Annotated in this window: 94 protein-coding genes, 1 tRNA gene, 4 pseudogenes and 1 riboswitch; of the genes and pseudogenes, 53 read left to right on the forward strand and 46 right to left on the reverse strand. The window is 69.6% G+C overall.

Annotated elements, in window-relative coordinates:
• Nucleotides 1-338: 338 nt before the first annotated feature.
• Together AB0P17_RS04210 and AB0P17_RS04215 are read left to right on the forward strand one after the other, a co-directional pair.
• Nucleotides 339-1,960: pseudogene (locus AB0P17_RS04210) on the forward strand (PP2C family protein-serine/threonine phosphatase).
• A gap of 75 nt (nt 1,961-2,035) precedes the next feature.
• Nucleotides 2,036-3,517: an aminopeptidase P family protein gene (locus AB0P17_RS04215; protein WP_365807426.1), complete on the forward strand. Its 1,482-nt coding sequence runs from the start codon at nt 2,036-2,038 to the stop codon at nt 3,515-3,517.
• Nucleotides 3,518-3,654: 137 nt separating this feature from the next.
• On the opposite strand, the gene AB0P17_RS04220 is transcribed toward AB0P17_RS04215, so the two are convergent.
• A complete protein-coding gene (locus AB0P17_RS04220; protein ID WP_365807428.1) occupies nt 3,655-4,089 on the reverse strand; it encodes an ATP-binding protein in 435 nt (144 codons plus the stop codon).
• A gap of 210 nt (nt 4,090-4,299) precedes the next feature.
• On the opposite strand from AB0P17_RS04220, the gene AB0P17_RS04225 reads away from it, so the two are divergent.
• From AB0P17_RS04225 to AB0P17_RS04265, 9 genes are all read left to right on the forward strand, one after another.
• On the forward strand, nt 4,300-5,148 hold the full coding sequence (locus AB0P17_RS04225) for a hypothetical protein (protein ID WP_365807430.1): 849 nt from the start codon (nt 4,300-4,302) through the stop codon (nt 5,146-5,148).
• A 320-nt stretch (nt 5,149-5,468) separates the two neighbouring features.
• Entirely contained in the window at nt 5,469-6,197 is a 729-nt protein-coding gene (locus AB0P17_RS04230) for a YcnI family protein (protein ID WP_365807680.1), read from the forward strand.
• Between the two features lie 162 nt (nt 6,198-6,359).
• A complete protein-coding gene (locus AB0P17_RS04235; RefSeq protein WP_365807431.1) occupies nt 6,360-7,019 on the forward strand; it encodes an SCO family protein in 660 nt (219 codons plus the stop codon).
• Entirely contained in the window at nt 7,016-7,468 is a 453-nt protein-coding gene (locus tag AB0P17_RS04240; RefSeq protein ID WP_365807432.1) for a copper chaperone PCu(A)C, read from the forward strand. The genes AB0P17_RS04235 and AB0P17_RS04240 overlap by 4 nt, the downstream gene beginning before the upstream one ends.
• A gap of 40 nt (nt 7,469-7,508) precedes the next feature.
• Nucleotides 7,509-9,563: a copper resistance protein CopC gene (locus AB0P17_RS04245; protein ID WP_365807434.1), complete on the forward strand. Its 2,055-nt coding sequence runs from the start codon at nt 7,509-7,511 to the stop codon at nt 9,561-9,563.
• Between the two features lie 96 nt (nt 9,564-9,659).
• Nucleotides 9,660-10,979 (forward strand): iron uptake transporter deferrochelatase/peroxidase subunit, encoded by a 1,320-nt coding sequence (efeB, locus tag AB0P17_RS04250; RefSeq protein ID WP_365807681.1) that lies wholly within the window; start codon nt 9,660-9,662, stop codon nt 10,977-10,979.
• A gap of 65 nt (nt 10,980-11,044) precedes the next feature.
• Nucleotides 11,045-11,980, forward strand: a complete 936-nt coding sequence (gene pheA, locus AB0P17_RS04255) for a prephenate dehydratase (RefSeq protein ID WP_365807435.1) — start codon at nt 11,045-11,047, stop codon at nt 11,978-11,980.
• 641 nt (nt 11,981-12,621) lie between these two features.
• Nucleotides 12,622-13,899 (forward strand): serine--tRNA ligase, encoded by a 1,278-nt coding sequence (gene serS / locus AB0P17_RS04260; protein ID WP_365807436.1) that lies wholly within the window; start codon nt 12,622-12,624, stop codon nt 13,897-13,899.
• A gap of 95 nt (nt 13,900-13,994) precedes the next feature.
• Nucleotides 13,995-14,780, forward strand: coding sequence for an HAD family hydrolase (locus AB0P17_RS04265; protein WP_365807682.1), 786 nt, complete (start codon nt 13,995-13,997; stop codon nt 14,778-14,780).
• Between the two features lie 417 nt (nt 14,781-15,197).
• Here AB0P17_RS04265 and AB0P17_RS04270 read toward each other — a convergent pair whose 3' ends face one another.
• The 5 genes from AB0P17_RS04270 to AB0P17_RS04290 all read right to left on the reverse strand — a co-directional run bounded on the left by AB0P17_RS04270 (nt 15,198) and on the right by AB0P17_RS04290 (nt 19,745).
• The gene (locus tag AB0P17_RS04270) at nt 15,198-15,893 is read right to left on the reverse strand and encodes a hypothetical protein (RefSeq protein WP_365807684.1); all 696 of its coding nucleotides are present in this window, start codon (nt 15,891-15,893) and stop codon (nt 15,198-15,200) included.
• A gap of 293 nt (nt 15,894-16,186) precedes the next feature.
• The gene (locus AB0P17_RS04275) at nt 16,187-16,906 is read right to left on the reverse strand and encodes an ABC transporter permease subunit (RefSeq protein WP_365807438.1); all 720 of its coding nucleotides are present in this window, start codon (nt 16,904-16,906) and stop codon (nt 16,187-16,189) included.
• A 25-nt stretch (nt 16,907-16,931) separates the two neighbouring features.
• Complete coding sequence (locus AB0P17_RS04280) at nt 16,932-17,843, reverse strand: ABC transporter ATP-binding protein (RefSeq protein WP_365807440.1); 912 nt, start codon at nt 17,841-17,843, stop codon at nt 16,932-16,934.
• Nucleotides 17,840-18,763, reverse strand: a complete 924-nt coding sequence (locus AB0P17_RS04285) for an ABC transporter permease subunit (protein ID WP_365807442.1) — start codon at nt 18,761-18,763, stop codon at nt 17,840-17,842. Before AB0P17_RS04285 ends, AB0P17_RS04280 begins: the two co-directional genes overlap by 4 nt.
• Nucleotides 18,753-19,745, reverse strand: a complete 993-nt coding sequence (locus AB0P17_RS04290; protein WP_365807686.1) for an ABC transporter ATP-binding protein — start codon at nt 19,743-19,745, stop codon at nt 18,753-18,755. Before AB0P17_RS04290 ends, AB0P17_RS04285 begins: the two co-directional genes overlap by 11 nt.
• Before the next feature lie 478 nt (nt 19,746-20,223).
• On the opposite strand from AB0P17_RS04290, the pseudogene AB0P17_RS04295 reads away from it, so the two are divergent.
• A pseudogene (locus tag AB0P17_RS04295) lies at nt 20,224-21,331 on the forward strand (SDR family oxidoreductase); the annotation flags it as partial.
• Nucleotides 21,332-21,610: 279 nt separating this feature from the next.
• Entirely contained in the window at nt 21,611-22,210 is a 600-nt protein-coding gene (locus AB0P17_RS04300; RefSeq protein WP_365807688.1) for an RNA 2'-phosphotransferase, read from the forward strand.
• 16 nt (nt 22,211-22,226) lie between these two features.
• On the opposite strand, the gene AB0P17_RS04305 is transcribed toward AB0P17_RS04300, so the two are convergent.
• Nucleotides 22,227-23,126 (reverse strand): LLM class flavin-dependent oxidoreductase, encoded by a 900-nt coding sequence (locus tag AB0P17_RS04305; RefSeq protein ID WP_365807444.1) that lies wholly within the window; start codon nt 23,124-23,126, stop codon nt 22,227-22,229.
• Nucleotides 23,127-23,325: 199 nt separating this feature from the next.
• Here AB0P17_RS04305 and AB0P17_RS04310 point away from each other — a divergent pair, with 199 nt between their 5' ends.
• Nucleotides 23,326-24,195, forward strand: coding sequence for a Cof-type HAD-IIB family hydrolase (locus tag AB0P17_RS04310; RefSeq protein WP_365807446.1), 870 nt, complete (start codon nt 23,326-23,328; stop codon nt 24,193-24,195).
• A 68-nt stretch (nt 24,196-24,263) separates the two neighbouring features.
• On the opposite strand, the gene AB0P17_RS04315 is transcribed toward AB0P17_RS04310, so the two are convergent.
• The 5 genes from AB0P17_RS04315 to hisC all read right to left on the reverse strand — a co-directional run bounded on the left by AB0P17_RS04315 (nt 24,264) and on the right by hisC (nt 33,904).
• On the reverse strand, nt 24,264-26,099 hold the full coding sequence (locus AB0P17_RS04315) for a GAF domain-containing protein (protein ID WP_365807690.1): 1,836 nt from the start codon (nt 26,097-26,099) through the stop codon (nt 24,264-24,266).
• A gap of 43 nt (nt 26,100-26,142) precedes the next feature.
• On the reverse strand, nt 26,143-29,913 hold the full coding sequence (gene cydD, locus AB0P17_RS04320; protein WP_365807448.1) for a thiol reductant ABC exporter subunit CydD: 3,771 nt from the start codon (nt 29,911-29,913) through the stop codon (nt 26,143-26,145).
• An 84-nt stretch (nt 29,914-29,997) separates the two neighbouring features.
• Nucleotides 29,998-31,032, reverse strand: a complete 1,035-nt coding sequence (gene cydB, locus AB0P17_RS04325) for a cytochrome d ubiquinol oxidase subunit II (protein WP_365807450.1) — start codon at nt 31,030-31,032, stop codon at nt 29,998-30,000.
• A gap of 14 nt (nt 31,033-31,046) precedes the next feature.
• Nucleotides 31,047-32,555, reverse strand: coding sequence for a cytochrome ubiquinol oxidase subunit I (locus AB0P17_RS04330; RefSeq protein WP_365807452.1), 1,509 nt, complete (start codon nt 32,553-32,555; stop codon nt 31,047-31,049).
• Between the two features lie 269 nt (nt 32,556-32,824).
• Nucleotides 32,825-33,904: a histidinol-phosphate transaminase gene (hisC, locus tag AB0P17_RS04335; protein WP_365807453.1), complete on the reverse strand. Its 1,080-nt coding sequence runs from the start codon at nt 33,902-33,904 to the stop codon at nt 32,825-32,827.
• A 402-nt stretch (nt 33,905-34,306) separates the two neighbouring features.
• Here hisC and AB0P17_RS04340 point away from each other — a divergent pair, with 402 nt between their 5' ends.
• From AB0P17_RS04340 to AB0P17_RS04350, 3 genes are all read left to right on the forward strand, one after another.
• Nucleotides 34,307-35,419: a LacI family DNA-binding transcriptional regulator gene (locus AB0P17_RS04340; RefSeq protein WP_365807455.1), complete on the forward strand. Its 1,113-nt coding sequence runs from the start codon at nt 34,307-34,309 to the stop codon at nt 35,417-35,419.
• Between the two features lie 421 nt (nt 35,420-35,840).
• Nucleotides 35,841-37,271: a metallophosphoesterase gene (locus tag AB0P17_RS04345; protein ID WP_365807457.1), complete on the forward strand. Its 1,431-nt coding sequence runs from the start codon at nt 35,841-35,843 to the stop codon at nt 37,269-37,271.
• A 150-nt stretch (nt 37,272-37,421) separates the two neighbouring features.
• A complete protein-coding gene (locus tag AB0P17_RS04350; protein WP_365807459.1) occupies nt 37,422-38,267 on the forward strand; it encodes a hypothetical protein in 846 nt (281 codons plus the stop codon).
• Between the two features lie 111 nt (nt 38,268-38,378).
• Here the strand turns inward: AB0P17_RS04350 and thiC are convergent, their stop codons facing one another.
• Entirely contained in the window at nt 38,379-40,295 is a 1,917-nt protein-coding gene (gene thiC, locus AB0P17_RS04355; protein ID WP_365807461.1) for a phosphomethylpyrimidine synthase ThiC, read from the reverse strand.
• A riboswitch (TPP riboswitch) is annotated at nt 40,288-40,432 on the reverse strand. (Overlaps the previous gene by 8 nt.)
• 80 nt (nt 40,433-40,512) lie before the next feature.
• Between thiC and AB0P17_RS04360 the strand changes: the two genes are divergently transcribed.
• Nucleotides 40,513-41,937 carry a YibE/F family protein gene (locus tag AB0P17_RS04360; protein WP_365807463.1) on the forward strand — a complete coding sequence of 475 codons (1,425 nt, stop codon included), beginning with the start codon at nt 40,513-40,515 and terminating at the stop codon, nt 41,935-41,937.
• 139 nt (nt 41,938-42,076) lie between these two features.
• Here the strand turns inward: AB0P17_RS04360 and AB0P17_RS04365 are convergent, their stop codons facing one another.
• The 4 genes from AB0P17_RS04365 to AB0P17_RS04380 form a co-directional block, all read right to left on the reverse strand.
• Nucleotides 42,077-42,511, reverse strand: coding sequence for an SsgA family sporulation/cell division regulator (locus tag AB0P17_RS04365; protein WP_365807465.1), 435 nt, complete (start codon nt 42,509-42,511; stop codon nt 42,077-42,079).
• A gap of 103 nt (nt 42,512-42,614) precedes the next feature.
• The gene (locus AB0P17_RS04370) at nt 42,615-43,385 is read right to left on the reverse strand and encodes an IclR family transcriptional regulator C-terminal domain-containing protein (RefSeq protein WP_365807467.1); all 771 of its coding nucleotides are present in this window, start codon (nt 43,383-43,385) and stop codon (nt 42,615-42,617) included.
• Nucleotides 43,386-43,528: 143 nt separating this feature from the next.
• Complete coding sequence (locus tag AB0P17_RS04375) at nt 43,529-43,747, reverse strand: DUF5326 family protein (RefSeq protein WP_365807468.1); 219 nt, start codon at nt 43,745-43,747, stop codon at nt 43,529-43,531.
• A gap of 130 nt (nt 43,748-43,877) precedes the next feature.
• Nucleotides 43,878-44,195 carry a cupin domain-containing protein gene (locus AB0P17_RS04380; RefSeq protein WP_365807470.1) on the reverse strand — a complete coding sequence of 106 codons (318 nt, stop codon included), beginning with the start codon at nt 44,193-44,195 and terminating at the stop codon, nt 43,878-43,880.
• Nucleotides 44,196-44,209: 14 nt separating this feature from the next.
• Here AB0P17_RS04380 and AB0P17_RS04385 point away from each other — a divergent pair, with 14 nt between their 5' ends.
• The 4 genes from AB0P17_RS04385 to AB0P17_RS04400 all read left to right on the forward strand — a co-directional run bounded on the left by AB0P17_RS04385 (nt 44,210) and on the right by AB0P17_RS04400 (nt 47,504).
• Nucleotides 44,210-44,590: a phage holin family protein gene (locus AB0P17_RS04385; RefSeq protein ID WP_365807472.1), complete on the forward strand. Its 381-nt coding sequence runs from the start codon at nt 44,210-44,212 to the stop codon at nt 44,588-44,590.
• 8 nt (nt 44,591-44,598) lie between these two features.
• Nucleotides 44,599-45,744 carry a cystathionine gamma-lyase gene (locus AB0P17_RS04390; RefSeq protein WP_365807474.1) on the forward strand — a complete coding sequence of 382 codons (1,146 nt, stop codon included), beginning with the start codon at nt 44,599-44,601 and terminating at the stop codon, nt 45,742-45,744.
• 323 nt (nt 45,745-46,067) lie between these two features.
• Entirely contained in the window at nt 46,068-46,961 is an 894-nt protein-coding gene (locus tag AB0P17_RS04395; RefSeq protein WP_365807476.1) for a LysR family transcriptional regulator, read from the forward strand.
• Nucleotides 46,962-47,024: 63 nt separating this feature from the next.
• The gene (locus AB0P17_RS04400; protein ID WP_365807478.1) at nt 47,025-47,504 is read left to right on the forward strand and encodes an NUDIX hydrolase; all 480 of its coding nucleotides are present in this window, start codon (nt 47,025-47,027) and stop codon (nt 47,502-47,504) included.
• Between the two features lie 73 nt (nt 47,505-47,577).
• Here AB0P17_RS04400 and AB0P17_RS04405 read toward each other — a convergent pair whose 3' ends face one another.
• Together AB0P17_RS04405 and AB0P17_RS04410 are read right to left on the reverse strand one after the other, a co-directional pair.
• On the reverse strand, nt 47,578-49,494 hold the full coding sequence (locus AB0P17_RS04405; protein ID WP_365807480.1) for a globin domain-containing protein: 1,917 nt from the start codon (nt 49,492-49,494) through the stop codon (nt 47,578-47,580).
• Nucleotides 49,495-49,811: 317 nt separating this feature from the next.
• Nucleotides 49,812-50,462 carry an HAD-IB family phosphatase gene (locus AB0P17_RS04410; RefSeq protein ID WP_365807481.1) on the reverse strand — a complete coding sequence of 217 codons (651 nt, stop codon included), beginning with the start codon at nt 50,460-50,462 and terminating at the stop codon, nt 49,812-49,814.
• Between the two features lie 85 nt (nt 50,463-50,547).
• Here AB0P17_RS04410 and AB0P17_RS04415 point away from each other — a divergent pair, with 85 nt between their 5' ends.
• Genes AB0P17_RS04415 through AB0P17_RS04435 form a run of 5 tightly spaced genes read left to right on the forward strand, consistent with a single transcriptional unit; the run spans nt 50,548 to nt 53,118 of the window.
• Nucleotides 50,548-51,075, forward strand: a complete 528-nt coding sequence (locus AB0P17_RS04415; protein WP_365807483.1) for a DUF2269 domain-containing protein — start codon at nt 50,548-50,550, stop codon at nt 51,073-51,075.
• A 5-nt stretch (nt 51,076-51,080) separates the two neighbouring features.
• Nucleotides 51,081-51,938 (forward strand): GNAT family N-acetyltransferase, encoded by an 858-nt coding sequence (locus AB0P17_RS04420; RefSeq protein ID WP_365807485.1) that lies wholly within the window; start codon nt 51,081-51,083, stop codon nt 51,936-51,938.
• A 41-nt stretch (nt 51,939-51,979) separates the two neighbouring features.
• A complete protein-coding gene (locus tag AB0P17_RS04425) occupies nt 51,980-52,432 on the forward strand; it encodes a GNAT family N-acetyltransferase (protein WP_365807486.1) in 453 nt (150 codons plus the stop codon).
• Nucleotides 52,433-52,486: 54 nt separating this feature from the next.
• Nucleotides 52,487-52,957, forward strand: coding sequence for a hypothetical protein (locus AB0P17_RS04430; RefSeq protein WP_365807488.1), 471 nt, complete (start codon nt 52,487-52,489; stop codon nt 52,955-52,957).
• Entirely contained in the window at nt 52,945-53,118 is a 174-nt protein-coding gene (locus tag AB0P17_RS04435; RefSeq protein WP_365807490.1) for a hypothetical protein, read from the forward strand. Before AB0P17_RS04430 ends, AB0P17_RS04435 begins: the two co-directional genes overlap by 13 nt.
• A gap of 110 nt (nt 53,119-53,228) precedes the next feature.
• Here AB0P17_RS04435 and AB0P17_RS04440 read toward each other — a convergent pair whose 3' ends face one another.
• Nucleotides 53,229-54,611 (reverse strand): serine hydrolase domain-containing protein, encoded by a 1,383-nt coding sequence (locus AB0P17_RS04440; protein ID WP_365807492.1) that lies wholly within the window; start codon nt 54,609-54,611, stop codon nt 53,229-53,231.
• Nucleotides 54,612-54,755: 144 nt separating this feature from the next.
• Here AB0P17_RS04440 and AB0P17_RS04445 point away from each other — a divergent pair.
• Nucleotides 54,756-55,127, forward strand: a pseudogene (locus AB0P17_RS04445) (VOC family protein); the annotation flags it as partial.
• Nucleotides 55,128-55,162: 35 nt separating this feature from the next.
• Here the strand turns inward: AB0P17_RS04445 and AB0P17_RS04450 are convergent.
• From AB0P17_RS04450 to AB0P17_RS04470, 5 genes and pseudogenes are all read right to left on the reverse strand, one after another.
• Entirely contained in the window at nt 55,163-56,197 is a 1,035-nt protein-coding gene (locus tag AB0P17_RS04450) for an aminoglycoside phosphotransferase family protein (RefSeq protein WP_365807493.1), read from the reverse strand.
• Nucleotides 56,198-56,464: 267 nt separating this feature from the next.
• A pseudogene (locus AB0P17_RS04455) lies at nt 56,465-57,024 on the reverse strand (SDR family oxidoreductase).
• Nucleotides 57,025-57,123: 99 nt separating this feature from the next.
• The gene (locus AB0P17_RS04460) at nt 57,124-57,555 is read right to left on the reverse strand and encodes an Rrf2 family transcriptional regulator (RefSeq protein WP_365807494.1); all 432 of its coding nucleotides are present in this window, start codon (nt 57,553-57,555) and stop codon (nt 57,124-57,126) included.
• Entirely contained in the window at nt 57,539-57,862 is a 324-nt protein-coding gene (locus tag AB0P17_RS04465) for a hypothetical protein (protein WP_365807496.1), read from the reverse strand. Before AB0P17_RS04465 ends, AB0P17_RS04460 begins: the two co-directional genes overlap by 17 nt.
• A 254-nt stretch (nt 57,863-58,116) precedes the next feature.
• Nucleotides 58,117-58,695, reverse strand: coding sequence for a winged helix-turn-helix domain-containing protein (locus AB0P17_RS04470; protein ID WP_365807497.1), 579 nt, complete (start codon nt 58,693-58,695; stop codon nt 58,117-58,119).
• A 114-nt stretch (nt 58,696-58,809) separates the two neighbouring features.
• On the opposite strand from AB0P17_RS04470, the gene def reads away from it, so the two are divergent.
• Entirely contained in the window at nt 58,810-59,472 is a 663-nt protein-coding gene (gene def, locus AB0P17_RS04475; RefSeq protein ID WP_365807499.1) for a peptide deformylase, read from the forward strand.
• Here def and AB0P17_RS04480 read toward each other — a convergent pair.
• From AB0P17_RS04480 to dnaB, 5 genes are all read right to left on the reverse strand, one after another.
• Complete coding sequence (locus tag AB0P17_RS04480; RefSeq protein ID WP_365807501.1) at nt 59,447-62,104, reverse strand: TniQ family protein; 2,658 nt, start codon at nt 62,102-62,104, stop codon at nt 59,447-59,449. The two genes, def and AB0P17_RS04480, sit on opposite strands and share 26 nt — an antisense overlap.
• A complete protein-coding gene (locus AB0P17_RS04485; protein WP_365807503.1) occupies nt 62,101-63,219 on the reverse strand; it encodes an ATP-binding protein in 1,119 nt (372 codons plus the stop codon). The genes AB0P17_RS04480 and AB0P17_RS04485 overlap by 4 nt, the downstream gene beginning before the upstream one ends.
• Complete coding sequence (locus AB0P17_RS04490; protein WP_365807504.1) at nt 63,216-65,345, reverse strand: helix-turn-helix domain-containing protein; 2,130 nt, start codon at nt 65,343-65,345, stop codon at nt 63,216-63,218. Before AB0P17_RS04490 ends, AB0P17_RS04485 begins: the two co-directional genes overlap by 4 nt.
• Nucleotides 65,342-66,049, reverse strand: a complete 708-nt coding sequence (locus AB0P17_RS04495) for a TnsA-like heteromeric transposase endonuclease subunit (RefSeq protein ID WP_365807506.1) — start codon at nt 66,047-66,049, stop codon at nt 65,342-65,344. The genes AB0P17_RS04490 and AB0P17_RS04495 overlap by 4 nt, the downstream gene beginning before the upstream one ends.
• A 198-nt stretch (nt 66,050-66,247) precedes the next feature.
• Nucleotides 66,248-67,705: a replicative DNA helicase gene (gene dnaB, locus AB0P17_RS04500; RefSeq protein WP_365807692.1), complete on the reverse strand. Its 1,458-nt coding sequence runs from the start codon at nt 67,703-67,705 to the stop codon at nt 66,248-66,250.
• 440 nt (nt 67,706-68,145) lie between these two features.
• Between dnaB and AB0P17_RS04505 the strand changes: the two genes are divergently transcribed.
• The gene (locus AB0P17_RS04505; protein ID WP_365807508.1) at nt 68,146-69,483 is read left to right on the forward strand and encodes an MATE family efflux transporter; all 1,338 of its coding nucleotides are present in this window, start codon (nt 68,146-68,148) and stop codon (nt 69,481-69,483) included.
• A 203-nt stretch (nt 69,484-69,686) separates the two neighbouring features.
• Here the strand turns inward: AB0P17_RS04505 and rplI are convergent, their stop codons facing one another.
• The 4 genes from rplI to rpsF form a co-directional block, all read right to left on the reverse strand.
• Entirely contained in the window at nt 69,687-70,133 is a 447-nt protein-coding gene (gene rplI / locus AB0P17_RS04510) for a 50S ribosomal protein L9 (RefSeq protein ID WP_365807510.1), read from the reverse strand.
• Between the two features lie 18 nt (nt 70,134-70,151).
• Nucleotides 70,152-70,388, reverse strand: coding sequence for a 30S ribosomal protein S18 (rpsR, locus tag AB0P17_RS04515; RefSeq protein WP_003967857.1), 237 nt, complete (start codon nt 70,386-70,388; stop codon nt 70,152-70,154).
• A gap of 44 nt (nt 70,389-70,432) precedes the next feature.
• On the reverse strand, nt 70,433-71,032 hold the full coding sequence (locus tag AB0P17_RS04520) for a single-stranded DNA-binding protein (protein WP_365807512.1): 600 nt from the start codon (nt 71,030-71,032) through the stop codon (nt 70,433-70,435).
• Nucleotides 71,033-71,106: 74 nt separating this feature from the next.
• Complete coding sequence (gene rpsF, locus AB0P17_RS04525) at nt 71,107-71,397, reverse strand: 30S ribosomal protein S6 (RefSeq protein WP_006604399.1); 291 nt, start codon at nt 71,395-71,397, stop codon at nt 71,107-71,109.
• A 271-nt stretch (nt 71,398-71,668) separates the two neighbouring features.
• On the opposite strand from rpsF, the gene AB0P17_RS04530 reads away from it, so the two are divergent.
• From AB0P17_RS04530 to AB0P17_RS04540, 3 genes are all read left to right on the forward strand, one after another.
• The gene (locus AB0P17_RS04530; RefSeq protein WP_365807513.1) at nt 71,669-71,983 is read left to right on the forward strand and encodes a hypothetical protein; all 315 of its coding nucleotides are present in this window, start codon (nt 71,669-71,671) and stop codon (nt 71,981-71,983) included.
• Between the two features lie 161 nt (nt 71,984-72,144).
• Nucleotides 72,145-73,263: a peptidoglycan bridge formation glycyltransferase FemA/FemB family protein gene (locus tag AB0P17_RS04535; RefSeq protein ID WP_365807514.1), complete on the forward strand. Its 1,119-nt coding sequence runs from the start codon at nt 72,145-72,147 to the stop codon at nt 73,261-73,263.
• Nucleotides 73,264-73,431: 168 nt separating this feature from the next.
• Nucleotides 73,432-74,463: an alanine racemase gene (locus AB0P17_RS04540; protein WP_365807516.1), complete on the forward strand. Its 1,032-nt coding sequence runs from the start codon at nt 73,432-73,434 to the stop codon at nt 74,461-74,463.
• A 140-nt stretch (nt 74,464-74,603) separates the two neighbouring features.
• Here AB0P17_RS04540 and AB0P17_RS04545 read toward each other — a convergent pair whose 3' ends face one another.
• Together AB0P17_RS04545 and AB0P17_RS04550 are read right to left on the reverse strand one after the other, a co-directional pair.
• Nucleotides 74,604-76,124, reverse strand: coding sequence for a glycosyltransferase 87 family protein (locus AB0P17_RS04545; RefSeq protein ID WP_365807518.1), 1,521 nt, complete (start codon nt 76,122-76,124; stop codon nt 74,604-74,606).
• Between the two features lie 179 nt (nt 76,125-76,303).
• Nucleotides 76,304-78,958, reverse strand: coding sequence for a transglycosylase domain-containing protein (locus AB0P17_RS04550; protein ID WP_365807520.1), 2,655 nt, complete (start codon nt 78,956-78,958; stop codon nt 76,304-76,306).
• A 380-nt stretch (nt 78,959-79,338) separates the two neighbouring features.
• Here AB0P17_RS04550 and AB0P17_RS04555 point away from each other — a divergent pair, with 380 nt between their 5' ends.
• The 3 genes from AB0P17_RS04555 to AB0P17_RS04565 all read left to right on the forward strand — a co-directional run bounded on the left by AB0P17_RS04555 (nt 79,339) and on the right by AB0P17_RS04565 (nt 82,631).
• Complete coding sequence (locus AB0P17_RS04555; RefSeq protein WP_365807522.1) at nt 79,339-80,055, forward strand: helix-turn-helix transcriptional regulator; 717 nt, start codon at nt 79,339-79,341, stop codon at nt 80,053-80,055.
• 58 nt (nt 80,056-80,113) lie between these two features.
• Nucleotides 80,114-81,196 carry an inositol-3-phosphate synthase gene (locus tag AB0P17_RS04560; RefSeq protein WP_365807523.1) on the forward strand — a complete coding sequence of 361 codons (1,083 nt, stop codon included), beginning with the start codon at nt 80,114-80,116 and terminating at the stop codon, nt 81,194-81,196.
• A gap of 172 nt (nt 81,197-81,368) precedes the next feature.
• The gene (locus tag AB0P17_RS04565; RefSeq protein ID WP_365807525.1) at nt 81,369-82,631 is read left to right on the forward strand and encodes an MFS transporter; all 1,263 of its coding nucleotides are present in this window, start codon (nt 81,369-81,371) and stop codon (nt 82,629-82,631) included.
• A gap of 63 nt (nt 82,632-82,694) precedes the next feature.
• Here AB0P17_RS04565 and AB0P17_RS04570 read toward each other — a convergent pair whose 3' ends face one another.
• Nucleotides 82,695-84,161 carry a CCA tRNA nucleotidyltransferase gene (locus tag AB0P17_RS04570; protein WP_365807526.1) on the reverse strand — a complete coding sequence of 489 codons (1,467 nt, stop codon included), beginning with the start codon at nt 84,159-84,161 and terminating at the stop codon, nt 82,695-82,697.
• A gap of 209 nt (nt 84,162-84,370) precedes the next feature.
• Here AB0P17_RS04570 and AB0P17_RS04575 point away from each other — a divergent pair, with 209 nt between their 5' ends.
• From AB0P17_RS04575 to trxA, 7 genes are all read left to right on the forward strand, one after another.
• Nucleotides 84,371-86,854, forward strand: coding sequence for a DUF6049 family protein (locus tag AB0P17_RS04575; RefSeq protein WP_365807528.1), 2,484 nt, complete (start codon nt 84,371-84,373; stop codon nt 86,852-86,854).
• A gap of 45 nt (nt 86,855-86,899) precedes the next feature.
• Nucleotides 86,900-89,041 carry a murein biosynthesis integral membrane protein MurJ gene (murJ, locus tag AB0P17_RS04580; RefSeq protein WP_365807529.1) on the forward strand — a complete coding sequence of 714 codons (2,142 nt, stop codon included), beginning with the start codon at nt 86,900-86,902 and terminating at the stop codon, nt 89,039-89,041.
• 119 nt (nt 89,042-89,160) lie between these two features.
• Complete coding sequence (locus AB0P17_RS04585) at nt 89,161-90,876, forward strand: protein kinase family protein (protein ID WP_365807530.1); 1,716 nt, start codon at nt 89,161-89,163, stop codon at nt 90,874-90,876.
• A 25-nt stretch (nt 90,877-90,901) separates the two neighbouring features.
• Nucleotides 90,902-91,606, forward strand: coding sequence for an RNA polymerase sigma factor SigM (gene sigM / locus AB0P17_RS04590; RefSeq protein WP_365807531.1), 705 nt, complete (start codon nt 90,902-90,904; stop codon nt 91,604-91,606).
• On the forward strand, nt 91,603-92,577 hold the full coding sequence (locus AB0P17_RS04595; RefSeq protein WP_365807532.1) for a zf-HC2 domain-containing protein: 975 nt from the start codon (nt 91,603-91,605) through the stop codon (nt 92,575-92,577). Before sigM ends, AB0P17_RS04595 begins: the two co-directional genes overlap by 4 nt.
• A gap of 119 nt (nt 92,578-92,696) precedes the next feature.
• Nucleotides 92,697-93,668 carry a thioredoxin-disulfide reductase gene (trxB, locus tag AB0P17_RS04600; RefSeq protein ID WP_365807534.1) on the forward strand — a complete coding sequence of 324 codons (972 nt, stop codon included), beginning with the start codon at nt 92,697-92,699 and terminating at the stop codon, nt 93,666-93,668.
• A 45-nt stretch (nt 93,669-93,713) separates the two neighbouring features.
• Nucleotides 93,714-94,043 carry a thioredoxin gene (gene trxA, locus AB0P17_RS04605; protein ID WP_365807536.1) on the forward strand — a complete coding sequence of 110 codons (330 nt, stop codon included), beginning with the start codon at nt 93,714-93,716 and terminating at the stop codon, nt 94,041-94,043.
• Between the two features lie 99 nt (nt 94,044-94,142).
• Here trxA and AB0P17_RS04610 read toward each other — a convergent pair whose 3' ends face one another.
• The 9 genes from AB0P17_RS04610 to rpmH form a co-directional block, all read right to left on the reverse strand.
• Complete coding sequence (locus AB0P17_RS04610; protein ID WP_365807537.1) at nt 94,143-94,760, reverse strand: GNAT family N-acetyltransferase; 618 nt, start codon at nt 94,758-94,760, stop codon at nt 94,143-94,145.
• A 303-nt stretch (nt 94,761-95,063) separates the two neighbouring features.
• Nucleotides 95,064-96,161 (reverse strand): ParB/RepB/Spo0J family partition protein, encoded by a 1,098-nt coding sequence (locus tag AB0P17_RS04615; protein ID WP_365807538.1) that lies wholly within the window; start codon nt 96,159-96,161, stop codon nt 95,064-95,066.
• Nucleotides 96,158-97,234: a ParA family protein gene (locus AB0P17_RS04620; protein WP_365807540.1), complete on the reverse strand. Its 1,077-nt coding sequence runs from the start codon at nt 97,232-97,234 to the stop codon at nt 96,158-96,160. The genes AB0P17_RS04615 and AB0P17_RS04620 overlap by 4 nt, the downstream gene beginning before the upstream one ends.
• Nucleotides 97,235-97,499: 265 nt before the next feature.
• Nucleotides 97,500-98,216, reverse strand: a complete 717-nt coding sequence (gene rsmG, locus AB0P17_RS04625; protein ID WP_365807542.1) for a 16S rRNA (guanine(527)-N(7))-methyltransferase RsmG — start codon at nt 98,214-98,216, stop codon at nt 97,500-97,502.
• Between the two features lie 104 nt (nt 98,217-98,320).
• Entirely contained in the window at nt 98,321-98,833 is a 513-nt protein-coding gene (locus AB0P17_RS04630; RefSeq protein WP_365807543.1) for a R3H domain-containing nucleic acid-binding protein, read from the reverse strand.
• A 14-nt stretch (nt 98,834-98,847) separates the two neighbouring features.
• Nucleotides 98,848-100,131: a membrane protein insertase YidC gene (yidC, locus tag AB0P17_RS04635; protein WP_365807545.1), complete on the reverse strand. Its 1,284-nt coding sequence runs from the start codon at nt 100,129-100,131 to the stop codon at nt 98,848-98,850.
• A 3-nt stretch (nt 100,132-100,134) separates the two neighbouring features.
• A complete protein-coding gene (gene yidD / locus AB0P17_RS04640; protein WP_365807546.1) occupies nt 100,135-100,494 on the reverse strand; it encodes a membrane protein insertion efficiency factor YidD in 360 nt (119 codons plus the stop codon).
• Entirely contained in the window at nt 100,491-100,862 is a 372-nt protein-coding gene (gene rnpA, locus AB0P17_RS04645) for a ribonuclease P protein component (protein ID WP_365807547.1), read from the reverse strand. The genes yidD and rnpA overlap by 4 nt, the downstream gene beginning before the upstream one ends.
• A 22-nt stretch (nt 100,863-100,884) precedes the next feature.
• Nucleotides 100,885-101,022 (reverse strand): 50S ribosomal protein L34, encoded by a 138-nt coding sequence (gene rpmH / locus AB0P17_RS04650; protein ID WP_003975051.1) that lies wholly within the window; start codon nt 101,020-101,022, stop codon nt 100,885-100,887.
• Nucleotides 101,023-101,421: 399 nt separating this feature from the next.
• Between rpmH and dnaA the strand changes: the two genes are divergently transcribed.
• The 10 genes from dnaA (at nt 101,422) to AB0P17_RS04700 (ending at nt 115,190) form a co-directional block, all read left to right on the forward strand.
• Nucleotides 101,422-103,200 (forward strand): chromosomal replication initiator protein DnaA, encoded by a 1,779-nt coding sequence (gene dnaA, locus AB0P17_RS04655; RefSeq protein WP_365807548.1) that lies wholly within the window; start codon nt 101,422-101,424, stop codon nt 103,198-103,200.
• Nucleotides 103,201-104,178: 978 nt separating this feature from the next.
• On the forward strand, nt 104,179-105,309 hold the full coding sequence (gene dnaN / locus AB0P17_RS04660) for a DNA polymerase III subunit beta (RefSeq protein WP_365807550.1): 1,131 nt from the start codon (nt 104,179-104,181) through the stop codon (nt 105,307-105,309).
• Between the two features lie 77 nt (nt 105,310-105,386).
• Nucleotides 105,387-106,274: a phosphogluconate dehydrogenase (NAD(+)-dependent, decarboxylating) gene (gnd, locus tag AB0P17_RS04665; protein ID WP_365807551.1), complete on the forward strand. Its 888-nt coding sequence runs from the start codon at nt 105,387-105,389 to the stop codon at nt 106,272-106,274.
• Nucleotides 106,275-106,299: 25 nt separating this feature from the next.
• Complete coding sequence (recF, locus tag AB0P17_RS04670; RefSeq protein ID WP_365807553.1) at nt 106,300-107,478, forward strand: DNA replication/repair protein RecF; 1,179 nt, start codon at nt 106,300-106,302, stop codon at nt 107,476-107,478.
• 11 nt (nt 107,479-107,489) lie between these two features.
• Nucleotides 107,490-108,077, forward strand: a complete 588-nt coding sequence (locus tag AB0P17_RS04675; protein ID WP_365807693.1) for a DciA family protein — start codon at nt 107,490-107,492, stop codon at nt 108,075-108,077.
• 1,032 nt (nt 108,078-109,109) lie between these two features.
• Entirely contained in the window at nt 109,110-111,191 is a 2,082-nt protein-coding gene (gene gyrB, locus AB0P17_RS04680; RefSeq protein ID WP_365807554.1) for a DNA topoisomerase (ATP-hydrolyzing) subunit B, read from the forward strand.
• Nucleotides 111,192-111,241: 50 nt separating this feature from the next.
• The gene (gyrA, locus tag AB0P17_RS04685) at nt 111,242-113,920 is read left to right on the forward strand and encodes a DNA gyrase subunit A (protein WP_365807555.1); all 2,679 of its coding nucleotides are present in this window, start codon (nt 111,242-111,244) and stop codon (nt 113,918-113,920) included.
• A gap of 86 nt (nt 113,921-114,006) precedes the next feature.
• Nucleotides 114,007-114,705, forward strand: a complete 699-nt coding sequence (locus AB0P17_RS04690; protein ID WP_365807557.1) for a DUF3566 domain-containing protein — start codon at nt 114,007-114,009, stop codon at nt 114,703-114,705.
• Between the two features lie 59 nt (nt 114,706-114,764).
• Nucleotides 114,765-114,838, forward strand: a tRNA-Ile gene (locus AB0P17_RS04695).
• Nucleotides 114,839-115,055: 217 nt separating this feature from the next.
• Nucleotides 115,056-115,190, forward strand: coding sequence for a DLW-39 family protein (locus tag AB0P17_RS04700; protein WP_003958712.1), 135 nt, complete (start codon nt 115,056-115,058; stop codon nt 115,188-115,190).
• The last annotated feature ends 153 nt before the right edge of the window (nt 115,191-115,343 follow it).

Below are 115,343 nucleotides of genomic sequence, written 5' to 3' on the forward strand. Positions count from 1 at the left end.
GCGCGTGGTGTCGCGCTTGGTTTCCCGCTGTCCCGCTGTACTTTTCTCGCCACTCCGGGGGATGGGGCGTGGCCTACGGCGGTTAAGACGCCAAGGCCCGCCGCCAGGTTCCGGGGCGGTCCCAACTGCCCCTGTCCGTCACCGTTTACGTACCCAGCACGTTCGGAATGACGCTCACGTTCGGAATGACGCTCCAGGCGCTCTACCAGGGTTGTTGTGGAACTCGGCCCTGGCAGATCCCCTGTTGAACGCCATCAGTCGATCGCAAAACATGGTCAGGGGGGTCATTTTTCGGCCAAGTTCAGGATCCCACAGAAACCCGCCGGTGCGCCAGGACAATGCTGGACATTGCATCTGCTGTGCGTGTACATGTGGATGCAATGCCAGCCGTGCAGAATGACATGGGGGTTTGCGATGCTATTGAGCGAAACGCACCCACCGGGAAGCGACCGCCATGAGCGCGCCTAACCTGCCGAAAGTGGCCGGAATCAATTCAGCAGTTGACGCTTCCGCGCACACTGCCGCGCCGCGTGACGTCATCCCGGCTCCGCCGGGCGCGCTGATCCAGGACCGGCTGGCCGGCTGGGTCTCGGATCTGACCACCCTCCACGAGCTGGTGGAACGCCTGTCCAGGACCGGTTCACCGGACGCCGCCCTCGACGAACTGCTGCGCGCCGGAGCCGCCCTGGTCGGCGCCCGGCGCGGCCTGGTGGTGCTGGAACCGGCGGACGGGCTCGGCCCCGTCACCACCGTCGGCCTCGGCCTCTCACCGTCCGATCTCGGCCATCTGGAGACCGTGCCGCGCCACGCGAGCGCGTACGGCAGGCTGCTCCTCGACGGGGGCGGGTCGAACGGGTCGAACGGCGGCGTGGCCGAACCCGATCTGTTCGCGGATCCGGCCACGGACCCGCGCCGGCGCGAGGTCGCGGCCCGGCTCGGCTACGGGGCGAGTTACGCCGTTCCCCTGCGCACCGATGCGGCGATGGACACGACCCCGGCGCGGTCGGGACAACTCGGCGTGGCGGTCTGGTTGTACGACGAGCCAGCCGAACCGGCGGCTCGCCGGCGCCATCTCGTCGGGCTCTACGCCCGCCACGCCGCCGCCCATCTCACCCGCCTGCTCGAACTGGACCGGGCCCGCACCCGCGCCACCGCCCTCACCGAGGAGCTGCGGCCCGGCCCGCTGCCCAGGGTCCCGGGCGTACGGCTCGCCGCGCGCCGCCTCACAGACCCGTACACCGCGGCCGGCGCGGGCCCCCGTACCGGCCCCGATACGCCCGGCCACCGGCGCGGGCGCGGATACGGGCACGGCGGCGACTGGTACGACGCGCTGCCGCTGCCCGAGGGCGCCCTGAGCCTGTCCGTCGGCTCGGTCAGCGGCTCGGGACCCGGCGCGCTCGCCGCCACGGCCCGGCTGCGCGCCGCGCTGCGGGCGTACGCCGTGATGGAGGGCGAGGACCCCGTCGCCGTCCTCTCCGACCTGGAACTGCTGCTCCGGCTGACGGAGCCCACCCGTACGGCCACCGCGCTCTTCGCGTACGCCGAGCCCGGCCCGCGCAAGATCGTGTTCGCCGGGGCGGGGCACGCGCCGCCGCTGCTCGTCGGGGACCGGCGCACCGAGTACGTCGAGACCACCCTGTCCGCGCCGCTCGGGATGGTCTCCGGCTGGCAGGCGCCGAGCGTGGAACTGTGGCCCGCGCCGGGCGAAACGTTGCTGCTTTACACAGATGGGCTGCTGCACCGTACCGGCGCTCCTATGGACCGCGCCTTCGCCCGGCTGCGTACCGCGGCGGCGAGCGTCCCCTCGTCCGCGCGCAGCGATCCGGGGGACGTCGCGGACCACGTCCTGCGGACCCTGTTCCCGGAAGACCGGCGGCAGGAGGCGGGCGGGGCGGGGGAGCCGGGAGGGCCGGGAGAAGAGGACGGGGACATCGTGCTGCTCGCCGCCCGCTTCGACTGATTCCTCACAGAGATCCGGCCCCTCTTCCCGTCACACATACGATGGAAAAAATGGGCTTTCGTACGAGGAGAAGACGTGGCTGAAGAGCTCACCCCGGAAACACCGGAACCGGGAGCGGAGACCCCTGAGACAGCGGAAGAGCCGATCAAGCAGAGGAAGAACGGTCTGTATCCGGGCGTGTCCGACGAGCTCGCGGAGAACATGAAGTCCGGCTGGGCCGACACCGAGCTGCACGGCCTGCGCCCCATCCCGCAGGCGGCCGAGACCGCCGCCCGCCGCGCCGCGCTCTCCGCGCGCTTCCCGGGCGAGCGCCTGGTGATCCCCGCCGGGAACCTGAAGACGCGCTCCAACGACACCGAGTACGCGTTCCGCGCGTCGACGGAGTACGCGTACCTCACCGGCGACCAGACCCAGGACGGCGTGCTCGTCCTGGAGCCGAAGGGCGAGGGCCACCGGGCGACCGTCTATCTGCTGCCGCGCTCCGACCGGGAGAACGGCGAGTTCTGGCTCGACGGACAGGGCGAGCTGTGGGTCGGCCGCCGGCACTCCCTCACTGAGGCCGAGCAGCTCCTCGGCCTGCCCGCCAAGGACGTACGGGAACTGCCCGCCGCGCTCAAGGAGGCCACGGGCCCCGTCCGTAACGTCCGGGGGCACGACGCCGGCATCGAGGCGGCGCTGGCCGACAAGGTCACCGCCGAGCGCGACGAGGAGCTGCGCGTCCACCTCTCCGAGGCGCGCGCAGTGAAGGACGCCTTCGAGATCGGTGAGCTGCAGAAGGCCGTCGACTCGACCGTACGGGGCTTCGAGGACGTCGTACGGATCCTCGACAAGGCCGAGGCGACCAGCGAGCGCTACATCGAGGGGACCTTCTTCCTGCGCGCCCGTGTCGAGGGCAACGACATCGGTTACGGCTCGATCTGCGCGGCCGGCTCGCACGCGACCACCCTGCACTGGGTGCGGAACGACGGCGACGTACGCTCCGGCGACCTGCTGCTGCTCGACGCCGGTGTGGAGACGCACACCCTCTACACCGCCGACGTCACGCGCACGCTGCCGATCAACGGCAGCTACAGCGAGATCCAGCGGAAGATCTACGACGCGGTGTACGAGTCCCAGGAGGCCGGTATCGCGGCGGTCAGGCCCGGCGCGAAGTACCGGGACTTCCATGACGCCTCGCAGCGCGTCCTCGCCGAGAAGCTGGTCGAGTGGGGGCTGCTGGAGGGTCCGGTCGAGCGGGCCCTCGAACTGGGGCTCCAGCGCCGCTGGACCCTGCACGGCACCGGCCACATGCTCGGCCTCGACGTCCACGACTGCGCCGCCGCACGGCGGGAGGCGTACGTGGACGGGACGCTGGAGCCGGGGATGTGTCTGACCGTCGAGCCGGGACTCTACTTCCAGGCCGATGATCTGACCGTGCCGGAGGAGTACCGGGGGATCGGCGTCCGGATCGAGGACGACATCCTCGTCACGGAGGACGGGAACAGGAACCTCTCCGCCGGGCTGCCACGCCGGGCGGACGAGGTCGAGGCGTGGATGGCGGCCCTCAAGCAGTCCTGACAGCGCCACTGTCCGTGCTGCGGACAGCGGTCCCGACAGGGCTGTCCTGACGGGGCTGTCCTGACGGGGCTGTTCTGCGGACAGAGGTCCCGACGGGGCCGGTCACCCGCGTGGTGGCCGGCCCCGACGGACCCTGCTCAGCAGGGCGTCCGCGCGCCGTTCAGGACCCTGTCGAAGCTGACGACGGCGCCGTGCCCCGGTCTGTTGCGGAAGTGCACGTGGTCGGCGAACTGCTCGATCATGCGGAGCCCGCGTCCGCTCTCGGCGGTCGCGGGGGCGCGGCGCACCACCCGCCGGGCCGGGAAACCGGGCCCGGAATCCGCCACTTCGATACGGCAGCGCTCGCCGTCGAGGTACGCGGTCACGCGGTACGCGCCGGGCGCCTCCCCGGCGGACCATTCGTTCCCGCCGTGCTCGACGGCGTTCGCACACGCCTCGGTGAGGGCGACCGAGAGGTCGAAGGAGATGTCCGGGTCGACCCCCTCGGTCCGCATGGCGTCGAGCAGAAGGCGCCGGGCGAGCGGAACACTCGCGGCCTCGCGCCGCAAGTGGAGAGACCACCAGATGCTCATGCGTCAGCCTCCTGGCTGCGGCTGTTCAGGGTGCTGCGGCTCGACATACCGATACGTATTGCCCCAGCGACCGGCCCGTAAGCACACGTTTGACGTGATAGCGCTCATTCGGCGGATGCGAGGGCGACGTACGGCGTGTATAGGGCGAGACACTGACCTTCCGGACCTGCCCTACGGGCCCCGGTGCCGCAGTGCGATGATGACCCGGCCATGTCCAGTCCCGTCCGCCTCCGTCCCGATGCCGCGCCGCGGCTGCTGAGGGCCGCGGTGTTCACCGCGGTCTGTGTCGTGCTGTCGGCGACGGGACACGCCCTGGCGGCCTGTGCGTCCGTCCCCTGGTGGACGCTGCTCGTCGGGTTCCTGGGGGTCTTCGCGGTCGTCGCACCGCTGGCGGGAACCGCGCGTTCCACACCGTCCATCGTCGCCGCCCTCACGGGCGGCCAGCTCGGTCTGCACACCCTGTTCGGTGTCGGTCAGCACCGGATCCAGGCCCCTGCCGACAGCAACGAGATCCTGATCCGGATGGCCGCGAGATTCGTCTGCGGTCCCGGGGCGGGGCCGCTGAGCCCCGTCGACGCGCAGCGCATCCTCGCCAACGCGGGCGTCCCCGCACCGGGCCCCACGGACGCGCCGGGCATGGCGGAATCCCAGATGGGCGCCGCCCATGAGCACCTGGCGACGGTCGGGGCCGCGGCCACCGGACCGCTCGGCGCCTCGGGCGGAGGGCTGCTGCCCTCCCTGCCCATGATGCTCGCGCATCTCCTGGCCGCCCTCGCGACCGGATGGCTGCTGCGCCGCGGCGACCTCGCCCTGCTCCGGCTCGGCAAGCTCTCGGCGGACGGCATCGGCGAAGTGGCGGACAGTGCCCCGCTCCGTGCCCTGTGCGCCGCTCTCGCGCTCGTACGGGCCCTGCGCGCCGGACTCCCCGGCGTGCCCGCGCCCGCGTCGCGCGCCCGGCACGCCTCCTCGTACGGTGCCCCTCCGGTACCGGCGGGGGAGACACTCCACCACACGGTGATCAGGCGCGGCCCGCCGGCCGCGTTCGCTCTCGCGGCCTGACGCGACGCACCCCCGCCCGCCACCACGCCCGGACGGCACGCGCTTCCGCGTGCCCCGCTGTTCCGTGCCGCGTGCTCCGTACGGACGGGTGAGGTGCCGCCGCGCCGCCGCGCTCGCGTACGCGCGGGTCCGGCCGGTCCTGGCCGGGTGAGCCACCGGTACGCCCACCGACTGATCACCGCTTCCCTCATCCTGTGGAGTGTTCCGTGTTCCCAGCCCTCTCCTCCTTCTCGCTCCCGTCCTCGCGGCCGTCCTCGCTCCCGTCCGCCTCCCCCGCCGTCGCCCGTCTCGCCGTCGTCGGCGGTGTCGCCGCCTCCGCCCTGTTCCTGCTGGCCGGGCCGGCCTCCGCGCATGTCGGCGTGGAGCCGCAGGGCGAGGCGGCCAAGGGCGGTTACGCCGTCATCAACTTCAAGGTGCCCAACGAGCGGGACGACGCCTCCACCACCAAGCTCGAAGTGAACCTCCCGGCCGACCACCCGCTGGCCTCCGTGATGCCGCAGCCCGTCCCCGGCTGGAAGGCCGTCGTCACCATGGAGAAGCTCGCCAAGCCGCTGGAGATGCACGGCAACACCATCGCCGAGGCCGCCACCAAGGTCACCTGGACCTCGACGGGCGGCAAGATCGGCCCCGGTGAGTTCCAGCAGTTCCCCCTCTCCGTCGGGAAGCTCCCCGAGGACACCGACCAGCTGGTCTTCAAGGCCCTCCAGACGTACGACAACAAGGAAGTCGTCCGGTGGATCGAGGAGCCCAAGGAAGGCGCGGAGGAGCCCGAGAGCCCCGCGCCCGTGCTGAAGCTCAGCGCGGCCACCGGCGACGAGCACGGCGGCGCCGGCCACGACGCGGGCGCCGGCACCGACGCCGATGCCGATGCCGACAAGGCCACGGCCAAGACCGCCGCCCAGCAGAACGGCACCACGGAGACGGCCTCCGCGGGCGGCGGCGACAGCAGCGACACGACCGCCCGCGTCCTGGGCATCACCGGCATCGTCGTCGGCGTCGCCGGGGTGGCCTTCGGCGTCCTGGCCGGCCGGCGCCGTACCACCACCTGACACCCGGTTTCCGGAGCCGGGTTCCTGACACCCGGTCCCTGACACCCGGTTCCTGACACCCCGCACCCACCGCACCACGCACGACACGGCCGCGGCGGGCGGGGCCGGGACTCCCCCGGCCCCGCCCGTCCGGCCCCCCTCCCACCACCAGGAAACAGTCCTATGCGCAGCAAGAAGACCCTCACCACCGCGGCGGCCCTCGCGGCCGTCGCGGCACTCACCCTCAGCGCCTGCGGCAGCGGCGACGACTCCGCGAAGCCGGTCGCCGATGTCTCCACCCAGGCCAAGACGGAGGCCGCGACCGTACTCGACCAGCCCTTCAAGAAGCCGAACCTCGTCCTCAAGGACACCGAAGGCAAGGACTACGACCTTCGTGAGGAGACCAAGGGCAGGCCGACGCTGATCTACTTCGGCTACACCAACTGCCCGGACGTCTGTCCGCTGACGATGAGCAACATCGCCATCGCCAGGAAGTCGCTCACGAAGGCCGAGCAGGAGAAGCTCCAGGTCGTCTTCGTCACCACCGACCCGGAACGCGACACCTCCGCCGAACTCGCCAAGTGGCTGCCCAGCGCGGGCGACCCGTCGTTCGTCGGGCTGACCGGCGACTTCCCGACCATCCAGGCGGGCGCGCGCCAGCTCGGCATCGGCATCGACGCCCCCAAGAAGGAGAAGGACGGCACCACCGTCTCCATGCACGGCACCCAGGTCATCGCGTTCTCACCGAAGACCGACGCCGGGTACGTGCTGTACGGCGAGGACGCCACCTCGGACGACTACGCCAAGGATCTCCCGAAGATCATCAAGGGCGAGAACCCGTGAACCGGCGCACCACCTCCCTCGTACTCACCGTCGGGCTCACCACCGCACTGACGCTGACCGGCTGCTCGTCCCCGGACACCCCCGAACTCACAGTCGGCGACGGCTACATGCCACGCCCCGTCGGCGACCTCGGCGCGGGCTTCCTCACCGTCACCAACAGCGGCGGCGCCGACGACAAGCTCACCGCCGTCACCAGCGACATCTCCGACGACGTCACCATCCACACGACCGAGGGCCAGAAGATGCGGCAGGTGAAGTCCTTCGACATCCCCGCCGGCGGAGCACTGGATCTCGAACGCGGCGGCAACCACCTCATGTTCATGAACCTCAAGTCCCGCCCCGAGCCCGGCCAGAAGATCGGCATCGAACTGCACTTCGAGAAGGCCGACCCCATCAAGACCGAGCTTCCCGTGAAGGAGGCCAATTACAACCCCGCCGCCCGCCGCTGAGGAAGAAGACCCCGCCCCAGAACGAGGGACTGAGAGACCTATGACAGCCACCGCCCCGCGCTTCGGAGCCGTATCCCTGGTGCGGCTGCTTCTCGTCACCACGGTGCTCATCGGCACCGTCCTCACCGTGCTCTCCGGCACGGCGTCGGCGCACGCAGCACTCACCGGGAGCAACCCCGAGGACGGGGCGGTGGTCGACACCGCTCCTCCGAACGTCACCCTCACCTTCTCCGAGCAGATGGGCATGGGCACCGACTCGATCCGTGTGCTCGACCCGGACAACAAGCGCGTCGACACCGCGAAGGTCGACAACCTGGGTACCGGCTCCACGGTCACCTACAGCGTCGGCCTGAAGCCCGGCCTCCCCGACGGCACGTACACCGTCGCCTGGCGGGCCGTCTCCGCCGACAGCCACCCCATCTCCGGCGCCTTCACCTTCTCCGTCGGAGCGCCCTCCGAGACCACCGCCACCGTGCCCGGCCAGCAGGCCGGCGGCGGGCTCGTGGGCGCCCTCTACGACATCACGCGCTACGTCTCGTACACCGGGTTCATCCTGCTCGTCGGCGGTACGGCCTTCATCCTGGCCTGCTGGCAGCGTGGCGCGTCCGGGCGCCCCCTGCAACGGCTCATCGTCCACGGCTGGCTCGCCCTGACCGCCGCCACGCTCGTCCTGCTGCTCCTGCGCACCCCGTACACCGGCTCGGGCAAGCTGGCCGACGCCCTCGACCTCGGCGGGCTCCAGGACGTCCTGACCACGAAGACCGGCGCGGCGCTCATCTCGCGGCTGCTGCTGCTCGGGGCCGCCGCGCTGTTCATCGCGGTTCTCTTCGGTACGTACGCCAAGCGCTACGGGGAGAACGGGGAGAACGCCGAAGGGGAGGCCGGGGAGCCGGGGAAGAACGACCTCACCTTCGGGCTCGCGACGGGCGGCACCGTCGTCGCCGCCGGGATCGCCGCCACCTGGGCCCTCTCCGAACACGCCTCGACCGGGATCCAGCCCGGTATCGCCATGCCCGTGGACGTCCTGCACCTGCTGGCGGCGGCCGTCTGGCTCGGCGGGCTGACGGCGCTGCTCATCGCGCTCCACAAGGCGCCCTCCATGGAGCGTGCGGCGATACAGCGCTTCTCCCGCATCGCCTTCGCCGCGGTCGTCGTCCTCGCCGTGACCGGGATCTACCAGTCCTGGCGGCAGGTCGGGTCGTGGTCGGCGCTCGGGGGAACGTCATACGGGCGGCTCCTTCTGGTGAAGGTCGGACTGGTCGCCGTCCTCGTCTCGGTCGCCTGGTTCTCCCGGCGGTGGACGGGGCGGCTCGCGGAACGGACGGACCCGGACGTACAGGTACAGGTACAGGCGGAGGAAGCGACCGGGACGGCGGACGGGACTGCGAACGGGCCGGCGAACGGAACAGGGAACGGAACGGAGAACGGGATACCCGCGAAGGCCGAGGCCACGGCGGAACCGGGCACCGGGAGTGGACCCGACACCGCCGCGGCGACAACCGTCGTCGACGACGCCGAGAGAGCTACCCAGCTCGACCGCCAGAAAGCCGCGATGGCGAGCGCACGCCAGAAGCGTCTGCGCGACGCCGACCCCGGACGGACCGGGCTGCGCCGCTCCGTTCTCGCCGAGGCCGGCGTGGCCGTCGTACTCCTCGCCGTCACCACCGTGCTGACCTCGACGGAACCCGGCCGCACCGCCGAGCAGGAAGCCGGCCGGGCCGGCGCCGCGGCCGCCGCCGAGCCCGAGAAGACGGGCCCCACCACCCTCGCCCTGCCCTTCGACACCGGCGGCAGGAACGGCCAGGGCACCGTCCGGCTCACCCTCGACCCCGCACGCTCCGGCGCCAATGTCATGAACATCTACCTCGACAACGCCGAAGGAAAGGTCATGGACGTGCCCGAGGTGAAGATCGCGTTCACCCTCACGGCGGAGAAGATCGGCCCGCTGCCGATCGTGCCCGTACGCGCCGCCGCCGGAAAATGGGTCGCGGACCCCGTCCTGCTCCCCATGCCGGGCGACTGGAAGCTCCAGGTGACCGTGCGGACCTCGGACATCGATCAGACAACCGTCGACAAGAACGTGAAGATCGGCTGACTCACCGTGAGCGACACCCGACAGAACCCGGGCTCATCCACCACCCCGGACACCCCGAGCTCCTCAAAGGCCTCAAACTCCTCGGGGGACCCGAACATCTCTGACGCCCCACGGACCTCGGAGGCGAGCGACGACGGGGGTGCTGCCCCCGCCCCGGTCGTCTCCAGACGCCGGCTGCTCGGCACCGCGGGCGCCGCCGGGGCCGCCGGGCTGGCACTCGGCGCCGTGGGCGGAGCCGCCGGCTACGCCACCGCCCGCCGCCCCGAACCGGTCACCGCGCTGACCACCGTCGGCACGGAAGCCGTCCCCTTCCACGGCGCGCACCAGTCCGGTATCACCACCCCGGCGCACGCCCGCGGCCATCTGATCGCCTTCGACCTCGCCCCCGGCTCCGGCCGCAAGGAGGCCGCCGCGCTGCTCCGCCGCTGGTCGGCCTCGGCGCGCGCCCTGATGGCCGGCGAACCCTCGGGCGGCCGGGGCGGCACCCCGGCGAACGGCGGTCAGGACACCGGGATCGCCCTGGACACCGGCCCGTCCTCACTCACCGTGACCTTCGGTTTCGGCCACAGTTTCTTCGGCCGTACGGGTCTCACCGGCCGCCGCCCCGCAGCCCTGGACCCGCTGCCCGCGTTCTCCGCCGACCAGCTCGACGCCGCGCGCAGCAACGGCGACCTGTGGGTCCAGATCGGTTCCGACGACGCGCTGGTCGCCTTTCACGCCCTGCGTACGCTCCAGAAGGACGCCGGCTCGGCGGCCCGGGTCCGCTGGCAGATGAACGGGTTCAACCGCACCCCCGGCGCGACCGAGCAGCCCATGACCGCCCGCAATCTGATGGGCCAGGTCGACGGCACCCGTAACCCGAAGCCGTCCGATCCGGACTTCGATCAGCGGATCTTCGTACCGGAGAAGGTGCCGGCCGGCACCCCGGAGTGGATGGCGGGCGGCTCCTACGCCGTCGTACGCCGGATCCGCATGCTCCTCGACGACTGGGAAGAGCTGGTGGTCGCCGAACAGGAGAAGGTCATCGGGCGCCGCAAGTCCGACGGAGCCCCCCTGACCGGCGGTACAGAGACCACCGAACCGGATCTCGACCGGCGCGGGCCCGACGGCGATCTGATGATCCCCAGCAACGCGCACGCCCGGATCTCCCGGCCGGACGAGAACGGCGGGGCCGCCATGCTGCGCCGCCCCTTCTCCTTCCACGACGGCATCGGCGCCGACGGGACACCGGACGCCGGGCTGCTCTTCGTCTGCTGGCAGGCCGATCCGCTCAAGGGGTTCGTCCCCGTGCAGCGCAAGCTCGACCGCGGTGACGCGCTCTCGGCGTTCATCCGCCACGAGGCGAGCGGACTTTTCGCCGTACCCGGGGGCGCGCGCCAGGGGGAGTACGTGGGCCAGCGGCTGCTGGAGTCCTGAGCCCGCCGGGCCCCCGCCCGCGGCGACGGGAACCATCGGCGGGGCCGGGCCATTAGGGTGACCGTATGTCGGCCACGCGCTATACGTATCTCGGCCCCGAGGGCACCTTCACGGAAGCCGCCCTCCGTACCCTCCCCGAGGCCGCCACCCGGGAGCTGGTCCCGATGGTGTCGGTCCCGGCGGCCCTCGACGCCGTACGGAACGGGGAGGCCGCGGCGGCCCTCGTACCGATCGAGAACTCGGTGGAGGGCGGGGTCACCGCGACCCTCGACGAGCTGGCCGGCGGCGAGCCCCTGATGATCTACCGCGAGGTGCTGCTGCCGATCAGCTTCGCCCTGCTCGTACGGCCGGGGACGAAGCTCACCGACGTGAAGACGGTGACCGGGCACCCGGTGTCCCAGCCGCAGGTGCGCAACTGGCTGCGGGCCAAGCTCCCGCACGCGCTGTGGGAGTCCGCGGCGTCGAACGCGGACGGCGCGCGGCTGGTGCAGGAGGGCCGGTTCGACGCGGCCTTCGCGGGCGAGTTCGCGGCGGCGACGTACGGCCTCGAACCCCTGGTCCGTGAGATCCACGACGCGCAGAACGCGGAGACGCGCTTCGTCCTGGTGGGCCGGCCCGCGCGCCCGGCGGCGCCGACGGGCGCGGACAAGACCTCGGTGGTCATCTGGATGGGCGAGGACCACCCGGGCGCGCTGCTCGAACTCCTCCAGGAGTTCGCGGTGCGCGGCGTCAACCTGATGCTGATCCAGTCGCGGCCGACCGGCGCGGGGATCGGCAACTACTGCTTCGCGGTGGACGCCGAGGGCCACATCTCGGACCGCCGGGTGGGGGAGGCGCTGATGGGGCTGAAGCGGATCTGCCCCAAGGTGCGGTTCCTCGGTTCGTATCCGCGGGCCGGGGTGTCGGCGGCGGACGTGGGGACGCCGCGTCCCGGGACCTCGGACGCCGAGTTCATCGACGCGGCGGACTGGCTGGCCCGCAGCCAGGACGGCCGGGGCTGACGCCGGCACGCGGGGCCTGACACAGCGACCGCGGGGCCTTGTGGGCCGAGTCGGCCGCGAGGCCTTCTGTGGGCCCGGCAGGGACCTGTGGACAAACACCCGAGTTATCCACAGGATCAACTCTCGACCTGGGGACAAGTCGACAACTCGGCCCGGCACGGTCGACAAATCTCCGCACTCGTCCCGGTTTCGTCCACAGGGCCGTCGACAGCCCTGTGTCACCGCCATTCCCGTGATCAACTCGTTAGAGCGAGCAATTCCCACCCGAATGAGTGTGTGAAGTGGGTTTGAGAGGCACTTTTCCCGCCTCCCGCCCAGCTTTCGGCGAGAGGTGCTCCCGGATCCACAGATCCCTCGCACACCCTGTGGATAACTTTGGGGATGACCGCCTTTCTGTGGACAACAGGCACCCCGGCACCCACTGCCGCCCGCCCCAAGTCCCGCCCCACACAAGGGAAGTAGGTCAAGGTCACGACGGCGGAATGCCTCGTTCCGGGGAATTCGATCCCCTTTATTGACGAACGGCAGGCAACCGGCAAGGGATTTAGCGACAGTTTTAACAAATGCGGCAATTCGGACGGCGGGAGTACCCACCGGCAAACGAGTGGGGTGTTGTCATCGCGCACCGGTAGCCTGGTGGGGTGATTGACCTTCGCCTGCTTCGTGAGGACCCCGACCGTGTGCGCGCGTCCCAGCGCGCCCGTGGAGAGGACGTCGCCCTTGTCGACGCCCTGCTCTCCGCCGACGAGCGGCGCAGGTCGTCCGGCGTGCGCTTCGACGAGCTGCGCTCCGAGCAGAAGTCGCTCGGCAAGCTGATTCCCAAGGCCTCCGCGGAGGAGCGTGCCGGCCTGTTGAAGCAGGCGGAGCAGCTCAAGGCCGACGTCAAGGCCGCCGACGCGGCGCAGCACGAGGCGGACGAGGAGGCCAGGCGGCTCCTTCTCCAGCTCGGCAATGTCGTCCACCCCGACGTCCCGGTGGGCGGCGAGGAGGACTTCGTCGTCCTGGAGACGCACGGGACGATCCGTGACTTCGGAGCGGAGGGCTTCGAGGCCAAGGACCACCTGGAGCTGGGCGAGGCGCTGGGCGCCATCGACGTCGAGCGCGGCGCCAAGGTGTCCGGATCGCGCTTCTACTACCTGACCGGGGTCGGCGCGCTGCTGGAGCTGGCGCTGGTCAACGCGGCGATCGCGCAGGCCACCGAGGCCGGCTTCATCCCGATGCTCACCCCGGCGCTGGTCCGCCCGCGCGCCATGGAGGGCACGGGCTTCCTCGGCCAGGCGTCGGAGAACGTGTACCACCTGGAGAAGGACGACTACTACCTGGTCGGTACGTCGGAGGTGCCCCTCGCCGCGTACCACATGGACGAGATCATCGACGCCGACAAGCTGCCCCTGCGGTACGCGGGCTTCTCGCCGTGCTTCCGCCGTGAGGCCGGCACGTACGGCAAGGACACCCGGGGCATCTTCCGGGTACACCAGTTCGACAAGGTCGAGATGTTCTCGTACGTCGACCCGGCGGAGGCCCAGTCCGAGCACCAGCGGCTGCTGGAGTGGGAGAAGCAGTGGCTGACCGGCCTTGAGCTGCCCTTCCAGGTGATCGATGTGGCGACGGGCGACCTGGGTGCCTCGGCCTCGCGCAAGTTCGACTGCGAGGCGTGGATCCCGACCCAGGGCAAGTACCGCGAGCTGACCTCGGCTTCCAACTGTGACGGCTTCCAGGCCCGCAGGCTCTCGGTCCGGATGCGCGACGGCAAGCAGGTCAAGCCGCTCGCGACGCTGAACGGCACACTGTGCGCCGTGCCGCGCACGATCGTGGCGATCCTGGAGAACCACCAGCAGGCCGACGGTTCGGTACGGGTGCCCGAGGTGCTCCGGCCGTATCTGGGCGGCCGCGAGGTGCTGGAGCCGATCGCCAAGTGACCGCCGAGTCCGCCCCTCCCTCCGCCCCCGCCCCGTCCACACCCCCGCTCCCGGCCCCGGCCCCGTCTTCGTCAGCCGTCCCGTTCCCGTACAAGCTGGTCGCGACCGATCTCGACGGCACGCTGCTGCGGGAGGACGGCACGGTCTCGGTCCGTACGCGCGAGGCGCTCGCCGCGGTCACCGCGGCGGGTGCGGCCCACATCGTCGTCACCGGACGGTCCGTGCCCTGGACGCGCCAGGTCCTGGAGGATCTGGAGTACGAGGGCATCGCGGTGTGCGGACAGGGGGCGCAGGTCTACCACGCGGGCGAGCACCGGCTGCTGACCTCGCTGACGCTGGACCGGCAGCTCGCCGGGCTGGCGCTCGCCAAGATCGAGGGCGAGACCGGCCCGCTCGCGCTGGCCGCGAGCCGGGACGGGCTCGACGGCGAGGTGCTGGTCACCCCCGACTTCCGGCTGCAGGGGGGCCCGCTGCGGGCGACGGTCGTCGAGGATCCGGCGGAGCTGTGGACGGCGCCGCTGAACAAGGTCTACATCCAGCATCCGGAGCTGGACGACGACGCGCTGACCCGGGTCGCGCGGGAGACGGCCGGGGGCCTGGTCGACGTGGTGATGGCGGGCGAGGGGATAGTGGAGATCCTCCCCCTGGGCCTGACCAAGGCCACCGGCTTGTCGCTGGCCGCGCGCCGGCTCGGTGTGAAGGCGGCGGACACGATCGCCTTCGGTGACATGCCCAACGACATCCCGATGTTCGGCTGGGCACGGCACGGCGTGGCCATGGCCAACGCCCACCCGGAGCTGAAGGCTGTGGCCGACGAGATCACGGAGTCCAACGGGGACGACGGCATCGCGGTCGTGCTGGAGAAGCTGCTGCTCGGCTGAGCCGTACGGCGGGCTGACACACGGACGTACGGAACACGGACGTACCGAACAGGGACGTACGGAGTACGGGAGGGGCGGCCCGCGCGGATGCGCGCTCGAAGCGGCCGCCCCCGGGCGGCACTCGCGCGGCTGCGCGGAGTGGTGATGGCTCCTCCGGTGCCTGCGCGGTGCTGCCCTGTGCGGAGCTCGACGGACTCGACGGACTCGTCAGCCGGTCATCGCCGTGCTCCGCTCCCGGTCTGTGGTGTGTCCCGGCGCGCCGGCCGCCGTGACACCACTCACTGTGCCCCGGCGCGCCGGGGCCCGCCACTGATTATCCGTACGGGCCCGCGCCCGCCCGCCGCGTAACGACGGGACGGACACGGGCCTCCCCCGGCTCATCCGGCTCCCCCGGCTGACCGGCCGGCCGGGAGCGGGTCAGTGGCGCCTGCGGCCGCGCCGCAACTCCCCCACCTGCTGGGCGACGTGATCCACCTTGGCGTCCACCCGGTCGATACGGTCGGACATCTCGCACAGCCGGTTGCTGATCGCGGCGACCACCTGGTTGGTGGCATCGAGCCTCCGGTCGAGGCTGTCGAGCTGGTACGACATCCGGTTCAGCACCGGCCCCAGCTCCTGAAGCGCCACCCCGACACCGCCGAGGCAGGACTCGACGTTCGTCACCCGCCGGTCGAGCGCCGCGTACCCCTCGCGCCACCCTTCCTCGGCGTCGAGGAGGTACGTACGGACGCACCGCGCGATGTCGCTGTCGCGGAGGAGCATCGCGATGTTGAGTACGGCGCGGCGGGTGTGGAGGGTGAGCTGAGTAGCCGCCTGTGGATAACTTTCGGCGTACCGCTCACCCCATAGTGACGTCATGTCACTATGAAATTTCCTCAGGTCAGAGCCTCGCAGCACACGCATGCCGCTTTCCGTGAGCTCAGCTCGATGCCTCGCGGTCACCTGCCTGATGACGTCTGTGGATACTTCGAAGTACCGGGACACGTCCTCGGTGCGGACGTGAATTCCGTCCGGGAGCATGACGAGGGCTTTGATCTTGTCGAGGGCGTCGACGCGCCCCAAGTGCTCGACCCGCAGAGTGCGCGATTCGAGCAGAGCACCTTCAGGTGGCATGAGCATGCCTTCCATTCGTGAACCGATGATGGCCGGCCCTCTCCCCGGGCTTCAGGGGCGGAGGTCGGCTCACGGTGGCTACTCACCCAATGACCGGCGCGGTTCTCCCGAACCGCCCCCGGCAATCCCCAGATTCACGAACGCTCGACGCTACGAACTCCAATTGCCTCCACGCACACGGAACAACGAGCCGATAAACGTACAGTTACGCGGTCACACGGTTCCCGTTCCCGGGCGGTCCTCACTTCCAGGACCCGCCCCAGGAACCGCTCCCAGGCCCACGCTCCCGGCCCTCACTCCTCGCCCGCGAGCGTCAGCGTCCGGAGCTTCTGGCCCGCGTACCAGGTCGCCGCCACCGACACGCCCACCAACAGGCTCACCGCCAGGGGCAGTCCGACGTCCGAGGTGATCGTGGAGCCCTCGCCGATGCGCTGGGCGAGCGCCAGCGCCCACTGCTGGACGCTGAGAGTCCGCGCGCCGGAGACCAGGCTGCCGAAGAGGGTCTCCCAGACCAGCGCGTAGACCAGGCCGATGACCACCGCGTGCCGGCTGACCGTACCGAGCAGGAGGAAGAGAGCGCTGTACGCGATCGACGCGACAAGCGCGGCGACCGTGTAGGCGATCGCGATCTGCTGCCCGTTGCCGTTGAGGATCCATCCGGCGATGAAGGTGGGGATCGCGGAGAAGCCCATGGTGACGGCGATCGCCACGATCAGTTTGGTGAAGATGATCGCCGACCGCTTCACCGGCTTGGAGAGCAGATAGACGATGGAACCGTCGTCGATCTCGGGGCCGATCGCGCCCGTACCGGCGATCACGCCGATCAGCGGGACCATCGTGGCGAGGGCGAAGCCGCCCAGCACCTCCGAGGCGATGTGGTCGTCGACGCCGTTGATCATCCGGACGGCGACGGCCATCAGGATCAGCAGCGCGGGCAGTACGAAGAGGATCGCGGCCCGGCGCCTGCCGAGCAGGGCCCGGTAGGTGAGCCGGGCGACTGTGGGGTTGTACATGACGTCACAGCTCCTTTCAGGCCGCTCAGGCCGCTACGAGGTAGGAGAAGACCGACTCAAGGGATTCGTCCGACGGAGAGACCGTGAGCAGCCGGATGGAGTGCTCCCGGGCGACCTTCGGCAGCAGCTCGGTGAAGCGGCCGAAGTCGACGGCCTGGATACGCAGGGCGCCCTCGGCGAGGTCGACCTCGATACCGGCCGTCGAAGGGTCGGCGATCAGCGCGGCGGCGAGCGCGCGGTCGTCGCTGGACCGTACGAGATAGCGGTGCGGCCGGTCGGTCATCAGCCTGCGGATCTTGCGGAAGTCACCGGAGGCGGCGTGCCGGCCCGCCACGATCACCTCGATGTGCGAGGCGAGCTGCTCGACCTCCTCCAGGATGTGCGAGGAGAACAGGACCGTACGGCCCGTGGCGCCCATGCCCCGCAGCAGCTCCATGAGCTGCATGCGCTGGCGCGGGTCCATGCCGTTGAACGGCTCGTCGAGCAGCAGCACCGACGGGTCGTGGACCAGCGCGGACGCCATCTTGACCCGCTGGCGCATGCCCTTGCTGTACGTCCCGATCCTGCGGTCCTGCGCGTACTCCATCTCGACCGTGGCGAGGGCGGCGCGGGCCGCCTTGAGGCCCAGTCCGTGCAGTTCGGCGTTGGCGACGACGAATTCGAGGCCGGTGAGGAAGTCGTACATCCCCTCCCGCTCCGGCACGATGCCGATCTGCCGGTAGACGGATTCGTTGCGCCAGATCGGCGCTCCGTCGAGGGTGACGGCGCCCGTGGAAGGGGCGAGGAAGCCGGCCATCATGTTGATGAGGGTGGACTTGCCGGCGCCGTTGGGGCCGAGCAGACCGGTCACGCCGGGGCCGATCGTCATGGTCACGTCGTTGACGGCGACCACGTTCCCGAACCAGCGCGAGGTGTGCTCGATGTTGATGGTGGTCACAGCCCGACCTTCCGGTAACGGCTCATGAGGACGGCGTACGAGCCGGAGATGAGCGCGAGGACGACCAGCAGATAGAGCACCCCGGACCCGGCCGAGGGACCCGCGCCCCCGGGGAAGGACGACGAGGCGCCGAGGAACGCGGTCTGCAGGCCGTCGATCAGTGTGATGGGGGAGAAGAGGCCGATCCACTTGATGGCGCCGGCCTGGTCCGTGGCCGTCGCGATCCCCTGGAGGACGGAGACGGCGCCGTACGAGATGGTCAGGATCGCGATCACACCCGCGACCCCGAACCCGCGGCGCGGCGTGAGCGCGGCCACCACGAGGCCGAGCCCGCCGAAGAGGAGGGAGAGCACCGTCACCGACACCACTCCCTGGCCGAATCCCTTGGTCTGCTCGACGAAGTCCATGCCGGCCAGCAGAGAGCCGATGTAGAGGATGAGGAGCGGCACGCCGGTCAGTACGAGCAGGGCGGAGGCCATCGCGCCGAACTTCGCGAGAACGTAGTCGCCGCGCTCGATGGGGCGCGAGAAGTAGAGCGGGATGGACTTGAAGCGCAGATCGCGGGAGACGGACTGGGGCGCCTGCGCCGCGAGGTAGAGGCCGATGACCGCCTGGGTGAAGATCGCGTAGCGCGTGTAGTCCATGGGCAGGCTCTTGAGGTCCGTCGCGACGGCGACCGCCACGATGATCGCCGCGGGCAGGCACATCACCGCGAAGAGGATCATCGGCAGGACCTTGGACTTGGCCGAGCGGCCGAGTCCGTACGCGCCGCGCAGGGACTGCCAGTAGAGGGAGCGGCGGGCGTAGGCACGGCCGAGCCGGGGTCCTTCGTACGAGCGGTATCCGATGTTGTGGATCCGGCTGGCCCCGGTGTCGACGGCGCCCTGGGTACCGGAACGGGCGTCGGTCTCAGCGCTCATCGCGGGCACCTCCCTTCTGCTGCACTGCGTACGCCGCCTGGCCGGCGCCCTGGTTCTGGTCCGCCTCGGCGGCCGGCCGCGGCCGGAAGACCTCGGCGATGTGGTGGCGGCGCTGTTCCATTCGTACGAGCCCGAGGCCGAGCCCGGCGACCGTGTCGCGGACGATGTCGTACGTCTCCTCGCCCGTGGCCTCGATCAGCAGGATGTGGCCCGCGCCCGGCAGCCCGTCCTCCGTGCCCGCCTGGAGCGTGACCCCGGCGGCGGCGAGGGAGTCGCGCAGCGCCCGCGTTCCGTCGGGGTGCGTGTCCGTGTCGGTGACCTCGACCGCGAGGGTCGTGGTGATCTGGGTGAAGTCGCTGGTCGAACTGGAGCGCAGCAGCCGCCCGCCGTCGATGACGACGACGTGGTCACAGGTGCGTTCGAGTTCGCCCAGGAGGTGCGAGGTGACCAGCACGGAGATGCCGAAGTCGGTGTGGACACGGCGGATCAGGCCCAGCATCTCGTCGCGGCCGACCGGGTCGAGACCGTTGGTCGGCTCGTCGAGGAGGACCAACTGCGGGTCGTGGACCAGCGCCTGGGCGAGCTTGACGCGCTGCTTCATGCCGGTGGAGTAGCCGCCGATGGGGCGGTAGCGCTCTTCGTAGAGGCCGACGTGGCGCAGGGTGTCGGCGGTCCGCTCGCGGGCCGCGGTCGGCGGCAGCCCGGACATGCGTGCCATGTGGACGACGAACTCGGTGGCCGAGACGTCCGGCGGCAGGCAGTCGTGCTCGGGCATGTATCCGACCCGCTCGCGGATGGCGCTGCCACTGGTGGCGACGTCGAGCCCGAGCACGGCGGCCCGGCCCTCCGTCGCACGGGACAGGCCGAGCAAGATCTTGATCATGGTGGATTTTCCGGCTCCGTTGGCGCCCACCAGGCCGGTCACACCGGGCCCGATGTCCAGGGACAGCCGGTCGAGTGCGGTCACCCGGGGGTACCGCATGCTCAGGCTTTCGGTCGCGATCACAGTCGTCACATTCCGAAGGTAGTGGTGCGGGCCACAGCGAGCGTCAGACCTGGCGCCTGTATCCGTGTCCGCCTCCAGTCGTACGGACCCGTAGGGGGCATGCCCCTAGGAGGACGGACAGGAGGCGAGGGGCAGGAGAGGGCCTGGTTGTCCACAGGGGCGACGGGTCACTTGGGGCACCGGAGTAGCGTCGGTGATGCGACCTGGGACGCCGGGTGTGGTGTCGGCGTGCGGGGCCCCTAGTTCCACCAGCGAGATGGTTCAGGGCCTCCCCGTCGCCTCTGGCCACACCCATATGGCCAGGTCGTGAGGGACTCCGCCCGTCCGGTGCGGACCACGGACAGGATCCGTGTCGCCACCCGGGACGCGAAAGCGGACGACCAGTGCGCCCAGGACCGTTCGGGGCGTGCCAGTGCGCGGATCCACCCCCGCTCACTGCTCAGGAACGGTGTGACTCTACCGGGACAACATCCGTCCCCGGCTGCGCCGGCCGCGTACGGACGCCTACGCGTCCGTGCCGGTGCAGCTCATCACCCCGGCCGACGACGTCTTCCTCTCCAAGCGGCTCTACGACGATCTGGAACGGTGGGCTCCCCGGCTCGTGCGGCGCACGCTGCCCGCCAAGCACTGGGTGCCGCGCACCCGCCCCGACCAACTGGCCTCCTGGATCACCGACTTCGTGCTCGCACAGGAGGAGCGAGCCCCTCTCCACGGCCGGCGCGCCGAGCGGCCCGTACGCGGAGCGCTTCGGCGGACAGCTCGTCCTGGTCACGGGCGCGGCCGGCGGGATCGGCCGGGCGGTGGCCTTCGCGTTCGCCGAGGCGGGCGCCCGGGTCGTGGCGGTCGACCGGGACGGCGACGGCGCCGCCAGGACCGCCGAACTGGCCGGGCTGATCGGCGCCCCGGACGCCTGGAGCGAGTGCGTCGATGTCGGCGACGGTCCGGCCATGGAGCGGCTCGCGGAGAAGGTCGCGGCGGAGTACGGCACGGTCGACGTCCTCGTGGACAACGCGGGCACCGGACTGTCGGGCGCCTTCCTCGACACCACCGCCGAGGAGCGGAAGGGGGTCCTGGACACCAACCTGTGGGGCGTCATCCACGGCTGCCGGCTGTTCGGCGGGCAGATGGCGGCGCGCGGGCAGGGCGGTCACATCGTCAACACCGCTTCCGCGGCCGCCTATCAGCCCTCCCGGGTACTGAGCGCGTACGCCACGTCCAAGGCCGCGGTGCTCATGCTCAGCGAGTGCCTGCGCGCCGAACTGGCCGCGAAGTCCATCGGGGTGACCGCGGTCTGCCCGGGCTTCGTCGACACCGGCATCACCTCCACCGCTCACTTCACCGGTGTCTCCGCCGGGGAGGAGGACCGGCTCAGGAAGAAGACCGCCCGGCTGTACGGGATGCGTGGCTACCCGCCCGAGAAGGTCGCCGACGCCGTACTGCGCGCGGTGGTCCGTAATCAGGCCGTCGTGCCCGTCACCCCGGAGGCCCGCGGCGCGCGGATTCTGGGGCGGATCGCGCCGCGGGCGCGGCGCACCGTCGCCCGGGTCGAGCCGCAGCTGTGAGCACCGCGGGGCGGTAACGAGGGCGCCGGGCAGGGACTTTGGACATCCCCCGCCCTATCAACGGACAGAGCGGCGTTCTTGCTTTAATTGCTTTTTCTCGCCCAAGCGGGATGAAAAGACTCGCCTGTTGTCCACAGGATCGCCAAATAACCTGTGGATAAGTCAAGTTGACTGTGGATCAAACCTGTGAACCATGACGAGTTGAAAATCTTGTGGCGGCGCCTCGGCGCGGGCGGGCACGCTGGCCGGATGCACAATGAACCCGAGAGGGCGGGCCGCATGTACCCGGCGCATCGCCCGGAGCCGCCCCGCGTACCCGACGAACGACGCACCGTGAAGGTGTCGAAGTACCTCTCCAGACACCTGCGCCACCAGCCGGAACGGATCGGGATCGTCCTCGACCCGAACGGCTGGGTGGCGGTCGACGAACTGATCCGCGCGGCCGGCGCCCACGGCTTCCGGATCAGCCGTGCCGAACTCGACCACGTGGTCGCCGTCAACGACAAACGCCGTTTCACCATCGAGAGCGCGGGCGGTGGAGGCCCGGGCGACCGGATTCGGGCCAACCAGGGGCACACCGTCAGCGTCGACCTGGAGCTGGCACCGGCGGAGCCGCCCGCGTACCTCTACCACGGCACCGTCCCGCACGCCCTGGCCGCGATACGGACCGAGGGCCTGCGCCCCATGGCCCGGCACCATGTCCATCTCTCGCCGGACCGCGCGACCGCGACCCGCGTCGGGGCCCGTCGGGGCCGGCCCGTCGTGCTGTCGGTGGACGCGGGGGCGATGCACCGCGACGGACTGGTCTTCCACGTCAGCGCGAACGGCGTCTGGCTCACCGACTCCGTACCCCCGGGCTACCTGCGCTTCCCCGACTGACGCGACGGGAAGCGGTTCACGGACGGAGCTGAGCCAGTGCCTCCGTGCCGATCCGCTCGAACACCCGCTGGTCGGCGGCGAAGTCCGAGTCCGGGATGGGCGCGTGCACCGCGATCTCCGTGATCCCCAGCTCGAAGTGGCGTCCCGCGAAGTCCACGAACGCGTCCAGCGACTCCATCGGCCCGTTCCGGTCCGGTGTGAAGCCGGTCAGCAGGATCTTCTCCACCTCCGACGCCTTCCGTCCGATCTCCGCGCACGCCGCGCCGAGCCGCTCGATCTGCCCGCCGATGGCCGCCCGCGACTCCTCGGGCGTGCCCGCCTCGAACAGCTTCGGATCCCCCGTCGTCACCCACGCCTGACCGTGCCGGGCGGCGAGCCGCAGCCCGCGCGGACCGGTCGCCGCCACCGCGAACGGCAGCCGGGGCCGCTGCACGCACCCCGGGATGCCCCGGGCCTCGACCGCCGAGTAGAACGTCCCCTCGTACGTCACGGAGTCCTCGGTCAGCAGCCGGTCGAGCAGCGGTACGAACTCGGCGAACCGGTCGGCGCGCTCCCGCGGCGACCACGGCTCCTGGCCGAGCGCGGTGGCGTCGAACCCCGTGCCGCCCGCGCCGATCCCCAGCGTGATCCGGCCGTTCGACACGTCGTCGAGCGTGAGCAGGTCCTTGGCGAGCGTCACCGGATGCCGGAAGTTCGGCGAGGTCACGAGCGTGCCGAGGCGGATCCGCTCGGTCGCGGCGGCAGCGGCCGTGAGGGTGGGGACCGCACCGAACCACGGTCCGTCGCGGAAGGTCCGCCAGGACAGGTGGTCGTAGGTGTAGGCGGTGTGGAAGCCCAGCCGCTCGGCGCGCAGCCACTCGTCGCGGCCACCGTCGTGCCAGCGACGGACGGGAAGAATCACGGTACTCAGACGCATGACGGCGACGATACGGGGCGGTCCGGATCCAGGTCGGCCCGGGAGACACCGGCACGGGTCCGGACCGGCCCGGGGGGACACCGGCACGGGTCCAGGTCGGCCCGGGCGACACCGGCCGAGGCGCGGACCGCTGTCCGGGGTCGGCTCAAACGTGCGCCCCTCCGCCCGCCCGTGCGGGGCCGTACGTGAGAATGGCCCCGTGACCTCGCCCCGTGGATCCGCTCCCGCACCCGACTCCTCCCCGCTTCCCGCCCGGCCCCGGCTCATCGCCACGGATCTGGACGGAACGTTGCTGCACAGCGACAAGTCCGTCTCGGACCGTACGATCGCCGCGCTCGAAGCCGCCGAGGAGGCCGGTATCGAGGTCTTCTTCGTCACCGGCCGGCCCGCCCGCTGGATGGATGTCGTCAGCGCCCATGTGCACGGCCACGGCATGGCGATCTGCGCCAACGGCGCCGCGGTCGTCGACCTGCACTCCGGCGGCAGACTGCTCATGGCCCGCCCGCTGGACCGGGCGACCGCCCTGGACCTCGTCGGGGCGCTGCGCGACGCCGCCCCCGGGGCGACCTTCGCGGTCGAGCAGACCACCGGGATCAACTACGAGCCGGCGTACCCGACCTTCTCCCAGGACCCGGGCGCCACCATCGCCACCGCGGAGAAGCTCCTGCGGGCCGAGGAGACCGACGACGGCTCCGCCCCCGTCCTGAAGCTGCTCGCCCACCACCCCGAGCTGACCCCGGACGGCTTCCTCGCCCTGGCCCGTACGGTGGCGGGGGACCACGCCACCGTCACCCGCTCCAGCCCGACCGCGCTCCTGGAGATCAGCGGCCTGGGCGTGAGCAAGGCGAGCACGCTCGCCCTCTGCTGCGCCGAGCGCTCCATCTCCTCCGACGAGGTCGTCGCCTTCGGGGACATGCCCAACGACCTGGAGATGCTGACCTGGGCGGGCACGTCGTACGCCATGGGCAACGCCCACCCGGACGTATTGGCCGCCGCGTCCGGCCGTACGGTCACCAACGACGAGGACGGCGTCGCGGTCGTCATCGAGCAGATCCTCGCGCGGCTCTGAGACGCCCGGGCGGCCGCCCCCTCGCACCAGGCCCTCCGCCGCCGGTACCGCTCCACTACCGAGGGGGCTCACAACGGCACCTCCCAGATCACCGTGGCGCCTCCCGCACCTCCCGCTTCTTCCACCTCTTCTGTCTCTCCCCTTTCACCCGCGTCATGGCCGAGCCCCGGCTCGGACCAGCTCGCCCCGCCCAGCGACTCGGCCCGCCGCCGGAGGTTGCGCAGGCCGCTGCGCCGTCCTCCGGCCGGGATACCCACGCCGTCGTCCGCGACGGTCAGCCGTACCGCCCTCCTCCCGTCGGCGAGTTGTGCCGTCGCGTCCACGACCACCTCGATACGGGACGCGCGCGCGTGCCGGAAGGCGTTGGAAAGGGCCTCCCGGAGCGCGGCGATCAGGTTCTTCCCGTACGGCTCGCCCACGGCCGCGTCGATCGGGCCGACGAAGCGGTACGTGGGGGTGAAGCCGAGCGGCACCGCCGCCATGTTGATCTCCCGCAGAACCCGCGTCCGTACCCCCGACGGCGCCTCCGCGGGGCCCTGCTGGAGGGCGAAGATCGCCGCGCGGATCTCCTGGATCGTCACGTCCAGCGCCTCGACGGCCTGGTCGATGCCCTGGTGGACCTCCCGCGCCACCGTGCCGCGCTGGGCGCTCTCCAGCATCATCCCGGTGGCGTGCAGCCGCTGGATCACCAGATCGTGGAGGTCACGGGCGATCCGGTCACGGTCCTGCAGGACCGCCAGCCGCTCCCGGTCGTGCTGCGCCCCGGCCATCATCAGCGCCAGCGCCGCCTGCGAGGCGAACTGACCCGCCAGTGTGCGCTCCCGCTCGCCGAACGGGAGCGCGCCCCGTTCCCGCGGCATCACCAGCGCGCCGAGCACCCTGCCGTCGGTGCGCAGCGGCAGCAGCATGATCGGGCCGTACAGCGAGGCCATCTCGGTGATCACGCGCGGATCGCTGCGGGCGTCGTCGACGATGACGGCCTCGCCCGCCAGCAGGGCCGCGGCGGCGGGGCTCTCGGCCGGGATGAGGTAGCCGGGCCTGACGCGGGGGCGATCGGCGGAGACGGCGACGACCTCCAGTTCACCGCTGGGCGTACGGAGCATCACCGAGGCCATCGCCGCGTCCGCGAGGCGGTGGGCCTGTTCCGCGACGATGTTGAGCGCGTCCTCGGTGGAGCCACCGGAAAGGAGCGCGGTGGTGACGGCGACCGAGCCGTCGATCCACCGTTCGCGCTGCCGGGCCGCCTCGTACAGCCGGGCGTTGCCGATGGCGATGCCCGCCTCGGTGGCCAGGACGCGCACCATGTGCAGGTCATGGTCGGTGAACTCCGCGGGCCGCGGCTCCTCGGGCTCCGCCCCGTCGGCCTCGGCTCCGGTGGACTTCCCGGCACCGGACTTCCCGGCGCGGGGCTTCCCGGCACCGATCTTCTCCGCGAGATAGAAGTTCCCGTAGACCTCGCCCTGGCCCCGGACCGGGACTCCGAGGAACGTGCGCATCGGGGGATGTCCCGGTGGGAATCCGGCCGCGCGCGGGTCCTTCGTCAGATCGGCGAGCCGGATCGCCTCAGGATGGCTGATCAGCGCACCGAGGAGCCCGGTGTGTCCGTCGGGACGGTGGCCGATGCGCCGGGCCGTGTCCGCGTCGACCCCGTATGTGACGAAGTCCGAGAGCCCGTCGCCCAGTTCGTCGACGACACCGATCGCGGCGTACCGGGCGCCGACGAGTTCGGCGGCGGTCGAGCAGATCCGGTCGAGCGTGGCGTGCAGGCCGCGCCCCGCGCCGACGGAGCACATCGCCTCCAGGAGCTGGGGGACCCGTGCGGTGGTCTCGGCGGAGAGCCCTTCCAGACTGGCGGCCGCGCGGGTGGCCGCTTCCAGGGGGTCGAGCGGATCCGGCGGGTCCAGGTGTTCGGGCTCTTCCATGGACCCGAGAGTAATAAGGGCTATTTCACACCGAAAGTCGGATTTCCCGCTCCGTGGTGCCACCGGCCTGCGCCGCCATGGTCGCGCCGAGCAGATCACCGGCCCGCTCCCGCTCCAGCATCCGCCGCAGCGGCCCCTCGACGGCGGCGAGTTCACCGTACGGACCGCGCTGTACGGTGCGGCCCTCGTCGAGCACGATCACCTCGTCGACCGCTTCGAGTCCCCGCAGCCGGTGGGTGATGAGCAGCGTCGTCCGCCCCTCGGTCGCCGCCAGCAGATCGACGGTCAGCGCGTCGGCCGTCGCCAGGTCGAGATGTTCGGCGGGCTCGTCGAGGAGCAGTACCGGGAAGTCCGCGAGGAGCGCGCGGGCCAGCGCGAGGCGCTGGCGCTGGCCGCCGGAGAGCCGGGCGCCGTGCTCGCCGACGAGGGTGTCGAGCCCGGCGGGCAGCGCGTCGACCCAGTCGAGCAGCCGCGCGCGGCGCAGCGCGTCCCGCAGGTCGTCCTCGTCCGCGTCCGTCCGGGCGAGCCGGAGGTTCTCCCGGACGGAGCTGTCGAAGAGGTGGGCGTCCTGGGCGCAGAGCCCGACAAGGCGCCGTACGGTGTCCCCGTCGAGCGCGGCCAGATCCGTACCGCCACCCGTGCCGCCGAAACGGCAGCTGCCCTCGCGGGCGTCGAGGAAGCGCAGCAGCACCTGGGCGAGCGTGGTCTTGCCCGAGCCCGAGGGTCCGACGACGGCGACGCGCTTCCCGGCGGTCAGCGTCAGGTCGAAGCCCGCGAGCGCGTCCCGCCGCTGCCCCGGGTACCGCGCCGACAGCCCGCGCACCTCCAGCGGGAAGGGCGATCCGGGCGCGGGCGCGGGCCGTTCCGGCTCCCGTACGGGGACGGGCGCGTCCAGCACTTCGCACACCCGCTCGGCGCTGCGGCGGGCCCGCTGCCGGTGGAGCACGGCGAGCGGCAGCCCGGTGACGGCCTCGAACGCGGCGAGCGGGGTCAGCACGATCACGGCCAGCTCGATACCCGCGAGCCGCCCCGCGTGCACGGCCTGGACGCCCAGGAACGCGGCGGCGGCCACGGTCACGCCGCAGATCAGCGCGGTGAGTCCGGCGCCGAGCGCCTGGGCTCCCGCGCTGCGCGAGGCGATCGACGTCAGCGTCGCGTCGGCCGCGCGCACCCGGCGCAGCCGGCCGCGCAGCGCGCCCGCGACGGTCAGCTCGGCGGTGCCCCGGAGCAGATCGACGGCCTGGGTGGCCAGTAGCCCGCGCGCCGGGGCCAGTTGCCGCTCGGTGCGGCGGGCACAGACGCCGCTCAGCAGCGGGGCGCCGACTCCGGCGGCGAGCAGCCCGACCGCCAGGGCGGCGCCCGCCTCGGGCAGCAGCCAGGCGGTGAAGCCGACGGCGCCCAGGGAGACGAGCACGGCGGTACCGGCCGGAAGCAGCCAGCGGAGCCAGTAGTCCTGGAGTTCGTCCACGTCCGCGACGAGCCGGGACAGCAGATCACCGCGCCGCGTGACGCGCAGCCCGGCGGGCGCGATGCGTTCCAGCCGCCGGTACACGGAGACCCGGAGGTCCGCGAGCATCCTGAGCACCGCGTCGTGCGAGACGAGGCGCTCGGCGTACCGGAACACGGCCCGGCCGATGCCGAAGGCGCGGGTCGCGGTGACCGCGATCATGAGATAGAGCACCGGGGGCTGCTCCGAGGCGCGCGAGATCAGCCAGCCGGAGACGGCCATGAGGCCGACGGCCGAGCCGAGTGCGCAGCTGCCGAGTACCAGGGCCAGCACGAAGCGGCCCCGCAGTGCCCCGGCGGCGTCCCGCATCCGGGCGAGCGGGCTCCGGGCCGCCAGGGCCGCACCGCCGGCCGCCGTCTTCTCCGCCCCCGCTGTCTTCTCCGTCCCCGCCGTCTCTGCCGTCTCCTCCGCCTGCTCACTTCCGGAGACGGAGTCGGCCGTACGGACGGACTCCTCGGCCGGGCCGGCCGGCTCCCCCGCCGACGGGTCCAGCAGCGCCGCGCGTTCGCGCAGCTCCACCGCGGAGAGGCCGTCCGAGGACACCGCCGTCTCCGTACGCCCCGCCGGACGCACCGGCCGGGCGCCCCCTTCCGACGGCGCAGACCCCTCCGGTCCCTCCGGCTTCTCCGGCTTCTCCGGCCGCTCCGGGAGGGCGATCACCCGGTCCGCCACCGCGAGCAGCGCCGGCCGGTGGACGACCAGGAGGACCGTGCGGCCCGCCGCCAGCCGCCGTACCGCCTCGACGATGCCCGCCTCCGTCTCCCCGTCGAGCGCCGCGGTGGGCTCGTCCAGGAGCAGCAGCGGCCGGTCGGCGAGAAAGGCCCGGGCCAGGGCGAGCCGTTGGCGCTGTCCGGCCGAGAGACCGGCACCGTCCTCGCCGAGCACGGTCTCCGCGCCGTGGGGAAGCGCCGACACGAAGTCGTACGCGCCCGCGTCCCGCAACGCGGTGACCAGGGCCGTGTCGTCCGCGTCGGGACGGGCCAGCCGTACGTTCTCGGCGATCGTCCCGGCGAAGAGGTACGGCTGCTGGGGGACCCAGGCGATGGTCTCGTGCCAGCGCTCCGGGTCGAGGGAGGCGAGATCCCGGCCGTTCACCCGTACCCGGCCCTCGTCCGGTACGGCGAAGCCGAGCACCGCGTGGAGCAGCGTGGTCTTCCCGACGCCGCTCGGGCCGACCAGGGCGACGGTCTCCCCCGGCTCGACCGCCAGGGTGACCGCGTCCAGCGAGGGTTCCGTACGACCCTGATGGCGGACCGTCACCCCCTCCAGTTCCAGCCGCGGCGTGCCCGGAGTCTCCTCGGCGCGCGGCACCGTTTCCGTACCGCGTGCGGCGGGCTCCGTCTCCAGGACCGCGAAGATCTCCTCGGCGGCGGAGAGCCCCTCGGCCGCCGCGTGGTACTGCGCCCCGACCTGCCGGATCGGCAGATACGCCTCGGGCGCGAGCACGAGCACCACCAGCCCGGTGTACAGATCGAGGTCGCCGTGGACGAGCCGCATCCCGATGCCGACGGCGACCAGTGCCACCGAGAGCGTCGAGAGCAGTTCCAGCGCGAACGACGACAGGAAGGCGATCCGCAGGGTGCGCACGGTGGCCCGGCGGTACTCGGAGGTGATCGTACGGATCGACTCGGCCTGGGCCTTGGCACGGCCGAAGACCTTGAGGGTCGGCAGCCCGGCGACCACGTCCAGGAAGTGACCGGACAGCCGGGACAGCAGCCGCCACTGCCGGTCCATCCGGGACTGCGTGGCCCAGCCGATGAGGATCATGAACATCGGGACGAGCGGCAGCGTCACGACGATCACCGCCGCCGAGACCCAGTCCTCGGTGACGATGCGCGCGAGCACCGCCACGGGGACGACCACCGCGAGCCCGAGCTGGGGCAGATAACGCGCGAAGTAGTCGTCCAGCGCGTCGATCCCCCGGGTGGCCAGCGCGACCAGCGAACCGATGCGCCGGCCGCCCAGCCGGGCGGGCCCGAGCGCGGCCGCCCGCTCCAGCAGCCGGCCGCGCAGCTCGGACTTGACCGCCGCGCTCGCCCGGTGGGCCGCCAGCTCCGTCAGCCAGGAGACCAGGGCGCGCCCGACAGCCACGGTCGCGAGCAGCAGCAGGGGAGTACGCAGGTCGGAGGCGTCGTACCCGCGCTCGAACGCACCGACCACCACCTCGGCGATCAGCATCGCCTGGGCGATCACCAGCGCCGCCCCCGCCACCCCGAGCGCCACCACGGCCACCAGGAAGAGACGGGTGGCGCGGGCGTACCGGAGCAGACGCGGATCGATTGGTTTCACGTGAAACACCCACTCCCGCCGCTACGACCGCGGCCGCTACGACTACTCCTGCGACGCCTGCTGCCACCCACTGCCGAACCCCCGTTACGCGTCGACGACCGGGCGCGTATCGGCTCCGTGCTGCGCGTCCGCGATGTGCTGCGTCCCGATCCGCTTGCGGAACACCCAGTATGTCCAGCCCTGGTAGAGCAGCACGACGGGTGTCGCGATCCCCGCGCACCAGGTCATGATCGTCAAGGTGTACGGGGTGGAGGCGGCGTTCGTCACCGTCAGGTTCCACGCCTCGTTCAGCGAGGACGGCATGACGTTCGGGAACAGCGTCAGGAAGAGCATCGCGACCACCGCGACAACGGTCACCCCGGAGAAGGTGAAGGACCAGCCCTCACGCCCCGCCGCGACGGCCCCGACCGCGGTCACCAGCGCGGCCACGGCGACGACCGCCGCGACCAGGCTCGCCCCGTCACCGTTGTCCGCCTGCGTCCAGGCCAGGAAGCCGAGCCCCAGCACGGCGGTGACGGCGCCCAGGCCGAGCGCCAGCCTCCTGGCCCTGACCCGGATGTCCCCCACCGTTTTGAGCGCGGCGAACACCGTGCCGTGGAAGGTGAAGAGGGCGAGCGTCACCAGCGCGCCGAGCAGCGCGTACGGGTTCAGCAGATCCGCGAGGTTGCCCGCGTACTCCATGTCCGCGTCGATCTTCACGCCCTGCACGATGTTGGCGAAGACGAAGCCCCACATGAGGGAGGGGATCAGGGAGGTCCAGAAGATGGTGTGCTCCCAGTTGCGCTGCCACCTCTCCTCGGGCCGCTTGGACCGGTACTCGAAGGCGACCCCGCGCAGGATCAGACAGACCAGGATGAGCAGGAACGGCAGGTAGAAGCCGGAGAAGAGGGTGGCGTACCAGTCGGGGAAGGCCGCGAAGGTGGCTCCGGCGGCGCTCAGCAGCCAGACCTCGTTGCCGTCCCAGACGGGCCCGATGGTGTTGATGAGGACCCGGCGCTCCTTGCGGTCGCGGGCCAGCAGCTTGGTCAGGACCCCGATGCCGAAGTCGAATCCTTCGAGGAAGAAGTAGCCGGTCCAGAGGACGGCGATCAGCACGAACCAGACGTCGTGAAGGTGCATAACTCCTCAACTCCTCAGTACGAGAAGGCCATCGGCCGGTCGGCGTCCGCGTGGTCGCCGCCGATCTTGGTGGGCGGATTGAGGTCGTCCTCCGTGAGCTCCGGCGGTCCGGCCTTCACGTACTTCACGAGCAGCTTGACCTCGACGACCGCGAGGACCGCGTACAGCAGGGTGAAGACGATCATCGAGGCGATCACCTCGCCCTGGGAGACGCCGGGGGAGACGGCGTCCGCGGTGCGCAGGACTCCGTACACCACCCAGGGCTGCCGGCCCGTCTCGGTGAAGATCCAGCCCCAGGAGTTGGCGATCAGCGGGAAGAGCAGCGTCCAGAGGGCGGTGATCCAGTACCACTTGGCGAACCTGGGGCTGAGCGCCTTGTTGCGGAAGAGGACGAGGTGTGGAACTTCGTCCTCGCCGGTCCGCAGGGCCGGCGGCAGCAGGAACTTCCTGCGGGTGAGCCAGAGTCCGAGCAGGCCGAGGCCGAAGGACGCCATGCCGAAGCCGATCATCCAGCGGAAGGACCAGTAGGCGACGGGGATGTTGGGCCGGTAGTCGCCGGGGCCGTACTTCTCCTGTTCGGCCTTGTTGATGTCGTTGATACCGGGGACGTGCGAGGTGAAGTCGCTGTTGGCGAGGAAGGAGAGAAGTCCGGGGATCTCGATGGCGACCTTGTTGTGGCCCTTGTCGACATCTCCGTAGGCGAACACGGAGAACGGTGCGGGCCCCTCGCCGTCCCACAGCGCCTCGGCGGCGGCCATCTTCATCGGCTGCTGCTTGTACATGACCTTGCCGAGGGTGTCGCCGCTGACGGCGGTGAGCATGCCCGCGACGACGACGGTGATCAGACCGAGGCGCAGTGAGGTGCGCATCACAGGGATGTGCTTCTTGCGCAGGAGGTGGAAGGACGCGATGCCGACCATGAAGGCGCCGCCGACGAGGAACGCGGCGGTCAAGGTGTGGAAGAACTGGGTGAGCGCCGTGTCCTGGGTGAGAACCCGCCAGAAGTCGGTGAGCTCGGCCCGTCCCGCTTCCTTGTTGATCCGGTAGCCGACCGGGTGCTGCATCCAGGAGTTGGCCGCCAGGATGAAGTACGCGGAGAGGATCGTGCCGATCGAGACCATCCACATGCAGGCCAGGTGGATCTTCTTCGGCAGCTTGTCCCAGCCGAAGATCCACAGCCCGATGAAGGTGGACTCGAAGAAGAAGGCGATCAGCGCCTCGAAGGCGAGCGGGGCGCCGAAGACATCACCGACGAAGCGCGAGTAGTCGGACCAGTTCATACCGAACTGGAACTCCTGCACGATGCCGGTGACCACACCCATCGCGATGTTGATCAGGAACAGCTTGCCCCAGAACTTGGTGGCTCTGAGGTACTTCGGGTTCTCCGTGCGGACCCACGCGGTCTGCAACCCGGCGGTGAGCGCGGCGAGCGAGATCGTCAGGGGGACGAAGAGGAAGTGGTAGACGGTCGTGATGCCGAACTGCCAGCGCGCCAGGGTCTCCGGCGCCAGAGCGAGATCCACGTCTTCTCTCCTTACGTCAAGCCTGTCCCTTTTGACCGGGGCGTAACGCCTGGAACCGGACGAGCTTGTGAACGCGTTCACATTCACAAGCATTATGTCGCACAAGTCTTCCGGATCTTCGCGGGGGGGGGGTCCCTCAAGGAACGAGCGCCGACTCCCCGAAACGCCCCTCCCCTGGCTTGGACACGCGTCAGGGGTGACCTCACAGAGATCACCCCTGAAATCCACGTTCGAATGAAATGCGCGTTCGAACCGACACCGGAGCCGGGCTAGAGCTCCTTGCGGAACGCCCCCGCCGTCCGGAGGAAGAGGTCGTTGGCCTCGTGCTCGCCGATCGTGATCCGTACGCCCTCGCCCGCGAAGGGCCGTACGACCACTCTCGCCGCCTCGCACGCCGCCGCGAAGGCCGCCGTCCGCTCGCCGAGCCGCAGCCAGACGAAGTTGGCCTGCGTCACGGGCACCGTCCACCCCTGGCCGACCAGTCCCTCGTACACCCGCTCGCGCTCCGCGACCAGCGATCCGACCCGTCCCAGCAGCTCGTCCTCGGCGCGCAGCGAGGCGACCGCCGCCTCCTGTGCGATCTGGCTCACACCGAAGGGGACCGCCGTCTTCCGCAGCGCGGTGGCGACCGGCTCGTGCGCGATCGCGAATCCGACCCGCAGCCCGGCCAGCCCGTACGCCTTGGAGAAGGTACGCAGCACCGCCACGTTCGGACGGTCGCGGTAGATCTCCACGCCGTCCGGCACTTCCAGGTCCCGATTGAACTCGCGGTACGCCTCATCCAGCACCACCAGCACATCGCCCGGTACCCGGTCGAGAAATCGTTCCAGCTCGGCCCGGCGCACCACCGTGCCGGTCGGGTTGTTCGGGTTGCAGACGAAAATCAGCCGGGTCCGGTCGGTGATCGCGTCGACCATCGCGTCCAGGTCGTGCACATCGCCCGGCGTCAGCGGCACCTGGACGGAGGTCGCCCCCGAGATCTGTGTGATGATCGGGTACGCCTCGAAGGAGCGCCAGGCGTAGACGACCTCGTCGCCGGGCCCCGCCGTGGCCTGGAGAAGCTGCTGTGCGACGCCCACGGAACCGGTGCCGGTCGCGAGGTGCGAGACGGGCACACCGAACCGGTCGGCCAGCTCGTTCATCAGCCCGGTACAGGCCATGTCGGGATAGCGGTTGAAGGCCCCGGCGGCCGAGACCGCCTGCTCCATCACCCCGGGCAGCGGGGGATAAGGGTTCTCGTTGGAGGACAGCTTGTAGGCGACGGGCCCGTCCGACGCGGCCGGCTTGCCCGGCTTGTACGTCGGAATGCCGTCCAGCTCGGCGCGCAGCTTGGGGCTCGTCTCGCTCACCGCGGGTCCTCCTCGGCCGTTCATCCGGTGGGCGCCCGGCCCTGCACCGTCCGGGCGCCTTCAATGCTGCTCACCTTATGAGGATTGACGGCCGCCGCGGACGCCGGGCGCCCGGAAAAGGACGCAGGCTCCGGAAAACAGGGGGAGCACTTCCGTCCTTCCCGAGCGCCGGTGGCTCACGCCGTGGCGCGCATCCCTCGTAGAGGTGAGTTGAGACCTCTTCGAAACATGGGCCTCTCAACAGGTCCAGACCGCTCCTCGCATAGGAGACCATGGCAGTAACGATTAACTCCCTTGTGTTCCAAGGAGGTTGGCCTTGGTCCGTCTTGCAGAAACGTGCCTGCTGCCGGGTGCATATGCGACCGGCCCCACCGCCCGATCGAGCCCTACTATCGGCTCGCCATGACAGCAGCAGGGAAACACCAGGTGAGCCGGACGGACACAACCCGCCGGGGAAGCCGGCAGAGTCGGGCGGGCATCCGGGACGTCGCCGCCGCAGCCGGTGTCTCCATCACGACTGTCTCGGACGCGCTCAACGGCAAGGGACGGTTACCCGACGCCACCCGGAGCCATGTCCGAGAAGTAGCGGAGCGCCTCGGCTACCGCCCGTCCGCCGCCGCCCGAACCCTCCGTACCGGCAAGTCGGGGCTCATCGGCCTGACCGTGACCACGTACGGGGATGAACCTTTCACCTTCACCGAGTTCGCCTACTTCGCCGAGATGGCGAGGGCCGCGACCTCAGCCGCCCTCGCCCGCGGCTACGCCCTCGTCATCCTCCCCGCCACCTCCCGCCACGACGTCTGGGCGAACGTCGCCCTCGACGGCACCGTGGTCATCGACCCCTCCGACCACGATCCCGTCGTCGCCGAACTCGTCCGCCAGGGCCTGCCCGTCGTCTCCGACGGCCGGCCCGCGGGCACCCTTCCCGTCACCGCCTGGGTCGACAACGACCACGAGGCGGCCGTCCTCGACCTGCTCGACCATCTCGCCGACGCCGGAGCCCGCCGTATCGGGCTGCTCACCGGCACCACCACGGACACCTACACCCGGCTCTCCACCACGGCGTACCTGCACTGGTGCGAGCGTGTCGGCCAGGATCCGGTCTACGAGTCCTACCCCGCCCACGACCCGTGCGCCGGGGCCGTCGCCGCCGACCGGCTGCTGGCCCGCCCGGACCGCCCGGACGCCGTCTACGGCCTCTTCGACCCCAACGGCACCGATCTGCTCGCCGCCGCCCGGCGGTACGGGCTGCGGGTACCGGAGGACCTGCTGATCGTCTGCTGCAGCGAGTCCACGGTGTACGCCTCCACCGAACCGCCCGTCACCACGCTCTCGCTGAAGCCGCGCCGGATCGGCACCGCCGTCATCCAGCTCCTCATCGACGCCATCGAGGGGATCGAGGCCGACCGGCCGGTCGAGCAGGTGATACCGACCGAACTGATCATCAGAACCTCCTCACAGCGGCGCCCGCCGCGCACCACCGTCAGCGCTCCCCGCTCCCCGGCGGGCGACTGACCGCAGCCGTAGGCGACGCGTACGCCACGGCCGTGCCGGTACGGGGCCCGCCCCACCGGTTCCGTACCGCCTCCGTCGGCGCCGTACGGAACCGGTACGGAGGCGGTACGAAAGCGGGACGCCACCGCCCGGGCGCCCGGCAATTCGGGGCCGTACAACGCCTCTCGGCGCCCCGTGGGGCCGTGCGGCCCGCGGATTCCGGCGTCCGGCCGAACGGTCGGACCTTCCGCATTTCGGGCGATCAGCGAGAAAACAGCCGCCGAACCGGCGGTACGATTCGATTCACCACCCCTGGTGCGTCACAGAGGCCCGAGGTCATTCCTATGATGGGCGCACGACACCACGGACCTTTCCTTTTCCGCCGACGGGCTCACTCCGTCCGGCAGGGCGGCGGGGCCGAGAGGTGTATTGCGGCACGACGGTGGTGGAGGGGTCGATGACACAGGGGGCCGGTCAGGGACCCGCGGTGCGGACGGCGACGTTGCGCGACTTCCGGGTGCCGCCGTACGCGCAGGTTCCCGTGCAGTCCGCACAGCCGGGTCAGGCCGGGCAGCCGGTCCGGCCCGGGCAGCAGACACCGGCCGCCCCCGTGCCCGGCGGAGCCTCGGGGCCCCTCGTCGGCGCGCCGGAGCAGCCGGTCGCCGTACCGGGCCCGTCAGCCGCCCCGCAGGACCAACAGGGCGCCGTACAGGACGATCTGAGCGCCGTACAGGAGCAGTTCGGCCCCGTACAGGAGCAGCTCGTCACCGCACAGGACCAGCTCGGCACCGTCCCCGAACAGCCGGCCGGCGGCCAGGACGCGCCCGCCGCCACCGCCCCACACCCTGCCGCCGTACCCGCGGCCGAGAGCCCCGAGCGCCCGGCGGCCGACGTGTCGGGCCACCCCGGCGACGCGGTCCCCGCCGACGGGATGCCGGAGGGGTACACCCCCACCGAACGCGACCTCCCGGTGATCAAGAGGGTCAACCGGGGCGACACCGTGCAGGTCAACGTCGACCCCACCGAGGCCGTCGACTCCGACGGACCGGGACCGCTCTACGTCGTCGGCGACGTCCACGGCTATCTCGACGAACTCGTCGCCGCCCTCGGCGAACAGGGCCTGATCGACACCGAGGGCCAGTGGGCGGCCGGCAACGCACGCCTGTGGTTCCTCGGCGACTTCACCGACCGCGGCCCCGACGGCATCGGGGTCATCGACCTCGTCATGCGGCTCTCCGCGGAGGCCGCGGCGGCCGGCGGCTACTGCAAGGCGCTGATGGGCAATCACGAACTGCTCCTCATCGGCGCCAAGCGGTTCGGTGACACCCCGGTCAACTCCGGTGCGGGCACCGCCACTTTCCAGGCCGCGTGGATCCTCAACGGCGGCCAGCGCACCGACATGGAGCGCCTCCAGGACGTCCATCTCCAGTGGATGTCCCGGCTCGACGCGGTGGTCGAGGAGGACGGGCATCTGTTGATGCACTCCGACACCACGGCCTATCTCGACTACGGTTCGTCCATCGACGACGTCAACGACGCCGTCCACCAGATCCTCACGCGCAATGACGCCGACGAATGCTGGGACCTGTTCCGCAAACTCACCAAACGCTTCGCGTTCCGTGACGAAGGCGGCCCCCAGGCCGCCCAGGAACTCCTCTCCCAGTACGGCGGAGGACGTGTCGTCCACGGCCACAGCCCGATTCCCTATCTGCTCGGCGAAGTCGGCACAGAAGACGCGTCGGACGACGAAGGCGACACCGGACCGGTCGTGGAAGGGCCACACGTATATGCCGACGGGCTGGCGATCGCCATGGACGGCGGAGTCACGATGGCAGGAAAACTGCTGGTCGTACAGCTTCCGTTGGCCAACTGAATCAATGTAGGACAGGTGTTTTCCGGAAACCCCCTGTTACGGCACGCCAAAACCGCTCTACCATCGGCTTACCCGTAGCAGGCTCTCCTCCATTTCCGCCGACTGCGGCTCGTTCCACGCGGGCGCAACGGCCCTACGGAGTATCGGGGGATGCACATGAAAAGCGCTCCGCACCTGCTGAGCGAGGATCGCGCGGATTTCGAGCGCATCCTCAGCGATGTGCTGCGCAATGCACACGAACGTCCGGACCTCGCCGCCGTCGGGCAGCGGCTCAACGCGGAGCAGCTGCGCACCATGGCGCTGAACGCGACGGGCCGGATCGCCTCGTCCGCGACGGCGGAGTACGAGCACTACGCCAAGATCCGCGAGGAGTCCCGCTCACCGGGCACCACCACGTCCATCCGCGACTCGGTGCTGGCCCCCTCGGAGGACGCCACGACGGACTCCGGCGCCGGGCTCACGGCCGTCATCACGGTCCTGGTCCCGATCCTCGGCGGCACCGCGGCGGCGATCTTCCTGCTCGTCGGCTATCTCCTGAAGGCCCTCGACCCGGCGCCCGCGTTCGCGGACAGCATGCTCGCCGTGGGCTGGTTCTTCGCGGCCGTCACCGCGCTCGGCATCCTGGCCGCCGCGATAGGGCTGCTGGTCACCGCGTTGCGCAACAGCTCGACCCAGCTTCCCGCCGACGAGACGGCCGGCGGAGAGCTGCCCGACGAGGTCGCCCGCGCGCGCGAGGCATGGCGCCATGCCCTGCTGGAGCGCGGCATCCTGCCCTTCCTGCGGGCCGCCCTGGACGACCCGAGCGCGGACCCGGCGGCGCCCGCCCCGCCTCGTTCCGCCGGTCAGTTCCCCAAGATCGGCTACAGCAGGCCGGACTTCAGCAGCCCCGACGAGGGCTCCTCCGCCGGGCGGCGGCCGAACTTCAGCAGCCCGGACTTCAGTGGTCCGGACTTCACCAGCCCCGACTTCGGCGGCCCGGAGCACCGGCCGGAATGACCCCGGCAGGTGGTCCGGGCCGCTCGGTCACGTCATGAACGACGCCGCCCCCGGGGCGCCCCGAGGCGGGTCCCGGGGCCGGGCCCTCCGAGCGGCCCGGCGTGGGAGCGGTCAGTCGACCAGCGGCAGATAGACCCGGTTGCCGGCGGCGGCGAACTCCTTCGATTTCTCCGCCATGCCCGCCTCGATCTCGTCGGCCGACGCACCGCCCGTATGGTCCGCGCCACCCGCACGGTCCGTGCCGTCCGTGTCGTGCGCGCCGCTCGCCAGCTCGCCGCCGTGCTTGCGCCGGATGTCCTGCGAGATCTTCATCGAGCAGAACTTGGGCCCGCACATCGAGCAGAAATGAGCCGTCTTCGCGGGCTCCGCGGGCAGCGTCTCGTCATGGAACTCCCGTGCCGTGTCCGGATCGAGCGCCAGGTTGAACTGGTCCTCCCAGCGGAACTCGAACCGGGCGTCCGACAGCGCGTCGTCCCACTCCTGCGCCCCCGGGTGGCCCTTCGCGAGATCCGCCGCGTGGGCCGCGATCTTGTACGTGATGACGCCCGTCTTCACGTCGTCGCGGTCCGGCAGGCCGAGGTGTTCCTTGGGGGTGACGTAGCAGAGCATCGCCGTCCCCCACCAGGCGATCATCGCCGCGCCGATCCCGGAGGTGATGTGGTCGTACGCCGGAGCCACATCGGTGGTCAGCGGACCGAGCGTGTAGAACGGCGCCTCCTCGCAGATCTCCTGCTGGAGGTCGATGTTCTCCTTGATCTTGTGCATCGGGACATGGCCCGGGCCCTCGATCATCGTCTGTACGTGGTGGCTCTTGGCGATCGAGTTCAGCTCGCCCAGCGTGCGCAACTCGGCGAACTGCGCCTCGTCGTTGGCGTCCGCGATGGAGCCCGGCCGCAGCCCGTCGCCGAGGGAGTACGTCACGTCGTACGCGGCGAGGATCTCGCACAGCTCGTCGAAGTTCTCGTACAGGAACGACTCCTTGTGGTGCGCGAGACACCAGGCGGCCATGATGGAGCCGCCGCGCGAGACGATGCCGGTCTTGCGGCGGGCCGTGAGCGGGACGTACCGCAGCAGGACACCGGCGTGGACCGTCATGTAGTCGACGCCCTGCTCGGCCTGTTCGATCACCGTGTCCTTGTAGATCTCCCAGGTCAGCTCCTCGGCCTTGCCGTCGACCTTTTCGAGCGCCTGGTAGAGCGGAACGGTGCCGATGGGCACGGGGGAGTTGCGCAGCACCCACTCGCGGGTGGTGTGGATGTTGCGCCCGGTGGAGAGGTCCATGACCGTATCGGCGCCCCAACGGGTCGCCCATGTCATCTTCTCCACCTCCTCCTCGATGGAGGAGGTGACCGCGGAGTTGCCGATGTTGGCGTTGACCTTCACCAGGAACCGCTTACCGATGATCATCGGCTCGATCTCCGGGTGGTTGACGTTGACCGGCAGTACGGCGCGGCCCGCGGCGATCTCCTCGCGGACGGTCTCCGGGGAGACGTTCTCGCGGATCGCGACGTACTCCATCTCCGGCGTGATCTCCCCGCGACGGGCGTACGCGAGCTGGGTGACGGCGCGGCCCTCACGGCCCCGGCGGGGCTGGCGCGGCCGGCCGGGGAAGACCGCGTCGAGGCCCCGCAGATCGGCCGCTCCGCCCCGGAGCAGCCCCCCGCGCGGGGAAGTGTGCTTGAGCCCGTCGTCCTCGGGTCGCGGTGGCCGGCCCGCGTACTCCTCGGTGTCGCCGCGGCCGATGATCCAGTTCTCTCGCAGCGGCGCGAGTCCGCGGCGCACGTCGGTGTCGACGGCGGGGTCGGTGTACGGGCCCGAGGTGTCGTACAGCGTGACGTCCTCGCCGTTGGTGAGATGGACCTGGCGGACCGGCACCCGGAGATCGGGGCGGGAGCCCTCGATGTATCCCTTGTGCCAGCCGATGGGCCGTCCGCCCGCGGTCCGGCCCCGGAGGGCCGGGTCCGCGCTGATGTCCGCGCTGGTGTCCTCCGAGCCGGAGGCAGGCGTGTGTGCGTCCTGAACGGTCATGAGACCTACTCCCTACGCCGGCATTACCCGGTAACAGGTTCAGCGGTCGGCGCAGCGCAGGTGTCCGGGGACCCGTCCCCGGGACTACACGTCAGCGCCCTCTCAGCCCGGTGCTCCGAGCTCCCGCGTGTGCAAAGGTGCCCCCACGCTAGCGTCAGATCGGGCGCGCTGAACAGAGGGCCCCGCGCTTCCTCCGCCTTCTTGCGATGATCGGTCGGTGACACCACCCACACAGACCCACGAATCGGACGGCCACGCACACGGCCACTCACACAGTCATGGACCCGCCGCGCCGGTCTCCCGGCACCTCCGCAAGGTGATCGCGGCGGTGCTGATTCCGTTCGCGGCCGCCGTGGTGGTCGGGCTCGCCGTGCTCTGGCCGGGCGGTGCGCCCGCGCACGAGCGGACCGGTGTGGGCTTCGACCGACAGACCTTCGACGGCCAGGTCGTCCAGGTCGAGCAGGTCGCCTGTAAGGACGTGAACGCCTCCCAGGTCCCGTCGACCGGTGACACCTCCACGCCCCAGGGCCGCGAGGCGGTGCGGGAGGAGACCGGCGAGTGCAAGAAGGCGACGGTCGAGCTGAAGAGCGGCAAGGAGAAGGGCCACACCTTCATCGAGATCGTCCAGCCGGACGCGCCACGGCAGTTTCACGTGAAACAGGGCGTTGTGGTCGCCTACGCACCGGACGCGCCCCGTGATCTCCAGTACTCGGTGTCCGATGTGGACCGCCAGTTCCCGCTGACGCTGCTGGCGGGGATCTTCGCGCTCGCGGTGATCGTGGTGGGGCGGATGCGGGGGGTCATGGCGCTGGTGGCGCTGGTGGTCTCGTTCGCGATCCTGACCCTGTTCATCCTGCCGGCGATCATCCAGGGATCGAATCCGCTGGTGGTGGCGGTGGTGGGAGCGAGCGCGATCATGCTGGTCGCGCTGTATCTGTGTCACGGGCTGACGGCCCGCACCTCGGTGGCGGTGCTCGGCACCCTGATCTCGCTGCTGCTGATCGGACTGCTGGGGTCGCTCTTCATCGGTTGGGCGAGCCTGACCGGTAACACCGACGACAGCACGGGGCTGATCCACGGCCTCTACCCCGAGATCGACATGAGCGGCCTCCTGCTCGCCGGCGTGATCATCGGTTCGCTCGGCGTGCTGGACGATGTGACGGTGACGCAGACCTCGGCGGTGTGGGAGCTGCGCCAGGCGGATCCGACGATGGGGCCGCGGGCGCTGTACCGGGCGGGCATCCGGATCGGCCGGGACCACATCGCGTCCGTGGTCAACACGCTCGTGCTGGCCTACGCGGGCGCCGCGCTGCCGCTCCTTCTGCTCTTCTCCATCGCGCAGTCGAGCGTGGGGACGGTCGCCAACAGTGAGCTGGTGGCGGAGGAGATCGTACGGACGCTGGTGGGGTCGATCGGTCTGGTCGCGTCGGTGCCGGTGACCACGGCGCTGGCGGCGCTGGTGGTCTCCGCCGACCGGTCCGTCCCGGAGAACCCCCCGGCTCCGTCCGCGCCGTCCGCCCCTGCGGGACCGGGGGCGGGTCCTGGAGCAGGGCCTGGCCCCGGGCCTCTGGAGCCTGGGGTGCTGGTGCCGGCGCCGCCCGCGCGCGCCCCGGGCAGCCGGGGCCGCCGCCGCAAGAAGTAGGGCGGGCGAGCCTCTCCGAGCCCTCTCCGGAGCGGCCCCGCAGAGGCCCTGAGCAGTCCGCGGGGCCGTCCGTACCCTTCCGGGGTCCCGTGGACACCCCGGACACCGGAATCACCCGGACGGCCTCCTCAACGAGCCGTCAGCCGGCGTTCTCCTCGGCGAGGATGCGACCCAGCTCCTCCTCAAGACTGTCCTCGAAGTCACTGAGCGTGCGCTCCTGGCCGAGCGGAACCAACCGGTCCGTACGGTCCAGGAAGGCCACCAGCGGCGCGGCACTGACCCGGAAGAGCGCGTGGTCGTCGCCGACCTGGAGCCGCATATGGACGTCGGACAGGTCCTCGGGCGTCGTCGGCGAGATGTGCACATCCCCGTCCCCGCTGGGCGTGTTGATGCCGTCGAGCAGCAGCTCGCGGCCGAAAGTCCAGGTCACAGGCGCGTCGCCGGGCAGATGGAACGTCATGCGCACCGCGTACGGATCAGCCACCTTGTAGTGGAGTTCCACCGGGATACGGAACGACAGCTCCTCGGAGACGAGGAAGCTCATCAGGACCTCGGCCTGGACCGACTCGCGCATCGTTGTACTCCGGAGTAGATGGAACAGTGGCTGGGAATGATCCCCGTTGACCCTCTTGACGCCATAGTCCTGTAAGCGCTAGCAGATCACAAGGAGTAGTTTTTCAGATACTGATAGAGAGGATTTGCGAGGTCAGCAGGGATCCAATCTCTCTGCGTAACCGCTCGGCCGCCGGAAGCAGTCGTTCCTGTTGACGGAGCGGTATAGAAATGGCCAGCGCGGCCGCGGCGGATCCGACAGTGATCGGTACGGCGGCGCAGACCGTCCCGAGCCGGTACTCCTGGCGGGCCACGACCGGTTCCATCCGCCCCAGCGAGTCGAGACGCTCCAGCAGGGTGCTCCGGTCCCGTACCGAGTACGGGGTGAGCGGGCGGACAGGATAGCGGTCCAGGTGGTCCCGGCGGGACGCCTCGTCGAGCTGGCTCAGCAGGCACTGGCCGATCGCGTGGGCATGGGCGGTCGCGCGGAAGTCGGCGCGGGCGTCGACCGCGGGGCACGCGGGACTGTCGGCCACGCAGAGGAGGTCCATCTCGCCCTCGTGGTAGACCGCGAAGTACACGGGGACGCCGAGCGCGTCGCGCAGTCGGCCGAGGACCTCGGCGAGGGTGGCGCGGCGGCTCCGGGCGGCTCCGGCGCACACCAGCCGCTGGGCGGCGTCCCCGAGAACGAAGACGCCCCTCTCGCGTCGGAGATAGCCCTCGTAGGTGAGGGTGCGCAGCAGGTGATAGGCGGTGGGGAGGGCGAGCCCCGCCTCGCGCGCGAGCTGTTTCGCGGTGGCTCCGTGCGCATGGGCTCCCACCGACTCCAGCAGTCGCAGCGCCCGCCGCACCGATCCGATCAGGGTGGGAGCCGCGGCGGATGTAGCTGTGACCAAAGATCACCCCCAGGCGTGCTGACGGGCCGGAGAGCCCGCCGGGTGCGGCAGAGGTGAGCCACTCTAGGGGCAGGTCGGGGCGGGGGTTGGTTTCCCCTTCACCTTTCCCTCTGGCGGGCTAACAGCCGTATGGACTGACAGCCCTACCAGTCACCGCGCGACGAGGACGACGCCGTGAACTTCCGTACGACGTAGATCAGTCCGCCGACCAGGGCGACGAATATCAGCACCTTGAACAGCAGGCCGATCACGAACGCGAGCAGGCTGATGATCAGCCCGCCGAAGACCACGATGGCGATCGCGGGCACCGCGATCCACTTGACCCACCAGGGCATGCCCGTGAACATCTCCCGAACCGCCATCGTCCCTACCTCGCTTCACCGAGTCGTGATGTATCCGCTGTACGCCTTCGATGCTAGAGGCGCGGGAGCGCCCGCGGTGGCCCCACAGCCCCCGCTCTCCCCTGATCCGACCCTGAGACACATCTGAGGGTCATCCCTCGGGCGGCGAGAACACCACCATCACCCGCAGATCTTCTGTGATGTGGTGGAACTTGTGCGCGGTCCCGGCCGGTACATAGACCACGCTGCCACGGCTGACCTGTGTGGTCTCCGTCCCTACGGTGATCGACGCCCGTCCGCTGACGACGAAGTACACCTCGTCCTGCCGGTGCGGCTGCTGCGGGTCGGTCGCGCCGGCGTCCAGCGCGTACAGGCCCACGGACATGTTGCGTTCTCTTACAAACTGCAGATACGCGCCGTCGTTGGCGGCACGCTCCGCCTCCAGCTCATCCAGTCGAAATGCCTTCATGCCACGATCAGACCATGAAGAATTTCCTAGTCAAGACGATCGCCAACGCCGCGGCCCTGGCGGTGGCGATCTGGCTTATCCAGAACATCACCCTCACCGGCGAGAGCACCGGCCGGAAGGCCCTGACGCTGATCCTGGTGGCGCTGCTCTTCGGGCTGGTCAACTTCCTCGTCAAGCCGGTGCTGAAGCTTCTGACGCTGCCGCTGTTCATACTCACCCTCGGGTTGTTCACCCTGGTGATCAATGCCCTGATGCTGCTACTGACCTCGTGGCTCGCGGAGAAGCTGAGCCTGAGCTTCCATGTCGAGGGCTTCTGGACGGCCGTGCTCGGCGGTCTGGTCATCTCCGTGGTGTCATGGGCACTGAACGTCGCGCTCCCCGACGACAGCGACTGAGGCCGGCCATGAACCACTCTCCGGACATCGGCGACGGCACACGAGCCGTACGGGCCGGGCTGCCCGAGCCGGTGAAGCACGAACCGACCCTCCCCGGGCCGGTCTTCGCCGCCCACTTCCACCTGCCGGGCGATCCGACCGGCCCGTACACCTACGGCCGGGACGAGAACCCGACCTGGACCCATCTCGAACAGGCCATCAGCGAACTGGAGGCGCCCGGCGGATCCGTCGAGACCGTCGCCTTCGCCTCCGGCATGGCCGCGATCTCCGCGGTGGCCTTCTCCCAACTCCGGGCCGGCGACGCGATCGTCCTGCCGGACGACGGCTACCAGGCCCTTCCGCTGCTGCGCGAACGGCTGGAGGCGTACGGCGTGGAGGTGCGGACCGCGCCGACCGGCGGCGACGCCCAGCTCCAGGTCCTGGCCGGGGCACGCCTCCTGTGGATCGAGACGCCGTCCAATCCCGGTCTCGACGTCTGCGACATCCGCCGGCTCGTGCGCGAGGCGCACGCCGGCGGCACCCTCGTCGCCGTCGACAACACCCTGGCCACCCCGCTCGGCCAGCGGCCCCTGGAGCTCGGCGCGGACTTCTCCGTGGCCAGCGACACCAAGGGCATGACCGGCCACGGCGACATCCTCCTCGGCCACGTGACCAGCGGCGACCCGGAACTCGCCGCGGGGGTGCGGCGCTGGCGCAAGGTCGTCGGGGCGATCCCCGGGCCGATGGAGGCATGGCTCGCCCACCGCTCGCTCGCCACCCTCCAGCTCCGTATCGAGCGCCAGTGCGCCAACGCGCTGGTCCTCGCCCGCGCGCTGGCGGAGCGCGACGACGTCAGCGGCGTGCGCCACCCCGGGCTGCCCGGCGACCCCTCGCACGCCGTCGCCGCGCGCCAGATGCGCCGCTTCGGCTCCGTCGTCTCCTTCGTCCTGCCCGACCGGGACAAGGCGGAACGATTCCTCGGCGAACTGCGGCTCGTGGAGGAGGCGACGAGCTTCGGCGGCGTACGGTCCACCGCCGAGCGGCGCGGACGCTGGGGCGGCGACGCCGTACCGGACGGCTTCATCCGATTCTCCGTCGGCGCCGAGGACCCCGAGGACCTGCTCGCGGACGTCCTGAACGCCCTCGACACGGTGCGCCGGCAAGCGGGGCACTGACCGAACGAGGCGGACGCCGACCGCACGCGGCAGGGGCCGATGGCGGCCCGCGGAGGGGCCGACGGCGGCCCGCCGTCCACTTTCGCCGTACGGGGCCGTATACGAAAGAGACGGTCCGAGCCTCCCCCCTCATGGCTCGGACCGTCCCAGGTTCCACGCGCGGAGAACCATTTAACCAAGGCTAGTTGACTCTGCGTCAGTGTCCAATCACAGTAGCGACAGCGGCCTATCGACTTATTTATAGTTGGCGACGCGGGGTCGCCCCGGGGGCGAGGCCCTGTCCGGACAGGGCGCAGGCGCGGTTCGAGACGGGAGAGCGGGACATGGACCTGGCTCTGCTGCGCACCTTCGTCACCGTGCACCGCGCCGGTTCCTTCACTCGCGCCGCGGCCCTGCTCGGCCTCTCCCAACCTGCCGTGACCGGCCAGATCAGGACCCTGGAACGGCAGCTCGGACGCCCTCTCTTCCTCCGCCAGGCCCGCGGCGTCACCCCCACGACCATCGGCGACGAACTCGCGCACCGCGCCGCACCCCACCTCGACGCCCTGGTCGAGATCGCCGAGACCGGACTCGACGAGGAGTCCGGCGTACGCACGCTCCATCTCGCCGGCCCGCCCGAATTCACCTCCCTGCGTGCCCTACCCGCGCTCACCGCGCTCACCGCCCAGGGCCTCGCACTGCGCACCTCGTTCTTCGGAAACTCCGAGGAAACCCTGGAAGGGCTGGCCGCCGGACATCATGATCTGGCCATCACCACCGCCCGGCCGCGCGGCGGGCTGCTCACCTCGACTCCGCTCTGCGACGAGGAGCACGTCCTGATCGCGGCTCCCCGCTGGGCGGCCCGCCTCGGCCACGAGGTGCTGCGCGAGCGAATCGTGGTGCTGGAACAGCTTCCGGTCATCGAGGTCCACGAGTCCCTGCCGTTCGTCTCCCGCTACTGGGCCACCGTGTTCGAGACCCGGCCCGCGGCGGCGGGCACCGTGATCGCCCCTGACCTACGGGCCGTGCTGGAGTGCACCGCGGCGGGCGCCGGGCTCGCAGTCCTGCCCCGTTACCTCTGCGAGGCGGCCCTGGAGCGCGGTGAGGTCGTCGCCCTGCTCGACCCGCCCGTCCCCCCGCTGCGCACGTACTTCCTGGCCGTGCGCACCGGCACCCTCGCCCTGCCGCCGGTCGCACGGGCGCACGAGTGGCTGCTGCGCGCCGCCGTGGAGTGGTGACCGGCGGCGAGCCGGAGCGACGCCGGGAGTTTCAGAAGTGGTGGGACGGGCGAACCTCTTCCCATGACCGAACGGCCCGTGGTCAAGCGCACCGCACGCGCCATCCTGCTGGACGGCGACGACCTGATCCTGATCAAACGGACCAAGCCAGGAGTGGATCCGTACTGGCTCACACCCGGCGGCGGGGTCGAGAGAACGGACGCCACCGTCGTCGACGCCCTCCACCGCGAGGTGGACGAGGAACTCGGCGCCAAAATCATCGATGTGGTGCCGTGCTTCGTGGACACCGTGGAGCACATCGCCGACGGCGGCGTCACCGGCGTGAAGGTGCAGCACTTCTTCGTCTGCCGGCTGGACTCGATGGACCCTTCCCTGCGGCACGGCCCCGAGATCGACGAGCCGCTCGGGGAGTACGAGATCGTCCGGGTGCCGTTCAGCAGGGTCGGCATCGCCGCCGTCCATCTCGTACCGCTCTCCCTGCGCCACTACCTGGACGGCAACATCGAGGGCGTGCGCGCGATGCACGCCCCCGACCTGGGCTGACCGGCGGACCCCGGCCGACACGCCCCGGCCGGGAGAGCCGTGAGCCGTGAACCGGACATTCCGTGACCGGGTGCTACGTGGCCGCCGCGACGAGTTCCTCAAGAGAGTCGTGACGGATCCGGTCCGAGGGGATCCCCGCGCCCCGCAGCGCGTCCAGACTGCTGCGGATCATCCCGGGCGGCCCCGACAGATACGCGTCGAACTCGTGCCACGGACCGTGGTCGCGCACCGCCTCGGGGAGCCGCCCCGTCAGCCCCGCCGTGGGCCCCTCCGCGACCACAGGGCGCACCGAAAGCCACGGGTGCGCGCTCTCCAGCTCCAGCATCGTCTCGATGTCGTACAGGTCGTGATCACTGCGCGCGCCGTAGAACACCTCGACCGGACGCCGCTGCCCGCGTTCGGCGACATCCTCGATGAGCGCCTTGATCGGTGCGATACCGGTCCCGCCGCCCAGACAGAGCAGACCGTTGTCCGTGCTGTGGTCGACGGTCATCGAACCGGCCGGCGGCCCCAGACGCAGCACGTCCCCGGGCTTCGCGTGGTGGACCAGCGCGTTGGACACCCAGCCCGCCGGCACCGCCTTGACGTGGAACGACAGCAGACCGTCCGGGCGGGGCGCCGACGCGAAGGAGTAGTGCCGCCAGACCCGCGGCCACCACGGTGTCTCCAGACTCGTGTACTGCCCGGCGAGGAAGGGGTACGGCTGGTCCGGCCGGACCGTCACCACGGCGATGTCCGAGGTCCGCGACTCGTGCGCGACGACCTCGGCCTGCCACCACGCCGGAGCGTGCTGCTCGTTCTCTGCCGCCGCGTCGATCATGATCTGGGAGATGGTCGTGTACGTCCGGACCCAGGCCTCCTCGGTTTCCTCGTCCCAGCTGGCCGAGGCGTAACGCGCCAGCGCGCCCATGAGGGCCTCACCAACCGCGGGGTAGTGCGCGGACTGGGTGCCGTACTTGCGGTGTCCACGGCCGAGCTGCCGGAGATAGTCCGTGAGAACGGCCGGTGAGTCCATGTGCTCGGCGGCCGTCAGCAGCGCCCTGAGCAGCCGGTCGCGCTGCGCGTCCATCGCCACCGGGAACAAGCCGCGCAGATCGGGATGGCGCACGAAGAGCAGCGAGTAGAAGTACGAGGTGAGCTGATCGGCCACCGGGGCGACCTCGGCCAGCGTACGGCGGACGAGGATCGCGTCCGGCGAGGCGTTCGGGTCGGGCGCCGCGGGCGCGGGCGGCACGACCGACGGCTGCCCCGCCGGGGCCGCCGGGGCGGTGGCGGGCGCCTCGGGCGGCAGCGCCGCCGACACGGGCACCTGCGGCGGCGGAGCGGCGGCCGCAGAGGCATCCTGCACACGCTGCTCACCACCGGATGGCTCCGCGGCCCGCTCGGCGTCAGCCGGTTCGGGCCCCGCAGTGACGCTCTCGTCGCCCGGGGGGCGCTCGTACTCGGGCTGCACGGGATGGTGCCGTACGGCGTCGTCGGCGTACGGCGGTACGGGGCTGGGGCGCGCGGCGGCCGAGCGTACGGCCGCCTCTGCGGCGGCCGCGGAAACGGGGCCGCCGATCCCGCCGGCCGTCGTCCCGGGTCCTTCGGAGACCTGCGGATGGGCCGCGGGACCCTCCCCCGCGCGCGTCCCCTTGGGCCGCGGCCGGAACGCGTCGGGAACGCTCTCGTCCACGGGGAACGGCTGCGCGGGCGACGGCTGCTCCGTACCGGGCCCCTGGCCCGGGGCGGCCGGGCCGTCGCGCCACGGCGGCGCTGTACGGGTCCCGCCGGAGCCCACCGGGCGCAGCGAGGCGAAGGTACGGCCCTGGGCGGGTATTCGGTCCCGGCCCGCCGCCTCCCCGGCACCGCCCGACGCCGTCGGGTCCGGCCGGCCCTCGCCGCTCGGCGCCCGGCGAGGGGAGAACCAACCGCCGCCCGCGCGCTCCCCGGAGCCGCCGTCGTCCCCGGGAGTGCCGTTGTCAGCCGACGTGGTGGTCGGAGCGTCCATCGTGTGCCTCGCCTCGAACATCTTTCGGTCGGTCTGCGCACCTCCGCTGGTCCGGAATACGCAGGCAATTCCCCGTTCTGACTCGGACTGCCGACAGCCCGCCCCACCCCCCGCCTCAGCCCCCGTGGGGACAGGAAGCACGGGAATACGGCACAGCGCGCAACGCCCGTCGTCGCAGCATGGCAGGCCATGTCACCACAGCGGACAAAGAGCGTGAAGTTCGGGCATCCACACTGGATTTACCGTTAGGGTGCATCGCTCCCGCACTCAATCGCCGGATCCCCGCCGCGTTTCCACGGCACCTCCGGATCAGAGTATTACTGCTGGAGGCTCACCAGTTCATAGACCTCGCGCAGATCGTCTCCCGCGTACGTGTACGTGGCGAGCCCCGACAGGTGATGATCGGCATTCACGGCCACGGCACAGGGCACCACCGTGAAGATCTCCGCATCGGACATCGAATCACCATAGGCAACACAGCGGTCCAGCCCCACCCCGAACTCTGCACACAGCCGGTTCGCGATCTTCACTTTCGCGGCGGGATTGAGAATGCCCGACCGTTCCACCGGCTCGGTGAAAGGCAGAGCCGGCCACCGCGAACCATGCGTGGCGTGCGCACCCCAGTCCAGCAGCCGCGAAACAAAGAAATCAGGCGAGAGGGAGATAACAGCGCAGTAATCACCTCTCTTCCGGATGTCGCCCCACACCTCACGGATTCCCGACAGCCAGGGAGCACCCTCGAAGGCCGCCGCCACCTGCTCCACCGTCAGCTCGGCCCACAGCTCCCGGGCCCGTACCGCGAACTCGTCCGGCGGCAGCCCGCGAGAGACGAAGTCCCGCTCCAGCTCAGCGATCTCGCGACCCACCCCCAACTGCCGGGAGATCTCCACCGCGGCGGCCGAACCACGGATGAGCGTGCCATCGAGGTCGAAGAGATGAAGCCTGGGTGGACTCGCCGTGCTCGCCATACTCGCCATGTACGCCGAGGCTAGTACGTGCGGTTACTCCCGTGGGCAGACGCCCGCGATCCACCCGCCAGGCACCGTGTTTCACGTGAAACAACTCAAGCGGCCCACGCGCCGGGCCCTCCTCACCCTCCACGTCATCGTCTCCGTGAGCTGGCTGGGACTCGCCCTCGGTCTGCTGGCCCTCGGTATCGCCGCCTACACCACAGAAGACCCCGTCATCACACAGGCCGCCTACCGCGCGATGCAGATCGTCGCCGACTGGTTGATCGTCCCCCTCGCCCTGCTCGCCTTCGTCAGCGGTGTACTGCTCTCCCTCGGCACCCCCTGGGGCCTGGCGCGTCACCACTGGGTCCGGATCAAGTTCTGGCTGACTCTCGTCACGCTCTCGGCGACCGTCTTCGCGCTGCGGCCGAACATCCACCAGGCCGCGGCCGACGGGCAGCCCGACCTCAGCCTCGTCGCGGCCCCCGTCGTCTCCTCCACCGCCTACCTCTTCATGACAGCCATCTCCGTCCTCAAGCCCTGGGGGCTCACTCGCCGCGGCCGACGCCTCCGAGTCCTGGCCACTTCCCGTAAAACGGTGGACGAACGATCACCGGCTCCGACAGCCTGATCCCCATGCCGACACCGCACTCCGCACTGCCCATCCGGCGCCTGACCATGAGAGATCTCACGGCCTGCGCGGACCTCGCCGAAGACCGTGACTGGGCACGCGAAGAGCACCGATGGGGCCTGCTCCTGTCGGCGGGCGCCGGCCACGGCATCGACGACCCGGACGGCAAGGGCCTGGCCGCCGTCTGCGTCGTCACCTCCTACGGCCGTGAACTCGCCGCCGTCGGTATGCTCCTCGTCGCCGGCCGGTACGCCCGTCAGGGCCTCGGCCAACGCCTGATGACCCATGTCCTGCGCGAGGCCGGCACCACACCGCTCGTCCTCTACGCCACGCCCCACGGCAGACCGCTCTACGAACGGCTCGGCTTCACCGGCATCGGCACCGTCGAGACCGTCCTCGGCCGCTTCCGGCCCGCAGGCCCCGGCACACCGCCCCCGGCGACGCGGCCCGCGACCGCCGCCGACCTGCCCGCCATCGTCCGCCTCGACAACGAGGTCTTCGGAGCGGACCGCACCCATCTTCTCGCCCGGCTCCCCGCCTTCGCCGAACGCTTCGCAGTCGCCGAGGAAGCCTCCACGATCACCGGCTACGCGGCGGCCTGGCCCACCCCGGCGACCGATGTCGTCGGCCCCCTCGTCGCCCGGGACACCGACACCGCGAAGGCCCTGATCTCCGCCCTCGCCCCCGGCCCGGACCGGCCGCTGCGCACTTCCGTCGACGTACGCGACGAAGGGCTGCTGACCTGGCTGAAAGAACACGGTCTGGAACCCGCCAACCGCACCACGCTCATGACGTACGGCCTCCGCGACCTGCCCGGCGACCGGGCCCGCCGCTTCGCACCACTGACCCTGGCCACGGGCTGACCGCTCACCCCGGCGACACCCGGCGGCGTACGCTGCCGACCATGAACGACCTGGAGATACGGCCCGCGGTCCCCGACGACATCCCCGCCATCGTGGCCCTGCTGGCGGACGACGCGCTCGGCGCGCAGCGCGAGTCGCCCGACGACCTGACTCCCTACACCACGGCCTTCGCCCGGCTGGCCGCCGACCCGAACCAGCACCTCGTCGTCGGCGCCCGCGGCCACCGTGTGATCGGAACCCTCCAGCTCACCATCATCCCCGGGCTCTCCCGCCGCGGTGCCACCCGCTCCCTCATCGAAGCGGTACGGGTCCACTCCGACGAGCGCGGCAGCGGCCTCGGCACCCGGTTCATCGAATGGGCGATCGACGTATCGCGCCGCGAGGGCTGCCAACTGGTCCAACTGACCTCCGACGCCACCCGCACCGACGCGCACCGCTTCTACGAGCGGCTCGGCTTCACTGCCTCCCACCTCGGATTCAAACTGAGTATCTGAAAACCGCATCCTTATCCGATCCGGCTCGTTGCCCCCGGCAAGGGGGCGGGACATATGCCCATCTGGATCCCGCCCCTCCCACGGGCCGTACGGCCAGGAGGAGACGGATCACATGCTCGACGAGATGGCCCTGCTGGAGTCCAGCTCTCTGCGCGCAAGCGTCGCGGAACGCGACGAGTCCTCGACAGAGTCAAAGAACTGGCCCTGTCACCGGACGGCCTGCATGCCACGACCAAGAACGTCGCCGCCTACTTCGAGGTCAGTGAGAACGCGATCTGGGCCGTCATCCACGACCACCGGAGCGAGCTCCACGCCAGCGGATACCGCGTTCTCAGCGGCGAGGAACTGACTTACTTCAAGCAAGTCTGTGGGCTCAAGTCCCGCAGCCGCTCCCTCGGGATCTTCTCCCGCCGCGCCGTCCTGAACATCGCGATGCTGCTCCGCGACAGCATCGTCGCACGTCAGGTGCGTACGTACCTGCTCGACAGCGAGCGGAGCCACTCCTTGAGCCTGTGGATAACTTAATCCACAGGCTCAAGGAGTGGATCGACACCCGCATCTCCGACGCCCTCGCCCGGCACCCCGTCGCGCCCGCGGACGCCGACGCGGCCGACATGACCGCCGTCCACCGGGGTCTGCTGGAGGCATGGAACGGAGGCGCGAAACTCCAGGCGTTCCGCAACTGACCAACGACAAGGCCCGAAGTCGCAATTCGCGCTTGCGGCTTCGGGCCCGATCGCAGTCTACCGCCCTTCGGCCGGAGCGTCCGGTTTCACGTGAAACATCACCATCGGCGCTATCCGTCGAGCCCGCGCCAGCCCCCCGAGTCCACCCCGCCGGGAACCGCGTCACCCGGCTCGTACGGCCCCCGGGTGAAGACGAACGAGCCGAGGTCGAGATGGCTCACGGATCCATCGGGACGCCGTACCACCCGCAAGGTCTCCCCCGCGTAGTAGCCGTCGAGCCCTGTCCAGCCGCCGTCGCCCGCCGGGACAAAGCTCGAACCCCGCCCGCCACCGCGCAACGGGCGCAGCTCCAGCCCGCCGTCCGCCGTCAGCTTCAGCCCGACCGCCTGCGTACCCCAGTACCACGGCCCGGTGAGCGCCAGCAGTTCCTGGTCCACCTCGGGAAGCGGCTTCCAGGGTGCCGGGATTCGTGGCTCCGCGTCCGCCACGATCCCGATCAGCTCCGCCGCCACCGAACCGGACGCCAGCCCCGACGTGGCATTGGCCAGCACCACCGCCGCCACCCCGTCCGCCACGCTCGCCCACAGACCGGCGACAAATCCTGGCAGCGACCCTGTATGCCCCACCAGCGTCCGGTCGCCGTGCCGCATCAGCTGCGTCCCGAGGCCGTAGCCGCCGTCCCACTGACCCGTCTCCGGTGCCACGGACGGCGTGCGCAGCTCCGCCACGGATGCCGCACTCAGGACCTTCTCATCGCCCTCCGCGAGAAATCCCGCGAACCGGCAGAGGTCGGCAGCGGTCGACCACAGCTGCCCCGCGGGCGCCATCAGCCCCAGAGACTCGACCCGTTCCGGCAGCATCACGTCGGCCCACGGGTGCACGGCCCAGCCGCCGGCGGCCGGCGCGACCGGCTGCGGCGTCGTGCGGTCCATGGACAGCGGCTCAAGAACCTCTCGCCTCAGAGCCTCAGCCCAGGGCACCCCTCGTACCGCCTCGACCAGCGAACCCAGCAGCGTGAACCCCGGATTGGAGTAGTGGTGCCGCCGCCCCGCGGGGTGCACCACCGGCCGCTCACCCAGCACATCCGCAAGCCCGGGGCGCAGCTCACCCGGCGTCCGCTCCCACCACGGAGCCGGACTCTCCGCGGCGAGCCCCGCACTGTGGTCCAGAAGCTGCGCGACGGTGACCTCACCCACCCCCGTGCCCGGAAGGTGCTTCTCCAGCGGGTCCGAGAGACCGATCAGCCCCTCGTCGCGCAGCCGCAGCACCAGCACAGCCGTGAAGGTCTTCGTGATCGACCCGATCCGGTACTGCGTACCGGCATCCGGCTCCTGCCCGTCCACGGAGCCCCGCGCCCCCGACCACACCATCCGCCCGTCCCGCGCCACCGCCGCAACCACCGAAGGCACCCGCGCCTCCGCCTGCGCGACAGCGACACGATGCAGCAAGGCCCGTCGTGTACCGGGCAACAACTCTTCCCTGGGTGTGGTCATGAACCACATCTACCCGCGCCACATCACCGCGTCGACCACTTTTCGCGGTCCGCCGAAACCCCCGCCGTCCCATGCCGCCAGGAACCGGGCGCAGCCTCAAAATCTGCTGGACAAGCACCGCCGACTGTCACCACTGTGGCCCGTATGACTTCTCTCGTGCATCACATATCGATCGACTGCAGCGACACCTACGCCCTCGGCACCTTCTGGGGCAAGGTCCTCGGTGCCTCCCTCGCCGACGACGATCTGCCCGGGGACTCGGAAGCGCTCCTCGAAGCGCGAGGCGTCACCCTGCTGTTCATCGCCGTTCCCGACGAAAAGATCGCCAAGAACCGGGTCCACTTCGACCTCCAGCCCCAGGAACGCACCCGTAACGAAGAGGTGGAACGCATCCTCGCCCTGGGCGCCACCCTCGTGGCCGACCGCCGTCGCCCCGACGGCTCGGGCTGGGTGACCCTCGCGGATCCCGAGGGCAATGAATTCTGCGTGGAGCGCAACGCGGCCGAACGAGCGGCCTGACCCGTCCGCCCCCAGCGCCCCCACCCAACCGGTCAGCCCTCCGGGCGTCGCGACGGCAACGGCCGTATCCCGGGCCACAGTTCGCGCATACGCGCGCGCAGATCCAGAGAGAGACGGCTCACTGCCCCCAGACCGGGCCGGCCCGAAGCCGCCCGTCCGACCACACCCAGCCGGTGCACCAGCCGCTGCCGCGCGGTCGCGGTGCCCCAGGTCCAGTCCTCGTCCGGAACCCGCTCCAGATGGTCGGCAGTCCCGCGGAACGCCCGCTCCACCAGCGCGTCCCCCCGCAGCAACCAGCCCACACACGCGTCCACCACATCGCCCTCCAGCTCGCGCCCCGTTTCCGCCCGCCACACCGAGCGATACTCCGCCTCCGCGCGCTCCAACAGCGGCGCGGACGCCTCGGTCACACACCAGCAGGTGGGAAACCCGATCCGCAGATACGCCAGTTCCACCAGGCCGCTGCCCAGGGATGCCTGCTCGAAGTCGATGAACCGAACACCCGCGGCGGTGTGCAGGTCATTGCCTGGGCACGGATCCCCGTGCAGCAACGCGCCCCCGGGCAGACTGCCGAGCCGCGCCACCAAGGCGTCCAGCTCACCAGGTACCTCACGCGCCACAGGGACGGAGAGCGACTCCGTCAACGCCAGAAACGACGCCACATCCCCCCGCGTCGGCCCGGCCCATCGCGGCAGCGCCCCCGCGTCCCCGGGACCGGTGGCCGCGTGCAACCGCGCCAGCCCGCCCGCGTACGCCACCACCCAGTCACCCGGCGGGCGCAGATGCTCCAGATCCTCCAGAACCAGCACCCGTTCCTCGGGATCCGCCCCCAGCACCGCGGGGACCACCGGCGGATCAACCCGCGCCGCCAGTCGCAACGCCGTCAGCTCACGGGCATACCGCTCGTCCGCGTCCGGCCCCTCCACCACCTGCTTGACCACCGCGGATCCCCCGGCCAGCCCGACCCGCCACACCCGCGAACGCGGACTGCTCTCCAGCCGACGGGCGCCCACCGGCCGCCCCAGCTCCGCCCACACGCTCTCACCGAACTCCAGTCGCGACGCCATGCGGTCATCCTCCCCCGGCAAGGAACAGTTGCTCCGGCGGCTCGTTGATCCGGTCCCGCCTCGCCCCAGGCCCTGTCTCACATCGGGCGTGTCCCCACCCGACGGTGTAGGCGGCGCGACCTCCCGGCGGAGCGGGCCGCTGTTTGCCGCCGACCGAACTGATGTTGATCACACGGCCTTTGCCGCGCACAGCGCGGGCAGGAGCGCCTGGGTGACGGCGGTGTGGCCGAACAGGTTGCGGGCCAGGCGGGACTTTCGAAAGACAACCTAAAGCTGGGTGGCACCGCCGTCGACGAACAGTTCCGCGCCAGTGGTGAAGGAGCTCTGGTCCCCGGCCAGGTAGAGAGCGGTGGCGGCGACCTTGTCGGGACGGCCGATTCGTCCGAGTGGGGTCGGTGCGGCGGGCTCGGCGGCCTGGTCGTCTCGCGGGAGTGCGGCCCGCAGTTCATCGGCGCCGGGGGGCGGTGACGGGGCCGAGAGGTGAGGGCGTTGACTCGGATGCCACGGTCGGCGAGTTCGGCGGCCCAGGTACGGGCGAGGCTGCGGATCGCGGCCTTGGTGGCGGCGTAGACGCCCAGGCCCGGGACACCGCGCGGTGCCGCGCTGGAGGAGAGCAGGATCACCGAGGCGCCGGCGAGATGACCGCTGCGCTCGGTGACCTCGGCGAAGAGCCGGTCGAGGTCGTCGAGTTTCGATACATCGCTCCGGATGCCGATGGCGCGGCCGTCGATCTGTTCGACGGCGTTCTCCAGTTCGGCCTTGCGGCGACCGGTGAGGTAGACGGTGGCTCCCTCGGCGGCGAACCGGCGGGCGATGGCCAGGCCGATGCCGGTGGAGGCCCCGGTAACGGCCCGGTGGGACCGCGGTCAAAACTAGTGCCGCGACCGGCAATGTTTGCGACGGGGCAAAGCTTGCCGGGAGGGGCACTAGGTGGCTTTCAGTACGTCGTGCAGCACATCGTCCAGCGTGGTCCTCGCCAGTTCCGTACGCAGAGCACTCTCGACCCCGTCGTAGACGACGCCCAGTACCGGCGCGATGCCGTGCCCCACGACGCACTCGGGGTCGGGCATGGCCGGGTGCAGGGCGAAGATCGGCCCCGGCTCCACCGCTTCGTAGACATCGAGCAGGGTGATCGTCGGCAGGTCTCGTGACAGCGTCCAGCCGGCGCCGGCGCCTCTTCGCGAGTCGACCAGGCCGGCCTTGCGCGGTTGGGCGAGCAGGCGGCGGATCACCACCGGGTTGGTGTTGGCGCTCGTCGCGATCTGCTCGGAAGTCGCGACCTCATGACCGCTGCGCTGATACAGCCCGATCCAGGTCAGGGCGTGCGCGGCGACGGTCAGCCTACTGTTGGCCCCCATGCGGTCCATCACCTCCCATCGTGTTGTAACAACAACAGTTATGACTGTCTCGGCGACCGACCTGGGCGGGTGGTGGAAGGTCTTGGTCTTGCTGCGCGCGCAGGCCGTCGATCAGGGCGCGCATGCGCGGGCCGTCGCGCTCATGGCCATGAGCCGGCCGCAGCGTGGCGACGGTGTCACGGGCCACGGCGTGCCGGTCGGCGAACAGTTCGCGGGCCGCGGGGTCGCGGAACGGGAACCGGGCCATGCTCAGGGGGTCCGCGAAAGGGACAGCCCCACGTCGGTCGGGCTGAGCCGGGCGCGACATGCAGGCAGGGATTCCCCCGGCTCCTTGCCGGTCATGACCCGACGTACGACGCCGGTTCCTCGGAGTGGCGCACCCAGGAAGCCCCGTCCTGCCGCATGCGCGCAAACGCCTGCCTGCCTGTAGGTTCTCAGCCTCTGTGTCATGCAGCGTCGCGGTGACCTGGGCGTCTTCAGGCTGTCTCACGTCGTGTCATCTGCCTGCTGTCTCAGCGTCGTGTCATTTCCTCAAGTGGGTGCGGAACGGCCGACGGCTCCTCAGTCCTGGTCCGCGCCGTCTGCCGTGTGGGGAAGCAGGGGGAACAGTCGAGTGATGAGGGCCACCGGTCGAGCGCCGTCGGGCCGGGCCAGAGGACGTTGTTCGCGGTCCTGGTAGGGCGCGAGGGCCCGTCGGATCACGTCCGCGACGCGGCTCATCTCTTCGGGTGTCAGGTAGGCGACGGCGCTGAATGCTTCGTCGTGTCGCCATTCGGACGGCGCCTCATCTCGCTGGGTCAGCCATCGCTGCCAGCTTTCGTCCTCCAGCCCACGAGCCAAGTCGCCGAAATGCTCCTCCATAGGACCGTCGGCAGCAGGGGTGTGCTGCTTCAGACGCCAGGGACGTGCGCGGCCCCCGCTGTGGGGGGCCTCTTCGATGTATCCGTGACGGGCGAGCTGCCGTAGGTGGAATGAGCAGAGCCCAGAGCTGTAGCCCAGCCGGGAGGCGGCTTCGGTGGCCGTGACGGTGCCGACTTCGGCGAGTAGGTCCAGCAAGGCTGTGCGGACTTCGTGCTCGCGCAATTCTTCGCTGCTGCTGGCTGTCTGGCCGTCCGGGCTGTTGACATCATCTTCAGTCACTTTGCAAAGTCTGCTACTTTGCAAAGTACTTGGCAAGCCGTAGGTCCTTGTTGAAGTCATCAGCTGCGGTGACCTCCGCGGCACCTGTGACGTGCGCAAAAAGGGGAGACAGCTATGTCTGTTCGTCACGAGCGGTCCCATTCCGTCGACCGGCGAGTCCGTGTGCAAGGCCGCCCGGTGGACGCCTATCCGGCCCTGCCGCCTGAGGCGGAACGGGGTTCGGTTCGCAGGGTCACGGTGGTGGGTGAGGAGGTGCTGAGCCGTCCGTGCCGGGAGGTGACCGAGTTCGGCACTCCGGAGCTGTCGGCGTTAATCGACGACATGTTCCTGACCATGTATGTGGCCGACGGTGCCGGCCTGGCCGCCAACCAGGTAGATGTCGCCCTGCGGCTGTTCGTGTATGACTGCCCGGACGACTACGGGATCCGGCATGTCGGTCACATCATCAACCCGGTTCTGGGCCTGCCCGATCCGGGGAGCCGCCGACTCGTTGACGACTTCGAGGGCTGCCTGTCCGTGCCCGGTGCGGGCATGGCGGTTCCCCGCACCGATCGTGCCATCGCTCGCGGGCTCGACAAGGACGGCAACCCCCTCGTCATCGAAGGAACGGGTTACTTCGCTCGGTGTCTGCAACACGAGACCGACCACCTCTTCGGTCACACCTATCTCGACCGGCTCTCCAAGCGAGATCGCAAAGACGCGCTTCGGCAGATGGCAGAGCGCCGTGAGGACGTCTTCGCCCAACGCGCGATCAAGGCCGCCCGCCTGGGCCAATGAGACGCTTGGTGGCAGCGGCCACTTTTCTACCGAAGGGCGTGGGCCGCATCCTGCGGCCTCGTTCAGCACGTTCGATCAGGGGTCGACCCAGGTCCCTTTCGAGCCGGTTGATCTGGGTTGTCAGTGTCGATTGGTGAATGCCGAGGGCTCGGGCAGCGTCGGTGACGGTGGGGTAGGGCAGGGCGGCAGCAAAGCGTTCGAGTCGCTGCCGGGCATTTGGGCTGGTCAGAGCGTCACGCAGGATGGCGGGGGCATCTGCGGCCTGCTCGGGGGTGCGGAGGGAGGCGTGGTGGCTGGCTCCGCCGCGTGGCCGGAGGGGGATGTTGTGGGTGTGGGCCCAGCGGGCCATGTTCGCGGTGCTCATGCCGGTTTCACGGGCGAGGTCCGGCAGAGTTCGGCGGCGGTGGACGTACTGCTCAATGAGCCAGTCCCGTTCAATGGCGCCGCGGCGCTTGTAATCCTGTGGGCCCTCGCGGAGCGGGATTCCGTACTCCTTGGCGAGATCGGTCAGCGCTCTGCGGGAGAAGCCGGTGAGGGTGGCGATCTGCTGGAGGGACCGGTGTTCTTCGAGGTAGAGCTGGGTGAAGCGCTCTGCCGGGATGGCTTGCCGGGCTCGCTGCCGGATGCGGCCGGTGGCTCTGGCCGTGTTCTTCGTCAGCGGGGGTGCGGGCGCTGGGTCTTCGTCGAGGACATGCCGGATGGCCTCGACGGTCGTGCCCAGGACCTGGGCAGCGTGCTGAACGGGGTGCCGGCGTTCTCGGACGAGTTGGTGCAGGCGGGGCAGGTCGACTTGCGCCGGGTCGGGTCCGGGAAGGGAGAGTCCTGCCAGCAAGGTGGCGGGAGGCTGCCAGGTCACGGGCTCGTCGTGGATGTGGTGCGAGGCCAGGAAGCCGAGGGCTTCTTGCTGGAGGGCGTGTGCGAGTTCGGGTGTCTGAAGCGCGGTGAAGTGCAAGGACGCCGCCCGGAACTCTGCGCTGTCGAGCCCGCCCAGGTCGTCGGGGACGGACTCGGCAGGCAGGCCGCTGAGACGTCGGAAGAGCTGGCTGCGGACGATGCGTTCGCGACGTCCGGACCCCGGCGGTGTTCCGGTCCGGCGGCAGATCTCCAGCCAGCGGTCGTGGGGAAGCAGGCCGGTGTAGTCGAGGAGTCGGCGTCGGCCGTAGTCGATGGGGGTGCCGTTGGCGTCGAGGTGGTCGGCGAGCCGGTCCAGGACGGTGACGATGTCCGGCCATTGCGGAAGGTCGTCGAGTTCCTGGAGGAGGCGTGAGATCTCGATGCCGTCGGTGACGTCGCCGACCAGCCCGGCGGCCTGGTCCAAGGAGGTGCGGCTGTCGGGGATCAGCAGCAGGGCTGCGAGGACGGGAGCCAGGGCCCGTCCATGGATTCCCGCAGGCGGTGTGAGCCGGACCGTCCAGGACTGCCAGAACGTCGTCGGGATCTTCCTGGCTCGCTCCTCGATGTCCCGAGTGGTCCTTGCCGGCCTGCGGGGCGTCTCGGTCGTCATGCGGTAGCGCAGGTGCTCGCTGGGTCGGAGGGAAGGAGCGAGGGCTGCCAGGTGCACGGACTGCAGCACCGGGCTGATGCCCTGGCCCCAGTCGTCGATGCTGGTCGCCGAGATCTGCGTGAGTTCCTCGCGTACTGCTTCCAGCAGGACTCGCAGGGCCTCGCCGGCCGAATGGATTCCTGGCTGTTCCAGGATGCCCAGGGCCATGGTGACCGCGACGGCGGTGTCCGCGGCTCGCGGCGGGGCCATGAACCCCGGTCGGTCCGCCGCCTGTTCGGTGCGCGGGACGACCGGATCGGTGACGAGGTGCGCTTCTGCGATGTCGGCCGGCATCTGTTCACGCAGGACAGCAGCGGGAAGGTCGCTCAGAACGCGGATGCCCAGGGCCCGGATATCGGCCAGCACTGTCAGTGCCGACTGGGGAACAGCCCGGTAGGGGCCGAAGGCCACCGTTGCGCCGTCGATGATCTCCGTCACCCGGTCCTGCGCCATGAGAACCGGATGGCCAAGAGGCAGGCAAAGCGTTGGAGCACAGGTCAGATCGGCGCCGCAGCCAGCCGAAATCGGACCGCCGGGGCGGATCGGCGGATTGCCGCAGAGTTCAGGCCGGGGAACGGACCGCCCGGAGCGGGGCCGCTGCCGCGGAACCCGCCCGCAGTGCGGACAGCAGTCCGCCAGCAGTCGACGGTGCCGGGTGCAGGCGAAGGAGAAACCGAGCCTCCAGGACAACTGCCAGCGACCCTCGCTGGAGCGGAGACAGTCCGGGCAGAACCGGGACCCCCGGCCGCGTCCCCATAGGACATGCCGTGACACGGCCCGGCCTTCGGGACTCAGCTGCAGGGCCCGTCCGTCATAGTGCGCCAGGGTCATCGCGGCGACCGCCTCCGGGGCCGTGCCGGTGGCGTGCGCAACGGCAGCAGTCAACCGATCATCGAGGAAGATCGTCCAGTCCGTCGGGATGCCCCGGAACTGGTTTCCGGCCCGCTGCCGGACCGGGAAGCCGAAGTGCAGCAGGACATCACCGAGTGTGGTGTCCAGCCGCCTGGCCATCGCCTCCAGCCAGGAGTCCAGCGCCTCGCCGGACAGTGGAAGCAGCCGGATCGGCAGGGTGCGGGCCGACGTCCTCATGCGGCTCGTCTGACCCGGGTCCGGGGACGGCTGGTCAGACGCTTCTTCTCCAGCGCGGCCTGAAGTTCGAGGCGGGCTGCCTCAGACGCCTCGTCGTTCTTCACCCGGTCCATCAGCTCCTGGTCCAGCCGTTCGGCGCCGGTGCGGACTGCCCGCTGGCAGCCGCGGTTGATCAGCGTCATCAGCGAACCGATGTGTCCGGTGCTGCGGGCGAAGAGGTAGTCCGACAGGTCGTCCGCGAGCATGCCGGGGTGCTTGGCGGCAAGCACGACGCGCTGTTCGAGGGCCAGCAGCATCTGCCGCCATTCCCGGCGTCCGGCCTCCGTATCGATGGTGAATGGACGCAGTCCCAGGCGGGTGGTGCGGCGGCCGGTCTGGGCCAGAGCCGTGTCGCGCCCGTTCGTTCCCTCGCCGAACAGGCCCTTCTCCGCGAGTTCGACCCCCACCATCAGCAATGTCACCGGGAACTCGTTGGCGATCCACTTCAGGTGATTACTCACCTCGATTCCGCTCTTCTGTCCCCATTTCAGGAAGTGAAGGTCGTCCAGAACCACCAGTCGGACATCGCAGGACAACACGCAGTCCAGCACCCGCCGTCCGAACTGGGCGGTGGTGCCCCGCCCCGTTCCGGGGTGGCCGAAGAACTCCAGCATGGCCCGGTTGAGGTCCTTCATTCCGGTGTTCCCGGTCAGCCCGACCCGGCAGACGGGAATCCGCTCGTGTCCCTTGCTCGTGAACGGGCCCGACTCCTCGATCTCCCGCTGGTGGAAGTCGCGGGCGAAGGCCAGCACCGAGGTCGTCTTGCCCAGCCCCGGGAACGCGTCGACGGCAACCGCGCCCTTGGCCTTGTCACCGTCCTGCTCGTTGCTGTCGACGATGTCCCACAAGTCCTCGTGGAGCTCTGCCAGTTGTGGTGTCTTGACCGGGCCGATGTTCGCGTGCCACTTCCGGCGCTGCCGGTCATAGTCCGCCCGCGCCTGCGTGGCCAGGGACTTCAGCTGCTTGCAGGTCAGCAGATCGGGCCGACTGCGGCGAGGGCCCTCGGCGAACGCCTTGAAGTCCTCCTTCCGCGACAGGGCGAGATTGTCCGGCTCCGGAACGCTGTTGTCGTTCACACGTCCTCCAGAGCATCGGCGTAGAAGTCGTTCTCTTCGGCGAGGTCTTCCAGATCGGCCTCGTCGTCGTCCCCTGTTTCCGTCACCAGGTCGGGTTCCTGCGGTTCTGGGGTCTCCTCGTCCTGGCCGAGGGCCTTGCGTACGGACGGAAGCGAGACGACCGTCTCCGCCTCGTCCTCGGGCAGTTCGATGGCGGCCTGCTCGCGCGAGAGCCTCAGGGCCATGCGCCGCTCGGCGATCGTGGTGCCCAGTCCGAGGTTCCACCGCTGAAGCAAGTCGGCGACGGCGAGCCGGTCGTCGGGGAAGCGATATTTCGATGCGGCCAGTTGCCGGGCGAATGTCAACGCGTCCTCGCTCAGCGGCATCTCGGCCGACGGTGCGTGCTCCCAGGTCAGGGTGTGCCATTCGCGGGTTGTGGGGTTGCGGAAGTAGATCTTGGTGATGTCGTCGGGGTCCACTTGGAAGGGCCAGCCGTTCTTGACCGGGCTGTCGTAGGGGCTGCGGATGCCCGGCTCGGGCAGGCCGGGGCCGCTGTAGCGGCGTCGGCCGATCTCAACCCCGTAGTGCTGGACCGTGCGCCACTTCGTCTGCAGGAACTCAAAGGCCAGGTCCCGGTCGCGGGGTGCTTCGATGTAGCCCGCCCGCGCCATGCCGTGCTCGAACATCTTCGCCGGGGACATCCGCAGTCCCGGCAGGCCAGGATCGACCAGGCTGGAGTGCGGCCTGCAGTGATAGACCGCCGCGGTCCACTCCCGGATGATCGCCTCAAGCTCGTCGAGGAAGAAGAACGCCTCGTCTTCCGGGCTCTCGCCCCGCGAGTGGATGTCGGGCCCCTTGTAGCCGGGCAGCACCTGCAGCAGCCCCTCCCGCAGAGTCCGGAAATAGCGCTCCACCGGGCCCTTGTCGCGGCCCGTTCGCAGTCGGGCCGGCTGGATGGAGATGCCCATCCGGCGGCAGACACTGGTCAGATGCTCCGAGACGTAGACCTTGCCGTGGTCGACCACCAGCGTCTCGGGGACCAGAGGAGGCGAGGCCAGCCCCGGCCCGGTGGCGCCCTCGACATCGACCAGGACAGTGCGGGGGATCCCGTGCTCAGGCCAGACCGCGTGCCGCGGCCAGTCCCGCCCCGCCGGCCTCGGCCGAAACGACTGGAAGAGCACCGCGCTGACATCCACCGCCTTCGTCGAGACCGGCGTCAGCCGGATCCCCATGACGCAGCGGGTGTACCAATCCATCCCGACACTCAATTCGGCCTGCACCCACTTGAGCGTCAGCGGGTCAAACGCGAAGACGTCCAGGCGTGTGGAGTCCATCAGCAGGTACTCGCCCGGCCGGGTCGGCCGCAGCTTGCCGTACTGGCCCTCCGGCCGACCGGCGATATCCCGGTTGCGCTTCATGCTCAGCCGGAACAGCGGATGCCGTCGCTCCAGTTCCTCCAGCAGTCGAAACGCCGTCGCCCGACTCGGCTGTGGCACCACCCCCTCGCCGAACCGCGCAATCACCCGAGCCCGGGTCCGCTCGATCACCATCGTCCGCGACGGCCGCGACTGGTCGGTGTGCTCGACCATCACCTCCACCGCGATCTCCACCCACCGGTCATCGACCGATGTCTGCGACCGCTCCGACCGCGTTTTCCTCGGTGCAAGCCCGGCCTCGCCATGCTGGAGAAATCCAGCGACCCAGCGCTCAATGGTGCGGGTCGTCACGCCAAGTTCCGCCGCCTTGGCTGCCTTCCTCGCCTCCATCGGCACTGCCGTGCCGTAGCTGTCCCTCGGCTCGTCGTCAGCCGCCAACTCCCCGCTGCCGGAGCGATAACCGGTCAGCACCTCGCGGACATGCCCGGCTCGCTCCAGGACCTTCCGCTTATCCTCCACATCGAGCTGCCCGAGGACCACGGAGGCGATCTCGCCTTCGTCGTCCGCAGACGGTCCCGGGCCGTCAGGGCTGATCGCAGCACGGTCAGAGAACAGCAGTTCCTTGAGCGACAGCCGCAGCAGCCGCCCATGACCATCCTTCAAGACCACTTCGTTGCCCGCTGTGGTCGCAGCCATCTCCACCACCTCGACGGATTCCCCGTCATAGCGGAAGCGCGTACCAACTCCGACGCGAGCGGCCGCCCTACTCACGCTGCCCTCCTCAGGACGTGCGAAGAGCCGAGCGGCCGGTCGAGATCGGTTACGAAGACTTGCGTCCAGAGCAAATGGTGGATCGCAGCACGGACTTGAGGTTCTGGACGATCCGGCAGACACCCCACGGCCTGCCCCAGAAGAACACCGTTGAGATCCACATCCCGTAGCTGTTCCAGAATCTCGGGGCTGAACAGCCAATCCCTGCGGTAGCCCGCCAGGAACCGGATGTTCTCCAGCTCTGCGGCCGGAGGCTCACTCCAGACCTCGTACTTCCATCCCCGCGATTCCACCACCCTCTGGGTCCAGCCGAAGGTGAACGCCACCTCAGGCTTGGACAATCGGTGCCGCGGCTTGACATCGACAACCACCGGCACCTGCCCAGTGAGCAGGAGATAGTCCGGTATGTGCCGACGCATCTTCCCCTCCAGCACCGTCTGCAGCAGAAAGGGCTGGGCCACTATGCCCCGTACGGACGGATCAAAATCGGCGAAGAGCAGGCGCGACAGCTCCAGTCGTGACTCGTAGATCACGTGGTCGCGCATCGTCGCCGACCAATAGGTACCCGAGTAGTGCTTCTGATCCCTGTACCAGCGGAACGTCCGCCACGGATGAGCCGTCTGCAGTGACGCCGGTGCCGCAGAAGCCCAGGAACACTCTTCAACCCCGCCACTGTGCCCACGAAAGCTGACCGTCGCTTCCATCCCTACTCCCGAGTTGGAGTTGCCCTCGGCAGCACGATGCTCCCGTCCAACACGCCGACGGGAGCACACCAGCAACACTTTCACTCGAACGAGGTACGGCAGCGACCTGCGAATCTCAGCTCAGTGTCGGATCCGACTTCGATCCGACATCGACCGTGAGATTCCGACACGAAATTTGAGACCCTACACTGCCCTCGCTCAGGTCTGCGCCATGTCCACGAAGCGCGAGTAGTGCCCCTGGAACGCCACCGTGATCGTCGCCGTCGGACCGTTACGGTGCTTCGCCACGATGAGGTCCGCCTCGCCCGCGCGCGGCGACTCCTTCTCGTACGCGTCCTCACGGTGCAACAGGATCACCATGTCCGCGTCCTGCTCGATCGAGCCCGACTCACGCAGGTCGGAGACCATCGGCTTCTTGTCCGTACGCTGCTCGGGGCCACGGTTGAGCTGCGACAGCGCGATCACCGGCAGCTCCAGCTCCTTGGCCAGCAGCTTCAGGTTTCGCGACATGTCCGAGACCTCCTGCTGCCGACTCTCGGCGCGCTTGGAACCGCCCGACTGCATGAGCTGGAGGTAGTCGATGACCACCAACCGGATGTCGTTGCGCTGCTTGAGGCGACGGCACTTCGCCCGGATCTCCATCATCGACAGGTTCGGCGAGTCGTCGATGTACAGCGGCGCCTGCGAGACGTCCGGCATCCGGCGGGCCAGGCGCGTCCAGTCCTCGTCCGTCATCGTGCCGGACCTCATGTGGTGCAGCGCCACCCGCGCCTCCGCCGACAGCAGGCGCATCGCGATCTCGTTCCGCCCCATCTCCAGGGAGAAGATCACGCTCGGCAGATTGTTCTTGATGGACGCCGCCCGCGCGAAGTCCAGCGCCAGCGTGGACTTACCCATGGCCGGACGGGCCGCGATGACGATCATCTGGCCGGGGTGGAGACCGTTCGTGAGGGAGTCGAAGTCCGTGAAGCCAGTCGGCACACCGGTCATCTCACCGCTGCGCGAACCGATCGCCTCGATCTCGTCGAGCGCGCCCTCCATGATGTCGCCCAGCGGCAGGTAGTCCTCGCTCGTCCGCTGTTCCGTGACGGCGTAGATCTCGGCCTGCGCGGAGTTGACGATCTCATCGACGTCCCCGTCGGCCGCATACCCCATCTGTGTGATCTTCGTACCCGCCTCGACGAGCCGGCGCAGAACCGCCCGCTCGTGCACGATCTCCGCGTAGTACGACGCGTTCGCCGCCGTGGGTACCGACTGGACGAGGGTGTGCAGATACGAGGCCCCGCCGACCTTGCCGATCTCACCGCGCTTGACCAGCTCGGCCGCCACGGTGATGGGGTCGGCCGGCTCCCCCTTGGCGTAGAGGTCGAGAATCGCCTGGAAGACCATCTCGTGCGCCGGACGGTAGAAGTCATGGCCCTTGATGATCTCCACGACATCGGCGATCGCGTCCTTGGACAGGAGCATGCCGCCGAGCACCGACTGCTCCGCGTCGAGATCCTGCGGAGGCACCCGCTCGAACCCGGAACCGCCGTCCCAGGGGCCGCTCTCGCTGCCCCGGTCGTGCTGCTCCTCGCGGCCCCGGCCCTCACCACGGCGCTGCCGGGAGACAGGCAGACGGTCACTGGGACCGGTATCGGTCCAGGGGTCGTCCAACGGCTCGGGAATGCTCACCGGCCACCTCCTCACGTCCGCCCAGCGGACCTCGCCGTGCCACTCTTTGTACGGCACGACACTGACAAAACGAGAGGTCTGACTCCGGTTCCGGCGCGTCGGACGCCGGTCCACGGTAGGCCCGTCGGCGACGTCAGCCAATCTTGTTATCCACAGGCCGTGTGGACGAAGGACCAGATGCTGTGGAGAACATGCGTGAACCTGTGCACGGACCGGGGGACAGCGCTGTGGACAAAGTCATACCGACCGCTCCACACTGCTACTGACCTGCACTTTTTCCATCCACTGGCTGTGGGGGAAAGAAAATTTCCCGACTGGGCCAAGATCAGTGGAACCACCGCACAACCGATCCTTCACCCGAGACAGAAGTAAGGACCACTGGCCGCTTGCATCACTTACCTGTGGAAGATTAGGTTGAGCGCATGACACAGGCCCCCTCGGCATCCAGGACGGTTCGGCGACAGCACGATCGCGAGATCGTCGCGCTCGCCGTTCCGGCCTTCGGAGCCCTCGTGGCGGAGCCGCTCTTCGTGATGTTCGACAGCGCCGTCGTCGGCCATCTCGGCACCCCGCAACTCGCCGGACTGGGCATCGCGGCGGCCCTGCTGACGACCGCCGTGTCCGTCTTCGTCTTCCTCGCCTACGCCACCACCGCGGCCGTCGCCCGGCGGGTCGGTTCCGGCGATCTCCCGTCCGCCATCCGCCAGGGCATGGACGGCATCTGGCTGGCCCTGCTGCTCGGCGCCGCCGTCGTCGCGGTCGCCCTGCCCGCCGCGCCCTGGCTCGTCGGTCTCTTCGGGGCCTCGGACACCGCCGCCCCGTACGCCGTCACCTATCTGCGGATCTCCAGCCTCGGCATCCCGGCCATGCTGGTGGTCCTGGCCGCCACCGGCGTGCTGCGCGGGCTCCAGGACACCCGTACGCCGCTGTACGTCGCCATCGGCGGGTTCGGCGCCAACGCGGCGCTGAATGTCGGGCTCGTCTACGGCGCCGGCCTCGGCATCGCCGGTTCCGCCTGGGGCACGGTGATCGCCCAGTGCGCCATGGCCGCCGTCTATCTGGTCGTCGTCGTACGGGGAGCGCGTCGGCACGGTGCATCGCTGCGCCCCGACGCGGCGGGGATACGGGCCAGTGCACAGGCCGGTGCACCACTGCTGGTCCGTACGCTCTCGCTGCGGGCGGTTCTGATGATTGCCACGGCGGTCGCCGCGCGGCTCGGGGACGCGGACATCGCGGCACATCAGATTCTTCTGTCGCTGTGGAGCCTGATGGCTTTCGCGCTCGACGCGATCGCCATCGCGGGGCAGGCCATCATCGGCCGCTATCTCGGGGCGGGGGACACCACGGGCGCCCGGGAGGTATGCCGGCGCATGGTGCAGTGGGGCATCGTGTCGGGTGTGGTGCTCGGTGCGCTGATCGTGATCGGGCGCCCGTTGTTCATTCCGTTGTTCACCGGGGACCCGGCGGTGCGGGAGACGTTGGTGCCCGCTCTGCTGGTGGTGGCGGTGACGCAGCCGCTGGCGGGGATCGTGTTCGTGCTGGACGGTGTGCTGATGGGCGCGGGGGACGGCCCGTATCTCGCCGGGGCCATGCTGGTGACGCTGGTGGTCTTCGCGCCGGCGGCTCTGCTCGTGCCGGTCCTGGGCGGCGGGCTGACGGCTCTCTGGTGGGCGATGGGGCTGATGATGACGGTCCGCATGCTGACGCTCTGGCTGCGAACCCGTTCCGGCCAGTGGCTGGTCACGGGCGCTACTCGCTGAGACACCGGCGGCAGCCGCCGTTTCACGTGAAACACCCGGTGTGCCCGTTTCACGTGAAACATGGCGACGACGCCGATGCCAAGGCCGTCGGACGCAGCCGGGCCGCGGGAACAAGAGACGGAGCCGGGCCGCGGGAACGAGAAGAGGGCCGTATCCCCACCGGGATACGGCCCTCTTCCTGCGTGCTCAGCCGAGCGCGTCGCTTAGGCGGCGACGACCTCGACGCCGAGCTTCGCGGCGACCTCGGGGTGCAGACGCACCGACACCTGGTGCGAGCCCAGGGTCTTGATCGGCGAACCGAGCTCGATGCGACGCTTGTCGACCTCCGGACCACCGGCGGACTTGATCGCCGAGGCGAGGTCGGCCGGGGTGACGGAGCCGAAGAGGCGGCCGGCGTCGCCGGAGCGAACGGCCAGACGCACCTTCACACCTTCGAGGCGGGCCTTGATCTCGTTGGCCTGCTCGATGGTGGCGATCTCGTGGATCTTGCGGGCGCGGCGGATCTGCGCCACGTCCTTCTCGCCGCCCTTGGTCCAGCGGATCGCGAAACCGCGCGGGACCAGGTAGTTGCGGGCGTAGCCGTCCTTGACGTCGACGACGTCGCCGGCGGCGCCGAGGCCGGAGACCTCGTGGGTGAGGATGATCTTCATGATTCGGTCACCCTTCCCTTATCGCGCGGTGGACGTGTAGGGCAGCAGCGCCATCTCACGGCTGTTCTTGACGGCCGTGGCGACGTCACGCTGGTGCTGCGTGCAGTTGCCGGTCACGCGGCGGGCACGGATCTTGCCGCGGTCGGAAATGAACTTCCGCAGCATGTTCGTGTCCTTGTAGTCCACGTACTGGGTCTTGTCCTTGCAGAATGCGCAGACCTTCTTCTTAGGCTTGCGCACAGGCGGCTTCGCCATGGTGTTTCTCCTGTGTGATCAAGAAGTGGGGTGCGAGCCCGCCCTTAGAAGGGCGGCTCGTCCGAGTAGCCGCCGCCGGAGCTTCCGCCCCAGCCGCCTCCGTTGCCCCCGCCGCCCTGCGACTGCTGGCCGCCGCCGGCCGGCGCGCTGGTGGCCCACGGGTCGTCGGCGGGAGCACCGCCGCCGCCCTGCTGGCCGCCACCACCGGGGCCGCCGCCCCAGTTTCCGCCGCCGCCCTGCGACTGCTGGCCGCCGCCGTAACCGCCCTGGCCACCGCGGCCGGTGGTCTTGGTGACCTTGGCCGTGGCGTTCTTCAGGCTGGGGCCGACTTCCTCGACGTCCAGCTCGTAGACCGTGCGCTTGACGCCCTCGCGGTCCTCGTAGGACCGCTGCTTCAGCCGGCCCTGCACGACGACGCGCATGCCTCGCTGGAGCGACTCGGCGACGTTCTCCGCCGCCTGCCGCCAGACCGAGCAGGTGAGGAACAGGCTCTCGCCGTCCTTCCACTCATTGGTCTGCCGGTCGAAGGTGCGGGGAGTGGACGCGACGCGGAACTTCGCGACCGCCGCACCGGACGGGGTGAAGCGCAGCTCGGGGTCGTCGACGAGATTGCCGACGACCGTGATGACGGTCTCGCCTGCCATTGGGTGAACCTCTCGGCGGGGATTGCTTCTGGCTGCTTGCTGCTACTCGGACCCGATGACGCTGAGCCGGTGGCTCAGTGGGTCTCGGGGCGGAGGACCTTGGTCCGGAGGACCGACTCGTTCAGGTTCATCTGTCGGTCGAGCTCCTTGACGACCGCAGGCTCGGCCTGGAGGTCGATGACCGAGTAGATGCCCTCGGGCTTCTTCTTGATCTCGTAAGAGAGACGACGACGGCCCCAGGTGTCGACCTTCTCGACCTTTCCGTTGCCCTCACGGACGACGGAGAGGAAGTTCTCGATCAGCGGGGAGACAGCGCGCTCCTCGAGATCGGGGTCGAGGATGACCATCACCTCGTAGTGACGCATGTGGAACCCACCTCCTTTGGACTCAGCGGCCACGGTCGTTCCGTGGCAGGAGGGTCGTGATGCGTGAGCAACGGTATCGGCCGCCACTGACAATCCGGCTCGTCGGACGAGAGGATCGTGTTCTGGCCTGGGCAGACACCGGTGCAGACCGTACAGACTACCCGCCCGGTGGCTTCCTGTTGAAATCCTGCCGCCTGCGGGCGCAATCTGTACACATCGGGTGTGCGCGGCGCTACGATGCGCCGCCTCCGGCAAGGCCAGGAGGTGCCAGATGGCACAGGCAATGCGACCGAACCCCTCCACATCGCTTTTCTCGACGGACGGGAAGCCTCATCCGCTTCAGGACACTCTGATGGTGGTGACGGTGGCGCTGGGGCTTCTCGCCTTCGTCACGGCGTTCTTCCACCAGTTGCATCTGATCAGTTCGTGGGCGGGGCTGGTGGGGATCCTGACGGGTGCGTACGGGCAGTTCATCTCCGTGACGACGCGCGAGCGGTTCCTGCTGATCATCGGGCTGGGCGCCTCGGCGGTCGGCTTCTTCCTCGGTATGGCGCACGGCGGTCTGTTCGGCGGGGTCATCGGGTAGACCTCTCCTACCGGCCGGGCCCGGCCCCGGTCCCGGCCCCGCACTTTCCCGGTCGGCTCCGGCCGACGCCCAGACGGGGCGCTCCATCGGCGCAGTAGGCTTCGGCGCGAGAGCCGGAGCCCCTGTATCGATGGGGACACACCTGCCGAGGAGCGCCCCGTATGAGTCTGACCCTGAGGACCATCAGCCGTGAGCAGCATCTGGCGTATATCCAGAGTCTGCCGGCGGCGAGTCATTGCCAGGTCCCGGCGTGGGCTGACGTGAAGACGGAGTGGCGCTCCGAGAACCTGGGCTGGTTCGACAAGAACGGTGAACTGGTCGGCGCGGGGCTGGTGCTGTATCGGCAACTGCCGAAGATCAAGCGCTATCTGGCGTATCTGCCCGAGGGTCCGGTGCTGAATTGGTATGCGCCGAATCTGGACGAGTGGATGCAGCCGATGCTGGCCCATCTGAAGCATCAGGGTGCTTTCTCGGTGAAGATGGGGCCGCCGGTGGTGATCCGCCGATGGAATGCCGCGGCGATCAAGTCGGGTATTCAGGATCCGGATGTGAAGCGCCTGCGTGATGTCGAGGCGTCGCACATCGAGCCGCGCGCCTTCGAGGTGTCGGACCGGCTGCGCAAGATGGGGTGGCAGCAGGGGGAGGACGGGGGCGCGGGGTTCGGCGACGTCCAGCCGCGTTATGTCTTCCAGGTGCCTTTGGCCAACCGTTCGCTGGACGATGTGCTGAAGGGGTTCAATCAGCTGTGGCGGCGCAACATCAAGAAGGCCGAGAAGGCCGGCGTCGATGTGGTGCAGGGCAGTTACGAGGATCTCGGTGAGTGGCAGCGGTTGTACGAGATCACGGCGGAGCGGGATCATTTCCGGCCGCGGCCGTTGTCGTACTTCCAGCGCATGTGGAGTGTGCTGAACACCGAGGACCCGAATCGGATGCGTCTGTATTTCGCGCGTCACGAGGGTGAGAACGTGGCGGCGGCGACGATGCTGATCGTCGGGGGTCACGTCTGGTATTCGTACGGCGCTTCGGCGAATCACAAGCGCGAGGTGCGGCCTTCGAACGCGATGCAGTGGCGGATGCTGCGGGACGCCTATGCGATGGGCGCGACGGTGTACGACCTGCGCGGTATCTCCGACTCGCTCGACGAGACCGATCATCTTTTCGGTCTGATCCAGTTCAAGGTGGGCACCGGCGGGGAGGCCGTCGAGTACATCGGGGAATGGGATTTCCCGCTGAACAAGCTGCTCCACAAGGCGCTCGACATGTACATGTCCCGCCGCTGATCAGTCGGCCGACCGGTCGGCCGACCGGTTGAGGTGCCGCTGGAGGTTTCCGGCGGCGGTGCGGAGCGGATCCTTCTGACAGGGAACTCCCACCCGCACGACGATTCATATTCTTATCACCGCAGCACTCTGATACACCGCAGCCGAGAGAAAGGTTCCGGACCGGCAATGGCGCTCTCCCTCTACGTCGACACCGCGCGCTGGCGGGCGCACCAGAAGTCGGTCATCGAGCAGTTCCCGGGGCTGGTCCCGGTCTGCAAGGGCAATGGCTACGGCTTCAGTCATGAACGTCTCTCCGACGAGACCACGCGGTTCGGCTCCGACATGCTGGCCGTGGGCACGATTTACGAGGCCGCCCGCATAAAGGACTGGTTCAGCGGCGATCTGCTGGTGCTCACCCCCTTCCGGCGGGGTGAGGAGCCGGTGCCGCTGCCGGACCGGGTGGTGCGCTCGGTCTCGTCCGTCGACGGCGTGTACGCCCTGGTGGGTGCCCGTGTGGTCATCGAGTGCATGAGCTCGATGAAGCGCCACGGGGTGAAGGAGGAGGAGCTGGGTCAGCTCCACGCCGCCATAGAGGACGTACGGCTGGAGGGCTTCGCCCTGCACCTTCCGCTGGACCGTACGGACGGTTCCGACGCGGTCGAGGAAGTCATCGCGTGGATGGACCGGCTGCGCGCCGCCCGGCTTCCGCTGCACACGATGTTCGTGAGCCACCTCGCGGCGTCCGAGCTGGCGCGGCTTCAGCAGCAGTTCCCGCAGACCCGTTTCCGCGCGCGGATCGGCACGCGGCTGTGGCTGGGCGACCACGAGGCGACCGAGTACCGGGGTTCGGTGCTGGACGTGACGCGGGTCGCCAAGGGGGACCGGTTCGGTTACCGGCAGCAGAAGGCCGCGTCCGACGGCTGGCTGGTGGTCGTGGCGGGGGGCACGTCGCACGGCGTCGGCTTGGAGGCCCCGAAGGCGCTGCACGGGGTGATGCCGCGGGCGAAGGGGGTCGCCCGGGCGGGGCTGGCGACGGTGAACCGGAACCTGTCCCCGTTCGTCTGGGACGGCAAGCAGCGCTGGTTCGCGGAGCCGCCGCACATGCAGGTGTCGATCCTGTTCGTGCCGTCGGACGCGCAGGAGCCGAGGGTCGGAGATGAACTGGTGGCGCATCTGCGCCATACGACGACGCAGTTCGACCGGCTGGTGGACCGCTGACGCGCCGGACACGCGGCACGCCCGTAACGGTGCGGGACCGTAGCGCCGTCAGGGCTTTGGAGCCGTAACGCCGTACGGCCGAAACGGGTGAAGGCGCCGCCTCGCGCGAGGTGGCGCCTTCACCCGTTTCCCGGAGGCGATCAGCCGAAGTCGGGGGATCGTTCCTGGGTGGCCGGCAGGCTCTTGCGGACCCCCCATTCGAGCCTGACCCCGCCGAAGTGGGTGGCGGGCGTCCCGGCGGGCTCCGGTGCGGCCCTGCCGAGGACGAAACGGTCCTCCGCGCCGTCCAGGACGCCGCCGGAGGGGTCGTCCGAGCCGTCGGTGCGCACGCCGTCCCGTTCGGGCAGGAGGATGTCCCGTACGACCAGGGCGCAGAGGTAGAGCGTGCCGAGCAGATGCAGGGCGATGGCGAGCTGGTAGCCCTCGGCGGGCAGCCCCTTGTGGGCGTCGCCGCTGGTCGTGTACGCGAGGTACATCCAGATCCCGAGGTAGTACATGACCTCGCAGGCCTGCCAGACGAGGAAGTCGCGCCAGCGGGGGCGGGCCAGCGCGGCGAGCGGGATCAGCCAGAGGACGTACTGCGGCGAGTAGACCTTGTTGGTGAGGATGAACGCGGCGACGACGAGGAAGGCGAGCTGGGCGAAGCGCGGCCTGCGGGGCGCGGTGAGGGCGAGGGCGCCGATGCCCGCGCAGGCCAGCACCATGAGGATCATGGCGTACGTGTTGACCGTGCCGACATCGATCGACCGGCCGGTGCGCTGCGTGATGATCAGCCAGAAGGAGCCGAAGTCGATCTGCCGTTCCTGGCTGAAGGTGTAGAACTTCTTCCACCCTTCGGGGGCGAGCAGCATCACCGGCAGGTTCACCGCCAGCCAGGCACCGGCGGCGCCCAGGAGGGCCGTGCCGTACGCGCGGTAGCGTCCGGCGCGCCAGCACAGGACGAGCAGGGGCCCCAGGAGGAGTGCGGGGTAGAGCTTGGCGGCGGTGGCGAGCCCGATGAGGATGCCGAAGGCGAGGGCACGGCCGCGGGACCACATGAGCATGGCGGCGGCGGTGAGTGCGACGGCCAGCAGGTCCCAGTTGATGGTGGCCGTGAGGGCGAGGGCGGGCGCCAGGGCGACGAGGAGGGCATCCCACGGGCGGCGGCGGTGGGTGCGGGCGACGCAGACGGCGATGACCGTGGCGCAGATCATGAGCATGCCCGCGTTGACCATCCAGTACATCTGCTCGCGGTACTGGATGGAGCCGCCCGGGGTGAGCCAGGAGGCGACCTCCATGAAGAGGCCGGTCAGGACGGGGTACTCCAGGTACTGCATGTCGCCGCTGAGCCGGTCGAAGTACGGCACGAGGTTGTCGGCGAAGCCGCGCCCGAGGAAGAGGTGCGGGATGTCCGAGTAGCAGGCGCGGGTGTACTGGGAGCTGGCGCCGCGGAACCACGCCCAGTTGTAGCAGGGCATCTTCTGCACCATGCCGAGTGCGAACATGCCGATCGCCACCAGTGCGACGACGCGGACGGGGGAGAGCCGCCCGCTGCCCGGCCAGGCCCAGCGTCCGGCGGGTCCGCCGATCAGCTCGCTGCCGGCCGTGGCGATCTCGTCCCGCCGGGTGGGCGCCACGTCCGGCCGGTCCTGGTGCACGGTTGTCTCTTCTGAGCTCGGCATGGCGCCCATCCTGCCGTATACCGCTGTGGACGGGGCGAGGGCCGCCGCACCGTACGTACATGGAGCTGTACGTGTCCGGTGCGACGGCCCTCGCGGGTGTCGCGTACATGTCCCCGGCCTGTCGTGACGGCCGTGCGGTGGCGCCCCGGGGTTAGCGGGCCCCGGGGCCCCGGGGCGGATCAGCCTCTCTGACCTGCGAAGAAGCCGGTGTCCTGGGACTGTTCGTCGCTCGGTGAGGCCGAGGGGCTCTCCTGGTTGCCGCCTCCTCCGCCGCCTCCGCCGTTGCTGTTGCCCTGATTCGTGTTGCCCTGGTTGCCGTTGCCCTGGTTGGTATTGCCCTGGTTGGTATTGCCCTGGTCGGCACATCCGAAGATGTTGGTGCACTCCTCGGAGTCGCCGCTCGGGCTCTCGGACGGGTCCTCGGACGGGCTCTCGGAAACGCTCTCGGACGGGTCCTCGGACGGGCTCTCGGACACGCTCTCGGACTCGGTCGGCTCCGGGGACTCGACGCCGCCGCCGTAGAAGTTCTCATCGCTGATCGGCTCGGGCTTGGGGAACTTCTCGACGGGCTTCCCCTTGAGGGCCTCCGTCATGTAGTCCTTCCAGATCTGGGCGGGGAACGAGTTGCCGTGGATCTTGTCCTCGCCACCCGTGCCGAACATCTTCTCGAACTGGCGGTTCGTGTTCTTCGCGTCGTCGTCCATCCGGTACATGTCGATGGCGGTGGAGAGCTGCGGCGTGTACCCCACGAACCAGGCCGACTTGTTGCCGTCGGTGGTACCGGTCTTGCCGGCGGCGTCGCGGTCGGGGAGCTTCGCGGTGATTCCGGTGCCCTTGTCGACCACCGACTTCAGCACGTCGGTGACGTTGTCCGCGACCGCGGCGGGGAAGGCGCTGGTCGCCGTCGCCTTGTGCTGGTAAATGGTCTTGCCGCCCTTCAGCACCCGGTCGACGGAGTACGGGTCGCGCTGCTTGCCGCTGGTCGCGAAGGTCGCGTAGGAGCCGGCCATCCGGATGGCGCTGGGGTCGGAGATACCGAGCGAGAAGGACGGCACATTGGACTTGCTGAGGGAGTCCGGACGCAGACCGGCGTTGATGGCGGCCTGGCGCACCTGGGGGATGCCGACGTCCATGCCGAGCTGCACGTAGGGCGAGTTGGCGGACTCCTGCATGGCCTCCCGCAGGTTCATGTCGCCGTAATCTTTATCGCCGTCGTTGGTCTGGAGCCACTCCTTGTCCTCTTCGTTGGTCCAGATCGAGCCGTCGTAATTCTTGATCTTCAGCTTGTTGTCGCCGTTGTAGATGGCCTTGTCGGGCGCGATCCGTGTCCGCTGCTCGTTGGTCTGGTCCGGGGGGAGCTTGGGGTCGCGCACGCCGTTTTCCATGGCCGCGGCCAGGACGAACGGCTTGAAGGTCGAGCCGACCTGGGCACCGGTCTGGTCGGCGTTGTTGGTGAAGTGCTTGGTGGCGTCCTCGCCGCCGTAGATCGCGACGATCTTTCCTGTGGCGGGTTCGACGGAGGCGCCGCCGAACTGGACGTGGGTGTCGGTCTCCGGACGCTTCTCGGGGTCGATCTTGGCGTCGTAGATCTTCTTGACCGACTTCTCCAGCGCTTCGACCCTCTTCTTGTTGAAGGTCGTGTGGATCTCGTACCCACCCGTGCTGAGGTCGTCCGCCGTGACGTCATCGTTGTTGTTGATGAAGTTCGCCTTGGCGAGGTCGACCAGGTACCCGACCTGTCCGCCGAGCTCGTCGGACTTCTTCGGCGGGTCGGGCATCGGGAACTCGGTGTACGTGGCGCGCTCGGACGCGTCGAGGCGCCCGTCCTTCACCATCCCGTTGAGGATCGACTCCCAACGGATCTTGGCGCGCCGCGTGTTGCCCTCGGCGGTGGCGTTCGGGTTGAGCTCGGTGGCGCCGGCCGGGTCGTAGAGGGTCGCGCCCTTGAGCAGCGAGGCGAGGAAGGCGCACTCGCTCGCGTTGAGGTCCTTGGCGTCCTTGCCGTAGTAGGTACGGGACGCGGCCTGGATGCCCCAGGCGCCGCGTCCGTAGTACGACGTGTTCAGGTACCCCGCCATGATCTCGTCTTTGTCCATGTCGGTGCCGACCCGCATGGCGATGAAGAGTTCCTTGAACTTACGGCTGAAGGTCTGGCTCTGGTCGCCCAGCCGGGCGTTCTTCACGTACTGCTGGGTGATGGTGGAGCCACCCTGCGTGTCGCCGCCCATGGCCATGTTGAACACGGCGCGGCCCATGCCCTTGAAGTCGACGCCGGGGTCGTCGTAGAAGGTCTTGTTCTCGGCCGAGACGACCGCGTTCTGCATCGCCTTGGGGATCTCGGTGATGTTGATGATCTGCCGGTTGACCGCGCCGTCGGCGGAGGCCATCTGGGTTCCGTCGTCCCAGTAGTAGACGTTCTTCTGGGCCTCGGACGCCTTGTTGACGTCGGGAACCTCGACCATGGCGTACGCGACGGTCCCGGCGGCCAGGACGCCACCGACGAAGGCGATGGTGAGCCCGGTGGTCTGCTTCCAGGAGGGCACCCAGCGGCGCCACCCGTACTTGTTCTGACGCGGGTAGTCGATCAGCCGCTTCTTGTACGGCTCGGCACGGCCGTGCCCGTCGTCCCCGCGCCGACGCCCGCCCCGCTGGGCCGCGCGTCTGGCCTCGGCACGGCCGCCGTAGGCGGTCTCCTCCTCGTACGGCTCGGCGTGGGAGACCGTGGTCTCTCGTGACGGGGCTGCACGGCGACCGGACGGCTGCTGGGCCGCACGCCTGGACGCAGCACGGCCGCCACCTTGTGGCTGCGGTGGTTTGCGACGGTGCTCGCTCATCGAACGACTACTCCTCGGGCAGGCGCATACGCCTGGAAGCGGCAGTTGGGTTCCGGTCCCCCGAAATGAATACGGACCGGCCCGGCATAGGGCTCATCCGACATGCATCCGGTGAGCCGTCAGTCTGGACGCTCAGGGGCGTCGCTGGGTTCCCGGTGGTCTGCATGCCGCACAGACTACGCACGGTCAAAACCCTCCGAGAGCTGAAGTTCACCCTAAATCAGGCAAGTTGCATCATGAGAATCGGGGATGTGACGCCGTTCACTAAGGCCCCCCTTGTCCCTACCGGCTCTCCGTTCTATCGTCGGGATGTATCGAGTCGATACATCGGTACGGCATAAGAGTCCGGGACGGTGTCCTGGACCGTGGAGGAGGCGAGGGTGAGCAGACGCTCGGGCATCCTTGAGTTCGCTGTCCTCGGCCTGCTCCGCGAGTCCCCTATGCACGGCTATGAGCTGCGAAAACGGCTCAACACCTCGCTGGGGATCTTCCGTGCCTTCAGTTACGGGACGCTCTATCCCTGCCTCAAGACGCTGGTCGCCAACGGTTGGTTGATCGAGGAGCCGGGCAGCGCCCCGGAGGACGCGCTCGCCGCCTCGCTCGCGGGGCGCCGGGCCAAGATCGTCTATCGGCTGACGTCCGACGGCAAGGAGCACTTCGAGGAGCTGTTGTCGCACACCGGTCCCGACGCCTGGGAGGACGAGCACTTCGCTGCTCGGTTCGCCTTCTTCGGGCAGACGGAGCGTGAGGTGCGCATGCGGGTCCTCGAAGGCCGTCGCAGCAGGCTGGAGGAGCGTCTGGAGAAGATGCGCGCCTCTCTGGCCCGTACCCGTGAGCGGCTCGACGACTACACGCTCGAGCTGCAGCGCCACGGCATGGAGTCCGTGGAGCGCGAGGTGCGCTGGCTGAACGAGCTGATCGAGAGCGAGCGGGCAGGGCGGGATCAGATGCGGTCCGGCCCCGAGGACCCCGCCGAGCCGGAAGGCACATCCGGAGAAGCTGACGGCCTGCCCCGGCACCGGGACGCCGCGTCTCCCGGGGGCATGCCCCCGGGACGTCCAGGACCGCCGGATCCGTCCGCGGACCCCACCAAGTGAGGTCCTGCACCTCCGCAGGACCTCATCACGAACACTGATCACACAGGGAGCAACCGCAATGGGTTCGGTTCGCGTAGCCATCGTCGGTGTGGGCAACTGCGCCGCCTCGCTGGTGCAGGGTGTCGAGTACTACAAGGACGCCGACCCGGCGGGCAAGGTACCGGGTCTGATGCACGTCCAGTTCGGCGACTACCACGTACGGGACATCGAGTTCGTGGCCGCGTTCGACGTGGACGCGAAGAAGGTCGGTCTCGACCTCTCGGACGCCATCGGTGCCAGCGAGAACAACACCATCAAGATCTGCGACGTGCCCTCCACGGGCGTCACGGTCCAGCGCGGCCACACCCTCGACGGTCTGGGCAAGTACTACCGCCAGACGATCGAGGAGTCCCCCGAGGCCCCCGCCGACATCGTCCAGACCCTCAAGGACCAGCAGGTCGACGTCCTGGTCTGCTACCTGCCCGTGGGCTCCGATGACGCCGCGAAGTACTACGCGCAGTGCGCCATCGACGCCAAGGTCGCCTTCGTCAACGCCCTCCCGGTCTTCATCGCCGGCACGAAGGAGTGGGCGGACAAGTTCACCGAGGCCGGTGTCCCGATCGTCGGTGACGACATCAAGTCGCAGGTCGGCGCCACGATCACGCACCGCGTCATGGCGAAGCTCTTCGAGGACCGGGGCGTCGTCCTGGACCGCACGATGCAGCTCAACGTCGGCGGCAACATGGACTTCAAGAACATGCTGGAGCGTGAGCGCCTGGAGTCCAAGAAGATCTCCAAGACGCAGGCCGTCACCTCTCAGATCCCCGACCGCGATCTCGGCGCCGACAACGTGCACATCGGCCCGTCGGACTACGTGGCCTGGCTCGACGACCGCAAGTGGGCCTACGTCCGTCTCGAAGGCCGCGCCTTCGGCGACGTCCCGCTGAACCTGGAGTACAAGCTGGAGGTCTGGGACTCCCCGAACTCCGCGGGCGTCATCATCGACGCGGTGCGCGCCGCGAAGATCGCCAAGGACCGCGGCATCGGCGGCCCGATCCTCTCGGCTTCGTCGTACTTCATGAAGTCCCCGCCGGTGCAGTACTTCGACGACGAGGCGCGGGCGAACGTCGAGAAGTTCATCGCGGGCGAGGTGGAGCGCTGACAGCCGCGCCATTTGCGCCGGTCGTCGAGCGCTGACACCCGCACGGGTCTCGGCGCGCGGGGCGACGGCGGCAAGTACGCCCCTCGCGGGGCCGTACGAGAAGGGGCACCGGACCGCTGGGTCCGGTGCCCCTCTCGCATGGGCCGCAGGGCCGTATGTGACGCTGGCCCACATGCCTGTCGTACGGGATCTGCGCGTACTCCTGCGTCTCAGGAACTTCCGCCGGCTGCTCGCCGTCCGGCTGCTCTCCCAGGCGGCGGACGGTGTCTTCCAGGTCGCGCTCGCCGCGTACGTCGTCTTCTCCCCCGAGAAGCAGACCTCACCCGCCGCGATCGCCTCCGCGATGGCCGTCCTGCTGCTGCCCTACTCGCTGGTCGGCCCGTTCGCCGGAGTGTTCCTCGACCGCTGGCAGCGCCGCCAGATCTTCCTGTACGGGAACCTGCTGCGCGCCCTGCTGGCAGGGTGCACCGCCCTGCTGATCCTGGCGTCGGTGCCCGACTGGCTCTTCTACGCCTCGGCGCTCTCGGTGACCGCCGTCAACCGGTTCGTGCTCGCCGGACTCTCGGCCGCCCTGCCCCGGGTCGTCGACGAGGAGCGCCTCGTCCTGGCGAATTCACTCTCCCCCACCGCCGGCACCCTCGCCGCGACCGCGGGCGGCGGGCTCGCCCTCGTCGTCCGGCTGACCGCGTCCGACTCGGATGCCGCGGTGATGCTGCTGGGCGCTGTCCTCTACATCTGCTCGGCGCTCACCTCGCTGCTGCTGGCGCGCGAGCTGCTCGGCCCCGAGCGGGCCTCCGTACCACCCCGGCTGGGGGCCGCACTCGCCTCGACCGCGCGCGGGCTCGCCGACGGAGTGCGCCATCTCTCCGAGCGGCGCTCTGCGGCGGGCGCGCTGGCCGCCATGACCGTGATGCGCTTCTGCTACGGATCGCTGACGGTGATGGTGCTGATGCTCTGCCGCTACGCCTGGACGGACCAGGAGTCCGACGGGCTGGCGCTGCTCGGGCTCGCCCTCGGAATCTCCGGAGCGGGGTTCTTCACCGCGGCGCTCGTCACCCCGTGGACGGTGGGGCGGCTCGGGGCGGCCGGGTGGATGGCGCTCTGCGCGGCCGCGGCGGCGGTGCTCGAACCGGCGCTCGGGCTGCCCTTCGCACCCGTTCCCCTGATGATCGCCGCATTCCTTCTCGGCCTGATCACCCAAGGCGCGAAGATCGCCACCGACACCGTGGTGCAGACAGCGGTGGACGACGCCTTCCGCGGCCGGGTCTTCTCCCTCTACGACGTTCTGTTCAATGTCGCCTTCGTCGGGGCCGCCGCGGTGGCGGCACTGATGCTGCCACCGGACGGTCGGTCCGCGCCCCTGGTGGTGATGGTCGCGCTTCTCTACGCGGCCGTCGCCGTGGGGCTGATACGCGGGAGGCGGTGTTTCACGTGAAACACCGCCTCCGGAGGGATCGCGCGCGAGTCATGTTTCACGTGAAACATCGCCCGCGCCCCATCAGCTCTGCGCCGCCCACCACTCCTTGAGAGCGGCGACGGCGGCATCCCGCTCCATCGGACCATTCTCCAGCCGCAGCTCCAGCAGGAAGCCGTACGCTCGGCCGATCACCGGCCCGGGGCCGACGCCCAGGATCTCCATGATCTGGTTGCCGTCCAGGTCCGGCCTGATCGCGTCGAGCTGCTCCTGCTCCTGAAGCTGAGCGATGCGCTCCTCCAGCCCGTCATAGGCGCGGGAGAGCGCATTCGCCTTGCGCTTGTTGCGGGTCGTGCAGTCGGAACGGGTCAGCTTGTGGAGCCGATCCAGGAGCGGGCCCGCGTCGCGCACGTACCGGCGGACCGCCGAGTCGGTCCATTCGCCCGTGCCGTAGCCGTGGAAGCGCAGATGCAGCTCGACCAGACGCGAGACGTCCTTCACCATCTCGTTGGAGTACTTGAGCGCCGTCATCCGCTTCTTGGTCATCTTCGCGCCCACCATCTCGTGGTGGTGGAAGGAGACCCGCCCGTCCTTCTCGAAGCGGCGGGTACGGGGCTTGCCGATGTCGTGCAGGAGCGCGGCCAGCCGCAGGACCAGGTCCGGGCCGTTCTCCTCCAGGTCGATGGCCTGCTCCAGGACCGTCAGCGAGTGCTCGTAGACATCCTTGTGCCGGTGGTGCTCGTCGCTCTCCAGCCGCAGGGCCGGCAGCTCGGGCAGAATCCGGTCGGCGAGCCCGGTCTCGACGAGCAGCGCCAGCCCCTGGCGCGGGCGCGGCGCGAGGATCAGCTTGTTCAGCTCGTCCCGGACCCGCTCGGCGGAGACGATCTCGATACGTCCGGACATGTCCTTCATGGCCGCGACGACATCCGGGGCCACTTCGAAGTCCAGCTGCGCGGCGAAGCGCGCCGCCCGCAGCATGCGCAGCGGATCGTCGGAGAAGGACTCCTGCGGCGTGCCGGGCGTGCGCAGCACCTGGGCCGCGAGGTCCTCCAGCCCGCCGTGCGGATCGATGAACTCCTTCTGGGGGAGAGCCACGGCCATGGCGTTGACCGTGAAGTCCCGGCGTACGAGGTCCTCCTCGATGGAGTCGCCGTAGGACACCTCGGGTTTGCGTGACGTACGGTCGTAGGCTTCCGAGCGGTACGTGGTGACCTCGATCTGGAAGCGCTGGTCCACGTCCCCGACGCGGGCGTCCTTCTGGCAGCCGACCGTCCCGAAAGCGATCCCGACCTCCCACACCGCGTCCGCCCAGGGCCGGACGATCTTCAGCACGTCCTCGGGGCGGGCGTCCGTCGTGAAGTCCAGGTCGTTGCCGAGCCTGCCCAGCAGGGCGTCCCTGACCGAGCCTCCGACCAGGGCGAGACCGAATCCGGCTTCCTGGAAGCGGCGCGCGAGTTCGTCGGCGACGGGGGACACCCGCAGCAGTTCGCTGACCGCGCGGCGCTGCACCTGGCTGAGTGCACTGGGGTTGTCTTCATTGGCTTTCGGCACAACAGAAAAGGGTACGTGCCATGACTCATCCGGTCGTCCTCGTTTCGGGCACCCCCTCCGATTCACGGGTTTCCGGCAGCGCATGAGATTCTTCCGATCATGTGGAGCAGTCCCCAGCACTTCGCCACAGCGCACATCGTTACCATGCGTGGACGCAGGAACCGACAACCACCGACGGCAGCAGACGATGACGAGGGACGGGCGAGCGCGTGGCGGAGGCGGCAGACTTCCAGGGGACGGGTCATTCTCCTGCCCGCCGATGGCTGCGGCGCACAGCCTCCCTCCTCGCCGGGGTACCACTCATGGCGAGCCTGCTGGCCGGTACGACGGCTCCGACGGCCCAGGCCGCGACACAGGCCACCGGGGGCCGGACGGTGCGTGTGGCGCTCGACACATTGGCGCCCAGTGCCCCGGTGAAGGGTGACACGCTCACCATTTCCGGGACGGTGACCAACGAAGGCAAGAGTCCCGTCGCCAATGCCCAGATAGACCTGCGGGTCGGGCCGCGGATGGCCGGCCGGACCGCCATCGACGACGCTGCGGCGCGCTCCGGCCTCTCGGGGGACGTGGCCCCGATCGGCGGGCCGTACAAGGTGGTCATCCCCCGGCTCCCGGCCGGGATCCCGCAGGATTTCGCCCTGTCCGTACCCGTCAGCAAGCTGGGACTCGACGAGGACGGTGTCTACCAGCTCGGCGTCTCGGTGACGGGAAAGACCTCGACCGCCCAGTACGACCACGTGCTGGGCATCCAGCGCACCTTCCTCCCCTGGCAGCCGGACGGCACGGACAAGAAGACCCAGCTCACCGCGGTGTGGCCGCTGATCTCCGCCACGCACCTCTCCGCCGAGACCGGGCGGGACGATCAGCAGACCCCTGTCTTCGAGAACGACGACCTGGCGGAGGAGCTGGCGTCGGGTGGCCGACTGGAGCAGATGGTCTCCCTCGGCAGTCAGCTACCGGTGACCTGGGTGATCGATCCGGATCTGATCGCCACCGCCGACGCGATGACCAGGAACTACAGCGTCAGAAGCGGTGACACGACGGTGCCGGGCCGGAACCAGGCCGTGGCGGTCAAGTGGCTCGACTCGCTGGAGAAGGCGGTCAAGGACAGCAAGGTCGTCGCGCTGCCCTTCGCCGACCCGGACCTGGCATCGCTCGCGCACCGCGGCAAGAGCGTCTCCGGGGCGCTCAGCCATCTCCAGCCGGCCACCGACGTGGCCGACGACACCGTGGAGACCATCCTCCACGTCAAGCCGTCCGTGGACTTCGCCTGGCCGGTGGACGGCGCGATCGATCCGTCGATCGTCGATGTGGCGACCTCGGCGGGCGCCGACAAGGTCATCACCCGCAGCGACAGCCTCCAGGACAACCTCTCGTACACCCCGAACGCCGCCCGGCCGATCGGCGGCGGCACGACGGCCGTCGTCTCGGACTACCGGCTCTCGACCGCCTTCCAGGGCGACATGTCGGCGTCGAGCAGCTCCACTCTCGCCGTCCAGAAGTTCCTCGCCCAGTCGCTGGCCGTGACGCTCCAGGAGCCCGGGAACGAACGCAACGTCGTGGTCGCCCCCCAGCGGACGCCGACAGCGGCCCAGGCGCAGTCGATGGCACGCGCGCTGCGCGCCCTGGAGCCCGAGCGCTGGACGGAGCCGACGGACCTGATCGCGGCGTCGGCGGTCGGCCCGGACGCGGACGCCAGCACGAAGGTGCCGAGCGCGGCCCGCTACCCGAAGAAGCTGCGTGCCCAGGAGCTGCACACCCGCACGTTCCTCGACATCAAGAACACGCAGGACCGCTTCGACAAGTTCCAGGCCATCCTCACCGCACCGGACCGGGTCGCCGCCCCCTTCGGCAACGCGATCAGCCGGGCGATGTCGACATCCTGGCGCGGTGACCCGAGCGGCGCCGAGCAGTACCGGGACACGGTCGACACGTATCTGCAGAGCCTCACCGACGAGGTACGGCTCATCCCCAAGTCCGTGCTCACCCTGTCCGGGCGCAGCGCGACCATTCCGGTGACCGTCCAGAACCAGCTGCTCCAGGGCGTCCAGAACCTGGTGCTGCGCCTGAAGTCGGACAACCCGACCCGGCTGAAGCTCGACGGCGATCTGGCGGTCGCGGAGCGGCCGATCAAGATCGACGGCGGGCACAGTCAGTCGGTGAAGTTCACCGGCGCAGGCAACGCCAACGGCCCGGTCCAGGTGACCGCCCAGCTCTACACGGTGGACGGCAAGCTGTACGGCGGCCCGATGACCTTCCAGGTGAAGGTCTCCGAGATCACCCCCACCGTGATGCTCGTCATCGCGGGCGGTGTGCTGCTGCTGGTGCTCGCCGGGGTGAAGATGTACAGCCAGCGCAAGCGGGCCGTGGCGCGCAAGGCGGGCGCCGGGCCCGCGGACGGTGACGGCGAGAGCGGCGGCGACGGCGAGGGCCCACAGGGCGGCAACGGCGACGGTGACCGGGACGGCCGGGACGATCGGAGCGCCACCGGCCCGGACACCACGGGGCCCGTTCCTCCCGGGCCGTCGTCCCCGGCCGCACCGGACGCCACCGGGGACACGCACGGCACGAAGAACACGGCCGGCCCGAAGGCCGTCGAGGACACAGATCCCGGGCAGCCGAGTGACCCGACACCGGACACCGGTCCGGAAAGCGCGGACGCGTCGGGCGCGGGTGAGAAAGTGGACCGTTGAGCGATGTCGTGGCCGGTCGGCCGGGGACGATGAGGTGGGGTAACCATGAACGCGCCGTACGACGGTGACCGTGGGCCGGGCACGGGCGGCGATCCGGCAGGCCAGGTCCCGCCGCCTCCGCCATCCGCCCAGGACCCGTATGTCCAGGACGCCTACGCACAGGACCCCTACTGGGCGCAGGACCTGTCCGCGCAGGACCCGGTGACCGAGGCGCTCTACGACCGCGCCTCGCACCCGCCGCCGCCTCCGGGCACCTACCCGGACCACCAGGACCTGTACCGGCAGCCGCGCGCCCAGCAGCCCGCCCCGGATCCGCGGATCTGGGCGGGGACCCCGCCGCCCGAGCCCTCGGGCCCCTCCCGCCTCCTGCCGTACGGGGACGACGCCCGGACCACCCAGTTCACCGGCGTCGACGAGCTGGTCACCCGGGCCGGTGACGAGAGCCCGGCACCCGACGCCTTCGCCCACCTCTACCGGGACCAGCAGGCCACGGCGCAGGCCGTGGCGGCACCTGAGCCCGAGGCGGTGCCGGCGCCGGCACCCCCCAAGAAGTCGGGCGGCAAGGCCGCCGGTCTGCTCAGGTCCAGCGCGCTGATGGCCGCCGGCACCCTGGTGTCCCGGCTCACCGGCTTCGTACGGAGCCTGGTGATCACGGCCGCGCTGGGTGCGGCCCTCCTCGGCGACTCGTTCACCGTCGCGTACACCCTGCCGACGATGATCTACATCCTCACCGTCGGCGGCGGCCTCAACTCCGTCTTCGTACCGCAGCTCGTACGGGCGATGAAGAACGACGACGACGGTGGCGTCGCCTACGCCAACCGGCTGCTCACCCTCGTCATGGTCGCGCTCGGCGCGATCGTGGCGCTTGCGGTGTTCGCGGCGCCCCTGCTGATCCAGGCGATGTCGGACCCGATCGCCAGCGACGCCGCCGCCAACAACGTCGCCGTCACCTTCGCCCGCTACTGCCTGCCCACGATCTTCTTCATGGGTGTGCACGTGGTCATGGGCCAGATCCTCAACGCGCGCGGGAAGTTCGGCGCGATGATGTGGACCCCGGTCCTCAACAACATCGTCATGATCACCACGTTCGGCCTGTTCATCTGGGTGTACGGCACAGCGGCCGACTCCGGCATGACCGTGCAGACAATCCCGCCGGACGGTGTGCGGCTGCTCGGCATCGGCACGCTCCTCGGTCTCATCGTCCAGGCGCTCGCGATGATCCCCTACCTCAGGGAGACCGGGTTCCGGTTCCGCCCCCGGTTCGACTGGAAGGGCCACGGCCTCGGCAAGACGGTCAAGCTCGCCAAGTGGACGGTGCTGTTCGTCCTCGCCAACCAGGCGGGCGTCCTGGTCGTCACCCAGCTCGCGACCGCCGCGGGCAAGGAGTCCGGCACGGACGGCGCCGGCATCCTCGCCTACAGCAACGCCCAGCTCATCTGGGGCATGCCGCAGGCCATCATCACCGTCTCGGTCATGGCCGCCCTGCTGCCCCGGATCTCCCGCGCCGCCAGCGACGACGACCCGGGCGCGGTACGCGACGACATCTCCCAGGGGCTGCGCAACTCGGCGGTCGCGATCGTCCCGATCGCCTTCGGGTTCCTCGCCCTCGGAGTCCCGCTCTCCGTCCTGATGTTCTCGTCCAGCGGCCTGGAATCGGCGCGCTCCATGGGCTTCATCCTGATGGCGTTCGCCCTCGGTCTCATCCCGTACTCCGTGCAGTACGTCGTCCTGCGCGGCTTCTACGCCTACGAGGACACCCGGACGCCCTTCTACAACACGGTCATCGTCGCCGCGGTCAACGCCGCGGCCTCCGCCCTCGCCTATGTCCTGCTGCCCCCGCGCTGGGCCGTGGTCGGCATGGCGGCGGCGTACGGCCTGGCCTACGCCGTCGGTGTCGGCGTGGCCTGGCGCCGGCTGAAGAAGCGGCTGGGCGGCGATCTGGACGGCGGACGCGTCCTGCGGACGTACGCCCGGCTCTGCCTCGCCTCCGTCCCCGGCGCCCTCGCGGCCGGCGCGGTCGCCTACTTCGTACTGGAAGGCCTGGGCAGCACTGCCCTCGCCTCGGTCGTCGCGCTGATCGGCGGCGGCATCGTCCTGCTGGGGCTCTTCTTCGTCGCGGCGAAGAAGATGCGGATCGAGGAGATGAACGCCATGGTCGGCATGGTCCGAGGCCGCCTCGGACGGTGACCCGGCCCGGCCGAGTACAACCATCGCCGGCTGCCGCGTGTCGTGCATAGCGTCCAGCTGTGGGCACAATTGGTTTGGCTGTTGGACAGGACGCAATGGATGGGGAGGCAGGAGCGACGGTGGCGGAACGTAGCACGGCTGCCGTCGACGTGGCCGGCAACAGCGGCGATGAGCCGCTGACCGCCAAGGCGGACAAGGCCACGACCGACGGGTTGGCGGAAGCCCAGGACACGGCGGAGCAGTCGGCCGCCGACACGGGCAGTGAGCGGCGGGACACCGAGCCGGGCAGCACGGCTCCCGAACTCCACAGCGGCCACAGACTCGCCAGACGCTACCGCCTGGAGGAGTGCGTCACCCGTCTGGACGGTTTCAGCAGTTGGCGTGCGGTCGACGAGAAACTGCGCCGTGCCGTCGGGGTACACCTCCTGCCCGCCGACCACCCGCGAGCCCGTTCCGTACTGGCGGCCGCGCGCTCCGCCGCCCTGCTCGGCGATCCCCGCTTCGTCCAGGTCCTGGACGCCGTCGAGGAGGGCGACCTCGTCTACGTCGTCCACGAATGGCTGCCGGACGCCGTCGAGCTCACCACGCTGCTCGCCGCGGGCCCCCTGGAGGCCCATGAGGCGTACCAGCTCGTCAGCCAGGTTTCCCAGGCCATGGCCGCCGCGCACCGCGAGGGACTGGCCCATCTGCGGCTGACCCCCGGCGCCGTCCTGCGGACCTCCACCGGCCAGTACCGGATCCGCGGCCTCGCCGTGAACGCCGCGCTGCGCGGCATCCGCGCCGACCGCCCCCAGCGCACCGACACCGAGGCGATCGGCGCGCTCCTGTACGCCGCGCTCACCCAGCGCTGGCCCTACGAGAGCGATGCCCACGGCCTCTCCGGCCTCCCCAAGGGTGTCGGGCTGATCGCCCCCGACCAGGTACGCGCCGGTATCCACCGCGGTCTCTCGGAACTGGCCATGCGGGCCCTGGTCAACGACGGCGCCACGGCGTCCCGGCAGGACCCTCCGTGCACCACACCGGACGAGCTGTCCGCGGCGGTCGCCGAGATGCCGCGTATCCGGCCGCCGGAGCCCACGTTCACCGCCCCGCCGGAGTATCAGCGCACCACCTACCAGCAGGGCACCTACGGGCGAACCCAGCCGGGCATCGGCGTGACGACCCCCACACCGGTGACACCTCCGCCGCCTCCGCTCCAGAGCCCTACCGGCAAGGCCCTCAAGTGGACCGTCGCCGCGCTCCTCATCGCCGCCCTGGGCTTGGGGAGCTGGCAGGTCGCCGACCGTCTCCTCGATGGCCGCGGCACACCCGAGACGACCCCCACGCAGACCACTACCGATGACGGCGACAAGCCCGTGAAGCCCGTGAAGCCCGTGAAGCCCCTCAAGATCGACGGTGCGACGGAGTTCATGCCCGAGGGCTCCAGCATCAAGCCGGAACAGGCCGCGAACACCGTCGACGGCGACAACGGCACGGCCTGGGTCACCCTGCAGTACTTCGACTACCCCAATTTCGGCAACCTCCTCAAGCAGGGCAGCGGAATCGTCGTCGACCTCGGCAGTGTGAAGGATGTGTCCGGTCTCGACATCCGTATGTACCGGTCCGGTCAGAAGGCCGAAGTGCTGGCAGCCGACGCGGACGCCTCGGATCCGACGTCGCTCGCGGACTTCTCCCAGCGCCTCACCAAGCTGGAGACAGTGGGCTCCACTCTGAAGACCACCCTCGACAAGCCCCTGCGGACCCGGTACGTATTGATCCACATCACCGAGCTGCCGCAGGACGGATCCGCCAACCGCTTCCGCGGGGGCATCTCGGAGATCCAGATCACCGGCTGACCGGAGACAGGGGAGGGGCCCACCGTTGGACGACGCCGCACTGGGCGACTCGAGCGACCAGGACCTGCTGAGCGCTCATGTAGCGGGCCATCCTCGGGCCTTCGGCGAGCTGGTTCGGCGCCACCGTGACCGGCTCTGGGCCGTCGCGCTGCGCACGCTCGGGGACCGCGAGGAGGCGGCCGACGCCGTGCAGGACGCCCTGGTGTCCGCCTTCCGGGCCGCTCACACCTTCCGCGGGCAGTCCGCCGTCACCACCTGGCTGCACCGCATCACCGTCAACGCCTGCCTCGACCGGGCGCGCAAGGCTGCCTCCCGCAGGACCTCCCCCGTGGACGACACCGAACGGCTGGAGCAGCTCCTCGAACCCCACGAGTCGGCCGAGGCGCCCGCCGAGCGGCAGGATCTGCACCGGGAGCTGCTGGCGGCCCTCGCCACGCTCCCCGTCGACCAGCGGGCTGCCCTGATCCTCGTCGATATGCAGGGCTACCCCGTGGCGGAGGCCGCCGCCGTACTGGGTGTGCCCGTCGGCACGGTGAAGAGCCGCTGCGCACGCGGCCGGGCCAGACTTCTCCCCCTGCTCACCCATCTACGCGGGGACACCAGGGATAACAGCGGTTCCGAGCGGGGAAGGAACCGGACGCCGCGGGCATCCGTCCCACCGGCATCGGGACCCAAGGATTCAGGATCGAGCGATCCTGCTGGAGTGAAGGGCGGAGGTGGGCGCGCGTGACATCTACGACCGACACCGCTCAGCACCCGGATGTCTCGGAGATCTCCGACCTCGCCGAGGGACTGCTGTCCCCGGAACGCAGCACTGATCTGCGGGAGCACCTCGACGGCTGCGAACTCTGTGCCGATGTCCATGACTCCCTTGAGGAGATCAGGGGCCTGCTGGGCACCCTGCCGGGGCCGCCCCGGATGCCCGCCGATGTCGCGGGCCGTATCGACGCCGCGCTCGCCGCGGAGGCTCTCCTCGACGCGACCGCTCCCGGTGATGCCTCGGCTCCGGAGGAGTCCGCAGCCGCCGATGTTTCACGTGAAACATCACCCGCGCCGGAACCGTCGTCCCCGGCGGCCACACCGGCCGTCGCGGCCGGGACCGTACGGGCCGACCGCCCCGCCGGCCGCCCGAAGGCCGCGACCGGACCCGGTCGCGGCGGGCCGTCGCGGTGGCGGCGTCACCGTACCGCTGTCCTGGGTACCACCTTCGGAGCGGCCTTCGTAGGAATCGGCGCACTGCTGCTTCCGTCGCTCCAAGCCTCGGACTCCGACGTGACCTCCAAGCAGGCCTCCGCTCCGGCCAGCTCCGCCGTGGGTGACCGCGAACTGTTCTCCGAAACGCGTCTCCAGGACCGCGTGGACGCCCTGCTGGCCTCCGGCGCGACAGCCTCGAAGGAGAGCGGATCCACCCCGGGGCAGCCACGCTCCTTGGAGAGTGGCGACCGGAGCACATCGACCTCCCCCCTGCTCACGCCTGCACCCGACGTTCCTGCCTGTATCCAGCGGGGCATCGGCAGCAGTCTCTCGGCGCTGGCCGCGGAGCGGGGTACGTACCAGGGAAGCGACGCGTATCTCGTCGTCCTGCCGGACTCGGGAGACAGCACCCGAGTCCAGGCCTATGTGGTCGACGCGGCCTGTGTGACGAAGGCTCCCGCGACCGACGGAACCGTCCTGCTGACGCACTCCTACCTCCGGCGCTGACACTCCTCGCGTCGAGCCGGGCAACCTCGGGAATGCGGGACCCGTAGGATCCGTTGGATGGGGTGAAAGTCGTTGATCCGGCCCCAGTAGTGCAGTCTGCAGAGACGAGGAAGAATCCCGTGAGCGACGTCCGTAATGTGATCATCATCGGCTCCGGGCCCGCCGGCTATACGGCCGCGCTGTACACCGCGCGCGCATCGCTGAAGCCGCTGGTCTTCGAGGGCGCCGTCACCGCCGGTGGTGCCCTGATGAACACCACCGACGTGGAGAACTTTCCCGGTTTCCGCGACGGCATCATGGGCCCGGACCTGATGGACAACATGCGGGCACAGGCCGAGCGCTTCGGTGCCGAGCTGGTCCCGGACGATGTTGTCTCGGTCGACCTCACCGGTGACATCAAGACCGTCACCGACACTGTGGGCACCGTGCACCGGGCGAAGGCCGTGATCGTCACGACGGGCTCCCAGCACCGCAAGCTCGGTCTGCCCAACGAGGACACGCTCTCAGGACGTGGCGTCTCCTGGTGTGCCACCTGTGACGGCTTCTTCTTCAAGGACCAGGACATCGCCGTGATCGGCGGAGGCGACACCGCGATGGAGGAAGCCACCTTCCTTTCGCGCTTCGCCAAGTCCGTCACGATCGTCCACCGCCGGGACACCCTGCGCGCCTCCAAGGCCATGCAGGACCGTGCCTTCGCCGACCCGAAGATCAAGTTCGCCTGGGAGAGCGAGGTTGCCGAGATCCACGGCGATCAGAAGCTCTCCGGTCTGACCCTGCGCAACACGAAGACCGGCGAGACCTCACCGCTCGCGGTGACCGGCCTGTTCATCGCGGTGGGCCACGACCCGCGGACCGAACTGTTCAAGGGTCAGCTCGACCTGGACGGAGAGGGCTACCTGACCGTGGACGCTCCGTCGACGCGGACGAACCTCTCGGGAGTCTTCGGCGCCGGCGATGTCGTGGACCACACCTACCGCCAGGCGATCACTGCCGCCGGCACCGGCTGCTCCGCCGCCCTCGACGCCGAGCGCTTCCTCGCCGCGCTCAGCGACAGCGAGAACGCCGAGCCGGAGAAGACCGCCACCGTCTGACCAGCCCCCCCCATTCACACCCCTCAACCCCGTAAGGAGGCCGCCGTGGCCGGCGACCTGAAGCATGTGACCGACTCTTCCTTCGACGAGGATGTCCTCAAGAGCGACAAGCCCGTTCTGGTGGACTTCTGGGCCGCCTGGTGCGGACCGTGCCGCCAGATCGCCCCGTCGCTGGAGGCCATCGCCGCCGAGCACGGCGACAAGATCGAGATCGTCAAGCTCAACATCGACGAGAACCCGGCCACCGCTGCCAAGTACGGGGTCATGTCCATCCCGACCCTGAACGTCTACCAGGGTGGAGAGGTCGTCAAGACCATCGTCGGCGCCAAGCCCAAGGCTGCGCTCGTCCGCGACCTCGACGAGTACATCGGCTGACGCAGCGACAGGCGTCATCAGACGCACGATGTTTCACGTGAAACGGGTCCGCCCCCACTCGGGGACGGACCCGTTTCACGTTCTGATCGCGAGCCCGCCTCAGAGCGGTCGTAGCGCCGGCTCCTTCTTCACCGCACCCAGAAGCCGGTCGAGCGCCAGCTCCACGTCTTCCTTCCACGAGAGTGTGGTGCGCAGTTCCAGCCGCAGCCGGGGATACCGCGTGTGCGGGCGTACGGTCTTGAAACCCACCGCGGTGAGATGGTCGGCAGGCAGCACACAGGCCGGCTCTTTCCAGCGGGTGTCACCGAACGCCTCGATGGCCTTGACATCCCGCCGCAGCAGATCCTTCGCAACGGTCTGCGCCATCACCCGGCCCAGTCCCTGTCCTTGATAACCGGGCATGATCCAGGCGGTCATCAACTGGACGGCGTCCCGGGAGACCGGACTGGTGGGGAAGGCCAGGGAACGCGGCACATACGCGGGAGGCGCGTACAGGACGAAGCCGACCGGCAGATCATCGATGTAGACGATGCGGCCGCAGGATCCCCACTCCAGGAGAACGGCCGAGATCCACGCTTCCTTCTCCGCACCCGACCGGCCCGCCGCTACCGCGGCTTCACCGCTGACCGGATCAAGTTCCCAGAAGACACACGTACGGCAGCGATGGGGGAGGTCCGAAACGTTGTCCAGCGTGAGCGGTACGAGCCGACGCCCCATGGAGGCTGTTCCTCACTTCTTTCACCTGCCGCGCCACGGGCGGCTGTCAGCGCGGTCCGTTCCCGGAGCAGGCCCCCGACGAAGCCACCGAGCACACCAAGTCCCAGTCCGGCCGACACCAGTTGGCCGCGGCTCACCGATCGCATGGCCCTCGCTCTCCTTCTGAGGTGGATCAAGGTGGATGCGCCCTACCAGAACGCATCGTATCCACCCAGAGACGCCCGGGACACTGCGGGATCGCAAAGGGCGGGCCGTGTTCCCGTCAGCAGGGAACACGGCCCGCCCCAAGAGCGCGATGGAGCCTCAGCTCTTCTCTTCGTCCCCTACGTCCTCGGTGAGCCCCGGCTCCAGGACGCGCCCCTCACCAGGGGCAAGGGTGCCGAGGATCCGGTCCAGATCGTCTATCGACGCGAACTCGACGACGATCTTCCCCTTCTTCTGTCCCAGGTCGACCTTCACCCGGGTCTCGAAGCGGTCGGAGAGCCGCGACGCCAGATCGGTGAGCGCCGGCGACAGCCTGGCCCCCGCCCTCGGCCCCTTCGACTTGGCGGTGCTCTGAGGACGGGACCCCATCAGGGTCACGATCTCCTCGACGGCCCGTACGGAGAGACCCTCGGCCACGATGCGGTGCGCCAGCCGGTCCTGTTCCTCGGAGTCGTCCACCGACAGCAGCGCCCTGGCGTGCCCCGCGGACAGCACTCCCGCCGCGACCCTGCGCTGCACCGGAGGGGAGAGACGCAGCAGCCGCAGAGTGTTGGACACCTGCGGACGTGAACGCCCGATCCGGTCTGCGAGCTGGTCGTGTGTGCAGTTGAAGTCCTTGAGCAACTGGTCGTAGGCCATGGCCTCTTCCAGCGGGTTCAGCTGGGCCCGGTGCAGGTTCTCCAGCAGGGCATCCAACAGCAGCTTGTCGTCGTCCGTGGCGCGGACGATCGCCGGAATGCGCTCCAGGCCGGATTCCCGGCAGGCCCGCCAGCGCCGCTCACCCATGATGAGCTCGTAGCGCTCCGCCCCCACCTGCCGTACAACGACGGGCTGGAGGAGCCCCACTTCCTTGATGGACGTGATCAGCTCGGCGAGGGCGTCCTCGTCGAACACCTCACGGGGCTGCCGGGGGTTCGGGGTGATCGAGTCGATCGGCACCTCGGCGAAGTGGGCCCCCGCCACCGCCAATGCGGGCGCCGCCTCCGGCTCCGGTACAACGGGCTCCGACTCCGGGGAGACGGTGGCCGTCGGCAGCGAGGTCACCTTCGCCGCGGCCACGCCCCGATCCGCCGTCAGCATCGGGGCCGCGCCCGGAGAGGCGGTGGTCACCCCGGGGGCGGCCACCGGCTGCTCCTGCGGAGCGGCAGGGATCAGTGCACCGAGCCCACGCCCCAATCCCCTACGTCGCTCGCTCACTGGATCCCCTCCGACATGCTCTGCTGGCTGTTCTGGATACCCACATGGGCCTGCTGGGCGTCATAGTGCACCCCCACCCCCCGCAGGGCGATCTCACGGGCGGCTTCGAGATACGAAAGGGATCCACTGGAACCCGGATCATAAGTCAGCACCGTCTGGCCATAGCTCGGTGCCTCCGAGATACGGACGGACCGGGGGATGCTGGTCCGCAGCACCTCGTTACCGAAGTGGCTGCGGACCTCGTCGGCCACCTGCGAGGCAAGGCGCGTCCGGCCGTCGTACATGGTGAGCAGGATCGTCGAGACATGCAGCGTCGGGTTGAGATGCCCCCGCACCAGATCGACGTTCCGCAGCAACTGGCCCAGCCCTTCGAGCGCGTAGTACTCGCACTGAATGGGGATCAGGACCTCTGCTCCCGCGACCATCGCATTGACGGTCAGCAGGCCGAGCGAGGGCGGGCAGTCGATGAGGATGTAGTCCAGCGGCTGCTCATACGCTTCGATCGCCCGTTGCAGTCGACTCTCCCGTGCCACCAGCGACACCAATTCGATCTCCGCACCGGCGAGATCGATGGTGGCCGGGGCACAGAAGAGACCTTCGACGTCCGGGACCGGCTGGACCACGTCGGAGAGCGGCTTGCTCTCCACCAGGACGTCATAGATCGAGGGAACTTCGGCGTGATGGTCGATCCCCAGCGCCGTGGAGGCGTTGCCCTGCGGATCGAGGTCGACCACCAGCACCCGCGCACCGTGGAGCGCGAGCGACGCGGCGAGGTTGACCGTGGTGGTGGTCTTGCCTACGCCGCCCTTCTGATTGGCGACGACGATGACGCGTGTCTGCTCGGGGCGGGGCAGACCCTCACCGGCCCGGCCCAGTGCCTCCACCGCCAGTTGGGCAGCACGGCCGATGGGGGTGTCGTCCATCGGGGGCGGTGTTTCACGTGAAACATCCTCCCCCGGCGACTCGGTACGGGGACCGGGGACCGGATCGGCCATCGGTCCCGCGATGTTGGCGTCGGACCGCAAGGATTCACTCTCCTCGACTTCAGACTCGCAATGGACAGAGCCTGCCATGCTTTCGGGGTCGTGAACCAGCGAGGCCCGTGGATCTGTGGATGAATCCGCGTCTGTGGACAACCCCGCCCCCCGTACGAGGGGTTTTCGGCCCCGCGGTGTGGCGGACGCGCGGCCTCGGGTGATGATGCCCTGCAGCAGTGAGCGACGTTTCACGTGAAACACGATGCACGCGCCGCAGAGCTAGACCATCACGACACTCCGCAATGCTTAGGTATGGCAGCTTGTATGGACCATCACTGATAGCCAGTGAGGACTGTACGGCTCAACGGCGCCGACGCGCACGGCCGGCCCTCGCGGCCTTGGCCCGCTTCGCCGCGAATCGCACACCGCCGGGGCTCTCCCCGACCTCCACCCGCACCACCGTGGCGAGCGGATCGACGACGCCCTGTCCGACCTGAAGCACCGAGGTCTCCACCACGCCGAGCTTGCTCAGCGCCGCCCGGGCTCCGTTGATCTCCTCCTCGGCCGTGTCGCCCTTCAGGGCCAGCATCTCGCCGTAGGGACGTAGCAGAGGCACTCCCCAGCCCGCCAGCCGGTCCAGCGGCGCCACCGCCCGCGCCGTCACCACATGGACCGGCTGAAGCGTGCCGAGGACCTCCTCGGCCCGGCCGCGTACTACCGTCACATGGTCCAGGCCCAGCAGCTCGACCACTTCCTGGAGGAAGTTCGTCCGGCGCAGCAGCGGCTCCAGCAGCGTGATCTTCAGGTCCGGCCGGACCAGCGCCAGCGGGATCCCGGGAAGCCCCGCGCCCGAGCCGACGTCACAGACCATCACGCCCTCGGGCACGACCTCGGAGAGCACCGCGCAGTTCAACATGTGCCGCTCCCACAGGCGCGGCACCTCACGGGGACCGATCAGACCACGCTTGACACCCGCGTCCGCCAGCAGCTCCGCGTAGCGGACAGCCTCCGGAAAGAACTCACCGAAAACAGTGCGCGCCTCGTCCGGTGCGGGGGGAAGCTCTGCTGCCTCCGTCACGGGAACCGTCCTTCCATACCGAACCACCGACCGGTGGCTGACTATCAGGCTGACAAAGATCGGCCCCGCCTGCGCGACAGGCGGGGCCGAAGAAGTTGAACCGCTCAGGCAGGGAGAACCACGACGAAGCGCTCGGGCTCCTCGCCCTCGGACTCGCTGCGCAGACCCGCGGCGGCGACCGCGTCGTGCACGACCTTCCGCTCGAACGGCGTCATCGGGTTCAGCTTCACCGGCTCACCGGTGCTCTTCACCTCCTCCGCCGCCTTGGCGCCCAGCTCGGCCAGCTCGGTGCGCTTCTTGGCCCGGAAGCCCGCGATGTCCAGCATGAGCCGGCTACGGTCCCCGGTCTCCCGGTGAACAGCGAGCCGCGTCAGCTCCTGGAGCGCCTCCAGGACCTCACCGTCCCGTCCGACCAGCTTCTGGAGATCCCCGCCGGCCGCGTCGCTGATGATCGAGACCGCGGCCCGGTCTGCCTCGACGTCCATGTCGATGTCGCCGTCGAGATCGGCGATGTCGAGCAGGCCCTCAAGGTAGTCGGCCGCGATCTCCCCTTCCTGCTCCAGGCGGGTCAGGGTGTCGCCCCCCTCAGGGGCGGCGGAGATGGTGCCTTCCGTCACGGATGGACTCCTTCTTACTTCTTGGACGGGTGCTTGGGCCGCTGCTGGCCCTTGCGCTGTCCCGACTTGGCCTTCTGGCGTGTGGCACCGGCGGCGGGCTTGCCCGACGGCTTGGACGTGGTGTCCTGCGGCTCGTCCTTCTTCTGCAACGAGGTCTTCGCCTGCGGGGCGGCCGGCTCGGAGTCACCCGACGCCGGCTTGTCCGCCCCGGCCGTCTGGGAGGCGGCGGCCTGCCGCTGTGCCTTGGTCTGGCGCTTGGGTTGCTGACGCTTGGCGGTCGCACTCGCCTCGGCCTCGGCGGCGGCGGTGTCGCTCTTGATCACCGTGCCGTCGGGCTGCGCCGCCAGACCCGACTTGGCCAGGCCCACGACGAACTTGCGCTCGTTGTCGTTGCGGTCCGGACCCTTGGCCACGATCGCCTGCACGACGGAACGCTTGCGGCGGGACCGCACCTCGCCACGCGTGGTGATGGCCTTCAGCAGACGCTGCAGGTACTGGTCCTGCGCCTTGCTGCCCGGGGTCGGGTTCTGGTTGATCACGTACATCTGCTGGCCCATGGTCCACACGTTGGTGGTCAGCCAGTAGACGAGCACACCGACCGGGAAGTTCACACCGGTGACGGCGAAGATCACGGGGAAGATGTACATCAGCATCTTCTGCTGCTGCATGTACGGCGTCTTGACCGTCAGGTCGACGTTCTTCGTCATGAGCTGGCGCTGCGTGTAGAACTGCGACGCCGACATCAGGATGATCATGATCGCGGTGACGATCCGCACATCGGTCAGCGAGGCGTTGAGCGACGCGACCTTCTCACTGCTGTCCAGGAACTTGGCGGCCAGCGGGGCGCCGAAGATGTGCGCCTGTCGCGCACTGTCCAGCAGCCCCTGGTCGATCACGCCGATGGTCTTGCCGCTCGCGATGCTGGAGAGCACGTGGTACAGCGCGAAGAAGAACGGGGACTGCGCCAGGATGGGAAGACACGAGGAGAGCGGGTTGGTACCCGTCTCCTTGTACAGCTTCATCATCTCTTCGGACTGACGCTGTTTGTCGTTCTTGTAGCGCTCCTGGATCGCCTTCATCTTGGGCTGGAGCACCTGCATGTTCCGCGTCGACTTGATCTGCTTCACGAAGAGCGGGATCAGGCAGATACGGATCAGTACCACCAGGGACACGATGGACAGTCCCCAGGCCCAGCCCGTGTCGGGGCCGAACATCATCCCGTACAGCGAGTGGAACTGGACGATGACCCAGGAAACAGGTGTGGTGATAAAACTGAAGAAACTGGCAATCGTGTCCACTAATCAGGCTCCTTGAGCTTTGGGCGAGGTCTCTGCGGCCGGACTGGAGGCGTCGGGGGCCGGTCCCCCGGAAGGCACGCCAGCGGCGGGCCGCCCGCCCTTACCGCCGCGCCACGCGTTGCGCAGCAGTTCATGCCATCGAGGCCGTTTGCGCGGCGGGACATGGTCCACACCCCCCGGCGACCACGGGTTGCACCGCAGAATCCGCCAAGCGGTCAGAGCCGTGCCCTTCACCGCGCCATGCCGGTCGATGGCCGTATATCCGTAGTGCGAACACGACGGGTAGTACCGGCAGACAGGCCCGAGGAGCGGGCTGATCGTCCACTGGTACAGCTTGATCAGAGCCAGCAGCGGGTACTTCATCGCGCGCCCCCTCCCAGCAGCCGCCGGAGGGCGGCGTCCAGGTCTCGGGCCAGTAGTGCATGATCGGCGTCGCCCGATCCGGGCAGCGCCCGTACGACAACCAGGCTACCGGGGGGCAGCGCGGACAAGCGGTCGCGTATGAGATGGCGCAGGCGCCGCTTCACGCGGTTCCGTACGACCGCTCCGCCCACTGCTTTGTTTACGACGAAACCCGCACGTACCGGGGAGGCGCTCTCCCCAGGCGCGTGCGGGTCCGTTGCACCGCTGTTCAGATGGACGACAAGGAGCGGGCGTCCAGCCCGGCGCCCTCGCCGTACCGCGGTCGCGAAGTCCTCGCGCCGCCTCAGCCGATTCTCGGTAGGCAGCACGTCATGACCTGTTTGTCAGCGATCAGGCGGACAGACGGGCGCGACCCTTGCTGCGACGCGTCGCGAGAATCGCGCGGCCGGCACGGGTACGCATCCGCAGCCGGAACCCGTGGGTCTTGGCGCGACGGCGGTTGTTCGGCTGGAAGGTGCGCTTGCTCACTCGAGGCTCCAGAAAATGATGTGTGGACGACGGGACATCGCCTGGCTGTCACCGTGCGCCCACGAGAAGCTTGAGAAGCTCGCGATCACGCCCGAGTGCACCGCTTCACAACCACAGATCGTGATCTTTGCCCATCGGAGGCAGGCGGCAGCAGCCATCGACAACTCGACCTGGTCACGGTACGCGCGGCTACGCCATCCGGTCAAACCAGCTCCGTGCCGGTCCCCATTGTGCACAGGCTGTGGACAACAACTTGAACCGCGCGGGTCAGCCTGACTACCTTGGCGGAGGCCGCCCCTGTATGCCGGTCGGTCTTCACCCCGGCTTTCCCTGACCGCCGGCCTTCCCACCCCGTCCCGGGAAGCACACATCCGTGGGACCAGCGAGAGAGCGTGCCTTGTGGCTGATGTACCTGCCGATCTTGCCGCAGTGTGGCCACGAGTGCTGGAGCAACTCCTCAGGGAGGGCCAGCAGGGCGTGGAGCCCAAGGACAAACAGTGGATCGAACGCTGCCAGCCGCTGGCCCTGGTCGCCGACACCGCGCTGCTCGCCGTCCCCAATGAATGGGGCAAGCGCGTCCTCGAAGGACGTCTCGCCCCCCTCATCAGCGAGACGCTGAGCCACGAGTGCGGCCGGCCCATCCGGATCGCCATCACCGTCGACGACTCGGCCGGTGAGCCGACCCCGCCGGCCCCGCCCGTGCCCCAGCAGCACCGCTACCAGGGCCCGCTCCACGACGAACCGCGGCAGGACGACGCGTACGACGGCTACGGGCACCGTCCCTCCGACGACGGCATGCCGTCGGTACGCCCCGCCTATCCGGACTACCGGCAGCAGCGCCCCGACCCCGGTGCCTGGCCGCGCACCCAGGAGGACCTGTCCTGGCAGCACCGCCCCGGCGGCTACCCGGAACGGGACCCGTACGCCACCACCCGGCCGCCGCAGCACGACTACCGGGGGCCGCAGGGCCCCGACCGGTCTCCGTACGAGCGCCCCGCCAACCAACACGACCGGCATGACCAGCACGACCTCCAGGAGCCGCCGGCGCCCCGGCACGGCGGCGGGCAGAGCGTCGGCCGCGCGCGCGGCGGGGCGCCGGGACCGCTGGGCGCCCAGCCCGCCCCGGCGCCGGGCCCCGGTGAGCCGCAGGCCCGGCTCAACCCGAAGTACCTCTTCGACACCTTCGTCATCGGCGCGTCCAACCGATTCGCGCACGCGGCGGCGGTCGCCGTCGCCGAGGCACCGGCCAAGGCGTACAACCCGCTCTTCATCTACGGCGAGTCCGGGCTCGGCAAGACCCACCTGCTCCACGCCATCGGGCACTACGCGCGCAGCCTCTACCCCGGTACGCGGGTGCGGTACGTCAGCTCCGAGGAGTTCACCAACGAGTTCATCAACTCGATCCGGGACGGCAAGGGCGACACCTTCCGCAAGCGCTACCGCGATGTCGACATCCTCCTCGTCGACGACATCCAGTTCCTGGCGTCCAAGGAGTCGACGCAGGAGGAGTTCTTCCACACCTTCAACACGCTCCACAACGCCAACAAACAGATCGTGCTCTCCTCGGACCGGCCGCCCAAACAGCTGATCACCCTGGAGGACCGGCTGCGCAACCGCTTCGAGTGGGGACTGACCACGGACGTCCAGCCGCCCGAGCTGGAGACCCGTATCGCGATCCTCCGCAAGAAGGCGGTCCAGGAGCAGCTCAACGCGCCGCCGGAGGTGCTGGAGTTCATCGCCTCGCGGATCTCGCGCAACATCCGTGAGCTGGAGGGCGCCCTCATCCGGGTCACGGCGTTCGCCTCGCTCAACCGGCAGCCGGTGGACCTCGGGCTCACCGAGATCGTGCTGAAGGACCTCATCCCGGGGAGCGAGGACGCGGCCCCGGAGATCACCGCGGGCAACATCATGGCGGCGACCGCCGACTACTTCGGGCTGACGGTGGACGACCTCTGCGGCTCCTCGCGGAGCCGGGTGCTCGTGACGGCGCGCCAGATCGCGATGTACCTCTGCCGGGAGCTGACCGATCTCTCGCTGCCGAAGATCGGCGCGCAGTTCGGCGGGCGCGACCACACGACCGTCATGCACGCGGACCGGAAGATCCGTGCGCTGATGGCCGAGCGCCGCTCCATCTACAACCAGGTGACCGAACTCACCAACCGCATCAAGAACGGCTGACAGCGCTCACGAGGGCGCCCGGGACCCCGTCCGCAACGGGGCCCCGGGCGCCTTTTCGCGCTCCGGGACGTCACGAGGAGCGTCCCGGAGTTCGCGAGCAGCCGTCCGGCGGTCACGACGAACCGTCCCGGAGAGCCCCTGAGACCGTCCCGGAGGCCCTCGGCACCGGTCGCGAAAGGCCCTCTGCACCGTCCACGAAGCCGCACGAGGCCCTCCGCGGCGTGTCGTCGGCCGCCCTCGCTGTTCGAATCCGCGGCGGCGCGGGCGTCTTCTCCACAGATTCAGGCAGAATCTTCCGTCCACAGCCTGGGGACTCGGGAGTTGTCCCGATCGTGTCCACAGGGGATCTGGCCGACCGGACATCGCTCCAGGTCAGAGGGGTGTGGATTTGTGGTTGACGCCGCTCCACAGGCTGTGGACGGAAAATTCGTCCACAGGGCGTCCCGGATCTTGTCCACCGGCGGCCCACAGGCGGGCCGCCGTCGCCCACAGCTTCTCCACAGCCCTGTCCACTGTTCGGCAACGAAACACCCGGGATCGCTGAGTCGAGTGAAAGGCGTCACACCAAGGAGGTCGGTTGGGCTGTGGGGAACATGGGTAAAGCTGGGGACGCGGCTGGGGAGAAGTCACGGTGTCCTGTGCATGGGGTGTGCAGAACTTTCCGCCATCCACAGAAGAGCCGAGTTCTCCACGGTCCCGCCCACAAGCCCGGTGGATAAAAAAACGGGCTTGACCTGCGCATACGGCGTTATCCACGGTTTCCACAGGGCCTACTACTACTACCCCTGAGAGTTAGCCAGGAGTCCGTTTCGAAGCAGGGCCTGTGCACAACTTCGCGGTCGGCCGTCCGGAACGTCTCGCCCCGACTTGACCCGCGACAGCACCGACTGTCGGTGCCGTACGTCAGACTGGTCCCCGGCGTCACAGCCGACGACGAAGGCCAGCAGGGCGAGCCAGCAACAGCAGGAGGCGGTTCCGGTGAAGATCCGGGTGGAGCGCGATGTACTCGCGGAGGCGGTGGCCTGGGTGGCCCGTAGCCTTCCGGCCCGTCCGCCGGCACCGGTGCTCGCGGGCCTTCTGCTGAAGGCCGAGGACGGTGCTCTCAGCTTCTCCAGCTTCGACTACGAGGTGTCGGCGCGGGTCTCGGTGGACGCGGAGGTGGAGGAGGACGGCACCGTCCTCGTCTCCGGCCGGCTGCTCGCCGACATCTGCCGCGCTCTCCCCAACCGTCCGGTGGAGATCTCCACAGACGGTGTACGGGCGACCGTCGTCTGCGGCTCCTCGCGGTTCACACTCCACACACTCCCTGTGGAGGAGTACCCGGCGCTGCCGCAGATGCCGACGGCCACCGGCACCGTCCCCGGTGAGGTCTTCGCCTCCGCCGCCTCCCAGGTCGCCATCGCCGCGGGCCGCGACGACACGCTGCCCGTGCTCACCGGCGTACGGATCGAGATCGAGGGCGACACGGTCACCCTGGCCTCGACCGACCGCTACCGCTTCGCGGTCCGTGAGTTCCTGTGGAAGCCCGAGGCGCCGGACATCTCCGCGGTCGCCCTGGTGCCCGCCAAGACGCTGCTGGACACCGCCAAGGCGCTCACGAACGGCGACACGGTCACGCTGGCGCTCTCCGGTTCCGGCGCGGGCGAAGGCCTGATCGGCTTCGAGGGCGCGGGACGGCGGACGACGACCCGGCTGCTCGAAGGCGATCTGCCGAAGTACCGCACGCTCTTCCCGACCGAGTTCAACTCGGTCGCGGTGATCGAGACCGCCCCGTTCGTCGAGGCCGTCAAGCGTGTGGCCCTGGTCGCCGAGCGGAACACGCCCGTACGGCTCAGCTTCGAGCAGGGCGTGCTCATCCTGGAGGCCGGTTCCAGCGACGACGCACAGGCTGTGGAGCGCGTCGACGCGCAGCTGGAGGGCGACGACATCTCGATCGCCTTCAACCCGACCTTCCTGCTGGACGGTCTGAGCGCGATCGACTCCCCGGTGGCCCAGCTCTCCTTCACCACGTCCACGAAGCCGGCGCTGCTCAGCGGCCGCCCGGCCGTCGACGCGGAGGCGGACGAGGCGTACAAGTACCTGATCATGCCTGTACGCCTGAGCGGCTGACCCCACAGGTGAGTGCTCGGGGCCGGGCGTAGGCTCGGACCCGGGTACGAATCGCCTCAACGCTTAAGGAACGCCTGATGGAGCTCGGTCTTGTGGGTCTCGGCAAGATGGGCGGCAACATGCGCGAGCGCATCCGCCGTGCCGGCCACACCGTCATCGGATACGACCGCAATCCGGACCTCGCGGACGTCCACAGCCTGAACGAACTGGTGGACAAGCTCAAGGGCCCCCGCGTCGTGTGGGTGATGGTCCCCGCGGGCGGCGCCACCCAGGCGACCATCGACGAGTTGGCCGAGCTGCTGTCCCCCGGAGACGTCGTGGTGGACGGCGGGAACTCCCGCTGGACCGACGACGAGAAGCACGCGGTCGAGCTGGGCATCAAGGGCATCGGCTTCCTCGACTGCGGTGTCTCCGGCGGCGTCTGGGGCCTCGACAACGGGTACGCGCTGATGTACGGCGGCGACGCGGAGCACGTGGCGAAGGTCGAGCCGATCTTCGACGCGCTCAAGCCCGAGGGGAACTTCGGCTCCGTCCACGCCGGCAAGGTCGGTGCGGGCCACTTCGCCAAGATGGTCCACAACGGCATCGAGTACGCCATGATGCAGGCGTACGCCGAGGGCTGGGAGCTGCTGGAGAAGGTCGACTCCGTCACCGATGTCCGCGAGGTCTTCCGCTCCTGGCAGGAGGGCACGGTCATCCGCTCCTGGCTGCTGGACCTGGCGGTCAACGCGCTGGACCAGGACGAGCACCTGGACCAGCTGCGGGGGTACGCGGAGGACTCGGGCGAGGGCCGGTGGACGGTCGAGGCGGCCATCAACCACGCGGTGCCGCTGCCCGCGATCACCGCGTCCCTGTTCGCGCGGTTCGCGTCGCGCCAGGAGGACTCGCCGCAGATGAAGATGGTCTCGGCGCTGCGCAACCAGTTCGGCGGCCATGCCGTCGAGTCGGCCGACGACAAGAAGTGACACCGGGGGAGGTCCGCGCACAGTCATGCACGTGACGCATCTGTCGCTGGCCGATTTCCGGTCGTACGCCCGGGTCGAGGTGCCCCTCGACCCGGGCGTCACCGCGTTCGTGGGGGCGAACGGGCAGGGCAAGACGAATCTGGTCGAGGCGGTCGGCTATCTGGCGACGCTCGGCAGCCACCGGGTGTCGTCGGACGCGCCGCTGGTCCGGATGGGCGCCGAGCGCGCGGTGATCCGGGCGGCCGTCACGCAGGGCACGCGCTCGCAGCTCGTCGAGCTGGAGCTGAACCCCGGGCGGGCCAATCGGGCCCGTATCAACCGGTCGTCGCAGGTCAAGCCGCGTGATGTGGTCGGGATCGTACGGACGGTGCTGTTCGCGCCGGAGGATCTGGCGCTGGTGAAGGGCGATCCGGGCGAGCGCCGCCGGTTCCTGGACGAGCTGATCACCGCGCGCTCGCCGCGGATGGCGGGGGTGCGGTCGGACTACGACCGGGTGCTCCGTCAGCGGAATACGCTCCTGAAGTCCGCGGCGATGGCCAGGCGGCACGGTGGGCGTGGCATGGACCTGTCCACGCTGGACGTGTGGGACCAGCATCTGGCGCGCGCCGGGGCGGAGCTGCTGGCGCAGCGGGTCGATCTGATCGGGACGCTGCAGCCACTGGCGGACAAGGCGTACGAGCAGCTGGCGCCGGGCGGTGGTCCGGTGGCGCTGGAGTACCGTTCCTCCGCCGGTGGCCCGGGCGGTGACGAGGCCGGCGGTGCGCCGGGCGGCGGTGGGTCTGGTGAGCCGGGCGCGGGGTCCTCGCGCGACGAGCTGTACGCGCATCTGCTGGCGGCGCTGGCGGAGGTGCGCAAGCAGGAGATCGAGCGGGGCGTGACGCTGGTCGGGCCGCACCGGGACGATCTGGTGCTGAAGCTGGGCCGGCTCCCGGCGAAGGGGTACGCGAGCCACGGCGAGTCCTGGTCGTACGCCCTGGCGCTGCGGTTGGCCTCGTACGACCTGCTGCGGGCCGAGGGCAATGAGCCGGTGCTGGTGCTGGACGACGTCTTCGCCGAGTTGGACGCGCGGCGCCGGGAGCGGCTGGCGGAGCTGGTGGCTCCGGGGGAGCAGGTACTGGTGACGGCCGCGGTGGACGACGATGTGCCGGGTGTGCTGGCCGGGGCGCGGTTCGCGGTGGCCGAGGGTGCGGTGGAGCGGGTATGAGTCTGCCTGGAATGCCGGGGATCCCGGGAACGCCGGGGTCCGAGGGCGGGTCCGGAGCCGGTCCGTCCGCGTCCGCGCCGGCGTCCGTGCCGGAGGCGTCCGGGGTGGATCTGGCCCGGGTCGCGCTGCGCGCGGCGAAGGAGCAGGCCCGCGCCCGGGGCACCGCCGTACAGCAGCGGAAGCAGGCCAGGCGGGGCGGCGGGCTGCGGTCGGGGGCCCGGGCCGACGGGCGCGATCCGCTGCCGCTGGGTGCGGCGATCAACCGGCTGATCACGGAGCGGGGCTGGGAGACGCCGGCCGCCGTGGGCGGGGTGATGGGCCGCTGGCCGCAGATTGTCGGCGAGGACCTGGCGAAGCACTGTGTGCCGCAGCGGTACGACGACGCGGAGGACGCGCGGGTGCTGACCGTGCAGTGCGACTCGACGGTGTGGGCGACGCAGCTGCGGCTGCTGGCGCCGCGCCTGGTGGCCCGGCTGAACGAGGATCTGGGGCACGGCACGGTACGGATGATCAAGGTGCTGGGGCCGGGCGGCCCGGCCCAGCGGTACGGACCGCTCCGGGCACCGGGCAGTTCGGGACCCGGGGACACGTACGGCTGAGCCGGGGCCACGCGGCTGGCCCGGGGCCGGGCGCGTGCGCCTGCGCCTGGGCCGAGCGGCTGGGGCCCGGGCCCGGCGCGTGAGCCTGGGGCCGGGTCCGCACGGCTGAGCCCGGGCGCGTGCGCTCGGGGCGTCTGGATCCGATGCCGCTGACACCCTGGCCGGTGGTGGCGTGAGCCTGGGGCCGGGTCCGCACGGTTGAACCCGGGCCTGGACGCGTGAGCATGGGTCCAGGCGCCTGGGCCTGTTGCCCCTGACGGCCCCGGGCGGGTGGCCGTGTACGCCGGGGCCCGCGCGCCCGGACCCGTTACCGCTGACATCCCGGGCAGGTGGCCGCGTACGCGAGGGCCCGCTGCCGCGTACGCCCGAGCCCGAGCCCGGGTCCGTTGCCGCTGCCGCAGCCACCCCGGTATGTGCCCACGTCCGTCCGGGCCCGCTCCCGCGGCGGCCCGGGCAGGTGCCCGCCGAGGACCGGTCCCGTTGCCGCAGCCGCCCGGCTGTGTGCCCGCGTACGCCCGGGCCGGTGGCCGCGTACAACTGGGGGCATGTCCAGGGCGCCCCGCCCGCATGCGCCCTCCGCCCGTGTGCGGCCCGCTGTGCCGCCGCGCGGCCGTCGGCCCCGGTCCGTTCATCCGTTCTCCCGCCGTTCCTCCGCGCTGAGCGGTGACCGTGGGCGGACTCACGAGCCGTCCTCCGTACGGGGACGGCTCGTCCCGTTCCGTCCTGCGCTGAGGGCGCTGTGACCTGGGGAAGCGCCTGGGGAGATTGAGGTGTCCCTCACCGTAGCCGTAGGTTGACAGGTCGAAGCGCTCAATGCCGGTGTGAGCCTCTTGGAGCCCCTTCCTGAATATGGGGAGTCGGAGGCCGCTCGTCCAGGGCGGCACATGCGGACTCAGGTACCGGCAAACCCCCATTCGGGTCGGCGCTACCGGTAGACTGATGGAAAATCCCGCGTGCTTGCGGGGAACCGTCAACAGATGCTGACACAAGCCGAACGACGCAGCCGACCCCGCTTGCTCGGAGAAACGGCCTGTGCTGTGCCAGAAAGGGCGCTTCGTGGCCGATTCCGGCAACCCCAATGAGAAGATCCCGTCCGCCGTGGCCGGTGAGAACGGTGAGGTGACCGCCTCGTACGACGCCAGTGCCATCACCGTTCTCGAAGGCCTGGACGCGGTTCGCAAGCGGCCCGGCATGTACATCGGCTCGACCGGTGAGCGCGGGCTCCACCACCTCGTGCAGGAGGTCGTCGACAACTCCGTCGACGAGGCGATGGCGGGCCACGCGGACACCATCGACGTCACGATCCTCGCCGACGGCGGGGTCCGGGTGATCGACAACGGCCGTGGTATCCCGGTGGGCATCGTTCCGTCCGAGAACAAGCCGGCCGTCGAGGTCGTCATGACGGTGCTGCACGCGGGCGGCAAGTTCGGCGGCGGCGGGTACGCCGTCTCCGGCGGTCTGCACGGCGTGGGCGTCTCCGTCGTCAACGCGCTCTCGACGAAGGTCTCGGTCGAGGTCAGGACCGACGGCCACCGCTGGACGCAGGACTACAAGCTCGGCGTGCCGACGGCGCCCCTCGCCCGTAACGAGGAGACGTCCGAAACCGGTACGACGGTGACGTTCTGGGCGGACCCGGACGTCTTCGAGACGACGGACTACTCCTTCGAGACGCTGTCGCGGCGCTTCCAGGAGATGGCCTTCCTGAACAAGGGCCTGACCCTGACCCTGACGGACGAGCGCGAGTCGGCGAAGGCCGTCGTGGGCGCGGACGTCGCGGGTACGGACGCGGTGGAGAGCAAGGACGAGGAGCCGCCGGCCCGTACGGTGACGTACTTCTACGAGGGCGGCATCGTCGACTTCGTGAAGTACCTCAACTCGCGCAAGGGCGAGCTGATCCATCCGACGGTCATCGACATCGAGGCCGAGGACAAGGAGCGGCTGCTCTCGGTCGAGATCGCGATGCAGTGGAACGCCCAGTACAGCGAGGGTGTGTACTCCTTCGCCAACACGATCCACACGCATGAGGGCGGTACGCACGAGGAGGGCTTCCGCGCGGCGATGACCGGGCTGGTCAACCGCTACGCGCGCGAGAAGAAGTTCCTGCGGGAGAAGGACGACAACCTCGCGGGCGAGGACATCCGCGAGGGTCTGACCGCGATCATCTCGGTGAAGCTGGGCGAGCCGCAGTTCGAGGGCCAGACGAAGACGAAGCTGGGCAACACGGAGGCGAAGACCTTCGTCCAGAAGATCGTGCACGAGCATCTGACGGACTGGTTCGACCGCAATCCGAACGAGGCCGCGGACATCATCCGCAAGTCGATCCAGGCCGCCACGGCCCGGGTCGCGGCCCGTAAGGCGCGGGACCTGACCCGTCGTAAGGGGCTGCTGGAGAGCGCGTCCCTGCCGGGCAAGCTGAGCGACTGCCAGTCGAACGACCCGTCGAAGTGCGAGATCTTCATCGTCGAGGGTGACTCCGCCGGCGGTTCGGCGAAGTCGGGCCGTAACCCGATGTACCAGGCGATCCTGCCGATCCGCGGCAAGATCCTGAACGTCGAGAAGGCGCGGATCGACAAGATCCTCCAGAACACCGAGGTGCAGGCGCTGATCTCGGCGTTCGGCACCGGGGTGCACGAGGACTTCGACATCGAGAAGCTCCGCTATCACAAGATCATTCTCATGGCGGACGCCGACGTCGACGGGCAGCACATCAACACGCTGCTGCTGACGTTCCTGTTCCGCTTCATGCGTCCCCTGGTCGAGGCCGGGCACGTCTACCTCTCCCGCCCGCCGCTCTACAAGATCAAGTGGGGCCGGGACGACTTCGAGTACGCCTACTCCGACCGGGAGCGCGACGCGCTGGTCGAGCTGGGCAAGCAGAACGGGAAGCGGATCAAGGAGGACTCGATCCAGCGCTTCAAGGGGCTGGGCGAGATGAACGCCGAAGAGCTGCGCATCACCACGATGGACATCGACCACCGGGTCCTCGGCCGGGTCACGCTGGACGACGCCGCCCAGGCCGACGATCTGTTCTCGGTGCTGATGGGCGAGGACGTCGAGGCGCGGCGGTCCTTCATCCAGCGCAACGCCAAGGACGTCCGCTTCCTCGACATCTAGTCGGTCACTGCTGACGGATTCGACAAGGCCGAAAGGAACACTGACCAGCGATGGCCGACGAGAACACCCCCCAGACCCCCGCTCCGGACGACTCCGGGAACTCCGGCGCCCCTGGTACCCCCGGTACCCCTGTGGCTCAGGAGATCGCCGAGGCCGCCGTGGCGGTCGAGGGGCTGGCGATGCGCGTAGAGCCCGTCGGGCTCGAAACGGAGATGCAGCGCTCGTACCTCGACTACGCGATGTCCGTCATCGTGTCGCGCGCGCTGCCGGACGTACGGGACGGTCTCAAGCCCGTGCACCGCCGGGTGCTGTACGCGATGTACGACGGCGGGTACCGGCCCGAGAAGGGCTTCTACAAGTGCGCCCGCGTCGTCGGTGACGTGATGGGTACGTACCACCCGCACGGCGACTCCTCGATCTACGACGCGCTGGTCCGCCTCGCGCAGCCGTGGTCGATGCGGATGCCGCTGGTGGACTCCAACGGCAACTTCGGCTCGCCGGGCAACGACCCGGCCGCCGCCATGCGGTACACCGAGTGCAAGCTGATGCCGCTGTCGATGGAGATGCTCCGGGACATCGACGAGGAGACCGTCGACTTCACGGACAACTACGACGGCCGCAACCAGGAGCCGACGGTCCTGCCGGCCCGGTTCCCGAACCTCCTGATCAACGGCTCGGCGGGGATCGCCGTCGGGATGGCCACCAACATCCCGCCGCACAACCTGCGGGAGGTCGCGGCCGGCGCGATGTGGGCGCTGGAGCACCCGGACGCCTCGCACGAGGAACTGCTGGACGCGCTGATCGAGCGGATCAAGGGCCCCGACTTTCCCTCGGGGGCACTGGTGGTGGGCCGGAAGGGCATCGAGGAGGCGTACCGTACGGGCCGCGGCTCGATCACGATGCGCGCGGTGGTCGAGGTCGAGGAGATCCAGAACCGCCAGTGCCTGGTGGTCACGGAGCTGCCGTACCAGACCAACCCGGACAACCTCGCCCAGAAGATCGCCGACCTGGTCAAGGACGGCAAGATCGGCGGCATCGCGGATGTCCGCGACGAGACGTCCTCCCGTACGGGACAGCGCCTGGTCGTCGTCCTGAAGCGGGACGCGGTCGCCAAGGTCGTGCTGAACAACCTCTACAAGCACACCGACCTGCAGTCCAACTTCAGCGCGAACATGCTGGCGCTGGTGGACGGGGTGCCGCGCACGCTGTCGCTGGACGCGTTCATCCGGCACTGGGTGGCGCACCAGATCGAGGTCATCGTCCGGCGTACGCGCTTCCGGCTGCGCAAGGCGGAGGAGCGGGCGCACATCCTGCGCGGTCTGCTGAAGGCGCTCGACGCGATCGACGAGGTCATCGCGCTGATCCGGCGCAGCGACACGGTGGAGATCGCGCGTGGGGGCCTGATGGGGCTGCTCACGATCGACGAGATCCAGGCGAACGCGATCCTGGAGATGCAGCTCCGCCGGCTGGCGGCCCTGGAGCGGCAGAAGATCGTCGCGGAGCACGACGAGCTCCAGGCGAAGATCAACGAGTACAACGCGATCCTGGCGTCGCCGGAGAAGCAGCGCGCCATCGTCCGTGAGGAACTGGCCGTTCTCGTCGACAAGTTCGGCGACGACCGGCGTTCCAAGCTGGTCCCCTTCGACGGTGACATGTCCATGGAGGACTTGATCGCCGAGGAGGACATCGTCGTCACCATCACGCGGGGCGGCTATGTGAAGCGTACGAAGACGGACGACTACCGCTCGCAGAAGCGCGGCGGCAAGGGCGTCCGCGGGACGAAGCTCAAGGAAGACGACATCGTCGACCACTTCTTCGTCTCCACGACCCACCACTGGCTGCTGTTCTTCACGAACAAGGGCCGGGTCTACCGGGCGAAGGCGTACGAGCTGCCGGACGCGGGCCGGGACGCCCGGGGGCAGCATGTGGCCAATCTGCTCGCCTTCCAGCCGGACGAGCAGATCGCCGAGATCCTCGCGATCCGGGACTACGAGGCCGTGCCGTATCTCGTTCTCGCAACAAAGGCGGGGCTGGTCAAGAAGACGCCGCTCAAGGATTACGACTCTCCGCGGTCGGGCGGTGTCATCGCGATCAACCTGCGGGAGACCGACACGGGCGCGGACGACGAGCTGATCGGCGCCGAACTGGTGTCGGCGGAGGACGATCTGCTGCTCATCAGCAGGAAGGCGCAGTCGATCCGGTTCACGGCGACGGACGACGCGCTGCGGCCGATGGGCCGTGCCACGTCCGGGGTCAAGGGGATGAGTTTCCGCGAGGGCGACGAGCTCCTCTCGATGAATGTCGTCCGGCCCGGTACTTTCGTCTTCACTGCCACGGACGGCGGATACGCGAAGCGGACCGCCGTCGATGAGTACCGCGTCCAGGGCCGTGGCGGCCTCGGCATCAAGGCCGCCAAGATCGTGGAGGACCGCGGGTCGCTCGTCGGTGCGTTGGTGGTCGAGGAGACTGATGAGATCCTGGCCATCACCCTCGGCGGTGGTGTGATTCGCACGCGAGTCAACGAAGTCAGGGAGACGGGCCGTGACACCATGGGCGTCCAACTGATCAACCTGGGCAAGCGTGATGCCGTCGTGGGTATCGCGCGCAACGCCGAGGCTGGCCGTGAGGCCGAAGAGGTCGACGGGAGCGATGACCCGGCGGCCGAAGAGTCCGGTACGGCCGAGGTCGCCGGGGGCAGCAAGCCTCCGGCCGGGGAGCACGAGGAGTAAGCGTGAGCGGAGCCACGGGCGCCGGATCTGCCGCTTCCGGAGCGAACGGTGCCCGTGGCTCTGCCACGGACTCCCAAGGGAGTGCGGTGACCGATACCAGGGGGAACAAACCCCCGTACGACACCTATGGCGCTGGGCAGCCGCAGCCGGCCGCTCAGCCGTACCACCCGCCGCAGGCGTATCCCTCTCCGGGCGGCGGAGCCACTCAAGCCGGACAGGGACCCATGCCGACGGCACACCAGGGTCAACAGGGAGCTTCCGTGACATCTGCCCCTTCCGCCACCGGGTCCACCCGGAGCACCGGTGCCGCCGGTGCCGCCGGATCCGCCGCGCCGCCGCCGGCGGCGGGCTCGGCCGCCGCCTCCGCCACGGCGGCGGTGCGTCTGCCGAGGACGGGCGCGCGGACCACGCCCCGGACGCGCAAGGCGCGGCTGCGGGTCTCCAAGGCCGACCCGTGGTCGGTGATGAAGGTCAGCTTCCTGCTCTCCATCGCGCTCGGTATCTGCACGATCGTGGCGGCGGCGGTGCTGTGGATGGTCATGGACGCGATGGGCGTCTTCGCGACCGTCGGCGGGACGATCAGCGAGGCCACGGGGTCCAACGAGAGCAACGGGTTCGACCTCCAGTCGTTCCTGTCGCTGCCGCGGGTGCTCGTCTTCACCTCCGTCATCGCCGTGATCGACGTGGTGCTGGCGACGGCTCTGGCCACGCTCGGGGCCTTCATCTACAACCTTTCCGCGGGCTTCGTGGGCGGCGTCGAGCTGACGCTCGCCGAGGACGAGTGAGGTCCGGGTCATCGATTTTGGGGCTGGCCCTGAAGTGCGCTAATCTTCAGGGGCAGCGCGGGGCTATAGCTCAGTTGGTTAGAGCGCATCCCTGATAAGGATGAGGCCACAGGTTCAAATCCTGTTAGCCCCACCGCGAATGTCGGCCCGTACGGAGATTTCCGTACGGGCCGATTGCATGATGCCGTTCTTTTTCGCACTGTCCTGCTGAGCGACCGTTCTTTTACTGTCGGTGTCCGCCCCTGACGAAGGCGGCAGTTGAGGTGTGGACAGGTCACCGATCGATATCGATCGGTGTGTATAGTCGGGCGCCAGAAGTCCCCTACGTCAAGGAAAGACGAGGTCGCGCGGTGAAGAAGCTTCTCTTGGTCGCACTGGCCGCCATCGGCGGGCTCCTCGTGTACCGCCAGATCCAGGCGGACCGCGCCGAGCAGGATCTGTGGACGGAGGCGACCGACTCCGTGCCCGCAGGTTCGGGTGTGTGAGACGCAGCAGTCCTGATGCGAGCCCCGGTCGCCGAGCGGCCGGGGCTTCGTGCTGCCCGGGCGCCGCCGGGCCCCTGGACGCCGCCGGGCCGTTCCGGCGGGCCGTTCCGCCGGGCGGTGGAGGGACAGCGGGCAGACACGGGCGCGGCTGCC

Source organism: Streptomyces sp. NPDC088124, assembly GCF_040685895.1.
Classification (GTDB): Bacteria; Actinomycetota; Actinomycetes; order Streptomycetales; family Streptomycetaceae; genus Streptomyces.

Excerpts from the sequence above, each read along its gene's own strand:
- AB0P17_RS04220 (WP_365807428.1), bottom strand. The coding sequence starts at position 4,089 with ATGAGCATCTGGTGGTCTCTCCACTTGCGGCGCGAGGCCGCGAGTGTT.
- AB0P17_RS04225 (WP_365807430.1), top strand. The coding sequence starts at position 4,300 with ATGTCCAGTCCCGTCCGCCTCCGTCCCGATGCCGCGCCGCGGCTGCTG.
- AB0P17_RS04235 (WP_365807431.1), top strand. The coding sequence starts at position 6,360 with ATGCGCAGCAAGAAGACCCTCACCACCGCGGCGGCCCTCGCGGCCGTC.
- AB0P17_RS04245 (WP_365807434.1), top strand. The coding sequence starts at position 7,509 with ATGACAGCCACCGCCCCGCGCTTCGGAGCCGTATCCCTGGTGCGGCTG.
- pheA (WP_365807435.1), top strand. The coding sequence starts at position 11,045 with ATGTCGGCCACGCGCTATACGTATCTCGGCCCCGAGGGCACCTTCACG.
- AB0P17_RS04270 (WP_365807684.1), bottom strand. The coding sequence starts at position 15,893 with ATGCCACCTGAAGGTGCTCTGCTCGAATCGCGCACTCTGCGGGTCGAG.
- AB0P17_RS04275 (WP_365807438.1), bottom strand. The coding sequence starts at position 16,906 with ATGTACAACCCCACAGTCGCCCGGCTCACCTACCGGGCCCTGCTCGGC.
- AB0P17_RS04285 (WP_365807442.1), bottom strand. The coding sequence starts at position 18,763 with ATGAGCGCTGAGACCGACGCCCGTTCCGGTACCCAGGGCGCCGTCGAC.
- AB0P17_RS04290 (WP_365807686.1), bottom strand. The coding sequence starts at position 19,745 with ATGCGGTACCCCCGGGTGACCGCACTCGACCGGCTGTCCCTGGACATC.
- AB0P17_RS04300 (WP_365807688.1), top strand. The coding sequence starts at position 21,611 with ATGTACCCGGCGCATCGCCCGGAGCCGCCCCGCGTACCCGACGAACGA.
- AB0P17_RS04305 (WP_365807444.1), bottom strand. The coding sequence starts at position 23,126 with ATGCGTCTGAGTACCGTGATTCTTCCCGTCCGTCGCTGGCACGACGGT.
- cydB (WP_365807450.1), bottom strand. The coding sequence starts at position 31,032 with ATGCACCTTCACGACGTCTGGTTCGTGCTGATCGCCGTCCTCTGGACC.
- AB0P17_RS04340 (WP_365807455.1), top strand. The coding sequence starts at position 34,307 with ATGACAGCAGCAGGGAAACACCAGGTGAGCCGGACGGACACAACCCGC.
- AB0P17_RS04350 (WP_365807459.1), top strand. The coding sequence starts at position 37,422 with ATGCACATGAAAAGCGCTCCGCACCTGCTGAGCGAGGATCGCGCGGAT.
- thiC (WP_365807461.1), bottom strand. The coding sequence starts at position 40,295 with ATGACCGTTCAGGACGCACACACGCCTGCCTCCGGCTCGGAGGACACC.
- AB0P17_RS04365 (WP_365807465.1), bottom strand. The coding sequence starts at position 42,511 with ATGCGCGAGTCGGTCCAGGCCGAGGTCCTGATGAGCTTCCTCGTCTCC.
- AB0P17_RS04375 (WP_365807468.1), bottom strand. The coding sequence starts at position 43,747 with ATGGCGGTTCGGGAGATGTTCACGGGCATGCCCTGGTGGGTCAAGTGG.
- AB0P17_RS04380 (WP_365807470.1), bottom strand. The coding sequence starts at position 44,195 with ATGAAGGCATTTCGACTGGATGAGCTGGAGGCGGAGCGTGCCGCCAAC.
- AB0P17_RS04385 (WP_365807472.1), top strand. The coding sequence starts at position 44,210 with ATGAAGAATTTCCTAGTCAAGACGATCGCCAACGCCGCGGCCCTGGCG.
- AB0P17_RS04390 (WP_365807474.1), top strand. The coding sequence starts at position 44,599 with ATGAACCACTCTCCGGACATCGGCGACGGCACACGAGCCGTACGGGCC.
- AB0P17_RS04395 (WP_365807476.1), top strand. The coding sequence starts at position 46,068 with ATGGACCTGGCTCTGCTGCGCACCTTCGTCACCGTGCACCGCGCCGGT.
- AB0P17_RS04400 (WP_365807478.1), top strand. The coding sequence starts at position 47,025 with ATGACCGAACGGCCCGTGGTCAAGCGCACCGCACGCGCCATCCTGCTG.
- AB0P17_RS04405 (WP_365807480.1), bottom strand. The coding sequence starts at position 49,494 with ATGGACGCTCCGACCACCACGTCGGCTGACAACGGCACTCCCGGGGAC.
- AB0P17_RS04410 (WP_365807481.1), bottom strand. The coding sequence starts at position 50,462 with ATGGCGAGCACGGCGAGTCCACCCAGGCTTCATCTCTTCGACCTCGAT.
- AB0P17_RS04420 (WP_365807485.1), top strand. The coding sequence starts at position 51,081 with ATGCCGACACCGCACTCCGCACTGCCCATCCGGCGCCTGACCATGAGA.
- AB0P17_RS04425 (WP_365807486.1), top strand. The coding sequence starts at position 51,980 with ATGAACGACCTGGAGATACGGCCCGCGGTCCCCGACGACATCCCCGCC.
- AB0P17_RS04430 (WP_365807488.1), top strand. The coding sequence starts at position 52,487 with ATGCCCATCTGGATCCCGCCCCTCCCACGGGCCGTACGGCCAGGAGGA.
- AB0P17_RS04440 (WP_365807492.1), bottom strand. The coding sequence starts at position 54,611 with ATGACCACACCCAGGGAAGAGTTGTTGCCCGGTACACGACGGGCCTTG.
- AB0P17_RS04450 (WP_365807493.1), bottom strand. The coding sequence starts at position 56,197 with ATGGCGTCGCGACTGGAGTTCGGTGAGAGCGTGTGGGCGGAGCTGGGG.
- AB0P17_RS04460 (WP_365807494.1), bottom strand. The coding sequence starts at position 57,555 with ATGGGGGCCAACAGTAGGCTGACCGTCGCCGCGCACGCCCTGACCTGG.
- AB0P17_RS04465 (WP_365807496.1), bottom strand. The coding sequence starts at position 57,862 with ATGTCGCGCCCGGCTCAGCCCGACCGACGTGGGGCTGTCCCTTTCGCG.
- def (WP_365807499.1), top strand. The coding sequence starts at position 58,810 with ATGTCTGTTCGTCACGAGCGGTCCCATTCCGTCGACCGGCGAGTCCGT.
- AB0P17_RS04480 (WP_365807501.1), bottom strand. The coding sequence starts at position 62,104 with ATGAGGACGTCGGCCCGCACCCTGCCGATCCGGCTGCTTCCACTGTCC.
- AB0P17_RS04495 (WP_365807506.1), bottom strand. The coding sequence starts at position 66,049 with ATGGAAGCGACGGTCAGCTTTCGTGGGCACAGTGGCGGGGTTGAAGAG.
- AB0P17_RS04505 (WP_365807508.1), top strand. The coding sequence starts at position 68,146 with ATGACACAGGCCCCCTCGGCATCCAGGACGGTTCGGCGACAGCACGAT.
- rplI (WP_365807510.1), bottom strand. The coding sequence starts at position 70,133 with ATGAAGATCATCCTCACCCACGAGGTCTCCGGCCTCGGCGCCGCCGGC.
- rpsR (WP_003967857.1), bottom strand. The coding sequence starts at position 70,388 with ATGGCGAAGCCGCCTGTGCGCAAGCCTAAGAAGAAGGTCTGCGCATTC.
- AB0P17_RS04520 (WP_365807512.1), bottom strand. The coding sequence starts at position 71,032 with ATGGCAGGCGAGACCGTCATCACGGTCGTCGGCAATCTCGTCGACGAC.
- rpsF (WP_006604399.1), bottom strand. The coding sequence starts at position 71,397 with ATGCGTCACTACGAGGTGATGGTCATCCTCGACCCCGATCTCGAGGAG.
- AB0P17_RS04530 (WP_365807513.1), top strand. The coding sequence starts at position 71,669 with ATGGCACAGGCAATGCGACCGAACCCCTCCACATCGCTTTTCTCGACG.
- AB0P17_RS04535 (WP_365807514.1), top strand. The coding sequence starts at position 72,145 with ATGAGTCTGACCCTGAGGACCATCAGCCGTGAGCAGCATCTGGCGTAT.
- AB0P17_RS04540 (WP_365807516.1), top strand. The coding sequence starts at position 73,432 with ATGGCGCTCTCCCTCTACGTCGACACCGCGCGCTGGCGGGCGCACCAG.
- AB0P17_RS04545 (WP_365807518.1), bottom strand. The coding sequence starts at position 76,124 with ATGCCGAGCTCAGAAGAGACAACCGTGCACCAGGACCGGCCGGACGTG.
- AB0P17_RS04550 (WP_365807520.1), bottom strand. The coding sequence starts at position 78,958 with ATGAGCGAGCACCGTCGCAAACCACCGCAGCCACAAGGTGGCGGCCGT.
- AB0P17_RS04560 (WP_365807523.1), top strand. The coding sequence starts at position 80,114 with ATGGGTTCGGTTCGCGTAGCCATCGTCGGTGTGGGCAACTGCGCCGCC.
- AB0P17_RS04565 (WP_365807525.1), top strand. The coding sequence starts at position 81,369 with ATGCCTGTCGTACGGGATCTGCGCGTACTCCTGCGTCTCAGGAACTTC.
- murJ (WP_365807529.1), top strand. The coding sequence starts at position 86,900 with ATGAACGCGCCGTACGACGGTGACCGTGGGCCGGGCACGGGCGGCGAT.
- AB0P17_RS04610 (WP_365807537.1), bottom strand. The coding sequence starts at position 94,760 with ATGGGGCGTCGGCTCGTACCGCTCACGCTGGACAACGTTTCGGACCTC.
- AB0P17_RS04620 (WP_365807540.1), bottom strand. The coding sequence starts at position 97,234 with ATGGCAGGCTCTGTCCATTGCGAGTCTGAAGTCGAGGAGAGTGAATCC.
- yidD (WP_365807546.1), bottom strand. The coding sequence starts at position 100,494 with ATGAAGTACCCGCTGCTGGCTCTGATCAAGCTGTACCAGTGGACGATC.
- gnd (WP_365807551.1), top strand. The coding sequence starts at position 105,387 with ATGGAGCTCGGTCTTGTGGGTCTCGGCAAGATGGGCGGCAACATGCGC.
- recF (WP_365807553.1), top strand. The coding sequence starts at position 106,300 with ATGCACGTGACGCATCTGTCGCTGGCCGATTTCCGGTCGTACGCCCGG.
- AB0P17_RS04675 (WP_365807693.1), top strand. The coding sequence starts at position 107,490 with ATGCCGGGGATCCCGGGAACGCCGGGGTCCGAGGGCGGGTCCGGAGCC.
- gyrA (WP_365807555.1), top strand. The coding sequence starts at position 111,242 with ATGGCCGACGAGAACACCCCCCAGACCCCCGCTCCGGACGACTCCGGG.